Source organism: Providencia sp. PROV200 (assembly GCF_049901995.1).
Taxonomy (GTDB): domain Bacteria; phylum Pseudomonadota; class Gammaproteobacteria; order Enterobacterales; family Enterobacteriaceae; genus Providencia; species Providencia rettgeri_E.
Map to the genome: position 1 here is coordinate 2,417,199 of NZ_CP096307.1, position 115,343 is coordinate 2,532,541.

Sequence of the window (115,343 nt, forward strand, 5' to 3'; positions counted from 1 at the left end):
AACTTCTGAAATGGCGAAACCAGCCAACTTCTAATACGCGACAACGTTAAATATTTAAGCCTTGCTGGGAAACTAGCAAGGCTTTTTTATTACAATATAATTTAAAAATTTCATCACCTCGTCGTTTTTTTACATTGTATTCTCACCCAATTCATGTATATATTACTGTGTTTTTGTACAGTTTGTTTATAAAGAAAAGGGAAATCCATGTTAAAAGTCATTGCGGAAGATTTTATTAAAACTGAGGCGATTGAAATAGTTATGCCTCTATATCGTGAATTAGTCGCAGCAACCAAGCAAGAACCTTTATGCATCAGCTACGACCTTTACGTTGACCAAAAAGACCCGGGGCACTTTATTTTTATCGAGGAGTGGCCGAATCAAGAAGCATTAGATATCCACTGTGCTAGTGAACATTTCCAGCGCCTAGTTCCGCTCATAAATAGCTATAAGCGGTCGGAGCCTATTATCAAACTGATGAATGGTGCGTTTGAATAAGCATTCCGCTAAATGAGGCCCTAGGAGCATACATAAGTATATGACTAGGGCGAGTGTGCGACGCCAACAACGCTATAGTTCTAAATAAATACAATCATATCAATCCTCTAAATAGTTCGGTCTGTCGCTAGGCGGCAAGCTAAACGAGGCCCTAGGAGCATACGTAAGTATGTGACTAGGGCGAGTGTGTGAAGCCAACAACGCGACAGGCAAAAATAGGATGAGGACGTTTGTGCGATGCCGACAACACTTATAACCCTAAATAAATACAATAATATTAATCCCCTAATAATTCTAAATAAAATACAATTATATCAATCCTCTAAATAGTTCGGTCTGTCGCTAGGCGGCAAGCTAAACGAGGCCCTAGGAGCATACATAAGTATGTGACTAGGGCGAGTGTGTGAAGCCAACAACGCGACAGGCCGAAATATGACGAGGATTTTTAGAACCAAGGAGCTTGGATCATCACCGAGCCATAAAACAATGCTCGGCCGGCTAACTCTCCGCTAAACATCGCCAACATTATCAATACAAGTAAGAGTGCGGACGGTCGCTCCTTATATGCTTTCATCACCACAATGCATGGCAATAGCATACTCATCACTACCTGCCACCACAGCAAGTAGCTCCCGCCTTGGCTTGCAGGTAATTGTAAACGAATAATCTGTGCAATTAATACCAATGCAACGCCTATCAGCACGCCAACTTTAATAGTCGAGGGTAATGCCTTTTCTTGCCCAATAACAAATAAGGCTACTAGACTAAAACCAAGGACAATTGCACTGCCTATAAACGCGATTTGGGTTGCAGGTGTATGCCATAATGGGTGAGCGACCATTTGATAATAGACCTGTGCCGTGACCAATATAGCGGATAATCCACCAATTCCACTTACCCAGCCTAATATCGTGTTGCGCATGTTTACTGTGGGTTGCAACCAGCAAGATAGCGCCCATAACGTAACAACGCCGTTTAATAATACAAATGTCACGGCCTCACGGCTTAACCATGAATGGCTTAACCCCAGAACGGAACGATAAGCTTCGAGAGGCACGCCTAAATGGCCCATTGACATCGTTGACCCGACAACTTCAATCAGCCATATCAATAACACTGCGCGACGTAATGCAGAACCTGATAATAAGCGCTCCTGACTGGCCTTCATTTGGTAAATGGTTAATGCGAGAACAGCGCCGACTCCCCATTGGCTCATCACCGTGAAAAATACCAGAGGGAGTTCCATATGTTTAATATCCATGATCAGTCCTCCATCCCAATAATCACAATATTTGGATGACTAATTGTGTGATCGGGCATGTTATAACGTTGCTCCAGTACCGCCCAGTTTGTCGTGTGCTTTTTACGTAGCTCGGTAATATCACCAAACTCAATAGCGCCCGTCGGGCAAGACTCCACACATCGTGGCAATAAGCCTTCATCTAACCGTTCTGCGCACATATTACACTTACTGGTTTTTCCTTCTGCTGGGTCAAAGACAGGGGCATGATATGGGCAAGCCATGATGCACATCTGGCAGCCGATACATTTTTCATGATCTTGAACGACAATACCGTCCGCCCGTTTGGTATAAGTATCTGCTGGGCAAACTTTTAAACATTGTGGGTCATCACAATGATTACAAGACATCGTAATAAATGCTTGGGTATTCGGTGAATCATCATTAAATTCACGAACTCGGCGCCACAACACACCCGGTGGCGTGACATTTTCAGATTTACAGGCCATTGAACAAGTGCGGCAACCATAACAATCTTTTGTGTTGATCAAAAAACCATATTGCTTGACCATGATTAAGCCTCCCTTCTGACATCAACTAGCGTGCTATTACAGCAGTGTCCTGTTCCCAGGTGTTCAACTTGGTCATTCGTGACATGGCTGCTACTTCCCCCCTGCTGTTCCCACCAGCCGTTATCTAGCGAAATTACGCCTTTTTTAATATGCGTAGTTACCACCGCAATGGCTCTGTGTTCGCCTCGGTCATTAAACGTAACCGCCCATTCCCCATTCTTAATGCCTCTAGATTTAGCATCTTCTGGATGGATTAAAACATTTGGCTGGTTTCGTTGTACTTCAAGGATCCATTCATTCATTCCATGACTTGAATGCACACTACGCGCTAACTTGCGCTGAACCGCCATCAACGGGTACTTTTTGGCTAATTCAGGTGAACCTTTAACAGACTCCGTCACTTGGTAGTAAGCGACAACAGGTGAAAAGTTTTTCTTTTGCCAATCTTCAATAAACAGGTGCGCTTTTTGGGTTGATGTCCTAAAAATACCGTCTTTGAATGGTATCCAATCCCCCTCGACTGGGCGCACAGGGCCTTTTTCTAACATTTGGCGCGTGATACCAGAACCGACTAAACAGGCGTCAATATAGTGCTCTATGGGTTTATTGAATACGTCTCCAAAACCAAAACGTTCCGCTAATTGGGCAAAAATCCAATAATCGGGTTTTGCCTCACCCGCGGGCTCAACCGCTTTTTCCATTAATTGAACATATTGGCTACGTACACCTGCCATCAAACTGGTATCTTCAAAAATCGTGGTAACAGGTAGAACTAAATCTGCATATAACGCCGTCGAACTCATTAAGTTATCCGCCACAACCACAAACGGGACTTTCTTTAATGCTTCGCGTACCTTATTTGTGTTTGGTAATTGGGTCATTACCCCCATGGTCATGATCCACCAGAAATTAATCGGATGCGGTTTTTCATTGACAATAAAATCACCAACTTTCGCAACAGGAATAGGCGGGATATTTTTCACATTCGGTGCGGGGGGAACGATTGGACTAAATTTAGCCATTTGTCGAGCACCGCCAGCATCGCAAACACCCGCCCCTCGTTTTCCAATATTTCCAGTGAGTAAAGCGAGATAGAACTGACTAGCGGCAACATAAGCCCCATGTTCTGTGCGCTGAGCGCCGGACATATTTTGTACAATCATGGACGGTGTAATAGATGAGTAATCACGAGCAAGGCGGACTATCGTTTCCACAGGTACGTCTGTTTCTTCACTGACGCGAGCCACATCCCAACCTTTCGCTTGCTGATAAATTTGTTCAAAAACCGTGGTGTAACCCAAGTTATCAGGGAGTTCATGTTGGAAAAGTGCCGGTTTAATACCCGATAAATCATGGCGAACTAATTGTTTGCTTAATATATCGAAAACTAAATAGCTGTCTTTATCATCTTCATTTTGCCTAACTTGTTTTTGGTCTGCATCAACCAAATAGACAGCACCGGTATGAGCTCTGAGGAAATTTTCATCTATCCGATTTTCTTCAATGATAATTTTGATCATGCCTAAAGCAAGCGCAGTATCTGTCCCTGGAATAATTGGGATCCACTCATCGGCTTTTGCTGCGGTTTCATTAAAGCGCGGGTCAATAACCACTAATCGAGCGCCATTCTTTCTTGCTTGGTTATAATTTTTAAAATAGGCTTGCATCGTAACCGCTGGGTTATTCCCCCAACACAGGATATAACGGCTATCTGCTATCGTATCGCGGGTATCGGCATACCTCAGGCCGAGCATTGGGATCATGGCGGCTGTTACAGCAGAACAACACAGTGAGCCTGCTTGTTTCGTTGCCCCACCTAAATAATCGAAAAACGCCTTCCCCATATCATTTTTAATCGAGTCCATGTTTCCGGCATGAGTCGAAATAAACAACCCTTCATTGCCATATTTATCGATGGTCTCTCTGATATTTTTTTCAATAAGATCCAATGCCTCATTCCAACTTATTGGCTTGAATTCTGCTTTACCTTTTTCGCCTACTCGCAGTAAAGGTGTTGTGATGCGTTGATCATGATAGACCCATTTAGTTCGGCTCATACCTCGCAAGCAGCATTTAACATTAAACCCATCCGTTGCTTGAATTTTCATCAGCTTACCTTGATAGGTATATGCGGTTAGGTTGCAATGTAAACACTCCATTGCACAAGTTGAGCGGAATGTTTTGTAGTCCGACAGTTTTAGCCGCACTTTGGGTAAGGGTTGATTACTGTTACCCTGTGCATATGAACAGGGTGCAATACTTGCCAACCCGACAACACCAAGCCCTTTGAGCAGAGTTCGGCGCTTCAAACGTAGTGTATTTATAGTTTTCATTATAGTGAACCTCGACATTGCCTTTATAAGTACACTATATATATACCCCACTCACCAAAGATGAACTTGAGTAGTATCAATAATTCTATCTATTTATAGGTAATAACGCGTTACCGCTTTAGGGTTATCTTTTTGCTTTATCGGGTCGTTAGCAGCGCAAGACAACTCATGGTAAAATACGAGGACTTGTTAAACTGAGGTTTATGTATGTCTACTCTGCAAGGTGTTAATTCTGTTGATATCGCTGTAAGCATTTTAAATTATATTGCTCAAAATGGGGGCATTGCGCGCGCAGCAGATATTTCAAAAGGTTGTGAGATATCGAAAAGCCGTCTACATAAATACCTAGTTTCACTATGCCGTACACAAATGCTGTATCAGGATATTCAAACTAGTCGTTATGGATTAGGTCGTAATTTAGCCTTCTTAGCCAATTTTGTTGAGCCTGAAGACTCTTATATCGACACCATTAATAATAGTTTGATTCAATTTCGCGATGAACAAAACGTCTCAACGGGTATTGCCACCCGCCTAGGGAAAGCACTTTCTTTAGTTAAATATAATCGCAGCTTCAAAAATATTGAAATTGACTTTTTACCTAACACCCCATTACCTGTCGTAAAAAGTGCTGCAGGGCTGGTTTATTCCGCATTTGATAGCCAATTTGGCTCGAATTCATATTCACAAGACGAAATAAACAAAGTTATCCAACAAGGCTATGCAATCCGTTACCGGCCGACAGAAGGTATTCCCGGTGCACAATCTATTGCTTGTCCTGTATTTAATCGCGAAGGCCAACTTGTTGCGGCAGCAGTAACGATGGGATTTATTGCAGAAAATGAAATGGAAAAGTTGGCAACTTCATTAATCAAACAAGTTAGCCGGTTAAATTTATAATAACTACACGTGGCCGATACTATCGACTCCAGCTATAAACTATAGCTTGAGTCAACGGTTCCAAATAAACCAAGCAAAAAATAAAGCCGAGCTTTGAAGTATCCCACTTTATGGAAGCACTTCAGTTACCTCGGCTTTATAAATTCATTACTTCACATCGATACGAGGCAATTCGCCCATTTCTTTGAGTTTTTTAGATATTTCACGACGCTCTTTAGAGAGCTCTGCGTTCTTAATAATATAATCATCAACGCGATCATCGTAATCGCTACGCATATTCGCAATAATTGCCTGAATATCTTCAATCGACATGCCTGGTTTTATATATTCACTCAAGTTATCCAGCAGTAAAACACGCTTCTGGTTATCACGAATTTTTTTCTCATTGTCGGTAATTTCACGACGAATTTTATTTTTGCGACGAAACATACGCACAAATTCCAGAACATTTTGGAAAGACGGCTTGTTAGCGTTGTCCATGTTTAAAACCCTCTAGTCAATATTTAAAACGCATTATCTATTAACACAATACATTCTAATCCTATCGTGTTACAAGTCCGTTTGGCATATTTATCAAAATATTCCACTGTAAATTGATTTCGCCTTACACTTTTACGACCAAATTTTCGGCGTGATCTTCATGAAATTTATTTATTTGTTCTTTCCCTTTGATTTATGGGACACCAGCCCATCACCTCTGAGGCAAAATGCAGATAATATCGTCGTAATAATCACAAATACTCCCATAACAAGATAAGTATGAGCAAAACCAATTTTGTCATACCCCCAGCCTGCTAATGGAGACAAAAGACTTGCAACAACAGAACTCATGCAACTAAAACCAACCAAATAAAGTGTCGATGATAAACGCTTATCAAAATGAAGACTGTTATATTTAAAAATTGCGACTAAAAGAATTGGGAGTTCAACGGCATGCAGTAATTTCATTATCGATATCATAATTGCACCATCAGCTAAGCCTGACCCCATAATGCGTAACGCCATGACTGAACTAGCAAATAATAATCCATTTTTAGCACCGATACAGTTGACGATAAATGGCGCTATGAACATGCCTCCCGCCTCCAAGAAAACCTGCAATGAATTTAGATAACCGTACATCTCATTACCTAATTGTTCACTTTGGAACTGATGAACAAAATACACCATAAATTGCTGGTCATAGACGCTGTATATGCAGGTTCCTAATACAAATAATATTAAAGCCCAAAATTGAGGCTGCACAAATAATTGTAAAGCATCTTTCACCGTTATGGCGGAAGGCTTACCGTGTTCAAGACGATTATAAGCCTCCGTATTTACTGTTTTTAATCTCAATAAAATAACTAAAAATAATAAGCCTGAAACGGTTGCCATAATAAAATTGTAGTCGGCGTTTACGTTAATATTGCGTCCAGCAAAAAACGTTGCAGTGGCCCATCCCTGTGAGCCCCACATCCTCGCTTTTCCATATTCAAAATTATGTAATCGGCTGACCCGTTCAGTATAAGATTCAAGTACACCAATCCCTGCGTGAAAGGTGATGCCAATAAACAAACCACCGATAATACTGCCTAAAAGTACATTCCATTTTAACAGCGTACCGAAAACCATAAAAAATGGCCCTGATGAAATTAGCAGTACGGCAATAAATAGCAGTAAATTTTTTCGTAAGCCTAATTTGTCCTGTATAAATCCATAAAGTGGCTGAGCGCAAAGCGCCACAATTGAAATGCAAGAGAAAATAAACCCCGTATCTGCGCCATCTAAGCCAACATATTTACGCAGCCAAATTGCGACGACAGAAAATATTGATGACCACGTGAAAAAGAAAAAAAACAATAATGCACTCAACGAGGCATAACACTGTTTTGACTCACGCTCCATATTTCACCACCTGTCCCAAATTATCCTGATTAAGCCGCTATTAATTCCACTCTCTCAATATCAGATAGCGTTGGTTTAGCTTTCACAGTAGATAAGGTATCATTAATCAACAATGTATAGTGATACCAATCAATTAACCACTATCAACCTATTATATAACCATCAAAATGGTGAAAACGTTGCAAGATAATAAAAAACAACCTACTTTTTTTATTCATGACTATGAAACCTTTGGTAAACGCCCTGCTCTCGATAGGCCTGCGCAATTTGCAGGCGTTCGTACCGACCTTGATTTTAATATCATTGAAGAACCTGAGGTTTTTTATTGCGCTCCGGCTGATGATTATTTACCACAGCCAGAAGCCGTCATGATCACAGGGATCACCCCACAGGTAGCATTATCTCAAGGCGTTAATGAAGCCGAGTTTGCTAAACGAATTCATGCAGCTTTTAGTGTCCCTAATACCTGTATTATGGGTTACAACAATATCCGTTTCGATGATGAAGTTACCCGTAATATTTTTTACCGAAATTTTTACGACCCATATGCTTATAGCTGGCAACAAGGAAATTCGCGTTGGGATTTGCTCGATGCTTTGCGGGCCTGTTTTGCGCTTCGTCCTGAAGGCATTCAATGGCCAGAAAATGAAGATGGCCTACCGAGTATGCGTTTAGAACATTTGACCAAAGCAAATGGGGTTGCTCATGAAAATGCTCACGATGCAATGTCTGACGTTTTAGCCACTATTAATATGGCAAAACTGTTGAAAGCTGCTCAACCGCGAATGTTCGACTATTTTTATCAGTTAAGAAATAAAAACAAAATAAGCCAACTTATTGATATTGTAGAAATAACACCATTAGTTCATGTGTCTGGTATGTTTGGCGCATTGCGTTCTTATGTTAGTTTAGTTGCACCTCTTGCTTGGCATCCTGACAACAAAAATGCCGTCATTATGTGTGATTTATCTGCCGATATCTCCCCCTTAATTGAGTTAGATGTTCAACAGTTACGTACTCGCTTATATACACCTAAAGCCGAACTGGCTGGCGAGTCTCCTGTTCCTGTAAAATTAGTGCATATTAATAAATGCCCTATTTTAGCGCCAGAAAAGACACTGCGCCCAGAAGATGCACAGCGAACTGGTGTTGACCGTGACTTATGTATGCGCAATCTGGAAATCTTACGTAAAACTCCTGACATTCGTAACAAACTAATTGAGTTATTTAGCGAACCTCAAATATTCGCAGAGTCCGATGATGTCGATACACAAATTTATAATGGTTTCTTCGGTACTTCTGACCGTTCGACCATGGATATTATTCGTGAAACATCCCCACAGAACTTGCCTGCATTGGAATTAAGTTTTGAAGATAAGCGTTTGAAAGAACTATTTTTTCGCTATAAAGCACGCAATTACCCTGCAACACTATCTTATGATGAGCAGCAACGCTGGTTACAGCACCGTAGGGACTACTTTAATGAAGAACGTTTAACAGACTATATGCAACAAATACAGCAACTACTTGTAGAACATCAACATGATGAAAAGCGTTGTCAGCAATTAAAAGCATTGATTAATTATGCGAGAGATCTCGCCAGTTAATTTATCAATAAAAAAGGCAGATATTGTACTATTCCCAATACCTGCCTTACTTCATTTATATAGCGAGTTTATTACTGGTCATGAGTATGACCACAGCCACAATCTCCTTCCCAATTTTTCCGTTTAGTTGTTTTACCTAAACCTGGGTTCATTGTGTTTGTTGGGTCAGATTGCTTATAGAATGATTTCAGTTGCTCAGGCGCTTTATATAAATGACCGACGTTATGTTCAGCCGGATATTGAGCGCCTCGTTCATCTAATAACGCTAACATTTTTTCTTTTAGTTCTTTCGGGTCAACGCCTTTTTTCAAGACATAGTCTTGGTGCATAACATGGCACATAAAATGACCGCAGTATAATTTATGAACTAATAATTTTTCAATTTCTGGTGGTAATGTTTCAAACCAATTTCTATCATTACGACGCAATGCAATATCGAGAGGCAATACATCTTCCACATCTTTATTATGAACAGCATGATAACGAACCGCAGAACCCGCAGCAGCAAAGCGGTGCAAAAAGGCTTTTGCGCCCTCTTCTGGCGTACATTCAAAATAGCCGCCATCTGCGTTTGAAAAATAAGATTTTAGCCAAACTTTAGCTTCATCAATGCCGTCTCCAGCCATTTTCAACATTAAATGGTGTTCGTAACGATCACGGAACTCTTTCATGCGAGGCGGTAAGTGGGAAGGCCATAATTTACTGAGAACCTGCATGGTACGGTCAATCAGATTTGATGGCAAGAATGGGACTTTATTTAATACTGCATCAATACGCCCTTTAATAGTGAAAAACATTGGCATTTTGTCGGTGCCGAATTTATCAATCATTAAAAAGGTGTCTTTACCATAAACCTCTGCAATATCGAAACAACCACGATGCATATATTCCCCTGCAACTGGCAGGTTTTTAAATTCACTCAGAATATAACGACGTATATCTTCCAAAACATCTGGATTGTTAGAACCAATATAAAATACTTGTGTTCTTTTATCTGCTGGGAAGGTATCTAAACGAACAGCAAATACCGCTAGTTTACCCGCGCAGCCAGAAGCTTCAAATAGACGTCGTTCATCCGCATTGAAACGTGACGGTGTATCGGCATCGACATCACGAACGCGTTCCGCATATTCATGGTCAGACGCTAGTTTATCGCTCACTTGCACGTCTTCGCTGCTATAACCACGATTTTGTAAATTCGTCAGGATCTCTTCTGGCGTATTCCCCAAATCAATACCGAGGTGATTGACAAGCTCTACTTTGCCATCATCATTCACTCGCCCATACAGAGCCAATTCAGTATAGGCAGGGCCTCTGCGCACCAATGAACCACCAGAACTGTTGCAAATACCACCGACAACCGAGGCACCAATACATGAAGAACCAATCAAAGAGTGCGGCTCGCGCCCTAATGGTTTCAGAATTTTTTCCAGATCGTACAAAGTACTTCCTGGCATCGCAACAACTTGGTTAAACTCAGGTAAAACTTGAATTTGGTTTAGTTTCAAGGTGCTAATGATGACGATATCGCGATCATAATCATAACCACTCGGAGTTGACCCTTCGGTTAACCCTGTATTAGCCGCTTGCATCAGCACAATTTTATCTGCTTCAACACACGCCTTGAATACATACCACTGTTCAAGCAATGTTGTTGGAAATACAACTGCGATTGCATCGCCCATACCAGAGCGGAAGCCTTTACGGTAACGTTCTGTTTTATGTGGCTCTGTTAAAATATTTTTTTTGCCAACAATATTCCTAAGCGTCAGTAATAACCGTTGATTCTCAGGTTTCTTTGCATCATTCATTTGTGTGCCTTATTAATCGAATTCGTAATTATCATAGTTATGCATTATGTGTTGTAACAACAATATCACATAATATTATGATGTTAATAGGCTACACGCTTTATCTTAAATAATTCTTAACGGGTAAAAAAATAGCGCCTCAAGGACGCTATTTGATCAATTCTAATTCTGAGTATATTCAAAATAGTTCGCGTTGTAGCAAGGCGCCGAGCAAAACGATCATGGGGAGCATACATAAGTATGTGACCCATGTCGTTTTGAGAACGCAACGCAGTTACGGCACGAAATATGAAGAATATAGCTAGATGTCGCTCATCTGTGGCATAGGCCGCTTAAACATACGTGTCAGCACCGCCATATAGATCAAACCAACTGCTGTCCAGATCAACCCATAAACCATTGAGTCTTCTTCTATATTCAGCCATAACACACACACTGTCAGTGTACCAATAACAGGCAGGATCAAGTAGTTTAGGATATTTTTGAAGCCTGTCATGCGGCGTTCACGAATAAAGAATTGGCTAATGACCGAAATATTTACAAAGGTAAACGCGATTAGTGCACCAAAGTTAATTAATGCTGTCGCAAAATCCATTTCAAACCAAATAGCGCCTAATGCCAAGAAACCAACCAGTAATACGTTGTATGCCGGGGTGCGCCATGTTGGGCTTACGTAGCCAAAGACTTTTTCTGGGAATACCCCATCACGTCCCATAACATACATTAAACGCGCACTACCTGCATGAGCGGCCATGCCTGATGCTAATACGGTAACACATGAGAACACCAGAATGATTGACTGGAAGAATGTACCAGCAACAAAACGCATAATATCTGGCTGTGTTTCATTAATATTCTTAAAGCGTGATACATCAGGGAAGTATTGCTGTAAGAAGAACGAAACCGTAATAAAGATAACCCCACCGATTAACGCGGTTAAGAAAATAGCGCGAGGAATAACTTTACCAGCATTCGGTGTTTCTTCTGAGAGTGAACTTAACCCGTCAAAACCTAAGAATGAGAAACAGAGGATTGTTGCCCCAGCAATGAGTGGGATCATTTCCGTTTTTTCATTAGCAAATGGGTTAAAAGTCCAAATTTCTCCCGTTCCTTCACCGTTAGAAACACCGTGGATCACAAGCCCCGTAAACACCACCATGACACCCACTTGAATGATGGCAATGACGGTACTTAAGTTTGCAATTACGTTAATCCCACGTAAGTTGGCTGCAGTCATTAAAATAACCAGCCCAACAACGAAGATTGCCGGTTCCACATTAGGGAAAATATCTTGTAAATAAATTTTAGCCAATAATATGTTGATCATTGGCATAAAAATATAGGACAGCAAGGATGTCCAGCCCACCAAGAAGCCAATATGTGGGCTCATTGATTTTTGGGCATAAGTGTACGCTGAACCGGCTGATGGGAAACGTTTCACCAATTTACCGTAGCTCAGAGCAGTAAACAGTATCGCAGCAAGTGCAATAATGTATGAAGTTGGAACATGTCCACCGGTTTTATCTGACACCATTCCGAAGGTATCAAATATCGTCATTGGCTGGATATACGCAATACCGATCATGACCACTTGCACCAATGTTAAGGTTTTTGCAAGTTGTACGCGGTTATTCGCACCCGTTTGATTGTGACCGATGTCTAATGGAATTGGCGTATTATTTTGCACGTCTAAGCCCTCCCATAACTTTCGATTGCATACTACTTCGGCTTAATCGACAGTTACTGGGAAGACTTTGCATCTGCCTATAGGCAGAGAAAAACGAAGAAAGGGAGAAAGGCGTGTGAGCGAAGCCACCGAGAGCCCCGTAGTCATCGATACGGCAGCCGCCAGCGCCTGGCCCTGCTGCGAATGCGAAAAAGTAAGCCATAAAAGCATTCCTCAAATCGGTAGCGAAAAATGTTTGCTACACGTAAATATTAAAATTATCTCTCCGGCTCTATGTCCGGCCCCGCTAGAATGAACGTTCCTAAAAACAAAAAAACCGATGCTTCATTTGATTAAGCATCAGTTATTTTTTAGTTCGCGCATTTTGCACGCCATAACTCGAAATAGCAAGTTAAATTGTTAACAAATCACCCTATTTTCTATGAGAAATTTTGATTATTTCTGGCTTTTTGCCATATCTGCTTATAAGTTCTTTTTCTTATGATTTTTATCAGGTTTTAATCAACAAAAAACCCTCTGGTGAGAGCCAAAGGGTTTGGGTTAATCGAGATAGTTTTTTCGATTAGAAGTTGTAGTTGATACCGATATTGTAACGACGGCCTTCTAATTCAGCGCCGTAAGTCGCATTATCGATTCGGCGATCTAAGACGTTATAGACACCACCAACAATGTTTGCGTTCTTGTTAAGCTGATAACTCGCACCTAAATCAAATAAAGCATAAGATGCTGTACCACTTGCCATTTTTTGTCCACGGCCTTGGTACTCAGAGGTTTTACCGCGGAAATTCATACGCGTCCACGTTTCTAAATCTTCAGTGGTTTGCCATGTCAGTGTAGAATTAGCCATATGTTTAGGCTGTTTATTTAATGGCTTACCTTTATTTACACCACTTTTTTGTTCAGTATCTGTATAAGTGTAGTTAGCTGCGAAGCTTAAGTCATCCACAATACGCCAGTTGAAAGTTAGTTCAACACCGCGCATTCTTGCTTTATCAACGTTTGCTTTGTCACTAATAAAACGATATGGTTTTCCAGGTTTATCACCTTCACCATCTTGAGGTACTGTACATGCTCTTACTGTGCTACTATTTTCTTCACAACGCCTAACTTCAGTAATTTTATCTTTAAAGTCAGTGTTATAGATAGTTATCCCTGCAGTAATATTATCTTGGTTATTCCAAATAACACCAATTTCTTCAGTAATACTTTTCTCTGGTTTCAAATCAGGATTACCATAAATAACGGCATTTCCTGCGCTACCGCCTGTTGCTTGTCCCCAGTTTGCAGACGATTCACGTAAGCTTGGTGCTTTATAACCTGTAGTTACCCCGCCTTTAATGGTCCACTGTTCATCAGCATGCCATACACCATACAGACGCGGAGTCCAGTGTGAACCGTAGTTTTCGTCTTTATCCATACGGATACCGCCCGTTAATGCAAAATCATTCGTCATTAACCATTCATCTTCTGCAAATAACGCCCAGCTGTATCGTTCAAGCTGATTATACTGTTTGAATTTATTACCTTCGTCTTTCAACTTCTCTTTACGATATTGACCGCCAATACTTAAACTATGATCCCCCAGTAAAAAAACGCTTTGATTACGGAAAACAAGGTCTTCTGCCGTCATTTTACGGCCTGGGTTTTTTGTCTCATCGTATTGAACATAGGTATCTGTTGAGGCAATATCATAAATACCCGTATGGGTTAATGCCATATGAGTCAATTCATATTTGCTAAAACCGCTACCGTCACCTCTTTTGCTGGTATAACCTTCACGGTCATCACGGTGTTGGTTATCACGTTTGAACTCTGCATCGAAGGTATTTTTGTCATCTGGAGTTAACGATACCGTCGCTCCGCCACTTGCCATAATTTGGCGGTTAAAGCCATTAATGATTTTATCTTCACCACGATGCGAATATTGACCTTGTAATTTTACACCTAATAAGCCATCAATTAATGGACCTGATGTATAGAAGCTGCCTTGCCCTGTATTACCGGAATTTTTGCGTTCTGTAATTGTGGCATCTGCCCGTAAACTGGTCGTCCACTCTTGTTGCACACGACGAGTGATAATATTAATAACCCCACCCATCGCATCTGAACCGTACAGCGATGACATTGGGCCGCGTACCACTTCAATACGCTCGATCGCTGGTAATGGTGGTAACCAACCTTGCTCAATACCTGAACCGTCACTATTTGGGCGTGTGCTGCGTGTATCAACACGTTTACCATCGATTAAAATCATGGTGTATTTTGCATCCATACCACGGATGCTAATATCAGAGCTACTGCCGCCACCGGTGACTAAAACACCCGGTACATCTTTTAATGCGTCAGTTACATCACGATAAGCTTTAGTTTCGAGTTGTTCGCGAGTGACTACAGAAATAGACGCAGGTGCATCTTCAATTTTCTGTTGATAACCTGATGCGGTTGTCACATAGATTTTATCATTACTGTCATCAGCAAATGCAGGTGCCGCAGCGATAGCCGCAATTATGCTAATTGCCACTTTTCTTTTATTAAAAACAACCATTCCCAACTCTCCAAGAGATATTTTGTTTTATATATGAATTGATTTGCTCACATTGATTTCATTGAATCAAAAATATCTTTTTTATTATTTAGGCATTGAAATACCCATAGGAAATTCATGGTAAAAAACCATTATATAATTCAATTAAATTTCCTGTGGGTAATTACTATTAATGAATATTTAAATTGTTTATTTTCAATATTGCTTTCTCTCCTTTTATTTAATGTACTTGCCAAGTGCGGCAAGTACATTATTTTATTACGATATTAACTCGCCAGTTTATCAACCAGCCCATCAATCAGGACTTGTGGAACACCTTGCGAACAACGTTCGATGCGACCACGTACACCATAAACTTCAGCAAGGCTTTCCGGTGTAATAACCTCAGCAGGTTCGCCTTGTGCAATTAAATTACCCTGCTTCAACATTAATATATGCTCTGCATGTTTAAGCGCAATATTAATATCATGAACTACCACAACCGTGATTATATTTCGGCGTTTGGTTTCTTTCGCCACTAAATCCATCACATGATATTGGTAATTTAAATCCAGCGCACTTAAGGGCTCATCTAATAACAATAAGTTGGGTTGACGAATTAAAGATTGAGCCAAGCCGACTAATTGTTTTTGACCACCAGAAAGTTGGTCTAAATAACTTAACGCCAAATGTTCAATACCCAATTGGCGTAATAGCCCCATCACTTCGTCTTTACTATTTTCATTGCTCAAACCGCCTGACGCACGTTGAGCAACAATAACAGACTCAAGAACATACAGGTGCACACCAGCAGGTAACGTTTGCGGTAAATACACCACATTTTGTGCCCGCTGGGCAAAGCTCTGTTGGGTTAAGTCCTGACCATCCAGTAGCAGCTGCCCTGTGGCTTTGTTTAACCCCGCCAATGAACGCAACAACGTGGATTTACCACTGCCATTAGGCCCAAGTAATACCGTGATCTTGCCTCGAGGCAAAATATCCGTCGATAAATTCTCAATTACGGGGCGTTTTGGGTAGCCTGCATTAAATTGATTAATAATCAGGCCGCTCATGATACGTTCCCTCTATGACGTAAAATAATGCTTAAAAAGAACGGTACCCCCACTAACGATGTCACAATCCCAACAGGAATAATCACACCCGGAATAATATTCTTCGACGCAATTGACGCCATGGATAAAATTAACGCCCCAATTAATGCACTTGCCGGCAGATAAAAGCGGTGATCTTCACCAAAAATCAACCTTGCAATATGCGGTGCGACTAAACCAATAAAAGCGATAGGGCCAACAAATGCCACCGCTAACGCCGATAAAATACTGATGCGTAATAATGTTGTTAGCCTTAAACGACGCACATCAATACCAAAACTGATTGCCCTGTCCTCGCCCAGCCTTAAAGCCGTCAGTTTCCATGAGCTCATCATGGCAATCGGGAAAATAAGTGCGAACACTAGCGCCATCACACCCAGTTTAACCCAAGTTGCTTTTGATAAACTCCCCATCGTCCAAAAGACTAAACCTTGCAAGGTATCTTCCGTCGCGATGAATTGCATCATAGAAACCAATGCATTAAAGGTGAACACGAGAGCAATACCAAACAATACAACACCTGAAGTTGCTACGCGCGTCCAACGGGTAACCGCGTCTAACATCAAAGCGGCTAACAATGCAAAAATAAAGGCATTCGCTGATATCACCCATTGGTCAGGCACACCTGGAATTGCAATGCCAGAAACAATCGCTAATGCGGCACCAAAAGCCGCGGCATTAGAGACCCCTAACGTAAATGGGCTCGCTAACGGGTTATTGAGGATAGTCTGCATCTCAGCGCCAGCAAGCCCTAATGACATGCCAATCACCACTGCCATCAACGCGTATGGCAACCGAATATCCCATACGATGACGCGTGTTCCTGCATCAACGACCTCTGGGGTCATCAACGTTTGCCATAAACGCTCAAGAGATAAACCTGATGGCCCTAATGTAAAATCAATAACCAGTGATAATAAAATTGCCGCAACGATGACCCCTAGCCAAGTCAACCGACGACGTAACATATTTTGATAATGTATTTTTACATTATCGTCAGCCTGAATCGCTGATTTTTCAGCCACAACTATTGGCTCGCTCGTCATACTCATCAATTCTTACCCGTTTTCATTACTTTTCGCTGACCCAATATACACCTGTTGGTTCGATGGCGAGAAACTCTCTATGCAATTGCTCCAGCGTTTTTTGCGGCTCAAGGTCGGTAAATTGTTCTGGATAGAACCACTTAGCGAAAACTTGCGTCGCAATCACATTGTACGGAGAGTTATAGTAATTGTGCCAGATAGCATAATCTTGCTTATCTTTAATGGCTGATAACGCGCTAATTCCTTTACGTTCAGTTATTTTTTTCAGGCTTGCTTTCGCATCCGCTAATGAGCTTTGCGCACCTAATTGAACGCCTGCATCTTTACTACCCGGTGCTTTTGCCCCTGATGCAATATAAATATTTGGGTCTGCTGCGATGATTTTCTCTAAATTCATTGTACCAAGTGCACCCGGTAAAACGCCTTTTGCGATATTTTTACCACCTGCTAGGTCAATAAAATTCCCCATATTTCCATCGCCAGCCGTGCCACAGCAATCTTCAAAGGCACCTGCACGTAATTCAATAAAAACACTTGGTTTTTTATCGTCTGGTATTTTAGAGGTGATGTCAGTGACTAATTTTTGGTTTTTTTCATAAAAATCGACATACTTATTTGCTGCCTGTTCACGGTTTAACGCTTTGCCGAGTAAACGCATACTTGGCAATGTGTTTTCCAGTGGCTTATCACGGAAATCCACGAATACAACAGGTACTCCCGCTTTTTCAAGCTGGTTAACTAATTCACTATTTTTACCCGGCCCATGGCCTGATAACCCAAAAATCGCGATATCTGGATTTAGGGTTAATACTTTTTCTGAACTGACGCTATCTGCACTGGTATTACCAATCAGTGGGATATTATCAATTTCAGGAAATTTAGCTTTATAGGCAGCGTAGGTTTGTGGATCTAGTTTTCGAAGATCACCTTGCCAACCTACAATTCGGTCAATAGGTTTATCACCTTCCAGCAGAGCTATTGCACTAAATAGGCGTCCCTCACCTAATAAAATGCGATTAACATTATCAGGAACTTCAACTGTACGGCCTGCAATATCAGTGACTGTTGCAGCCCAAGCACTCATACTGGCACTTGCTAATAACGCTAAACTTATCCCTTTTACTACCGACCTAGCTACAGACTTCTTGGCTACCGACGACATAGTATTAAGCTCCACTATTAACCTCATTGACTTACCTTTTTTTTATGCGGTAACAATAAAGCAAATAAGAATACTTATCAATACGATTATTAGTTTAATCATGACTTTCATCAATGGAATTTTGTGACCACCATCGTAAAGCCAAGCATTCAGCATATTTTATCGCCAAAATACCACTTTATTGCCAGCGCTATATATAAAAAAACAGCACCCTATAAAGAGTGCTGTTTTCATGATAAGTATTTAAAAAAATTATTTATCTAAATTTTCGCGGTAACTTGGAAAGCTCATGTCTTTATAGCGAATAAACGTTGTTTTCTTCGCTATCTTATAGCCAAACCAAATCGCTAAAAATAATGGGATACCAATATAAGTTGCAGTAACCCCCACCCAATCAATTTTATCTTCTAAAAAGGCTTGGTAGTTTTGGCCTAATGTAATTGTTAAACACAAAATAAAGGCAAAAATAGGGCCAATTGGGAAGAAACCTGAACGATAAGGTAAGTCATTAAGATCTTTCCCTTGTGCAATATAGCCTCTACGGAAACGATAATGGCTAATTGCAATACCTAACCAAGCAATAAACCCTGTCATCCCAGATGTATTTAATAGCCACAGGTACACCGTCTGGTTTCCAAACATAGAACTTAAGAAACATAAGCCCGCAACAACTGTCGTTGCTAACAATGCATAACGCGGTACGCCACCTTTAGATAATCGGGCGAAAATGCGCGGCGCTTTGCCTTCACGCGCTAAGGTATACAACATACGCGTTGATGCGTACATACCCGAGTTACCCGCCGATAATACTGCCGTTAAGATAACCGCATTCATCACTGCTGCTGCGGATAATAGGCCTGCATTTTCAAATACTAAGGTAAATGGACTAACACTAATATCTTTAACATCGTTACGTAGTAAGCTTGGGTCAGTATAAGGAATGATCAAACTAATAATTAAGATTGCGAAGATATAGAATAACAGGATACGCCAAAACACTTTGCGCACGGCTTTCGGAATATTTTTGGCAGGATCTTTCGACTCACCCGCAGCAATACCAATTAATTCAGTACCTTGGAATGAGAAACCAACGATCATTGCCACACCAATCATCGCAGAGAAACCACCAGCAAAAGGTGCATCACCGATTTCCCAATTATGCCACCCTGCATTTTCTGCACCACTCATGATGCCAAAAATCATCAATACGCCAACAACAATAAAAATAACGACCGTGGTGACTTTTATTAATGAGAACCAGTATTCTGCTTCACCGAACCCTTTAACAGAGATGAAATTCAGTAAGAAAATAATGGCGAGGAAGATTGCGCTCCAAATCCAACCGGGCGTATCTGGGAACCAGTAGGTCATCACCAATTGAGCGGCAACTAAGTCAACCGCAATGGTCACGGCCCAGTTGTACCAGTAGTTCCACCCAAGTGCGAAACCAAAGCCTTCATCGACATATTTTGCACCATAAGTTGCAAATGAGCCCGAAACAGGCATATAAGCAGCTAACTCGCCCAAACTGGTCATCAAAAAATAGACCATTAAGCCAATGATAGCATAAGAAAGGAGTGCTCCACCGGGGCCTGCTTGTGCAACCGTTGCACCCGATGCAACGAATAAACCAGTACCGATAGATCCACCGATAGCAATCATCGCAAGATGGCGCGCCTTTAACTCACGGCGTAGTCTTTGTGCGCCGCCCTGCGAGATAGTATTGGTATGTTGTTCTGACATTTGTTCCCTGCAATTTATTATTCAGCTAATATCGCATGGATTCTAGCAAAATAGGCTGTGAGAACTAAGCAACTCTTCACTGTTATAAGATACCTTCATAATTCACACAAAATTATAAGTAAAACGCGTTATTGCCAAATCCCCCATTTCTATTGAAAGAATATCAAAAATAGAATGAGGTATTTAACTAAGACGAAAAAGCGCAGCCAACAAGGCTGCGGCTCGATATATGGCGAGTATTACTAGTTGCAATAAGACAACAGGTTAGTAATCGCGTTCGAAAGATGCTTTTGACGGTGATAAATCAAATATAGCGTTCTTTCTAAATGAAGTTCGTCTATTTTTAATTCGACTAGAGAGCCATTTTCTAATTGCTCTTCGATCACTCGGCGTGATAAACAGCTTATGCCTATCCCGTAACGCACTGCATGTTTAATCGCTTCTGAATTACCTAGCTCCATTAAAATATGAAAGCCGGGAAGATGTGCAAATAATAGTTGGTCAAGGACATCCCGCGTACCTGACCCCCTTTCACGCAAAATCCAAGGCGCATCACGCAAATCCTTTAAAGAGATATTTTTATTCGCTAATGGATTTTGAGGTGAAACAAAAATAACGAGTTCATCTTTTAACCATGCTTTAGAAATTAACTCAGGGCTATGGCAAACACCTTCAATTAACCCAACGTCCGCTCGAAACTCCATAACGGATTTAATGATTTCTTCTGTGTTACTGATAAAAAGCTCTAAAGGTATATCCGGGTGATCATGACGATAACCCGCTAAGACTTCTGGCAAAATATAATTACCAATCGTCGTACTGGCAGCAAGACGCACAGCTCCCATCTCTTTTTTAAATAATTGCTCGACCTCTAACCCTTGCTCTAATAATGCTAACGCTTTGGGATAAAGCAGCCTTCCGTGCTCATTTGTAACAAGTCGTTTACCCACACGGTCAAATAATTGAACGCCTAATTGGCCTTCTAAATCCGTTAGGGATGCGCTGACAGCTGATTGTGAAAGCGCTAATAACTGAGATGCCTGCGTCGTGGAGCCACTTTTTAATACTTCCGTAAAAACCTCAAGTTGCCTAAGTGTAATTCGCATAAAGGTAAGCCCCAACGTGATTTTTAGTATTTGTAATAATAATGTTAATAGTAACGATTTATTCGTAATATTCCAGAAGAAACTTATAATCTGTTTTAGTGGTAGATAATATAAAGACAATCAATTTAAATTATTATTGATTTTGATATATCCTTATTACTAAATCTTATAAGCGGTAATAAAGAGCATCATCATGAATAAAAGTGACACCAACACCCTTGAGCAGAACAGTCAGAACCCTATATTAAAACTCATACCAGGTATTATTCTAGCGGGTATTCTAACTGCTATTGCAATTTACCTCGGTGACCAACCCTGGTTTATGGATATCGGTTTAGGTGCATTAACCCTCGCAATATTATTAGGAATTATTGTAGGGAATACTTTTTATCCCGTAGCCAGTCAATCTTGTGATGCAGGCATTAAATTTGCCAAACACTATTTCCTACGCGCTGGTATTATCTTGTATGGTTTTCGCCTTACTTTCCAGCAGATCACAGACGTCGGAGCCACTGGCGTCATTATCGATGCTTTAACATTAACATCGACATTCTTACTAGCGTATTGGCTAGGTAAAAAAGTGTTCGGTCTTGATGAAGAAACAACACTATTAATTGGTGCAGGCAGTAGTATTTGTGGTGCAGCTGCAGTCATGGCAACCGAACCTGTGATTAAGGCCTCAGCGAGTAAAGTCGCGGTTGCCGTTTCAACGGTGGTTATCTTTGGTACGATTTGTATCTTTGTTTACCCTTGGATTTACCAATTAAATGCGCACTTCGGCTGGTTTCCAGCAACAGAAGAAACTTTTGGGATTTATATCGGTTCAACCGTGCATGAAGTTGCACAGGTTGTTGCAGCAGGCCACACCATTGGGACTGACGCAGAGAATGCCTCTGTCATTGCCAAAATGATCCGTGTCATGATGCTTGCGCCTTTTCTCATTATCTTATCGGCTTTCTTAAGCCGTAAAACAGCGGCTAACCAAACAACCAATAGCCCAAAAAGCAAAATTACTATTCCTTGGTTCGCTGTATTCTTTATTGTTGTTGCAGGTTTTAACTCACTCAACCTACTGCCTCAAGTATTAGTGCAACAAATCATTGCGTTAGATACAATTTTACTCGCAATGGCAATGGTGGCTTTAGGGCTAACGACCCATGTGAGTGCTATTCGCCAAGCGGGTATTAAACCCTTGTTAATGGCGCTGATACTGTTTGTTTGGTTGATAGTCGGTGGACTTTTGATTAACTTACTGATTCAAAGTATTTTTTAAACTATATTCCCCTCATTTTTAGCCACCTCACTTGGTGGCTTTTTTGTTGATTTCATTTATTTGCTCATTAATGGCATACTCCAAGAAAAAGGAGTCAAAAATGAAATATATTGGAGCACATGTCAGCGCCTCAGGTGGCGTTGACCAAGCCGTTATTCGCGCACATGAAATCAATGCAACCGCTTTTGCATTATTCACAAAAAATCAGCGCCAATGGAAAGCCGCACCGTTAAGCGAAGACGTTATTAAAAAATTTAAAGATAACTGCAAAAAATATGGGTACGGCAAGCATCAAATCCTTCCTCATGACAGCTATTTGATCAATCTAGGTCACCCCGAATTTGAAGCTTTAGAAAAATCTCGTGTCGCTTTTATCGATGAGATGCAACGCTGCGAACAATTAGGTATTGATTTACTTAACTTTCACCCAGGTAGTCATTTAAAGAAAATTGAAGTTGACGATTGTTTAGCGCGGATTGCTGAATCTATTAATATTGCCCTTGCTGAAACTGAAGGAGTGACTGCCGTGATTGAAAATACGGCTGGCCAAGGGACTAACTTGGGCTTTGACTTTACACATCTCGCCAAAATTATTGATGGCGTGAAAGATAAAAGCCGTGTCGGTGTTTGTATCGATACTTGCCATGCTTTTGCCGCAGGTTATGACCTACGCACGGCCGAAGATTGTGACAAAACATTCGGCCAATTTGCAGAGATTGTCGGGTTTGAATTTCTAAAAGGAATGCACCTAAATGATGCTAAAAGTGAATTTGCCAGCCGCGTTGACCGCCACCATAGTTTAGGTGAAGGAAACATAGGCTTTGCGCCATTTACTTACATTATGCAAGATAACCGCTTTGATGGTATCCCATTGATTTTAGAAACCGTTAACCCCGATATTTGGCCGCAAGAAATTGCATGGCTCAAAGCACAACAAAATAGCTAATTATTTACTTTCTAATAACCAAAACCCCCTGCATTTATCATGTGGGGGTTTTGGTTGAAACTAACGCACTATAACGATTTCATTTCAATTTTAGCCATCATATCCGCTAATTTGTTTCTATTTTTTAAACCGACATCTGGCTGAGAAACTGATAGCGCGGAAATCGCTGTCGCCATACGTAACGTGTGCTCACTGGATTCACCATTCAGTAACCCATACGCTAACCCTGCCACCATGGAATCACCAGCACCAACCGTGCTTATCACTTCACAATGGGGTGGTTTTGCAAGCCAAGAGCCCGACGCATTAACCCAAAGAGCCCCTTCTTCCCCTAACGATATGACCACATGGGAAATCCCTTTATCTCTTAATTCATGCGCTGCGGTCACGACATCTTGTAAATCGGGAAGTTTTCGGCCAACCCAACTTTCTAACTCATGACGATTAGGTTTTACTAACCATGGAGATGCTTTTAAACCGGCCTTCAACGCTTCCCGGCTACTATCAAAAATAATACATGGGCATAATTGGCGAAGGCGAGTCATCCAGCGAGTAAATTCTTCTGGGTCAATCCCCCTCGGTAAACTTCCGCTCACCACAACCATATCGAAATGGCCTAACCAGTTGAGCGACTCTGTCGAGAAACGGTTCCAATCTTCTTTACTAACTTCAAAACCTGAAAAATTGAAATCAGTCGATTCCCCGTTATTTTCAGTGAGTTTCACGTTAATTCGTGTACGCCCTGGCACCATACTAAAGCGATTAGCCATACCATTTTCACTGAAAAAATGTTGGAATTCTTCTTGGTTATCCTTTCCCATAAAACCACTAACGGTGATATCAATACCTAAGTCACGGAGCACTTTTGCGACATTGACACCTTTACCACCCGCATTGAGGCTAGCGGTTTTGACTAAATTGACTTCACCAACTTCGATAGTAGAGCATAAGCCCACAAGGTCGTAAGCAGGATTTAATGTAATTGTAGCAACCCGGCGAGTCATAACCACTAATCTCCCTTATCATGATTATCGTGTCTTTAAATTTAATTATAGTTATAACATTAAAGCATATTGTTTTCAGTGATATTTGTACTTTTTCCTGCTTGTTTTTCTACACGATTATGTCAGGATCAGCGCGCTAAAAAATAAAACAATAAGGAGAAGATATGTCTGAGCCTACCAACGTCGTCGTGGGTGTCGGTGTTCTAATCACGAACAAACATGGGCAAATTTTAATGGGTAAACGCAGCAGTAAACATGCGCCCTATTGGTCTATTTTCGGAGGCCACGTTGACCCAGGTGAGTCTTTTGAAAATTGTGCCATTCGCGAAATAAAAGAAGAAATTGGTATTGATATCCAAGCCCCCACCGTTTTTGGCATCAGCAATAATTTACAAACTTATCAACAAGAAGGTAAACATACGGTTTCTATTTGTATGCATGTTGAATATAGCGGTGATGTTGAGCCTCGAATTATGGAAGCAGATAAATGTGAAAACTTAATGTGGGTTTCCCCTGATAATCTCCCAGAACCCCATTTTGAAGCGAGCCGCAATGCGGTTGACCTCTGGTTAACACACCGTTTCTACCACCACAGCGCCTAATTAACCGAAACGTACAAACCTCTTCGTTTTGTGCGTTTATTGTCCATCTCTTTCTAATTACTCATTTTTCCCTAATTTATTCAATTTGCCATATTTACAATACCTCACACTTACCGTATCATTTAGCTAGTACAGTGAAACATAATATTTAGGAGCCACCATGGCTATTGATGGAACAACCCAACAAAAAAATCCTTCTATATTGGGAGGTGCTATGATCATCGCCGGTACTGCAGTCGGTGCTGGTATGTTTTCTATTCCTATGGTGACTTCTGGCGTATGGTTCACAGGTTCCGTCATTCTGTTAATTTATACCTTTATTTGTATGTTACTTTCTGGGTTAATGATTTTAGAAGCTAATATGAATTACCCTGCGGGTGCTAGTTTCCATACAATGGTAAAGGATTTATTAGGTTCAACTTGGAATTCAATTAACGGCTTATCCGTTACTTTTGTGCTTTATATACTCACTTATGCCTATATTTCTGCGGGCAGCTCTATCATCGCAGCAAACCTGTCAGAAAAAATACAGATACCACAAGCGGGTGCAGGCTTTGTTTTTGCTTTCATTGTTGCTTTTTTTGTATGGCTTTCTACGCGTGCTGTCGACAGGTTAAGCACCATTTTAATTGGCGGGATGGTAATCACCTTTATCATGTCAATCGGTGGGATGGTTTCCACTGCATCGCCCGCGATTTTATTTAACCAAACTGAGCAAAGCGAAAGCCAATACCTCCCCTATGCCTTAGCCGCATTACCTTATTTATTAACCTCTTTTGGTTATCATGGTAATGTGCCTGGATTAGTAAAATATTATAATAAAGATAGCCGTAGTGTTGTTAAGAGCCTCGTCTATGGTGCCACAATCACTGTTGTTATCTATATTTTATGGCAGTACGCTATTCAAGGAAATATTCCAAGAACGTCATTTATTGAGATCAGAGAAAACGGCAATAATATTGATGCATTACTGGCTCAAATGAATATTTCCACCCAAAGTAGTTTTATCTCTCAATTTTTGAACCTGTTTTCGTACATGGCTCTAGCCAGCTCTTTCTTAGGCGTGTCTTTAGGGTTATTTGATTTTATTGCTGACTTTTTCAAATTTGAAGATAATAAGTTTGGCCGTCTTAAATCTGTCGCAGTCACATTTTTACCACCAACAATTCTCGCGTTAATTTTCCCTAATGGGTTTATTTATGCGATTGGTTTTGCCGGGTTGGCTGCCACTATTTGGGCTGTTATTGTCCCTGCATTGATGGCAAGAGCCAGTCGTAAACGTTATCCAAATAACAGCTATAGAGCACCAGGAGGAAGCTTTATCATTGGCTTCGTGATCCTTTTTGGTTTAGTTAATGCGGTGGCTCATTTATTGTCATTGTCTGGCTTACTTCCTATCTACTAATCATTTCAGTATGAATATAGCCCACGGGTTATATTCATACTTATTGCCTTATCCAAGAACTGTATTATCTAAAATTGTATTTTCCAAAAATTTTTCACCGAAAATTGACTTTAGCATCTTGCCTAATTCCTTATCTGCGAGTAATTTTGTCGCACTCTTTTTGACAACCCCAAAGAAGGTTATTTATGGCCAAGGCCAATGAAATCAAACGTGGTTTTGCAATAAACTACAATGGCAAATTATTACTTGTAAAAGACATTGATATTCAAGCACCTAGTGCTCGTGGTGCGAGTACATTATATAAAATGCGTTTTACTGATATCAAAACTGGCCAGAAAGTTGAAGAGCGTTTCAAAGGCGATGATATTTTAGACACAATTTCACTTACGCGTCGTGGCGTCAGTTTTTCTTATATTGATGGTGATGAATATGTCTTTATGGATAATGAAGACTACACGCCTTATATTTTCAAAAAAGCTGATATTGAAGAAGAATTACTTTTTATTCCTGAAGAAGGGTTACCAGGAATGCAAGTGTTAACGATGGATGGGCAAGTTCTGGCTTTAGAGTTACCACAAACGGTTGATATGGCCATTATAGAGACAACACCTGCGATTAAAGGAGCGTCTGCCAGCGCACGAACTAAACCGGCAACAATGTCGACAGGGCTAACCATTCAAGTTCCTGAGTATCTAACTAGCGGCGAAAAAATTCGTATTCATATCGCTGAGCGCCGTTATATGGGCCGTTGCGATTAATTTTTACTTTTAATTTTGCAAAAATAATGCTTTATATGCCTATGAGTTTATTGTTCATAGGCATATGCCATTGCAATTAAACATTGCTCCCTCATCCCATCTTCGTTTGCTACATTCAATTATTGGTTATCTCAAAATTAATCGTATTTAATCGTATAAATCCCTAACGTTTTATCTTTATTAATCCAGTTAAATTGCTGAGTACCTTTTTGATTTGGAAGCAACATTTCTTGATTTTTTAGTTTTCGAATATCTGCAGATGCGGTTTCCAATTTGCCGTTATCACTCCAACATTTAGTTTCAACCTTATTCGCATTCGCTTCGACAACACAAGGTGATGCAACAATAGCTCCAGTAAATCGAATAACGGCGGTATTACTCCGTCTCGCCTCACTGTTTTCAGAGGCGAAAATTGAAAAACTTGTACTTAATGTCGCTACCGCTAAAAAAGTCATTACTATTTTTTTTACTGAGCTATTCATGATGAAATCCCCTTCTAAAATTATGTTATCGTCACTTTCTGTCATTTATTTACAGTTAAAGTATTTAATTTGGCTGAATTGCCGGAGAACGACATACTAATTCCAAAAGGAAATTAAAAATTTAATTTATAGTCGTAGTTTTTTATTTTTCCTTTTAATTATTTATCCAAATAAAATAAACGACTTGCATCACACTTAATTAACCACACAAAATGCAACACTTTATAAATAGTATCTATTAGCATTGGTTGTATAATTTATAAAAAACGTCGCAATATCATTTTAGGCTTATCCTATAATTCATTAAAAATAGTATGTATCGCCATGAATAAAAAACTAGATAAAAAAATTTCATTACCCGTTAGCAACTTGATCGCATCAGGCCGCCAGCGCGCTTGTTATCAGCATCCTGACTATCATGACCTATGTATAAAAGTTCATTTAAATGGGAGAGATGACAAAGAAACCTTAAGAGAGATCCGCTATTACAAGCGCTTATATAGAAAAAACTTCACGACAAAAACAATTTCTCATTACTATGGCACCCAACAAACTGATCAGGGGCTGGGGTATGTATTCCAATTAATCAAAGATAAAACAGGAAATGTTTCACATACTTTAGATTATTACCTAAAAAATAAACAACTTTTTTTAAAACATAAAAAAAATATGAAAGTTGCTTACGAGCAATTTAAAAAGAATATATATAAAGAAGCTATCACCACGATGGCGCTAAAAACGTATAATATCGTTTACCAACTAGGTTATAAACCTTATGGCCAGTTTTTTATTATTGATAACCTGGGGTCCGCTAACTTAATCCCCATTGATTATTTTTCAACTAAAATAGCCCGTTCCACACTAAATCGTCGGTTTACCGATTTCGAACAACGGCTATATCGTGACTATAATATTAAGGTATAGCGCACATACTCTGACTTATACTTTACCTTCACCATTAGTATCTGGTTATATTGATTTATTGTTAGCATAGATTATCTCACATTATCTGATACCAGTATCACACAAAAAATAGGATTAACGAAAACACTGATATACATACAGTATTTTTGTTTTTTTGAGTATTTTTTCTCCTAATAGTGTTTTTTTAAGACAAATTAAACTATTCATTTTTTTCATAAATAAACCTTCGTTAAATATAAATTTAGACTTCTTTACATTTCGGGTTTGAAAAGGACTTAATTATGTAATTACACTGAAATATTACACAATAAAACGTGATTTAGATCATAGTTTATTAGTGATAAACACCCGTTCTGTAAGTGAATATACCTCATTGTAGACGACCATCACATAACCCAATGGCAAATAGGCTCTTTTATCTAATGTTTTGTAAATTTCCCCCCTATTAACTCGCCATTTTGCTTTTGTTTATGTATGCTCTTAAAGGTTTGATTTGGTACTAATGCGATACCGAATCTTCTAGGTAAAGAATGTTTTAGTAAATTTAGTAAATATTGATATATATCCTATACTCAATAAGTCATTAAATATGATTAATACATTCGAAGTTTGGTAGTGCTGCAATAAACACTTTCTGCGAAAAACACACTTTTCTGATTTGTAATGCGTTTTTCACAGGGATAGGTTTAGTTTTTTTGTGTCTTTTTACACAATAAGTACTAGAAAAATGGTAAGGGATATATATAAGAATGTTAACGTCTGAAAAACTTAAGCGCTATGCTTGGCGCATTGTTCCGGCAATTGCCATTGCCGTGACGCTCACAGCATGTACCACCCCAAAGTCAGCTAAGAATACACAATATACCGCTAAATCAGATACCCGTATGCTAAACGGTTCTGCTGGCGATTCGTTGACGATGGCATCTCAAGATGAATTCGAAGAGTTAGTACAAAGTGTTGATACTAAGTCTAAAATAATGGACCAATACGCAAGCTGGAAAGGTGTAGCTTATCGCCTTGGTGGCACAACAAAGAAAGGTGTCGATTGCTCAAGTTTCGTTCAGCGCACATTCTTTGAACAATTTGGTGTAGAGCTTCCACGCACAACATCTGAGCAAGAATCCTCCGGGAAAAGCGTAAAACGCAATAACCTAAAAGTCGGTGATATTGTTTTATTTAAAACAGGCCGCACGATGAAGCATGTTGGTATCTATATTGGTGATGAAAAATTTGTTCATGCATCAACCAGTAGTGGTGTTATCGTTTCTGAAATGACTAACTCTTACTGGAGCAAAAGATATTACGCAAGTAGACGCATTATCAACGGTTCATAAATTTTTGTAGTACCCTATATCCCCTTTCCAATAAAAAAGCTTCCATTTGATGGAAGCTTTTTTATTGGAAATCTTTACTGACTAAATTTAGTGGTAGTCATCCGATTTTAAATCAAAAATAACTCAGTCACCAAATTCCACCTCATGATGATACTCATCCAAAAAAACAGTTTTAAATATAGAGCCAAATAAAATCAGTAAGCAAAAACAGTAATAAACAGTCGAGCCATCATTACTAAACAAAGATTAAAACATACTCAAAGCTAAGCACTATAAAAACCAGAAGAAAGTTCTGCTATAGCAACACCTGAAGCTTTTAAACGGCACATAGCGGCTAACTCATCATTAGCATGAATGAATAGGCAAATTTCTTTCTGCCACTCTAAGATCGCATTAGCAATCTGCATGTCTGATAATGATTCAGACAATTGCTGCATTGCAATACAGTCTGTCGCACAGTCATGGCTAAGCAGTTTCAGCCCCACAAGCTTATCGCTATCGACATCATTCATAGGCACAACTTCAACATCGGTACCTTTTTTGCCTGATAACCAGCGGTAGCTTTGCGGTAGCCTGTGCACCACCGAAAGACCTAATTTTTCCACAAACATATCCTATTGAAACATTTTAGTATTTTGCCAAGTATTGATATTTACTTTCTTACTTGACCTAACACGGGCTTAAGCCAATCATTCATCGTTCAAACCGAACTTTTAGTTATCTAAAAAGTGACATTAATGTTAAATAATGAACCATAAATATAACATTAAAAAAACAAAATGTCGTTAAATTTTTGTGACACAAATCATTGCATATTCATTTTAATAGTAAATACATTAAAATTTAAACTATTTTTGATCTTTGCGCTCAACATCCTGCTCAAAACACTTAACTTTTGTTTACATTTCTGAAATGAAAATAGTAAAAAATAGTTTATTTTTGAAATTAAACAAAATTTTTATTAATCAATAATGTTGCAATGTACATTAAATCATAAAACATAAATTTAACAAATCTAACCATAATGATAGTTGATTTAGATCATTTTTCAGCAAATATTTTAACTACCCTGTGTTACTATTCGGTTTTGTCGAGTGATAATCCTTTATCCCTTATAGATAAAATGAATGATATGGAAAAGTAACTAGAAAAAGCTTTATTTGATTAGAGATATAAAGAGGAGAATTATGTGTTTTCAGCTTCATCCTTGAAACTTGAAAACATACGACTTACTTTGTTTTTTTTGCCAATAATACAAATAACATTGAAAAAGCGACACAAGCGACCATAGAACCCACCATTGGCCATGCGCTCTGGGCGGGTATTAGCGATAATAATGTTCCAACAAGTGCCCCTATCGAAAACCTTATTGTTCCTGCCAATGAAGAAACCGTTCCTGCAATATGTGGATAATTATCTAAGATCACGGCCATTGCATTCGACGTGATCATCGCTATACCACTAACATAAATGGCAACGCCGATTACCAGTGTCCAAAAATCTAGCGCAAAGGCTGTTGTCACTAGCAACCACACCCCCATTACAAATTGAATAATAATACCAAAATAAAGCATTTTTTCGGCACCAAAATGCCTAACATAGCGGCTATTTATTGTCGTCATAATAAATAGGAATATGATATTGATACCAAAATAGTAGCCAAAATTCTGTGGAGACACCCCGTTCAAATCAATATATACAAAAGCGCCTGCATTTAAGAATGAAAACATCCCTGCAAAGGAAAATGAACTCGCTAATATGTAGAACAGTACCTGTCTTGCCCTAAATAAAGTAGCAAACTGCCTTAATGTTGTACCAATATGAAACTTCTGCCTTTTAGCTACGGGTAATGTTTCTCGCACAAAACAGCTCACTAAAACGACAGCGATAACCGCGGCAATGGCGATGCTCCAAAAAATTGCATGCCATGAGAACCAGCGCATTAGCTCCCCCCCTAAAATAGGGGCTAACAACGGCGCTACTGTCATCACTAATACAACGAAGGACATACTTCTTGAAAATTCATCACGAGTAAACATATCCCGCATAAGTGCGTTAATCACAACACTTGCAGCGGCAGCAGCAAAACCATGTAAGAAACGTAACCAAATCAGTGAATCAATCGATTCCGTGATAGCACAGGCCGCTGATGCGATGGCAAAAACGACGACCCCACCTAAAATAACAGGTTTACGCCCGATGCTATCTGCCATCGGACCATAGAATAATTGCCCTATAGCAAAACCAAAAATGTAGCTATTGAGCGTCATCTGAATGCGCCCTTCATCTACATTAAAATAATGCATCATCGTCGGAAAGCTTGGTAGGTACATATCGATAGCCAATGGCATTAGCATCGATAATAAACCTAGAATTAATATCAGCCCCAAATAGGATGAACGCTGCTGTTGCACTCTTTAAACTCCTGCTGTTTTTTTACGTGGTACATTAATACTATTGATCTCTTCTTCCGTCAGTGGGCGGTATTCTCCTGGTTCAAGTGTCTCATCTAGCCAAATTTCGCCAACGCGTTCACGATGCAGCCCACAAACATGGTTCCCTACCGCAGCAAACATGCGTTTTACTTGATGATAGCGTCCTTCACTAATCGTCAATCGGACATCTCTAGGGCTAATAATTTCCAGTTTCGCTGGTTTAGTTGGGTGTTTTTCCCCGTTAAGCATGACCCCCAGAGCAAACTGTTCGGCAACATCATTGGCAATATCGTCACTTAATTGAACTCGGTATGTTTTTTCACAATGATGCTTCGGTGAAGTAATGCGATGTGACCATTGGCCATCATCAGTCAATAACACCAAACCTGTTGTATCGATATCTAAACGCCCTGCTGAATGCAGTTTTTGTGCGAGAGGCTCATCGATAAAAAACAGGATCGTGGGATGTGTTGGGTCATCTGTGGAGCAAATATAGCCTTGTGGTTTATGTAACATAAAATAACGCGGCCCTGTAACTTGCACGAGGACATTACCATCATAAGCGACTTCATGGTCAATCGTAACTTGAAAAGCACCTGATTTAACGATTTCATCGTCAACGGTTACAAGCCCTGCACGCAGTTCTCGCGCTACCAAACTTCGGCTTATCCCTAATTGCTGGGACAAAAATTTATCCAGTCGCATAGATTCTCTTAACTTGATGGAATGTCAGTGAAGCGTACAATAACGCTCAACTGTCAGAATAATATAGAGTGAAAGGGTGTTGTGATTGTTATCACATTATTCATTATAACAATAACCCCTGTGAAGTGATAGCTTCACCTAAGCAGCTGACATCTTTAGACAGACTCATCGTTTTAAATTAAATTTAACGTCATTCACCTGATTTAATTACATAATACTGAATAATATGCCTTTTATTTTACGCCCTTATCAACAAGAAGCTGTCGATGCGACAGTGAGTTATTTCCGTAAGCAGACTCACCCGGCTGTGATTGTCTTGCCTACTGGCGCAGGTAAAAGCTTAGTGATTGCCGAATTGGCCCGACTCGCTCGAGGACGAGTGCTGGTATTAGCTCATGTGAAAGAGTTAGTTGAACAGAACCATGCTAAGTACCTCGCATATGGCCTGCAAGCTGATATTTTTGCTGCGGGACTGAATCGCAAAGAGTCTCAAAGCAAAGTGGTTTTCGGCAGTGTGCAATCCGTTGCTCGCAATCTAAAAGCATTTGATGCACATTTTTCCCTAGTGATTATTGATGAGTGCCATCGCATAAGTTTGAATGATAAAAGCCAATATCAACAAATTATTCAAGCTTTACAGGTAAATAACCCTTCATTGCGTATTTTAGGCTTAACAGCCACCCCCTATCGCCTCAACAGTGGCTGGATTTACCAATATCATTACCATGGCATGGTACGCGGTGATGAAAATTGTTTTTTCCGTGAGTGCATCTATGAGTTACCGCTACATTATATGATTAAAAACAAGTTTTTAGTCCCGCCTGAACGGCTTGACATGCCTGTTTTACAATATGATTTCAGCCAGGTTTCACTCACATCATCAGGTATTTTTAACGAACAAGAACTTAATTTATCGTTAAAAAAGCAACAACGCATTACGCCTAAAATTATTGAGCAAGTTATTGAATACGCTGCTCCGTTGCAAGGCTGCATGATCTTTGCTGCAACGGTCGAACATGCAAAAGAAATTTTGGGCTATTTACCTCAGGGGCGCGCCGCATTAGTGACAGCTGAAACCCCAGCGGCTGATAGGCAATCAATTATTACGCAGTTTAAAAACAAAGCACTACATTATTTAGTTAACGTTTCAGTGTTAACAACTGGGTTTGATGCACCCCATGTTGATGTGATTGCTATTTTGCGACCAACAGAGTCAGTGAGTTTATACCAGCAAATTGTTGGCCGAGGATTACGCCTTTCTGAGGGCAAAACACGCTGTTTAATCTTAGATTATGCAGGAAATCCACACGACCTATTTCGGCCTGAAGTGGGCTCAAGTAAACCGAATTCAACCAGTGTGCCGGTACAAGTTTTTTGCCCATTGTGCCAATTTGCGAATGTTTTTTGGGGGAAATGTACCTCTGATGGCCAAATTATTGAACACTTTGGTCGGCGCTGCCAAGGCTGGGAAGAAGACGAAAATGGGCAAAAACAGCAATGTGAATTCCGCTTTCGCTTCAAGCAATGTCCACACTGTGGCGCTGAAAACGATATAGCCGCTCGCCGCTGCCAAAAATGCCAAGAAGTGCTAACCGACCCTGACGATATGTTAAAAGCCGCATTAAAACTTAAAGATGCATTAATCATTCGTTGCGGGGGAATGCAATTTATCACAGGGAATGATGCCAAAGGCGAATGGATTAAAATCAATTATTATGATGAAGATGGAACCTCTGTTTCAGAACGTTTTCGCCTAGCGACGCCCGCACAAAAACGCGTTTTCGAATACCGTTTTTTACGAGAACATCAACGTGCCCCAGGGGTCCCATTTAAGTGGAATAATGCAAATGATATATTATTGCAGCAGTCTTTGTTACGTTATCCCCAATTTATTGTCGCTCGCAAAAAAGAACGTTTTTGGGAAATTCGCGAGAAAATCTTCGATTATCAAGGGCGTTTTCGCGTTGCAGATCCCCTATCGTAGAGCGAAGATGATCATAATGATTGCTGGATGACGGATTTTTCGTTAAAATGCCGCCCGCCTTCCGATATCTTGTTCTCTGAATGAAGTATCCCTAGGCCAAATCTCGAACCTGCTGCTGGGTCGCCTGTAGCAGGAATTTATATTTTCTTTTTATAGAGAAATAGTAATGTTAACTATCAATGCAATTGAACGTAAAGAGCAGGGTAAGGGTGCGAGCCGCCGCCTGCGCAGAGATAACCAGCTTCCAGCTATCGTTTACGGTGGCAACCAAGAAGCTATCTCTGTAACTCTTAACCACGATGAAATCATCAACCAAGAAAGCAAAGCAGAATTTTACGAAGTTCTGAATCTGGTTATCGATGGTAAAGAAACAAAAGTAAAAGTTCAGGCTGTTCAACGTCACCCATTTAAGCCAAAAGTGACGCACATTGACTTCCTGCGCGCTTAATTAAAGCCCACAGCCGAGCTTTAGAATTTTCGGGACGCCGAGTAAATAACGCCGCAATTGCGGCGTTATTTATTTCTAGCTATTCAACACCATAATCTATTTCGTGCCACGGCGTTGTAATTGGTCTCGCAGATTAGGTGGTGTGCCACGAATGGTTAACGTATCAGTGACAGGATCCCAAAAGATACGCTCCCCCATAAGCATCGCATCAAAGCTAATCGTGATCCCTCCGCCACTTCCTGAAAACTTCGTTAATTGCTTTAATGTTCCTCTATCAGCAGGGAAACTTTCCTCAAGTTGGTAATCATTTTGACGAGCGAAATCGTCAAAACTTTGCTCTTCCACCATTGGTAACTCTTTCGCCAATGCTTCCAACTCAATTTCTTCACCTGACTGTAATTGCTCCGTGCAATAACTGTGAACTTGCTGGCGATAAGCTTGACGCGTGTTTTTATCCATCTGAGCATTGTCACAAAAATCATCCAGTGCTTGAACTAAGCCTTTATTTTGAACTTTTGCATTTAGCCCTTCGGACGCAGCTAAAAAATCCATAAAGAAGTCAGAGACTTTTCGTCCTACTCTACCTTTTAAGAACGTTAAATACCGTTTTGACTCAGGATTGGTTTCCCATTCGGTTAAATCAATACGAGCGACAATATCCGCATGAGGAATATCTAAATAGTGTGTCGTGCCTAAATCTAATGATTCCGTGACAAACATGCTGTCACAACTATTGAGCACTGCAATTAATAGGTATTCGACTGCGAGGTAGCGGTATTGACAAAAAAGAACGACGCCCCCTTCAGCAAAAGGGTATTTGGCTAGTTCATCTTTCAAGCGAACGGTCATCGCACGGCTGAAACCTAAGAATTCTTCTTCGCCCTTACGCAATAACTTTAACGCATCAGCAAGTTCACTTTCTTCGTTAAACTCACCAAATGCTTTACTTTTAGCACTATAGACGCGATGTAGCTCTGCCATCATGTCTTGTACGACACCATCTGCTGTCAATAAAGAATCCCGCAACATCACCTCGAGGGTTTGTTCATCTCTTTTAATTAACTGGTGTAACGCTATCTGGTTAATTTCCAGACTCATTGTTGGCTCCTTCGAAATAGCAGAAATAATGTTGCGCGTATTCAAACATTGATATTATTCCTCTGCAATAGAAACTATCATTTGCACAAATTTTAACCCACACTGCTGAACTTATGCACACTTTACGAATCTTAATTAGCATTATTATCACTTAAACAAAAATTTGTTGCGAAGAAAGAAGAAAAACCAACTGTGATACGCTATGATATGTAGCTTTCATTAATTTAGGATCTCTTAATTTATGCCACAATCATCTCGCTATAGTGATGAAAAAGTTGAAGGTTTACTTTCTGACCTTGTTAGTGTGTTAGAAAAAAACCACACCCCTGTTGACCTTTCCCTTATGGTGTTAGGTAATATGGTCACGAATCTGCTGAATACGTCAGTTGCACCTGCACAACGTAAAATGATTGCAGAATCATTCGCAAATGCATTACTTTCTTCTGTTAAAGAAGATAAATCACACTAATTGATTAATGAAATAAACAGTATGGTCACCCACCTGCGCTACCGTGACAAAGTCTCTAACATGATTGGTTGGGGGCACTGGTTTGCACTATTCAATATACTGCTTAGCCTTGTGTTAAGTAGTAGCTATCTGTTTATTTTTGATTGGCCAGACACCCTAACTGGCCGAGTTTATGCTTTCGTCAGTTGGTTAGGTCATTTTAGCTTCGTGGTCTTTGCAGCCTACTTACTCATTATTTTTCCACTGACCTTTATTGTCATGTCTCAGCGGTTGCTGAGGCTACTTTCTGTTGCCCTCGCGACTGCAGGGATAACTCTTTTAATTTTTGATATCCGTGTTTTTAGCCAGTTTGGCTTGCATCTAACCCCACAGGTATGGGATTTAGTCATTAACCCTACAAAAGGCGAGATGGCTCGTGAATGGCAGCTGATGTTTATCAGTATCCCCATTATCTTTCTTGTTGAAATGTTATTTGCAACTTGGAGTTGGCAAAAACTGCGCAGCTTAAGCCGGCAAACCTTTGGTAAACCGCTTGCGGGTATTTTTATTGTGACTTTTATCATGTCACACCTGATGTATGCGTGGGCCGATGCGAACTTTTACCGCCCTATCACGATGCAGCGTTATAATTACCCATTATCACAACCAATGACTGCGCGGAAACTTCTTGATAGATACGGCTTATTGGATTTAACAGAACATCAAAATCGTGTCTTCCAGCAAGGTAGTCCGACTGCCCTTAAATTAAATTACCCATTAAAACCATTAAGCTATTATGATCAGGGTTCAGGTTATAATTTATTATTATTAGTGATTGATGACCTCGGTAATAAGTCTCAACAAGACTCGATGGATGCTCTGAATGAGTTTAAATCAATCAGCACACAGTTTACCAACCATTATACAACTGGTTTACGTAACGATACCGCCTTGTTTGGCCTATTCTATGGTATCTCATCGACTTACTTTGATAATATTCTTAATGGCCGCCATCCATCAAGTCTGATTGAAGCTCTTCAGCATCAAGGGTATCAGTTCGGTTTATTCTCAACAGATGGCTTTAACTCTCCATTATTCAGGCAAGCTATTTTAGCCGATTACTCTTTGCCTGCCACAACTGCCGATAACGATAGTTTGACTGTTTCTCAATGGAATAATTGGTTAGGTAATCTGAAAAATGGGTCGCCTTGGTTCTCATTCCTTAACATTACAGGTACGCCAGGCAGTGCAAAAACCAACGAGCAGATCAAGCGTGTGATGGCGACATTACAACGTGAGAACCGGTTAGAAAATACCATTGTTATTGTCACTGCCAATTACAATAATCAAGGTAAATCAGAGAACGAATGGTTAGACGGCAAACACTTTAATCGAGATAAGATGCAAGTGCCTCTATTTATTTACTGGCCGAATACTCCTGCACAACAAATAGATAAACTGACTAGTCATCAAGATGTAATGACCACGCTAATGCAACGGCTGTTACACGTCAGTAACCCACCTGATGATTACAGCCAAGGTGAAGATTTATTTAGTGTTAAACGTACTTACCCATGGGTGATCACCGGCGATAACGACGATGTTGTGATTACCACTGACAATGCCACCCTTTATATGGATCAAAATGGTCAGTTTAATATCTATGATAAACAAGGGGCTATCGAGAAAAATGAAAAACCTGATTTGGCTGAGTTATTGAAGATCTTTACTGAATTAAAGCGTTTTAATGAAAATTAAATGCTTAAATATCAACCAGTCGCATCATGCGTCTATTGCTTTTAGAAACAAATTGGGTAGTATAAATCAAAGTTCGGCATGTAGCGCAGCTTGGTAGCGCACCGTCATGGGGTGTCGGGGGTCGTAGGTTCAAATCCTATCATGCCGACCAACTTTTTATAGAGAAACCAACCTGTTACGGTTGGTTTTTTTATACCACCAAAAATATGGTGAAAATCAAAACCAAAGCTGTGAGTTAGGTTCTTTCTACATGAAAATTCAAGGTGACCTATGGAAGTATAAAATTCCTCTCTTTTATGGCCAGTGCAACTTTTTTGTATGTAAGGACTTAACAGATAAAGGAATGAATAACGAAGCAAACATTCTTTGCATGTCAAAGAAAATGACTCAAGCATATGTAAACAATCTATCAGAAAATGATTTATCCTTGATTGCTATATCCTTTCTTAATGCTGTTAACGTATTTCAAACAATAGATTTATGGTCATCTCAAAATTTGAAAATGCTTAATGCTGCAATTGCTGATTTACGTAATATATATACAACTGGTTTGATTGTTCTGACTAGTAAAATGTTAAGTAAAACTATTGGAAATATAAATTCAACAATACTTCCACGGTTAGGCTATTCCATGAAAATAGGTAAGATAACGCTACAAAAAATAATTTGTACCACTTATCAAACTCACGAGAAAAGGCATCATGTGTTAACACAGATACGAGCATGATCCACACCAATCCTTAGTTGAATTATCAAAATCTCATTTTAGTATTTTATGTATTATCACTATTAATAATAGACTAGCTGGAAACGAAAACAATGTTACAAATGAAATTAACACACTGGTATCCAGCAGTTCATTAATAACTGCTCTTAATTGTATTGTAGTCATATTATCTGACCATGACTGCTCCATTTGGTATTTTTGGTTAATAGCCATTCCTGCATTCAATAAAAACAATATAACGTAATTTGCTACAATAATACCAAGCGTTAATCCCCACTTTATGAATAATTTAGTTCCCATTTATTTGTTCCCCGTAAAGTAATTGCCCAATTATCCCCATTGTTTCCTCCCCAGAAAAATCTGTATTATATCCAATAATAGATGCTGCACCTGATGCGGCTTCAAACAATGTTCTCGATTTACTTTTTTCCATAGGTGTAACACCTGTGACATTTGGATACTGCTCTTTGAATAACCCTGTTACTTCTATAACAACAAGAGAAGATAAATCTTGTTTCTTACCAACCATGTAATCCTCTAAAGATGCGGGAACCACAAAAGATTCCTGACCAGTTACAATATATCTGGCTAACGAATAACCCGAACGAACAGATGATAATTCCTTTTCAAAAACCTTTGAGCCTCCTGCTTTTATTGCATTTACTGTTTGTGTTGTACAATTACTCGTTGATAAATCGTAAATGTTTATTGTGTGCCCGTACTTTTTAGTTGCCTCGCCCACATTAGGGGATAACCCAACAGGGGAAGAGCCTCCACTCCACAATGCCATAAAGTGAGCTTCTACTTGCTGTATATTGGCATCATTTACAGCAAAAACTCGAGCATTCATTTTGTATAGCTCATGTCGGTAATAATTTCTTGCATCCTCACCTATAAGGCGAATTAAGATACCGTCCCCCACGATGCCAAGAGTACCAGTCCGACCGAATCTACCATAAGTATAAACTGTTATTTGGTTATTTTTATGTAATGAAACATACGAGTGCCCAGAGCCTACTCTTTCTGTCCACACATAAACCCCATCAGGAATAAGATTATCTAAAGCCGTGCATTCACCTATGATATTAGAAGGAATAAAAGCGGCGTGACACGGACACGTTGAATAACTTTTGCGGGTATCAGCAGCTGGTTGCCCCCCAATTAAATGAGTAAAATCTCCCCCTACTATTTCATACCTTCCTGCATGAACACCACATGTAACTTTATTACCTTGAACGGCTTGTCGCTTAAAATTAATACCACCCCGATGTGCTAATGCACTCCCCTCTAATACTCTTCCACCGCATGTAGTCCTATCCCCCTCTAGCACTTTGAATGACATCACCATAAATCACCTCAATAAAATTAATTAACTAGGTTTTGTGTAATACTATAACTTGAGGTATTTGCAGCTTTATGTTCACAGGTGATACTTTCATACTTCATCGATACTGTTTCATAAGCTTGTGCATCATTATTGTCTAGGGCATTTGGATGGTGATTACTAATGCTTACGATTGATGCATTAGTCAATTTGATTGTTTTATAGACTATCAACTTACCGCTTCTATCGGTTCTATAAAAGCTAAATTCACAATCAAGTAACTCGTTATTATTAATGCTATTCATCAAGAGAGGGGTCGATTTATCATCTAATTTTGTAAATGAAAAGGGTGAGTGTGATACGTTTTGGTGACGACTCATACTATAATTAGTTGAATAAACAAAGATTTCATTTTCATGACCTTCTTGGTATTTATTTCCTATCGAGTCGTAACTTGAGCATCCAGCAGAGATAAGCCCTTGCTTCTTTCCTTTTATAACTAAATATATTTGATTTGCCACCGAGACGCTCCTTAATATAAAAAGAATAATTAAGCATTATATTCACCTTTTTTCTATAGGAATATTCGACATAGTTAATATAAATAGCTCAATACTCCAATAAAGATTATTAAACCCAATTCAAAATCAGTCTCTAGGTTAAATTCAGCTCCCATAAAAGGAGTTGAACTTAAAGTAAACATCAATACCCTATGTTTGCAGTCATAAACCGACTGTGCCACACTGTTGTGCCATTAACTTCATCGACATAGATTGAAGAATCAAACAGTTATATTGGGGAGGAGCTTCAAGCCAGCTCCACCAAATTTGGTGGGTCAGCGATAGAAGAACAGCTTCAAAAACAGTGAATTACCAAATCCAGTTGGACTGCGCACTGACACAAATAGGACTACAAATGATACGCAAATCGTACGCGGATTATTAAGTTCACTAAAAGCCCACTTCGGTGGGCTTTTTTATTGCACCTCGAAAATTAGAGAGTGTGCCTCTCTGTAGTGGCATAGTTAATTTGGTCACCAACTCAGAGGTGATATCATCACTTCATAAACAGATAGGTGACAATTATGGCAAAACGTATAAGACGGCTTTTCAGTGCTGCATTTATGTTTAAAGGCCGTGGGTATGATCCACAAGCACGAATGGCTCATAGTGATGCTGAATCAACCAAGATTTATACCGAAAACCATGTAGAATGGGTTGAAGTGCCACATTGTGAGATTACTTGAGTAAAGAGAGATAACATATATGCAAGATGATGGTGATTTGATAGAAAGTTATAACCATGTTTGTGCTGAGTGCTTCGGTAATCAGGGAATCATAAATTTAATAAATGATGAAGAAGAACTTAAAGCTGAGCAAAAATGCGATTATTGTAAAAAAAATAATAGAAAAGTAGTATTGTTAGACTTAGTTCTAGCACATATTTTAGGCTCTATTTATTTTTGCTATGCAAACCCTGAAGAGGTTGCATATAGGGATAAAGGTGAGTTTATAACAGAAAAGAACTTGAGTACCGCAGAAGTGCTCTACGAACTAGGCCTTAAATGTAACAATAATAAATTATTTGAAGACATCTGTTCTCACATTAGAAATGACTATTGGTGTGAATCACAACCATACCTATCTGAAAAACATGAAGTTTTACTATATAGTTGGGATAGTTTTTCAAACCACATCAAAAATAAATCTAGATTTATTTTTTGAACAAGATACCGAACCTTTCGACGATCAATACTTTCCTCCCGCATTAATTTTAAATTATATTGGCAGTGCCATAAAAGAATTATCTTTATTTAAAACATTACAAAAAGATGAACCTATATATCGATGTCGACATTTATGTATCGATAATAAAAAATATTGGAACGCAAAAGATCTAGGCACTCCACTACCTAAATATACCCTAGGGAATCCAAATCGGATGAACCCTCAAGGAATACCCATGTTTTATGGTTCCCCCCAAAAGCTTACAGCTATTAAAGAAATTATTGATTCTTGCAACACGTCCGATGAATCCAAAGAGTTCGTCACAGGGATCTTTTATTCAACTAAAGAGCTGCGTTTAGTCGATTTAACTCAATCACTTGATGAAATAGATTATTTTGATCATTCTAATCAACACCTAATAACCTCTAAATTATTCTTACGAAAATTCATTGAAATAATTAATAAACCTATAACTAGGAGTGAACCTAATCTAGCATACATTGAATATATTCCAACACAAGTAGTTACCGAATATTTCAAAATTATACTCACAGATAACAATGGGCATCACATGAATGGTTTTCAGTATAAAAGTAGCAAGGATGGGGAACCCTGCATTGTGCTATTTGTTACTCAAGATGAATGTGATGATGACTCAAATATCACCAATAAAACGGTACTGGCACTAAAAAAAATAGAGCGTGATAGTAATAATGACATAAAGAAAAGGTTGGATGATGGGTGGTAAAACTAACCCTAACTTATTGATTCATATAGTGCGTATTTCGTAAATTATGCACTGTTTGAAAACACAGTAAAACATAAATATGTTATATTTAAAATCATAGCATTATATAACTTAGAATCGAATTCATGGGGTGTCGGGGGTCGTAGGTTCAAATCCTATCATGCCGACCAACTTTTTATAGAGAAACCAACCTGTTACGGTTGGTTTTTTTGTATCTAAATTTTAGGTGGGTAAAATGGGGTACCCCAAAAACTTTCACTTCTACAAATCAGTCGAATACAGCCACTCAACACTTCTTAATTAAAGCTGGCTTTATTCCTAGTGGCTACATTGAAAATTTAGATAATAATGACCCGGTACTTATCTATTGCTATAAACTTGATTAAAACCATCTACATAAGGAACTATAATAGCGCTTTATTCATCACAAGCGTTTGTAAGGCGTGATTAAATTGCTGATAGACTTCTTCTGCTATCGCTTCTGGATAACTTAATACCCTAAGCTTATGTGGCTTATTTCCAGGGTAATAACTTGGATGTGCGTGTGCGTATTCGTTTTGCTGAAAACCGCAATGTCGATAAAAAGACCAACGCTTTTGGCTCACATCATCAATAATAGGGTCAATTTCTAGGATCACTTTACCTACATCATGACAAAACTGTTTTAATACCTTTTGCCCATAACCTTGCCCTCTTAATACAGGAGAAATAGCAAGATGTTCGATGTAATAATAATCTTCGATTTTCCAACACCCAATAAAACCAATAAAAATGTCATTTTCTTTGAAGCTGAACAAATAATAATCACTATGATTTAATATTGCTTCTCTTCCTTGGTAGCTTCTTTGTTCATATAATGGAAAAGCTGTGTCATACAACTGGTTAATCATTGCTACCGTTTGGCTATCTTCACTTGAAACTCTTAAACCATATAACATTTAATCGTTACTCACTTTCATAAAATATATTTTTTAGAATACCTATTTTAAACTTTCTGACAATTACTTATCGAGCACTCATAATATTAACCTACTGTTTTATTTAAATATTATTTTCCCACTTAATTCACTGATAAAAATATTTGTGCCTCTATATTGACTTTTTTACCTAATAGTTCTAAAAATACTGTATATAAACACAGCTCTTATTAGAGGCTATCATGTTACGTATCGAAGTTTTATTTGATAAGAATGCTCCACAAAAACCGAGTTCAGTTGTTTTACAAGCACTTGAAACTGAGATTTTACGCAAACTTCAAAACCAATACCCGGACATGGTAACGCGGGTTGGCTTTAGTTCACAACAACGCGTGAATATCTCAGGTACAAAAATAGCGGAGGATAAAACGCGTATTGAAGAAATACTGGAAGAGATATGGATGGATGATGGTTGGGTCCCAGAAGAAACAACGGTGGATTAACCAAAGACTTAAAGGAATGTTTCCTTATTATGTAACATTCCTTTTTCTGTCTCCAAAATTTGCAAGTAAAAAACTACTCGCTTTAAATTTCTCATATCTAAATTTTACGCCCAATTAATTAGCCAATTTTATGCCTAAGAAAGGCTTTAATTTCTTTCACTAGATTCAACTTTTTATTTTTTTTATCCGTTGTTCTAACCTGAGAAATACAGTTATTAGCATCTACACAGGTAGGAATTTCATTTAACATTATTGCTGATAAACTCACAGCCGGCCTATTATTGATATCTTTTCCAATAAAAGTTAAGGCCAGCGCGATTGCTGCTATAAATAATGGCACCTCATAGAATGCTTGTTTCATTATCAATGCTCTTATTGTTTGAGTGATGGATAATAATAAACAGTCTATTTCTTTGTACCTTAAAAAATAGTTAAACCAACCTTAAGGTATGCTTAAATCCACCTCAAACTTGAATTGTTCGTATTGTCTGACGCTCATTGCCTGCTTATACTTGCTAGTAGAGGTGATAACATGAATATCCTATTAGTCGAAGATGATCTTCAATTGGGAAAAGCGCTATGTCGTGGGCTGGAACTTGCAGGTTTTAGTCCTTGTTGGGTCAGGCTACTTGCTGATGCAAAATTACAACTCGCATCTCGCAATTTTGATTTAATGCTCCTAGATTTGGGATTGCCTGATGGCGATGGTCTTGATGAACTCATTACTTGGCGTAATATGGGAGAAACGATCCCAATCATCATTCTTACAGCAAGAAATCAAATGGATAACTTAGTTTCTAGTTTAGATTCAGGCGCTGATGACTTTTTAACAAAACCATTTGCTATGCCTGAGCTTATTTCTCGAGTAAAAGCGGTTAGTCGCCGTATGGCTGGTTTTTCATCTGAAATATGGCAATTAGGTAACCTACAATTAAATCCTCTTAATCACCAAGTCACCCTTAATGAGCAATTGTTGCTGCTCTCCGGGAAAGAATATCTATTACTCTACGAACTCATAAAAAATGCAGATAATGTTGTCAGAAAAACGGATTTAGAGCAGCGCCTATTCGGGTTAGATGATGTGGAAAGTAACTCTTTAGAGGTTCACATTCATAATCTACGCCGGAAAATAGGTAAAGACCGTATAATTACTATCCGCGGTATTGGTTATTTATTAAAAAAAGAAGTGCCACTAAGTGAAAGTTAAATCATTTTTTATTTATACATTTGGGCTGCAAATCAGCTCAGTTATTTTCCTTTGGCTGCTATTAGTTGGCTGGCTACAATTTTTTTATTGGCCCTCAATTCATGATGAGTTAAATGCGCAACAGAATATCGTCACTCAAGGGTTTGCTAAGACACTTGATATAGTTGCTGATAAACCGGAATATTTCAATAAAATAGCAAATAACCTACAAGAACTTTATTCTGCAGCGATGGAAAGTGGCGATGATATTAACTATCGGCCTTTTATGGTTGTTAGAGATAAACAAGGGAATGTCTATTACCGAAACAGTGACAAATTACATGTGCCATCGCTTAAATCTGTCTCTGAACTCGCCGCATTACATAAAGATTGGCATTTTACTTCTGCATGGAATGAGCAAGAAACTTTCGAAGTTGTTATTGCCGAGTCTTATAGTGACCGTAAATCTTTATTAGGTAACCCAGCTGAAGGTACAGCCATTCCACTCGCTTTTATTTTGGGTATTATGTTGTTAGCAATATTAATTACCGCTTATTTTAGTCTGCGGCCTTTAAGGCAATCTGCAAAACTAATTTCTAGCCGTCAGCCAGGTAATTTAACTCCGATAGAAACAAAAGAACAATATAAAGAAATTCGCCCTATTATTGATGCTATAAATAACCTTATGTCACGTGTTGATGCTGCAAATCAACGTGAAAAGCGCTTTATGGCAGATGCTGCACATGAATTAAGAACTCCCATAGCGGCTGTTATTGCTCAATTACACTTGTTGATGCAAATTGATAACCCAAAAGAAAGGGCAGAAATCATTAATGATATGCAAGAAACTTTAAATCGCGCAGCCTCTTTATCACATCAATTAATAGACCTAGCCCGCTTAGAAACTGAAGACTTTTTATTAAATAAAGAGCAAATTGACCTACCCGTATTAATTAGCCATTTAATATCCTCACACATACCTTACGCCATTAATAAAAATATTGATGTTGAACTACAAAGCCCAAATTCTTTTTATATCCTCACCGATAAACTCGCATTGAGTAATATTTTTACTAATTTGTTTGAAAATGCGATTAAATACTGCCCAGAGAAAGGGAAAATAAAAGTCGTTTTAAAAGACCTTACCCCGTTTGGTGGGACTATTTCTGTTCAAGATAATGGCCGAGGAATCCCAGAAGAAAGCCGTCAACTTATATTTTCTCGTTTTTATCGCGTACCAGGAACAATGGAAACCGGAAGCGGTTTAGGTTTATCTATCGCTCAAAATTTAGCCTGCAAAATCGGTGCTGTAATAAGAGTTACTGATGGATTAGACAATCGAGGTATCGGTTTTATTATTGACTTACCCTAAATCGAATTATGTTATTGAGTTAACAGCATTCGCTATTTTTTCTAGCTAGAATATGCCTTTCATACGTTAATATACCTACACCTAGAAGAGGCAATAATGTCCAAGGCATTAGTAATTATTGATCTCATTGAAGAGATAATTGGTAAAAATGGCTTATCTAATTCAAGTTATCAACAGACTTGCTCACGTAAAATCGTTGAGAAAGCCAATCAAGCAGCGCAATATGCAAGAAAGCATCATATCCCTGTTATTTGGGTAAAGGTTGGGTTTTCAGACAATTACCACGATGTTCCTGCCGGTTCTCCGATGTTCCAGCAAGCCAAAAGCCTTGGTGCCTTGAAATTGAGCGGTAATGGCTGCAATTGGGCTCATGACCTTGAGGTAGCTTTTCGTGATCCTGTAATGATTAAAAAAGGGGTTTCTGCGTTTGCAGGAAATCATTTCAATAAATGGCTTACTGATAATGGGATCACCGAGTTATTTATTGGTGGAGTCAGTACCGTAAAGGCCATTCAAAGTACTGCACGACAAGCCCACGATTTAGGATATTATGTCACCGTACTTGAAGATTTATGTGCAGCCCCAACGCCAGAACTCCACGAGCAAAGTCTTCTGGCACTGGAAGGTATGGTAACGGTTTCTTCAGTTAAAGAATTTATGCAATTAAAATAACATTTGATATTTCAAAGCATTATTTTAGTTTTTGCAAGTATATCTCCCGTAGCCGGATAGCTAGTTTCCCCGGCTTACCTTCTCCAATTAATTGTCTATTAACCATAATAACTGGCCACACTAATGTTGTTGCTGAAGTAATAAAGACTTCTTTAGCTTCTAACATTTCATCAATACTAAATGGTTTTTCAATAATGCCTATTCCTTGCTCCCGGGCAAGTTGTAAAATAGCTTGGCGAGTAATGCCTGGCAATATCTCATTATTTAACCCTCGCGTTTGTATTTGGTTTTGATGGTTAATAATAAAACAATTACTGGAACTTCCTTCAGTGACATAACCATTTTTAACAAATATGGCGTCATCAGCACCTTGTTGCTTAGCGTATTCTTTTGCCATGGAAGCAGCTAATAAGGCGACAGTTTTAATATCACAACGCTGCCAACGAATATCATCCACGGTGACGGCTTTTATTCCATGTTTTGATTTTTCATTTTCAACAATCTTCGTCTTTTGTGCAAATAAGACTAATGTTGGCTTCGTCTGTTTATTAGGATATAAAAAACTGCGTTGTTTTGCATTGCCGCGTGTCAACTGAAGATATACAAGCCCTTCTTCTATGTTATTCTGCTGAACCAGTTGAAAATGAATGTGTTTTAATTCGGCTAAATCGTAGGGGAATGATAACTGTAATTCAGCGCAAGAGCGCTGCAAACGAGCCATATGATGTTCAAAATCAACTAGCTTACCGTTGATTATTGCTGTCACTTCATACACTGCATCCGCAAATAAAAAACCACGGTCAAAAATAGATACTGACGCTTCTTCTTCAGGTAAAAACTGGCCGTTTACATAAGCAATCATGAGCTATATTCCTTTATCAATCAAATCATTACCTAATCTCTTATTAACCATACACTATATTACAAAAATTACCTTTCAATTCTTCACATTTATTATCTCTATTTGCAGATTCGGGCCCTCTTGTATGCACCGCGACTAACAAAAAAACAAGCGGTAGTACAGCAACTAAAATATAGTTTAAAATTTAAAATTATTTTTAATATTAACTTGACATTAACATGTGAATAGCTAGAATGCTCTCACGTGATCTGGATCACATTTTAATTTGGAGTTCTCGATGAAAAGCATCAAAGAATTTATCAGCAGTGTACAAGAAGTCGTCGAATTACTATCTAAACGTTTTATGTAAGCAAGTTAATTAATCTTTAGTTAATCAAACCTTTTAGTTACCTCATCATTAGCGTTAAATTGCATTTATTTTGCACAACGACCTTAAAATTAAGGTCGTTTTTTTTATTCAAAAACATTCTCAATAATTTCAGCAACAACCGCTGTTCCTATCGCTACCAAGATAAGGTCTCGGCCACTTATTTTCCATTCATAGCCTACATAAACGGGTAATTCGGCTAAAAATGCTGAGGGTAGCATTTTTTTTGCAATACCTGGAGGAAGTGGTTTTCCCCTGCTAACTTGTTTTGCAATACCGGGTGGCAAGCCACGATACCCCGTCAGTCCATATTCAATGGCCAAAGGCCTTACGTTGCCAAAACTCACATTAAAACTAATATTTGCTCCCCGATGCTTATCGTAATATTTACTTGATTTAACATGTTTTATCTCTTGATTATCATTGCCTTTATTTGAGTTATCTTTGTTCTGCTTACCTTTATTTCCATGAACTTGTTGATGCCCTTTGCCATTTCCTTGGCCTTGATTACCATTAGGGGATGAATTAGCGAATAATGAGGTAAAAGCAATAATAGGCAATAAGATATACTGCAAAAGAACTGAACAAATCGGCTTTTTAAATTGATTCATAATAGATTCCTACAAAGTTAATATAACATTAGGACATTTTGTAGAACATTATGCTTAGTTATAACGACTCACAATCAGAAAATACTTATCACACGTAATGTTATGTAAATGTTACTTAATCACTCAAATTAGTAAGTGCCCTCCTTTATAATAGCTCTTATTGTCATTAATATTATTTTCATATATTAGACAATACTTAGAACTAGTAATAAGAATTAAGACGGAGTTTAATATTGCTCCCCATGAATTTTCGTTGTAAATATGATAAAGTCATTTGACCTATGCTATTTTATAAACACTATTTTATAAACAATTGTTCCTAACATTCTAAAGAAGGAGAAACCATGCAGCAGCAACTGCTAGACTGGGTACGTCAATTCAACCAAGATTACGCTGACATTGCCTCTTTACTTATGGTGCTCGGTTTAATCCTTATTGTCGCCTGCGTATTACACTTAATTCTACATAAAATATTACTTCCTCAACTCGAAAAGCGCGGGCAAAAAAGTGCAGGAACTTGGGTACATTTAATCACTCAACATAATCTTTTCAATCGATTCGCATTTGTGATCCAAGGTGTTGTGGTCAATATCCAAGCAACACTATGGTTACATTCAGGTTCGACTGCTCAAGCCGTTTTAAACGTTGGCTCACAGGCATGGTGCCTATTATTTGGCTTACTCACCCTTTATTCCGTCCTTGATATCATACTTGGCGTACTCCAACGTGCAGCCAAAACAGCACACCTACCTCTTCGAGGTATATTCCAAAGCCTGAAGCTACTCGCCACAATTTTAATTGGCATCATGATCATCGCGCTATTAATTGGCAAATCACCACTGATTATCCTAAGTGGCCTTGGTGCGATGACAGCCGTCATGATGTTAGTGTTTAAAGACCCCATTATGGGCTTAGTTGCAGGAATACAACTTTCAGCCAATAACATGGTCAATATTGGTGATTGGTTAGAAATGCCTAAATACGGTGCTGATGGCGCTGTTGTTGACATTGGTTTAACCACAGTTAAAGTGCGTAACTGGGACAACACAGTTACGACTATTCCAACTTATGCGCTGATTTCTGACTCCTTCAAAAACTGGAAAGGAATGACAGAATCAGGTGGACGAAGAATTAAGCGTAGTGTCCGCTTAGACGCCAGTAGTGTTCATTTTTTAACCGACGAAGAAATCGCGCAATACATTAAAGCCAATTTACTTGAACCCTATATTGAACAAAAAATATCGGAGATCCAAGTCTTTAATTCTAGTCTACCTGATGACAAAGCCGTTCCTTTAAATCAACGTCGTTTGACGAATATAGGGACCTTCCGAGCTTATATTGAAGCTTATTTAAAATCACACCCTAATATTCATAAAAATATGACAATTATGGTCAGACAGCTAGAATCTGATTCAAATGGTATTCCAATCGAAATATATGCCTTTACGAATACAACCGTATGGGTGGAGTATGAAAGAATACAATCTGACATTTTTGATCATATCTTTTCCATCCTGCCGCAATTTAATCTGATGGTACATCAATCACCTACCGGAAATGATGTTAGAATGATAGGCCATTTCCCAGAAAAATAACTAATACTAAGTGATTAGTTAAATTTTCTTATTCATCTACATCTAAAGTAGTATCTAAAAGAGGGAGATATCCCTCTTTAACTCTTAATTCCCTGTCATCGCTATATAAACAATAACATTTCGATAGTTAATCAAAATAAAACTAACCTATGCACTAACAAACAAAAAACCCTTATAAATTAAATAAATACATTTACTTTATCAGGGATAACATTGATGTAAGTCATGTAACTCAACAGAAACTTTTTTTAACATATAACACAAGATAGTAATGTTGTTATTTACATATAGGCAATGTCAATGCATAAAAATAAAATAAATACTCAATTTGGAAAACTGAGCAGGAGGGAGTTTATACAAACCTCCGCAACTGTTGCGGGTGCCGCTGCTGTTGCAGGCTCAATCACTCTCCCTTTTGCTGCACAAGCAAAAACACCAGCAATCATGCCAGACGAAGTCAGCGAAAAAATTAGCTATAGCGCATGCTTAGTCAACTGTGGTAGCCGCTGCCCATTAAAAGTCCATGTGAAAGATGGTGTGATCAGCCGTATTTCCAATGAAACGATGTATGACGACTCAACGTTAGGTGAACACCAAATCCGTCCATGTCTACGTGGTCGTTCAGTGCGTTGGAAAACCTACAATCCAGACCGTTTAAAATACCCAATGGTTCGTGTTGGTAAACGTGGTGAAGGTAAGTTTAAAAAGATTTCATGGGATGAAGCAACAACCATTATCGCTGAAAAATTAAAGTATACGATTGATAAATATGGAAGTGATGCCATTTATTATCAGTATGGCTCTGGGTCAACGGGTGCTAACTTACACGGCCGTGCAGCGTGTAAACGTTTATTAAGCTTAACCGGTGGTTTCTTGGGTGACTATGGTACATATTCATATGCTCAATTAATGGAAATCACACCTTATGTCTATGGTAGCGTAGAAGAATCCTATTTATCTGAAATCCAAAACTCTGACCTAGTTGTCATGTTTGGCCACAACCTTGCGGAAACACGCATGTCAGGCGGCGGTCAATTCTACGAGACCCTCAATGCGTTAGATAAAAGCAAAGCAAAAGTGATTATCATTGATCCACGCCGTACCGACAGTGTCACAACGCTTGGCGCTGAATGGATCCCGATTTATCCCGGTACTGACGCTGCATTAGTTGCTGCTCTCGGTTATGTCATGATCGAAGAACAACTGACTGACGAAGAATTCCTGAACAACTATTGTGTTGGTTGGGATGAGTCGACCTTACCTGCTTCTGCACCACGCAATGCATCATATAAAGATTATATTTTAGGTAATGGGCCTGATGGCATCGCAAAAACCCCAGAGTGGGCAAGCAAATTAACGGGGATCTCCGTCGCACGCATTAAGCAACTTGCACGTGAAATCGGCAATGCTAATAGAGCATGGATTTCACAAGGCTGGGGCTTACAACGTACTGAAAATGGCGAACAAGCTTGTCGTTCTATTATGATGTTACCGCTGATGTCTGGGAACATTGGTCGTGCAGGAACGAACACAGGTCTGTGGGGGAATAGCTATGCTTATCCTGTTGCGGGGTTTGCTTTACCTAACCCAGTCAAAGCCTTGATCCCAACTTATATGTGGTCAGAAGCTATTGTTCGTGGGAAAGAATTAACCGCAGAGAACGGTGGTATTAAAGGTGTCGATAAACTCAATAACGACATCAAGTTTATGTGGTGTTACTCCAGTAATGTCATTGGTAACCAACATGGCGACTTAAACAAAACCCATGAAATACTGGCTGATGAGTCAAAATGTGAATTCATTTTAGTGTGGGATAACCATGATACGCCATCCGCAAAATATGCAGATTTATTGTTACCGGATGTCACGACCGTTGAAACCAATGATTTAATCAATAACTCCTATGCAAGTGGTGCATACCACTATTTAGTTCGCCTACAGAATGCCATTGAGCCACTGTGGGAAAACCGCCCTAACTATGATGTATTAGCAGAAGTTGCTGAGAAAATGGGGGTAAAAGAACAATTCACCGAAGGCCGTACCTACGCCGAATGGATTGAGTTCTGTTATAACAAAACACGTGAAAAAATGCCGCATTTACCTGAATTCAGCGAAACCGACGGTGCGGGTATTATCGACCGTAAATTCCTGAACAGCTCAGAAAATATTGCATTGAAGAAATTCCGTGATGACCCAATCAATAACCCATTGAAAACGCCGTCAGGTAAAGTGGAAATCTATTCGGAACAACTGGCTGAGCGTGTTAAAAATTGGGAGTTACCAGAAGGCCAACGTATCCCTGCCCTTCCTGAATATTGCGTCAATAAAGAAGGCGTTGAAGCCCAAGCAAGCCAACAGAAGCATCCGCTATTAATGACAGGCTTTCATGATAAAGGCCATGTGCATTCATCTTATTACAATGTTGCCATGCTCCGTGAAGCCATTCCGCATCAATTTTGGCTCAACCCAATTGATGCCCAGCAACGCGGTTTGAACAATGGTGACATGGCTGAAATATTTAATGATCGTGGCCGTATTCAAATTAAAGTGAAAGTGACAGAGCGTGTATTACCTGGTGTTATCGCTGTTCCACAAGGTGCATGGCGTACTCTCAATGAAGATGGGCTGGATATTGGTGGTTGTATCAACACACTGACCTCTCATGTTCCTTCGCCATTGGCTAAAGGTACCCCACAACATACTAACCTTGTTGAAGTTAAACGCGCTTAAGGAGTTGAATAATGAAACAATATGGCTTTTACTTTGACTCCACTAAATGCACTGGCTGTAAAACATGTCAAGTCAGTTGTAAGGATGAAAAAGATTTAGATTTAGGTCCAAAATTCCGTCGTGTCTACGAGTTTGGTGGCGGTAGTTGGCAGAAACAAGATGGTATTTGGCAGCAAAACGTTTTTAATTACTATCTTTCAATTTCATGTAACCATTGCTCAAACCCGACTTGTGTCGCAGGTTGCCCAACCGGTGCAATGCACAAACGTGAAGAAGATGGTTTAGTCGTAGTTGACCAATCTATTTGTGTGGGTTGCCGTTACTGTGAATTACGCTGTCCATATGGCGCACCACAGTTTGATGAGAAGAAAAAACTCATGACTAAATGCGACGGCTGTTATGAACGTGTCGCAAAAGGAATGAAACCGGTTTGTGTTGAGTCTTGCCCGCAGCGTGCTTTAGATTTTGATGATATTAATGTTCTTCGTGAGTTACACGGGACCGAGTGTGGTATCGCTCCAATGCCAGACCCAAGCCTGACAAACCCAAATATTGTCATCAAACCCCATAAAGATGCGAAGCCATTTGGCGATAAAAGTGGCGAATTAAAAAACCCTGCGGAGGTGTAAGATGCATGAATTACCACTCGTTTTTTTCACTGTCTTAGGACAGTCAGCTGCTGGGCTTTTTTTACTCGCTTATATCAGCCGTAAAATGGGATCTATTGATGATAAACAGCTAAAAACTGCCAATATCGTTGCCTTTATTATTATGATAATTGGTTTAGGTATCGGTGGGTTACACGTTGGCCAGCCACTACGCTTCTTCAATATGCTACTGGGTGTGGGCCGTTCGCCTATGAGTAATGAAGCCTTCTTAAGTGGCGTATTTGTTGGATGCGCTGCGGCAACGTTATTTTTCACCCTGTTTTTCAAGCATACGTTATTGCGTGAACTGGCAAATATTGCCGCAGTCGTGTCAGGGCTTGCATTTGTTTGGTCGATCCCTCAAGTGTACAATATCGCCACTATTGCTAACTGGGACACCGGTTATACCACACTGCAAATGTGGATGACGATGTTAGTCGGGGGCGGCGCGCTCGCTATTGCTATCGGCGCACGTGGCTTAGGTATTGCTTCATTCTTAATTGGTACTTTCGCTATCTTTGCAAGCCGTGCTGGTTACCAAGCGTTTTTAGCCGAAACCGGCCCCGCTCTTAGCGGTGAGCAAACAGGCTTCTGGGGCTTCCAAGTGGTTGTCTTAGCGATTGCTTTAGCTGCATTTGTTGGTATGGCGTTGAAACAACGTGCGCCAAGAGCAACATTAGCAACGTGTGCCGCAGCAGTATTATTAGCTGAACTAGCTGGCCGTATCGCATTCTATAACTTGTGGCAGATAACCATGTAAGGCATTGTTCTTACTATGTTATAATTTATTACTCAAGAACCCCATTTGGGGTTCTTTGTTTAGTAATCCCACATTATCCTGCATCGATACAGTGACAGGAAATCAGATAATGATGGCATACTTTAGCGCAAAATAAGACGGATAAATAATATGATTGACACGACAATGATCCGCATCCTTGGTGCGTTTTTCTACTACCCTCCGCAATCGGACACGCTACGAAACGTCTACCCTGTTTTGAGTGAAATTCCACAATTACACACATGGGAAAATCCAGAACAAATTCAGGCGCTTTGTACTGCCTTGTCACAAACACAACCTGATGATATCTCGTATGATTATTCTATCTTATTTGAAGGACAAGGTAGTATGCCAGCGCCTCCATGGGGATCTGTGTATCAAGAACATGATAATTCTGTTATGGGAGAGTCAACGGCTGCTTATCGCCACTTTTTGCAAACCAAGGGGTTAGTGACTGATACCGGACTTCGTGAGCCTGAAGACCAATTTGGCTTAATGATGATGGCTGTTTCTGCTTTAGCGGAACAAGAAGACGACAGTGCCATTATAACGCTATTTGAACAACATTTATTACCTTGGGCTTATCGTTATTTGAAACTGGTGCAGGAAAGTAAAACTGAGACAGCCTTTTACCCTAACCTTGCGCAGATCACTGAAATTTACCTCAAATCACTACAGTCAGAATTAGCGTTATCGCCAATCGATACTGAGTTATTTCGTTAAATGAAAAACGAAACCAAATGAGCTTATTAAGCAGTAATATGGGCTCATTTGGTTTTCACCTAAAATGAAGAATTTGGCTCTTGTAAAAATGCAATTTCTTCTTGTGTCGATGGCCGACCTAAAATTTCATTACGGTGTGGATAGCGACCAAATTTGTCAATAATCGCTTTATGTCGCATTTCATAATCTAATGTGCTGTCATCACCCAGCATGCGAAAAAGTTCAACAGCCTGTAAATGAATAAAACTGGATTCAGAATGCATAAATGGCATTAAAACAAACTTGCGCTGTGATAACGTCAATAGGTTATAATCATGCTGTTTGATCGCTTCTTGCGCGAGAGCTAAAGCCATTCCATCTTGAGCAAAAGACTTTGGCGTATCGCGCCATAGGTTACGAGAAAACTGGTCTAGAACAATAATTTCTGCTAAACGTCCACGAATAGATGCACGCCAATACGCTAATTCGCCCTTAGCTGCACGTTCACAAACATGAGCAAATCGCTGTGCTATCGTTAAATCAAATTTAGCGCTTTTTTCAAACCATTGTTTTGGCGTCGATTCCTCAAACCAAAATGAAAGCACTTCTTCCATGGCAGTCATGATGTATTCCTATCAATTTTCTTATTAGAGGTTGTCATAATCCTAGATAAAATTCGCCTTAATTGACAGGCTTGAGCTCTAATATCGGTTATTTGTAGATAATTATTTTATTTTTTTGCGATCTGACGCCAAAAAACACTCGATATCGTTAGGGGAATTTTAACTATATACCGCGTTATTTGTTACCAAATCATGTGGTTCCTATTTATAATAATTCGCAACTGTTTAATTCATAACGATTTGCTTTTTAGTGTGAATAAAAGAATTCCCCATGACTAAATACATACATTTGGTTAACTCAATGTTAGAATTTAACTTATAATGCGTATGTAAATTACGATAGCTACTTACAGTCATCACTTTTCAGCGGTTCATATTGATTCTTATTAAGGAAGGCAATGTAAATGGCAGGACATATGGTACTCATTGGTTGGGCGTTATGGGTGAGTCCTTGTGGCTCAGATTCATGCGATGCGTTACCTGTGACTGAAACTATTTTCACACAAGAACAATGTATTAGCCGAAAAGACTACCTAGAATCAAAACGTCCAAATCTCTATTTTCTATGTGGTGAAGTCTACCGCGATAGCAATGAAATAACTGCTGAAGAAAAACATGCTATTCCTGCACCTCATCTTCCTCTAAGAACATTGCCTGAACGGCTTTCCCGTTAGTTTGAGCTAATTCCTTTAGCTCAAACTTAAGCCGACTAAACTAAATAATTTCAGCTATTGGGCTCTCCGCTTCAACGAAATCCCCTTTAGTCGCACAATGTTTCAACGTTCCTGCACGGTGTGCAACAATTTGAACTTCCATTTTCATCGCCTCCATGACACCAATTATATCCCCTTCTGAAACATTATTTCCATGAGGGATCAGCCAGTTAAATAATAGCCCAGAGATGGGGGCATTAACGGCATCTGGGTTATGGATGATTTGAGGGGCTGAATGGGTTGCAGCTGAATTATTGACTGAAAAGCCAGAAAACAGTTGTGTGGGTAAACCCAATTCGCAACGCTTTCCATCGATTTCAATAAAAGTGCGTGTTATTTCAGCAGCCGATAATGGAATTTGCCGTTTTGCGGGTGGAATTTCCACATTAAATTCAGTCTCTATCCAACGCGTATGTACGCTAAAATCCTCACAAAAATCAGCTTGTTCCATTACCGCACGATGGAATGGTAATACGGAGGCAACACCTTCAATGTTAAATTCAGCCAAAGCACGACGTGCACGCGAAATGGCTTGCTCTCGTGTACTCCCCACAACAATTAATTTCGCCATTAACGAGTCAAAAGTGCCTGGTATTGTTGTCCCCGCTGTTACTCCACTATCGACACGAACCCCCGGCCCTGTTGGCGCATCAAAAACCGTAATAGTGCCGGGTGTCGGTAAAAAACCATTTCCAGCATCTTCAGCATTAATACGAAACTCAAATGCATGCCCTCGAGGAGTCGGCATCTCATTAATACTTAAAGGTAAGCCTTCTGCAATTCGCAATTGCTCAATCACTAAGTCGATACCTGCGGTTTCCTCTGTGACTGGGTGTTCGACTTGTAAGCGTGTGTTGACTTCTAGAAATGACAACGTGCCATCTTGGCTTAGCAAAAACTCCACAGTTCCTGCTCCTACATAGCCCGCTTTGCGGCAAATATCCGTTGAAGCTTGAATGATTTGCTGCTGTTGCTTCTCAGATAAAAAAGGGGCTGGTGACTCTTCAACCAATTTTTGATTGCGCCGCTGTAATGAACAGTCACGTGTCCCCACCACCAGCACATTGCCATGTGTATCTGCAATAACTTGTGCTTCAATGTGCCGAGGGTTATGCAAAAATTGTTCAATAAAGCATTCGCCACGACCAAAAGCGGCAGTTGCTTCACGCACAGCTGAATGATAAAGCTCTTCAACTTCATGGAGTTGCCATGCAACTTTTAGCCCTCTGCCACCACCACCAAATGCCGCTTTAATTGCAATAGGTAGGCCATGTTGATGTGCAAATTCGAGTACTTCCTGTGCATTCTTCACTGGGTCTTTTGTTCCGACCACTAACGGTGCGCCAACTTGCATTGCAATATGACGGGCTTGAACCTTATCGCCTAATACATCAATGCTGTTTGCACTCGGTCCAATCCAAATTAACCCTGCAGCCTCTACCGCACGCGCAAACTCAGCCCGTTCAGATAAAAAACCATACCCTGGGTGCACCATGGTTGAACCTGACTGTTGAGCGATACTAATCAGCTTTTCAATATTCAAATAACTTTCTGCTGGCGAATTTCCGCCAAGCCCATAGGCTTCGTCCGCCATGTTGACGTGAAGAGCGTCAATATCGCTGTCCGCATAAACTGCAACAGACTGGAAACCATAATCACGACATGCACGGATAATACGAACGGCAATTTCGCCTCGATTAGCAATCAATACTTTATGTTTTTTGTTGTTATTCATTTTCATAAGCACAATGGCTCCCTTCTAATACTTTAAATTCACCGAGTGGATTAAAACGTATTTTGGCATTCACAGGAATTTGCCCCGCTAAACCCAAATGATATTCACATACCGCACCAATAACCGGATATCCCCCCGTTAGAGGGTGATCGTTGAGAAACAAAACAGGCTGGCCATTTGCGGGGACTTGAATTGCCCCAATGCAAGTTCCTTCGCTCGGTAACTCCTGTAATTGTTCGCGCTCTAACGGTTTTTCACTAAATAGTCGTAAACCTATTCGGTTTGATGATGCGGTGACTTGCCATAATTGATTCGTTAGTTGCTCAACGGCTTGTTTTGTAAACCAATCTGTTCGAGGCCCTAATACCACATCCAAAACCACTACATCACTTTCTGCTGGGTACTCAAAAGCCGGCGCCTCATTTAATGAAACGGCTAATGGAGATGAATAGCCGTTAACCGTGAGTGTTTGGCCCGCCGTGATTGGAGTTGGGCCAACTTGCGCTAATGTATCAAACGAGCAGCTCGATAAAATAGGTTCTATGTTAAAACCACCCCGCACAGCAAGATAGCTACGAACTCCTTTGCTCGGACGGCTCAATTTTATGGTGTCGCCCTTCGCTAAATGAATCGGTTGATAAGTGTCAACTTGATATTGCTGGTTTTCTGCTGTGATAACCTCAATGGCACAAGGCGCTCCAGTTACTGCAACAATGAGGTCTTTGTGAACTTGCGCCTTAAACCCACCTTGCGTTATCTCTAAAACGGCGGAATCTGATTTATTCCCCACAATACGGTTTGCACTACGTAATGCCGATTTATCCATACCGCCTGACTCAGAGATCCCCAAGGCCGATTGGCCTATACGCCCTAAATCTTGAAATAAAACCTGTAATCCTGTCGTTAAAACCGTCAAATCCGCGACTGAATGCTCAGGTTTTGTTTCGATTTCCGCTTTCTCTGGCAAGCTATAGCTAATTTGGCTTTTTGCGGCATCAACAAAGTTGACCCGCATGCCTGCTTGGACGAGTGCAGGTTCAGGTCGATTGATATCCCACATTAATAGTTCAGTCACACCAATTAACTGCCATCCCCCGGGGCTAGCTTGTGGGTAAACACTGCTAAACTCCCCAGCTAATGCAACAGAACCCGCAGGAATACGCACCCTTGGCGATTGGCGTCTTGGGACATTCAGATTAGCGCCTTTCGAAACCATGTAACCAAAACCCGGGGCAAAACCGCTAAATGCAACCTGAAATTCATTTTCTGTATGACGACGTATCACTTCCGCAGTGGATATCCCTAAATGTGCTGCAACATCGGGTAAATCCTCGCCAATATAATGAACAGGGATCGTGACCAATTTACTGGCCTTGCCGACGAGCTTCGACACATCCCTAATAGATATCTTTTCAACTAAATCATTCACATCTGCCTTGATCGGGTTATAGCGAATTAAAATCGTCCTCGCTGCTGGCGTTATTTCGTCAATCCCATAAATTGGCATTTCTGTTAAGGAATCAGTCAATGCCATTGTTTGTTCAAGACTTTCCAACTCAACCATAAAAGCACTTAAATTGACGGGTAAAAATCTCAATTGGCACCTCTATATGTGATATGCGGCATCAGGTACATCCGTAATAAACATGTAACCCGGTGCGTGACTTAATGCAAAAGGAACTCCAGATTTCATTACTGCAGCTTGAGGTGTGACGCCACAAGCCCAAAAAACGGGAATTTCGCCCTCTTCAATGCGAACCGCATCACCGAAATCAGGCTGCATAATATCCGTAATACCTAGTTGTTCTGGCGCGCCAATATGAACAGGTGTGCCATGCACGGCAGGGAACCTACCCGTAATACTCACTGCGTCAGCCACACGATTTGCTGGTATGGGGCGCATTGAAACCACTAGTTCGCCTTGTAAACGCCCTGCTGGGCGACAAAGGCGATTGGTCTTATACATCGGAACATTCGATTTATCCGTGATATGCCGTACATCAATACCTGCTTCTATCATTGGTGTTTCGAATGTAAAGCTACAACCAATTAAAAAAGTGACTAAATCAGGATGTTGTTGATAGATTACTGTCGCATCCGTAATTTCATCAATTAATTGTCCTTTTTCCCAAACACGGTAACGTGGAATGTCCGTGCGTAAATCGGCACCTTCCGCTAAGACCGTTTGCCAGCTCCCCGCTTCACATACGTCTAGAACAGGGCAGCTCTTTGGATTGCGCTGAGCATACAATAAAAAATCAAATGCCCAGTCACGTGGTAATGCAATCATATTGGCTTGAGTCATGCCCGGGGCAAGGCCTGCTGTTGGTTTACTGTATCCTTCGCGGATTGCTTGTCGTGCAAGGCGAGCAGCTTCGATGGCCTGCAATGACGCTTTCATTAGCTGTGTCATTCATGGTCTCCTTTGTGGGCAAAACCATAAATTTCAATACCTTGTTGCTCTAAGATGACTCGCACCTGTTTTGCCATTTCAAGGGCCCCCGGGCTATCCCCATGAACACAAATCGACCCAGCATCAACAGGTGTAAATTTTCCATCAATTGACATCACACCGCCTTCCATAACCAGCTGTAACATACGGCCTGCGACTACCTGCGGGTCATGTAATACTGAACCGGCTAATTTTCGGGATACCAATGTGCCATCGCTGTTATATGCGCGATCAGCGAAGGCTTCGGCAACGACACTTAGCCCACTGTCTCGTGCCCACTCAATTATCGGGGCTCCAGCTAATGCAACTAATATCAGTCGTTTATCAATGGATAATATTGCATCAATCACGGCCATTGCTTGGCGCTTATCATGAGCAATCGTGTTATACAGTGCACCATGAGGTTTAACATATAAAACTTGTGTCCCTGCTGCGGTTGCTAAGCCTTGTAATGCACCAATTTGATAAATCACGTCTGCGGTTAATTCATTCGATGCAATATCCATATTACGTCGACCAAAGCCGACTAAATCGGGATAGCCCACATGTGCACCAACAGCAACCCCATTTTCTTTTGCGGCTTTCAGGGTTTTTAATATCCCTTCTGGTGAACCCGCATGGAAGCCACAAGCGATATTCGCACTGCTAACAACAGGAAGAATGTCGCTATCATTGCCCATTTCCCATTGTCCAAAACTTTCCCCAAGGTCACTGTTTAAATCAATTTGCTTTTTCATTGTCACTCCTTGAGTTATTTCAGATAATTAAAGATGGCACCGACAGACATCACCCCCATATACCAAGTGAGTGCACACGTCACAACACCAGACCATAGTAACCAACGCGGATAATGATAACCCGACATTAAATCTGAACGTTTCCAGCCAATATAAACAAATAAAGTTAAGCCAATCGGTAAAATTAACCCATTGAAGCCACCGGCAAAAACCAATAATGCCGCAGGAACCGTTCCCATGAATAAATAGACAACCAGAGAAACTGCAATGAATAAGATGGTTGCGACATTACGTTGTCTTTCTGTAATAGAAGACTTAAATGCCGTTAAGAAACTCATTGAGGTATACGCCGCACCAATTACACTGGTGAGTGCCGCAGCCCATAGGATTAAACCAAAGATACGTAAACCAAAATTACCTGCGGCAGCCTGAAATGCTTGAGATGCAGGGTTGGCCGCATGACCCGAAATATCAATAGTTACACCACTTGCGACGACGCCTAAGATAGCCAAGAATAAAATATACCGCATCAGCCCAACAACGAGGATGCCTTTTGTGGCAGCGCTAGAGACAATTTTAATATTTTCAATACCAACAGCGCCTTTATCTAATAAACGATGAGCGCCTGCATAACAGATATATCCCCCGACAGTACCCCCAACAATGGTGGTTATCATGGCAAAATCAACTGTGTCAGGTAATACGCTTTGGCGTAATGCTTCCCCAACAGGAGGATTTGATGCGATAGCGACAAATAAAGTTAAGCCGATCATCACGACACCTAAGCCAATAATTAACCGGTCAATAAACGTACTGGCCTTGCGAGAGGAAAATATATAAATTGCTAATAATGCGCTAATCAAACCTCCCCATTTAGGATCTAAGCCGACTAAGGCATTAAGCCCTAACCCTGCACCTGCAATATTACCAATATTAAAAATTAACCCGCCAAAAATAACTAATATCGCTAATAAATAACCACTCCCAGGAATTGTGGCATTCGCAATTTCTGATGAGTGCATTTTAGTCAGGGTAACAACCCGCCATATGTTCTGCTGAACAATGAAGTCAATCACAATAGACGCTAAAATTCCGAAGGCAAAAGCAGCCCCTAATGTCACGGTAAAAGTCGCAGTTTGAGTGATAAACCCAGGCCCAATGGCTGAGGTTGCCATTAAAAAGATTGCGCTTATCAATGATGAACGACGGCTTTTCACATATTCAGCAGTAGTTGGTGCACTTTCTTGAGCTGCCATGTGCATACTCCTCTAATAGTTATTGTTTTAATTATTGATGTGGTTGTTGATGTCATAATCACTAAGGCAATTATCGTACCATTGTTCTACTTGTTAACTATATTGTTAATTCATTTTTAATGAATTGTTGAACAATTAGTATTGAATGATGAATAAACAATCAATAGAAATCGTAATTGGTCGTTTAAAAATCAAGACGAGATCACTTTTTTAACAATTTTGGCTCACCGGCCATATCACTTACCTAGCAAATTGCACCAAATTGATGCAATAAATTTTAATTTCACTATTCTTGTGCAAATACAAGGAGGGAATGTGGTAAGGAGAAATGAAACTTGCTGCTATAATTTGAATATGTGAATATAACGGCTTATTGCCCCTGAGACTAAAATTCGCCTTTATTATGAAAAAACAACCTGTTGTCCAAACTTTATCTGTTTCTATTGCGGAAGTTATACGTCATAAGATAACCATTGGGGAAATAACACCAGGTCAACGCTTATCTGAAGCGGCATTAAGTGAAGAACTCGATATTTCTCGAAATACATTACGGGAAGTATTTCGCGTACTCACGCAGGAAGGTTTATTAACTTATGCCCCAAATAAGGGCGTATTTGTCTCAGTACCAGACATGGCTGCCATTATCGATATTTATCAAGTTCGCCGACTTATTGAATGTGATGCACTAATGCATGCATATGCCTTACATCCATCAGTTCAAAAAATGAAAGATGCAGTTCAAGAAGCTCGAGAGCATGAAAAGACAGAGAACTGGGTGGGGGTAGGGACTGCAAATATGAAATTTCACACGGCCATTGTCGAATTATCTGACAGCGAACGCCTAATTAAATTATACCGTAATGTGTCTGCTGAATTACGGTTGGCCTTTGGCCACCTCAATGACCCTAAAATTTTATATGCACCCTATATTGATAAAAACTACTCTATTCTTAATTTATTAGATTCTGGCCAGAATATAGATGCGGCCAATATGTTACGTAGTTACTTAGATCTCTCTGAACGTACACTACTCGCAGCATTTAAACGAAAACAATCTGCTCTTTAAGTTGTTTGACGTTTTATTTTTTTTGTTTAACTCGCCTACTCCTCACTAATTTCATTATATAAATTAGAATGAGAATCATTTATTGAAATCCTTTAGTATCTCAATACTATCTATTAATCTAGCCAGATTTAATTTTAATTAAATCTAATACTTTAAATATAAAATCACATTCAATCGCTTATTCGATAAAAATAAAGTGTTGTTGTCTGTTTCTCATTTAATCCGCCTTTGTTTACAAAAACAAACAATATAAAAACCATATCATTAATATTTTTGGAATATTTATCAGACTTACCTTTGGTAACATTTAGAAATTAAAAATCACTCAATCATTCACATTTAATCCAAAAGTTTTACATACATCGCCATTTATCGCTTTATTTTTAACATTATAAACATATTTACATCGATCACTCGTTGAAATTACTCAAATTTATCGAGTTAATAGTTGTAGTTTTACCGAATATTCGATATAAAATTTATGATAACAAAAAACAAATACATTAAAATTATTAATATAAATGAGATTTAATTATGACATTAAACCAAGTGACTAAAAAGAAGCCGTTTAAATTTGGCCTAGGATGGCAAATATTACTTGCTCTTATTTTAGGTGTTATTGCTGGGGCGCTTTTACATGATAATTCAGAGTATAAAGACTGGTTAATTTTAAATATTCTTTCCCCAGCCGGTAAAATATTTATTCAATTAATCAAAATGATTGTTGTTCCTATCGTTATATCAACGTTAATTGTTGGGATCGCAGGGGTTGGTAATACCAAGCAACTCGGTTCTCTCGGTTTTAAAACTATCCTTTATTTTGAAATTATTACTACAATTGCCATTATCGTTGGCATTTCTTTTGCCAATATATTCCAACCGGGTGTTGGTATCGATATGTCGCAATTAACACAAGTCGATATCTCACAATATGAAAAAACCACTCAAGAAGTTGAAAGCCACCCTTCAGGGATCATTAATACGATCTTAACTTTAGTACCAAGTAATATTTTCGCTGCTATGGCAAGTGGTGACATGCTGCCTGTCATCTTTTTTGCTGTATTATTTGGTTTGGGGCTTTCTTCTTTACCTTCTGAGAAAAAACAACCATTACTCAGTGTACTACAGACTTTCTCTGAAACCATGTTCCGTGTGACAAACATGATTATGATGTATGCTCCAATCGGGGTTTTTGCACTAATATCCGTTACCGTCGCTAACTTTGGTTTCTCATCTTTAGTGCCTTTGTTGAAACTTGTTATACTTGTCCATTGTGCAATTATATTTTTTGCTGTGGTTGTATTAGGATTAGTCGCCCGTTATTGTCGAATAAATATTTTCACTTTAATGATGATATTGAAAGATGAGTTATTACTCGCCTATTCAACAGCCAGCTCTGAAACTGTGCTTCCTCGTATTATGGATAAAATGGAAAAATATGGAGCGCCTAAATCCGTAACAAGCTTTGTTATTCCAATCGGTTATTCATTTAATTTAGATGGCTCAACATTGTACCAAAGTATTGCCGCTATTTTTATTGCCCAACTCTATGGTATCGAACTCTCTATTGGACAAGAACTTATCCTAGTATTTACTCTTATGATCACGTCTAAAGGTATTGCGGGTGTCCCTGGCGTTTCATTTGTTGTTCTTCTTGCCACACTCGGAAGTGTAGGGATCCCACTAGAAGGGCTTGCATTCATCGCAGGTGTAGACCGAATTTTAGATATGGCACGCACGGCACTTAATGTTGTAGGTAACGCCCTAGCCGCTCTTGTTATTGCCAAATGGGAACATAATTATGATGATAAAAAAGCTCGTGAATATGAAAAAAGTTTTTAGTTTATTCTAAAACAACTCTATACTAGAATCACTTTCGATTAATAACATTATTGAAAGTGATTCTATTTTACGCAACAAATAACCTGTTATTTTTTATTTTTAAATACTCATTATCTTAGTTATTTTTACTTATTATATGTAATGTATTTCACATTTTTTTAATATTTCATTAAGAAATTGGTATTTTATAGCCAGTGTTACTACACTATATAAGACTTTTAATTAGCCATTTTTTATTAGCTAAGCAGGAAACAATGAATCAAATAAGAAGATTTCTTTTGTTTTTAAAGGTGCTCCAACACCTAATGATAATTTTTATATTTTCATTATCATACTTTATGCTACACAGCTGGTTATAACGAGAAGCCTTACACTAAAAATAACATAATTCATTGATCAAACGAGGTAAACATCTGTTTATCTCGTTTTGTATTATACGCTAGAAAAAGCGATAAGATAAAAATGGTTATCAATAGAAAGCCTACAAGTTCTTTTTACCCCTCTATGGTACCTGACATTATAAATAAATTATAAGGCTAGTTATAGAGTGACGTTTCCCCTTCAGGCCTAGTTTTAAAACGTCTATGGGCCCAAAGGTACTGTTCAGGTGCTTTCAATATTTCGGTCTCTAAAACAGCGTTAATTATTGTTGCATCCTGTAACGCATTACAACTTGGGTATCCTATTATTTGTTTACCCAATACTAAATCATAATTCACCCCACTCTTGTTTCTCAATAATGTTACTGTGAGTGTCGGTGATTTAGATAATTGAGCAAGTATAGATGTCCCCTTTGATGTGGAGGTATTTTTAACAGAAAAGAATGGCGCAAATATCGTGCCTTTTCGTCCAAAGTCTTGGTCAGGTGCAAACCAGATGGACTTGCCGCTTTTCAATTCTTGAACCATAAATTTTAAATTTTTACGGTCAATCATTCCTTTGCCAGAACGGCACCGCCCCTTTGTTTGAATATATTCCATAGCTTTATTATTATGAGGCCGATACATTGCATTAACTGGGAAACAAAGGCCCATAATCCGTCCACCTAACTCAAGTGACATAAAATGGACCCCAACGATAATTACACCTTTATTTTTCCCAATCGCATCTAAATAATTAGACATTCCTTTTACTTGAAATAATTTTTTAACTTTTTTATCGCTCCAGAACCAGGCTATCCCTGTCTCAAATAATGCGATACCTAAAGATTTTAGGTTGTCATTTACCAGAGTATCTATTTCATTTTTATTTTTATTTGGAAAACATAACTCTAAATTTTGTTTAATTATTGATACTCTTCTCTTAATAAAATACCGTGAATTACTACCTAGAAAAGCACCAAGCCACATTTGCCATTTATAAGGTAATTGAACTAATAAAAATAAGATAAAAACCCCCACCCATGTTACTAAGTACTTTGGATGGACCAATTTCCGTGAAAATGGGTTTTTGGCGTACATTATATCTCCCAATACTTCGCCTTTGCAGAATGCACGCTATTTTAGACAGTATTTAGTCTTTGAAATTCAACATGATTACTACAACAAGATGGGCTTTCGCCCACAACTATCTGAATATCCTTACAATGTATCTTCCATTTGAGGAGATAACAGTCGGATAACCTTTTCCAAGCAGTTAAGCAATATTTTAATTTTTAGTATGGCCAATAAATAGCACTGTGAAGTCCATTTTCCCTTCTTCAGAACTGTGTATCGGTTAAGCTAAAACGTAATCACTTCAACAGTAAAGAACAGACAAAATTATCACATATATCGCTTAATTAATCTCACTATTAATATGTACTTTTGTCATTTTGCGACTTTTTTTGCTGATTTTTGTCAATTTAATCGTTATTTCTTTATTGGCACTTTCAAGAGTGCCACCATAATCACCGATGGAAAGAAAAATTGATGTTCTTCTTCTGCATAATGATATCTAAAATATGTCCCACCAGCGACCCAAAATAGTTAAATGATAAGAATTACAGGTAATAGCCTGACCACCCCAAGAGCAGTCTAAATTAGGTTAATCAATCTGGTTTTCTACCATTTGCGTCAATCAACTTCCAGAACCCGTTATTGTATTGAAATGTCATTGTGAATTGATTATTAACCATCTCAGACCAGTAATCCAATATGATGGTGTCTTCTTCAATATAAATAACGCTTAAATGATGAGGGAAGTCAGGCTCATTAGTGCGACTATAAAAGTATCGTTGAACTTGGTTATCAAAGTCTGGAATCGCTCTACTAATTTCTACTATAAAGCCTTTTAAGTTATCAAAGTTAGCTATTTGCTCAGGCTCTAGTCCAATAATAATGTCGTGCTTTGGAGATACATTAACCTCATCACCACTGAGAATGACATCACCTAGCGTTGTAATAAAATCCTCGACCTGATACCTGTTGATTCTTTTCATCTCTTCACTCCCTCAATGAGTTTCAATAATGTTAGCTTAGCGGGGGGCAAATTCTATTTGTCATCTAGTTTATAAGAGGTGTAACCAGAAGATCAATTTACTACACAAAAACAAAAAGAAAAAACCCGCTACATCAATGAGATGTAGCGGGTTCTTATTTGGTGCCGGCTACCGGAGTCGAACTGGTGACCTACTGATTACAAGTCAGTTGCTCTACCAACTGAGCTAAGCCGGCGAATATGGCGGAGAGATAGAGATTCGAACTCTAGGATGGTTGCCCATCGGCGGTTTTCAAGACCGCTGCCTTCGACCGCTCGGCCATCTCTCCATGGGGCGCGATTATGGAGGAATCCCACCAACTTGTCTACCCCTGAAAGTAAAAAAATTGATTTTTTTACTTCGTTTGGCTAATCTTCACTCAATTGTTCTCTATTTTCCAATAAAAATGGTAATATCTGTGCAAAATCGGTGTCTATCCTTTCTCTAGGCGTATGATTTTTAACCTAATACTACTTTGCCGATGGGACGACTTGCCACAGTATGTACAAACAATCATTATTAAAACCGAGCACGCTTTTTCGTATCTTTGCCGCATTTATTCTGTTGCTAATTGTGATGCTCTGTTTATCACTCTTTAATTACTACCAAGCATTGGTTCAAAGCCGTCAAACCAGCTTAAACAGCATGGCCAGTCGGTTAGCATATCAAATCGAAGATTATCGTTATCAAGCGAGCCATATCTACAAAATTGCCAATGACAAATCTTCAGTCCCCCCTACCGATAACCTTGCTGTGACAGGTATCCGTCATGATATTTTTTGGCTAAGTAGTGCGAATCAATCCATTGATGCCATTGTATTCGGTAATAATAAGCAAAGTAATAATGTTTTAGCCTCTAAACTTGCAAATTATATGGAGATTGTGTGGGGAGCCCGTAACGAATATAACTCGATGTATTATCTCAATGGATTGGACAACACCTTAGTTTTAGTGACCACCCATTCAATTCTTAAACCTGAGCTCCGTTTTAAAGAAAGTTATCTCACATTAACAGCTGAAGAAAAGCGTGCTGATATGTTGACCCAATCAACATTGTTAGATCGACGGGAAATAATTTCTAATATTCAAAAATACTCTCCCGATAACCTTTTCTACTATACTTATCGGCTAATGTTCAATTCACCGGGGCAGTTAACTAGCGTTATATCCTTTGATATTTCTATCAATTCACTGATCCCTCCAAGTTTAAATGGGAATTTTTTTACGATTAATGCGCGCCCTTCAAGTACGGGAAGCAATGAATCACATTCAACTTGGTCTGGGACCAACCTCATTTTCTCCCACCCTATTGATGGCACTGGATATCAGCTTTACTACCATGTTTCATTAAAAAGTATTATTTTTAATGTTATTAGTTATAACTTATGGCTAATGACAGGCATGCTTATCATGATCTTATTCGCTTTACTGATCATGATTTTTATTCGTAAGCGCCTTATTTCACCCAATACCAATATGTTGCAAGAGCTGAGTTTTAATGCCTCACTGACTAGCGACATTATCAGTCATATTTCATATGGCATTTTAGTTTATGACTTTAACACTAACAAAAAGATCCTGAGCAATGACATTGCTAACCAACTATTACCTTCGATGGATCTTGTTCACATTAAAGAAATGGCGATGGAACACCATGATGTGATTCAAGTTTCTATCGAGAATATTGTATATGAAGTTATACTTGTCGATAACATGTCAAAATCAAACACTGCGCTCTTTATTATTATGGACAAAGATAAAGAGGCGTTGACACAAAAACGCCAAGAACTTGCTAATCGCGAATACAAAAAAAACATTCACATGCGCAAGGTAGTATTTGAGAATATGTGCAGTGAAATATTACCCTCATTAATTAAAGTGGACAATCAATTAGCTAGATTAGCTGAAATAACCGATATAAATAACCGTGGATTTATTTTAAAAATTGAAAATCAGCTTTTCCTTATCAATCGTTGGTTTCAAAATATTAGCTTATTAAATCAGCTAGAGTCCCAAGCTGAACCTATAAAAACTGAGAATGTTTCTATCAGTAACTTAGTTAGCCAATTTTTGAAGCAAAATCTATCCCAGTGTAATAACAAAGGGTTATCGCTTTATTTTCATAATAACGTTAATCCAGATTCACTTATCGTGGCAAATCCAGATTATTTAACGCAGTTAATACAACTTATTTGGGATTATTCTATTGCTACAACCTCTTTTGGAAAAATTTCATTCACGCTATCTTATGACCCCAGTAAAAATGTAATCCTGTTGAGCATAAAAGACAGTGGAACGGGAGTCAGTAACCAAGAACTGAGTAATTTACAAAGCCCCTTTACTGGGCAAATATTGAACGCTTCTAACTTTACACGCTCTGGTATAACGTTTTATCTATGTAAGTTACTGGTCAAAAAAATGAATGGTGTTTTTTCTATTCGCTCAAGTGATGCAATCGGGACTCATTATGAAATTACGCTTCCAGCAGCCAAGGAGATGCTCATTAATGACTACCCCGCTTTATTGGAAGATATTTGTATTCGCTTAAATATACATAATGCGGATATCTCTCGGATTGTGAGGAACATACTCACAAATTATGGCGCGGAATATTTGGATTTAAGTGAGAGTTCTCCCCATACTAACTGGGATCTTTTGATAACTGATAATAATGAGGAATGTTTTGAAAATATTGTTAAAGTGAATGGCTCTCTATCTGGAATCAATCAATTACAACCTCATTACATTGAAGCTAACTATAATTTTGCTGATGAATTAATTGATGCTATCTCATTGCTGATCGAAAATGCAGGTGATGAACATGACCATTATGGTAATTTGATTTCACACCATGTTGATACTCAAGTGCTTTCACAGAGCTCGAATGAATCAATAGAAAATGCAATTGTAAGTTATCAATTATCACTAGCAAATAGTGGATATCGAGATTTGTTTATCACAACAGTACCGATAGATATTAATAAACTGTATAATAGTGAAAGTGTTGAGGATTTGACCGAATTGAAAAACACTGCACATCGTTTAAAAGGAGTTTTTGCTATGCTCGAATTTACTTATCTTCATACGCTTTGTGAAGATTTAGAGCGTTACATAGCAGATGAAAACGGATTGGAAATAAAAAATTGCATTAGCATGCTGGATAATTCAGTCAAAAAACTAATGCCAGAAGGTAACCAATAATATGAATAACCTAAATGTCATTGTTGCCGATGATCACCCTATCGTTCTTTTCGGCATCAGAAAATCACTTGAACAAATTGAATGGGTGAATATCGTAGGGGAATTTGAGGACTCAACTTCTTTGATTAATAACTTAGCACGTTTAAATGCAGATGTGCTAGTTACTGATTTATCAATGCCAGGTGATAAATATGGTGATGGTATAACTTTAATCAAATACATCAAACGGCATTATCCTGACCTATCAATTATTGTTCTTACAATGAATAATAATCCAGCCATTCTTAGCGCGATCTTAGAGTTGGATATTGAAGGGATTGTGCTCAAACAAGGTGCACCGGCTGATTTACCTAAAGCGTTAGCGGCTTTACAAAAAGGTAAAAAATTCACACCAGAAAGCGTGAGCAAACTGCTGGAAAAAGTCAATGCAAGCGGCTATGGTGACAAACGTTTATCACCAAAAGAAAGTGAAGTGCTACGTTTGTTTGCTGAAGGTTTCCTAGTCACTGAAATTGCCAAAAAACTTAACCGCAGTATAAAAACAATTAGTAGCCAGAAAAAATCAGCCATGCTGAAATTAGGCGTTGAAAATGATATAGCGCTACTGAATTACCTTTCTTCCGTCAGTATTGATAACTCGCCTTCAGAGTGATCTTATTTCAACTACAAGACTACACCAATAAAAACCCAGCTATGGGTTTTTATTTTTGCCTTTATTTTTCAGCCACTTTCAACAATAACGAGTCAAGGTCTCACGTAAAATTGCAATTGTTGTCGGTTTTGATAAACAATCATTCATTCCTGCATTAATACAACGTTGTTTTTCTTCTGCCATTGCATTAGCAGTTAATGCGATAATTGGTAAGTTAAACGTTAAACGCCGTAGCTCTTTTGCCAACTGGTAACCATCCATATTAGGCATATTTACATCTGTTAAAATAATATCAACATGATGATTATCTAAATATTTTAATGCATCTAACCCATCTACTGCTGTGCCAGTAGTAAAACCGATAGTCGTTAATTGTTCACTCAATAATGCTCGGTTAATTGGGTGGTCATCAACAATCAATACATGACATTCACCTAACGTATGATCAGCGACCAACAGTTGATTTGTCATACTATTTTTTTGCGATTGTTCCATGGTTCTCATGATGGCTTTATCAATTAACATAGGTAATTTATCTAATTGATATGTATTATAAATCCATTGATTCTGTTTTATTTCCTGAAGCTCACCTGCATAACCACTTGATAACTGGATATGATGTTCGTAGATTATCCCCTCAACATGCTCATAATCGGTTATTAGTAAATTATATTTTTGTGTTTTATCAATTGTGCTATGGCTAACAACTGTAAATTGCTCATGACTTAACAAACGCAAGAGAAAGCTCATTAAAAATTCATTTCGACACAAAATAGCAATGCGATAACGTGCGCGATATTCTGGAATATTTTTCTTCGTATACTCTTGCCCATATAAAGGAATACGAATAGTAAATGAGCTACCAAGCCCAATTTGTGAGCTGACTTCAATATCACCATCCATGAGGTTAACCAGTTTTTCACAAATAGCTAAACCTAAACCGGTTCCTTTATGACCCAAATTATTTTGCTCATAAACTTGAAAAAATGGGTCAAATAATTGCATAACCACTGAATGGGTCATTCCAATCCCTGAATCACGGATTTCTATCTTTAAATAATTTTCATCTTTCCAAACATAAAGCAATACAAAACCGGATTCCGTAAACTTAATACTATTATTAACAATATTGGAAATCACTTGTTGTAGACGAACTGGATCATTCAAAATGAGATCAGGAATATCTGGTTCAATATAGGAATATAATGATATTTTTTTCTTAGTCACTAATGGCAAATAGTTCGCTAATACAAACGCAAAAACCTCTCGACAATTAAATAATTTACTTTCTATTTTCAATTGCTTAGATTCAATTTTTGAAAAGTCTAAAATATCACTAATAATCTGTAATAAAAGTGATGATGAATTATCCATAGTTGAAACTAAACGTGTTGCTTTCTCTGATAATTCATAACGTTGTAGTAACTCTATATTACCAATAATTCCATACAATGGCGTTCTTAATTCATGGCTAACAGTCGCCAAAAACATTGACTTAGCATGGTTAGCTTGTTCAGCTGCATCGGCCACATCTTGCAGCGATTTTTCCATTTGCACGCGAATGCTGATATCGACTAAAACACAAATAGCGACGTCTTCATTTTGATATCGTGAGTTTACAAAGCTAATTTGCAAGTGTGTACCATTGGTTGTCACTACATCAATATAGTTGCTCGTTTTCTGGCGAATAATTGTCAATATACGCTGTTTATCATCATCATTTAATAACCGAAAATAGTCATGAGCTAGTTCATTACTAAGAATATTACCGCCATCGGTTAATCTTAAGATGATGATACCCACAGGGGCTGATGCCACAATTTTATGGTTGAATTGTTCATGTTCCTCAAGCCGTATCGCAGTGTTCTCTGCGGGTTCGAGCATTTTCCTTTCAAGTAACCAAATTAAAAAGAAAATCAGTCCACCCGTAAAAATATTTAGGAGGATACCGTAAAAAATGGTGTTTTCTAAACTCGCTAATATTTCCGACGTCGCAATTGAGAAAATGACCGTAATTTGAGAAGGTGCTAACCTTTTTTTGAAGATTAATTTTGAGTAATCTGAGTTAAAACCGAAAAATGAAGGCTCAGAAATATTGAGCAGTGCTGAGTCCTTAGGGTTGATATCTATCGGCGAATATAAAACAGGCTGGTTATAATCATTAATAATCAATATTTCAATAGCTTTATTGCGGCGAATATTAAATTGATTCAAATTAATTGTACGTTCTAGCCCAATAAATGCGGGGAGCAGATTATCATGCTTAATTGCTTGAATTAAGTAAACCTGCCCATAATCCGGCTGAGCACCATGCATAATTGTAAATAATTTACGCTCTTTGCCTTGTAGCCTTAAACCTTGATAAGTTCGCACACTTTCGTAACTGACTTTTTTTAGTATTTCTATATCCGATATGGTAGAACGAATAGGATAATCCACCAGACAATAACTTTTCGAACCCACTAAAAAGACATGGTTTAAAGCTTGAGGCGCTGCAATACTCTCTTTCCAAAAATAATTTAATTGTTCAAAAGCCTGCAAATAGTTTTCAGCTTTATCCCTAAAATGATCACAATCCGTATTCGGAGTTAATTTATAGAACGAGTAATTAGAGGCATTTGGCAACTCCATAAATTTACTCGTAAAAGTATTTTCCTCTGTCGATTCTTGCAGCTTTATTTGGTACAGATCAGTCATCGACTGAATAGAATTCAGAGTCGCTGCCGTTTGCTGAATATAGACTTGTAGGTTTTCATACCCAGAATAGAACTGCTGACGAAGATCAGATTTGTATTCATTAAATTGCGAATAAAGGAAAAATAAAGTGATAAAAACACCCATGCCCCACAACATCAAGCCGAGGATACGAAATAAATCCCGAGAAAGTCTAAGTGATGTTTTAAACGAGGGTAAATATCTCAAGCGCTTTCCTGTATATTCGATACTATGACCGCTAATTATACTCGATTACATGATAAAAAAGCGACAAACATGAAAAGTAATAAAATAAAGACATTTAAATTAGAAACTAAAACGGGCAGCTAGTTATGCTGCCCGTTCATTAAATTAAACGTTGTGATTACTCTTGATCGTCGATATTTGCATCATCAACACCATTTTCTTCCGTGTTTTCATTTGCATTCTCGTTATCAATGTTTTCATCATCAATGTTTTCATCATCATCCGTTTCAGCAACGCGCTGTAAACCAACAACTTTTTCATCTTCAGCCGTTCTAATCAAGGTAACACCTTGTGTATTACGGCCAACGACGCTCACTTCAGACACACGTGTACGCACTAATGTTCCTGCGTCTGTGATCATCATGATTTGGTCAGTTTCATCAACCTGAATGGCACCAACAACATTACCGTTACGCTCACTCACTTTAATGGAGATAACCCCTTGAGTTGCACGAGACTTAGTCGGGTACTCAGCTTCTTCAGTACGTTTACCGTATCCGTTCTCTGTCACTGTTAAGATGTGCCCTTCGCCACGTGGGATAATCAAAGAAACGACTTTGTCGTTATCCATTAATTTAATACCACGCACCCCTGTAGCGGTACGTCCCATTGGGCGAACAGCATCTTCAGCGAAGCGGACGACTTTACCTTGAGCGGAGAACAGCATAACTTCATTTGAGCCATCCGTTAAATCGACACCAATCAGCTCATCACCGTCATTCAAGTTAACCGCAATGATACCTGCGCTTCTTGGGCGGCTGAATTCTTGTAAAGGTGTTTTCTTAACGGTACCACTTGCGGTTGCCATAAAGACATTATAGCCCTCTTCGTACTCACGCACTGGCAAGATAGCGGTAATTCGCTCATCTTGTTCAAGTGGCAATAAGTTAACGATTGGACGACCACGAGCACCACGGCTAGCTTCTGGTAGTTGGTAAACTTTCATCCAATACAAGCGACCACGGCTTGAGAAGCACAAAATAGTGTCATGCGTATTGGCCACCAAAAGGCGATCAATAAAGTCTTCGTCTTTCGTTCGTGCTGCAGATTTACCTTTACCACCCCGGCGCTGTGCTTCGTAATCAGACAGAGGCTGATATTTCACATAACCTTGATGTGATAATGTTACCACCACATCTTCTTGGTTGATCAGGTCTTCAATATTGATATCTGCAGTATTTTCAGTAATTTCTGTACGACGAGGGTCATTATAAGTATCGCGAATAATTTCTAATTCTTCGCGGATGACTTCCATCAAACGTTCAGGACTACGCAAAATAAACAGTAATGCTTCAATTTGTACGAGAAGCTCACGGTACTCTTCCAGTAATTTTTCGTGCTCAAGACCCGTTAATTTTTGGAGACGTAAATCCAAAATAGCTTGGGCTTGTTGCTCAGTTAGGAAATATTGCCCTTCATGGACACCAAACTGAGGCTCTAACCACTCAGGACGAGCGGCATCATCTCCCGCACGCTCTAACATCGCAGCGACATTACCTAAATCCCAAGAACGTGCAATCAAACCAGCTTTCGCTTCTGCTGGTGTTGGTGCTTTACGGATCAGTTCAATAATTGGGTCAATATTAGCAAGGGCGATTGCCAGTGCTTCAAGGATATGAGCACGGTCACGCGCTTTGCGTAATTCGAAAATCGTACGACGAGTGACGACTTCACGGCGGTGACGCACAAAAGCAGCAATGATATCTTTTAAATTCAGTATTTTTGGCTGCCCTTGATGTAGAGCCACCATATTGATACCAAAAGAAACTTGCAATTGAGTCAAGGAATATAAGTTGTTCAGTACAACTTCACCTACCGCATCGCGCTTGACTTCAATAACAATACGCATCCCGTCTTTATCCGACTCGTCACGCAGTGCACTGATACCTTCAACACGCTTGTCTTTAACTAACTCAGCAATTTTTTCAATCAAGCGAGCTTTATTCACTTGATAAGGGATTTCGCTGACAATAATGGTTTCGCGACCATTTTTCTCATCGACTTCCACTTCAGCGCTTGCACGGATATAGACCTTGCCACGCCCTGTGCGATAGGCATCAATAATCCCACGACGGCCATTAATAATAGCTGCGGTTGGGAAATCAGGCCCTGGGATGTGTTCCATTAAACCTTCAATACTGATGTCTTCATCTTCTATATAAGCAAGACAACCATTAATCACTTCCCCTAAATTGTGAGGAGGAATATTGGTTGCCATCCCAACCGCAATACCTGACGACCCATTCACCAACAGGTTTGGGATTTTCGTTGGCATAACTTCAGGAATATGCTCTGTTCCATCATAGTTTGGAACGAAATCAACGGTTTCTTTTTCAAGATCAGCAAGTAGTTCATGGGCAATTTTCGCCATACGGATTTCCGTATAACGCATTGCTGCTGCGGAGTCTCCGTCAACAGAACCGAAGTTTCCCTGACCATCAACCAGCATGTAACGCATTGAGAAAGGCTGAGCAAGACGAACGATTGTCTCGTAAACAGCGATATCACCATGTGGATGGTATTTACCGATGACGTCCCCAACAATACGGGCAGATTTTTTATAGGGTTTATTCCAATCATTTCCCAATACATTCATCGCATACAGTACTCTGCGGTGTACTGGCTTCAGTCCATCTCGAACATCTGGAAGTGCACGGCCGACAATAACGGACATTGCATAATCCAAATACGAACTTTTAAGCTCTTCTTCGATATTAACTGGTGTGATTTCTCTGGCAATCTCGCTCATGGAACCACTGTCCCTCATAACTTCGGATTCAAAGAGTAGAACTATACCACAATTCGCCAATTTAATAAAAATAAGAGACGGGTATTTGTCTTCCAAGCTATGTATAATAGCGGAAAATTAAGTTTATGTGTCCGAAACTTGATGGTTTATCAATTAATAACTGCAATAATTACATTGTTGTTTATATTTTAGTCATCAATGCTTATCGGGCTACTATTCCCCCTATTAAACGTAGTTTAAATACAGTTTAAATATAACTATCGTTAATAGGCTTTCGGGTAATAGGTTAAAAATAGGAGCTTCTTTGTATGAATGACACCCAAACCCCAACCTACCTTAACGTCGATAAGCAAGAAATCGAAAAATTCGAGTCCATTGCCTCACGCTGGTGGGACTTAGAAGGGGAGTTCGCCCCACTACACCGCATCAACCCATTGCGTTTAGGTTATATTATGCAGCGCGTAGACGGGGTTTTCGGTAAAAAAATTCTTGATGTTGGCTGTGGTGGTGGCATTTTGTCCGAAAGTATGGCGCGTGAAGGCGCGGAAGTGACTGGCCTTGATATGGGCGCAGAACCCTTAATGGTTGCTCGCTTGCATTCTCTTGAGTCTGGTGTTCCAGTTGAATACGTACAAGAAACCGTTGAGCAACACGCAGACAAGCACCCACAATCCTATGATGTTGTGACCTGCATGGAAATGCTTGAACATGTTCCTGACCCTCAATCTGTCGTTAGAGCTTGCGCTAAATTAGTGAAACCTGGCGGACATGTTATTTTTTCTACCATTAATCGCAATAAAAAGGCGTGGTTAATGGCGGTGGTTGCTGCTGAATATGTGATGAAAATGGTGCCAAAAGGTACCCATGATGCGAATAAATTTATTCGCCCTTCTGAATTGATTAGCTGGATTGATGGAACTCAATTAAAAGATCAGCACATCATAGGGTTACACTATAATCCGTTGACTGACAAGTTCTGGCTTGGCCCGAATGTGGATGTGAATTATATGCTCCATACCATTAGTGAATAACGATTTAGTCACTAAAAGAATAAATCACAAGCAGTACGTTTAAGAAAGCAGCAAACGATCGCATTTTACAAAATTTATTTTAGTCCTCATGTCGGAAGCATTTTTTTTATTAATGCCTTTTACCATGCAGCTTACCGACATGATCATTTTTCTTATCCAACCAGTTATCCACAAGATCCCGCTAATTTGTTCACTTGATAAAATCACACATTAACATTATCTTGTTATGGTATTCTAAACAAACTACTACATATAGTGGTACAACAAAACATAACACAACTAGTCTCATGGCATTACACCATGAGCTTTTTTATGTTTATTTTAAACTATTTGTAGTTCAACCAAGGTGTACTTGCTCATGAACCAGAGTCTGTTAGTCACAAAGCGTGATGGACATAAAGAACGCATTGATCTCGATAAAATCCACAAGGTAATCACCTGGGCTGCTGAAGGCCTAAGTAACGTATCCGTTTCTCAAGTGGAGTTACGTTCACAGATTCAGTTTTATGATGGGATCAGAACTTCTGACATTCACGAAACGATGATCAAAGCAGCAGCCGATTTAATTACGGGTGATACACCTGATTACCAATATCTCGCTGCTCGTCTTGCTATTTTTAACCTGCGCAAGAAAGCCTATGGTCAGTTTGAACCGCCTGCATTATACAAGCATGTTAAACACCTCGTTGAAATGGGGAAATATGACAAGCATTTGCTGGAAGACTACTCTGAAGCAGAGTTCGAGCAAATGGATAGCTTTATAGACCATTGGCGTGATATGAATTTTTCCTATGCTGCGGTAAAACAGCTTGAAGGGAAATATTTGGTTCAAAACCGCGTTACCGGTGAAATCTATGAAAGCGCACAGTTTTTATACATTTTAGTCGCTGCTTGCCTGTTTTCACACTACCCAAAAGAGACGCGTCTTGATTATATTCGCCGTTTCTATGACGCAGTTTCAACATTCAAAATTTCATTACCTACGCCGATTATGGCGGGGGTACGTACTCCAACACGTCAATTCAGTTCTTGTGTACTGATTGAGTGTGGCGATAGCTTAGATTCTATCAATGCAACCTCAAGCGCAATTGTGAAATATGTCTCACAACGTGCAGGAATTGGGGTAAATGCGGGTCGCATTCGTGCATTAGGCAGCCCAATTCGTGGCGGTGAAGCGTTCCATACGGGTTGTATTCCGTTCTATAAGCATTTCCAAACTGCGGTTAAGTCCTGCTCGCAAGGTGGTGTTCGTGGTGGTGCAGCAACTTTGTTCTACCCGATTTGGCACCTTGAAGTCGAAAGCTTATTGGTACTGAAAAATAACCGTGGGGTTGAAGGTAACCGTGTTCGCCATATGGATTACGGTGTGCAACTAAATAAGTTAATGTACGAACGTTTGATTAAAAACCAAGACATTACATTATTCAGCCCTTCCGACGTTCCAGGTCTTTATGACGCCTTTTTCGCAGATCAAGACGAATTTGAACGTTTATATGTGAAATATGAAAAAGATGAAAATATTCGCAAATCGAGTGTTAAAGCAATTGAGCTATTTTCATTAATGATGCAAGAGCGTGCGTCTACTGGCCGTATTTATATCCAAAACGTTGACCACTGTAATACACATAGCCCATTTGACCCACAGGTTGCCCCTGTTCGTCAGTCGAATTTATGTTTAGAAATTGCACTGCCAACTAAGCCATTAAATAATATTAATGACGAAAACGGTGAAATTGCACTGTGTACGTTATCAGCGTTTAACTTAGGTGCGATTGATAGTCTTGATGAATTAGAAGAACTGGCAATATTAGCTGTTCGTGCACTTGATGCCCTGCTTGATTACCAAGATTACCCAATTATTGCGGCTAAACAAGGCTCAATGGGACGTCGTACACTCGGTATTGGTGTGATTAACTACGCTTATTATCTCGCTAAGCACGGCGTTCGCTATTCCGATGGTAGCGCGAATAACTTAACGCACAAAACATTTGAAGCTATTCAATATTATCTATTGAAAGCCTCGAATGAGTTAGCGAAAGAGCAAGGTGCGTGCCCATGGTTCAACGAAACAACCTATGCACAAGGCGTTTTACCTATCGATACTTATAAAAAAGAGCTCGATAAGTTAACGAATGAACCGTTACATTATGATTGGGAAGCGTTACGTCAAGAAATCAAACAACATGGTCTGCGTAACTCGACGCTGTCTGCATTGATGCCTTCAGAAACATCATCACAGATTTCTAACGCAACCAATGGTATTGAACCACCGCGTGGTTATATCAGTATTAAAGCCTCTAAAGATGGTATCTTGCGCCAAGTGGTGCCTGATTACGAAAATCTGAAAGGCGCTTATGAGCTGCTATGGCAAATGCCTTCAAATAGTGGCTATTTACAACTCGTTGGTATCATGCAGAAGTTTATCGACCAGTCGATTTCTGCTAACACAAACTATGACCCGACTCGTTTTGAGAGCGGCAAAGTGCCAATGAACCAATTGCTAAAAGATTTATTGCTCGCCTATAAGTTTGGTGTGAAAACACTTTACTACCATAACACCCGCGATGGCGCGGAAGATGTTCAAGGCGATCTGGAAGAAGTTGTTGAGTCAGCGGATTCCGATTGCGAAGGCGGCGCGTGTAAAATTTAATAGGAATTGTTATGTCACATACATACACAACGTTTTCACAGAAAAAGAATGACCAAATGCTGGAGCCGATGTTTTTCGGCCAACCCGTTAACGTGGCGCGTTATGATCAGCAAAAGTACCCTATTTTTGAAAAGTTGATTGAAAAACAACTGTCGTTTTTCTGGCGCCCTGAAGAAGTTGACGTGTCGCGCGACCGTATTGACTACAATGCGCTGCCAGATCACGAAAAACATATTTTTATCAGTAATCTGAAATACCAAACGCTGCTGGACTCTATTCAGGGCCGCAGCCCTAACGTGGCATTATTGCCACTGATTTCGATTCCTGAACTGGAAACTTGGGTTGAAACGTGGGCATTTTCTGAAACTATCCACTCACGTTCGTATACACATATTATTCGTAATATCGTGAATGACCCTGCTATTATTTTTGACGATATTGTTGAAAATGAAGAAATTTTAAAACGTGCTAAAGATATTTCAGGTTTTTACGATGATCTGATCGAAATGACCAACTACTATCATATGTTTGGTGAAGGCACGCATACTTGCAATGGCAAACAAGTTACTGTTTCTCTGCGTCAATTGAAGAAGCAACTGTACCTGTGCCTAATGAGCGTTAATGCGCTTGAAGCTATTCGCTTCTATGTTAGTTTTGCCTGTTCGTTTGCGTTTGCTGAACGCGAACTGATGGAAGGAAACGCGAAAATCATCAAGCTGATTGCGCGTGATGAAGCGTTGCACCTAACGGGTACTCAACACATGTTAAACCTGTTACGCTCAGGGCAAGATGACCCAGAAATGGCCGAAATCGCAGCAGAGTGCGAGCAAGAATGTTATGACTTGTTCGTTCAAGCCGCAGAGCAAGAAAAAGAGTGGGCTGACTACCTATTCAGTGAAGGCTCTATGATTGGTTTAAATAAAGATATTTTATGCCAATATGTTGAATATATTACGAATATTCGCATGCAAGCCGTCGGTCTAAAATTGCCATTTGAAACGCGTTCAAACCCAATTCCATGGATCAACGCATGGTTGGTGTCTGATAACGTACAAGTTGCGCCTCAAGAGGTTGAAGTCAGTTCTTATTTAGTCGGCCAAATTGACTCTCAAGTCGATACCGACGATTTGAGCGACTTCGAACTATAAGCATGGCTAGTCATAAAATCACCCTGCGGTTAACGCAGGGTGTTCAAATCCCCTTCCATACTGAAGTTCATTCGTGTTTGCTGGAAGCCTTAGAAGACAGCTGTATTCCTGTAGAATACCAATGCCGTGAAGGCTACTGCGGTTCATGCCGAGTGACATTATTGCAGGGGAAAGTAGGCTATAGACAAAAACCTATCGCATTTGTGCAGGACGGAGAAATCCTGCCTTGCTGCTGCCATCCGCTATCGGATATTGAAATCGGTTAATTTAAAATAGGTGATTGCACAGCGGCCTATCCGTTACTGTGCAATCACTTTTTATTTACTTAATTTATTGGTTATAAATAACCATATAAACCAGCGAATACCCAGCCAAACACACAAGATACACCCACCCCAATTAACCCCGGTAAAATGAAGCTGTGGTTGATAACAAATTTACCAATACGCGTTGTTCCAGAACGGTCAAACTGAATTGCCGCAAGGTCACTAGGGTAAGTTGGTAAAATGTAATATCCATAACACGCAGGTGCGGAAGCGATAATATAAGCCGGGTCAACACCAATGCCTAGTGCAATTGGTACTACAGCAGCCAAAGCAGCTGCTTGTGAGTTAACAAACTTAGAGACTAATAATAAGATAACGGCATAAGCCCAAGGGAAATCTTTCACTAAAGCACCCAATGTGCCTTTGATTTCATCCATGTGGGCACCGAACATGGTTTCCGCCATCCAAGCAATACCATATACGGCGACAATCGCTATCATCCCGGAACGGAATACTTCATTCTTTGAAATTTGCCCCGGATTAGTCTTACAAATAATGATTATCAGCGCACCCGCTAATAACATAAACATCTGAATGACTAAAACCATCGATAACGGCTTACCATTAACTAGAGGTCTTAGCTCTGAGAATGCACCAAGTAGTGCCACAACAGCGATAGAGGCTAAAAAAATCCACATCGCGACCCAGTTAATTTTTGGCAATTTTGTATTTAGCAGTGTCACACTGTCACCATAAACATAATCATGGTTTTCAGGCACTGAGATAAACTCTTGGAATACAGGGTCTTTATCGAGATCTTTACCTCTAAACCAACTGAAAATACCAATGGCAAGAATACCAATTAATGTTGACGGGATAGTAATTGCTAACAAATCAAGGAATTCAAGTGATTGGCCATTGATTGTAACACCGTTTAGCATTGCCACTAATGAAACAACGGCCACTGAAACTGGACTGGCGATAATCCCCATTTGTGCGCCAATACTACTCGCCGCCATCGGCCTTTCAGGACGAATATTATTTTTAATCGCCGCATCATAGATGATAGGTAAAATGGTATACACCACATGCCCTGTACCACACAAAATGGTTAAGATACAGGTCACAAAAGGTGCCACAATAGAAATGTACTTAGGGTTTTTCCGCAGTAGTCGTTCTGCAATTTGCAGCATGACATCCAAACCGCCTGATGCTTGTAGCGTCGCTGATGCGGCAACAACAGCAATGATAACAAGCATAACATCAACAGGCGGTTTTCCAGGCGGTAAACCAAATCCAAAAACTAAAATAACGAGACCAACACCACCTAGTAGCCCGAGTGCCATTCCCCCTTTTTTTGCCCCATAGAATAAGCAAACAAGGATAATGGCGAGTTGAATCATAAAGTCCATAGTTCCATCCTTTATATATATGTTTACATATATTATCGGGATGATTTTCAAGCATTAATTTGATTTATGATAACTTCAAAATCAATTTAGTTTTATTTTTTATGCTTTTATTTTGACCTCATCACATAATTTATATTAAGTAACTGACATACTATTCAGTTACCCACCACCTTCATAAAAATCAATCAATTATCACACCATTTTTAACAATTCACTCCATTTAAATTTACCTTTAGTTACTTTAAACCATCATTTTTTCTTTACTTTATTAACGTACTTATTGCCTTTCATTTCCTACCTACGTGATCAATTGTGTAAATAAAAGATTACACCCCCTGTAATTTACATTTGACAGCGAACTTGCGATCGCATAATCTGCATCACTTGTTAATTATTCAAATTCAATTAGAGGAACTTGTGAAGAATCGTACGCTTGGCAGTGTGTTAATCGTTGCAGGGACAACAATAGGTGCAGGGATGTTGGCAATGCCACTTGCCGCTGCGGGAGTCGGTTTCACAAGCATCGTTTTCTTGCTTGTTGGATTATGGATGTTAATGAGTTATACCTCATTACTATTAGTCGAGGTATATCAACATAACCCCGCAAATATGGGTTTAGGCTCTGTTGCTAAAAAACATCTTGGTCCTGTTGGACAGATAGTGACCGGACTGAGTATGCTGCTATTAATGTACGCGTTAACAACCGCTTATATCGGTGGCGCGGGCGTATTAATTTCAGATAGCCTATCCTCATGGTGGGGAATTAAAATTTCAACCGATACTGCTATTATTGCATTTACTATTATTGGCGGTTCAATTGTCTGTATTGGTACGCATTCAGTCGATTTTATTAATCGAATTTTGTTCACGGCAAAAACAATTTTTTTAGTGATTATGTTAGTTGTGATGATGCCGCATGCTGAAGCCGTGAACCTAAGCACGATGCCAATTGAAAAAGGCCTTATCCTAGCTGCCGTTCCCGTTATTTTTACTTCTTTTGGCTTTCATGGCAGCGTGCCTAGTTTAGTTAACTATATGAATGGGGATGTGCGCAAATTACGCATGATTTTCATTACCGGAAGTGCGATCCCTCTTGTTGCTTATATTCTATGGCAAGTTGCAACGTTGGGCTCTATTCCATCACATACATTTATGGGGATCCTCGCTCAGGAATCCGGCCTTAATGGGTTACTCACAGCCATTCGGGATGTTGTCGCTACGCCCCGAGTCAATATTGCCGTTAGCTTGTTTATGGATTTAGCGTTAGCCACATCCTTCTTAGGTGTTGCATTGGGTTTATTTGATTACCTCGCTGATTTATTCAAACGGAGCAATCATTTTATCGGTCGTGTTCAAACCGGTTTATTAACCTTTGTTCCACCATTATTAGCCGCCCTATTTTTCAGTAGTTTCGTACAAGCACTAACGTATGCCGCCGTTGCACTCTCGGTCTTAGCACTGATTATTCCTGCACTACTAACATTACGTGTGCGTAAATTAGAAACTCAAGGTGCGTATCAAGTTAAAGGCGGTACACCTATTTTAGCCCTAGTGTTGGTATGTGGTATCGCTGTAATTGCTATCCAATTTTCGATTGTTGCCGGTTTTTTACCAAACGTTGGCTAAATATCTTCCATATTAAGTATACGACCAGTCCCCAAGCATTGATTTATCAAGATTGGGGGCTTCCCCCCCTTGAAAATTAAATTAATTATCTAAACTTAACCTGTTATTCATCACACTTAAAAAACTTCGTTCCGTTATTTCGATATTTATCAGAAAATAATTCTGAACAGACAACCTAATCATTTTACCGTATCTTCGCCATATTGCGGTCTTCATGAGGCGAATTAGGTGAAGAAAAAACAAGTATCCAACATTCATGATGCGGCTTTTAAAGGCATCATGACGAATATCGAAAATGCACGAGATTTTTTTGATATCTATTTGCCTGCACAAATAAAATCATTGTGTGACTTCAATACGTTATCACTTACAAATGCCTCATTTATTGATGAGCAACTCCGCTCGCGATTATCAGATGTGTTATATTCAGTAGAAACAACACAAGGAAAAGGATACCTTTATCTTTTAGTTGAACACCAATCAACGCCTGATAAACTGATGGCATGGCGTCTGATGCATTATGCTTTTTTAGCCATGAATCAGCATATGCAACAAGGAAATAAGAAATTGCCCCTTGTCGTCCCTATCCTTTTCTACCATGGCGGTCGTTCGCCTTATCCTTATAGCCAACTTTGGACTGACTGTTTCCCTTTCCCTGATATCGCTAATAATCTTTACACTCAACCATTTCCATTAGTCGATATAACTATCATAGATGATAATGAATTAGTTAATCATCGAAAGATTGCAATAATGGAATTAGCAATGAAACATAAGCACTTACGGGATGAATTTCAGCAGGTACTCCCGCTCTTGGCGCAAGCACTCAATAAACACTATAATAACGATAATGACATCATTACTATTATCAATTATCTGTTCATTGCTTTGGATTCTGCTAATTTCGAACATATCATTCAAGCATTGAGCGAAAAAACAGAAAAACATAAGGGAGCTATTATGAATATCGCACTGCGTTTACAGAACAAAGGCAGAATGGAAGGTCGCCAAGAAGGCAGAGTGGAAGGCCGCCAAGAAGCCCAAATAACAATGGCACGCCACCTTCTTAAGAATGGTATTAGTCTGGATATTATCGTTGAATGCACTGGACTAAGCCGCGAAACACTCATGTCTTTAAGTAAAACTAAACAAGGTTAGTTTCTGGTGGATACCTCTTTGAGTTATTTCTTATTGAGCTAAAGGTATCACAGCCAGCTCCTAGCCATGTCACGACTAGGAACTGTAAATATATTACAACGAATTAGAAAGATAGCCCTGCACCAACATACCAACCATCGGCAAGCTTGTCGCTACTCTTACCATGCGTCCCTTTCATTTCGATCAAGCGATATCCTGCATCAATAGATAATGGCTTAAATACAGTATAACGAGCTCCTGCTTTGGCTTCGACATACGATTTGCTGCCTGAAGTCAGTTGCTCTGGAGCACCGTAAGCTTCACCGTAAATGTTCAGTGAAGGCAGTGCCTGCCAATTTAATCCGCCACCTACAGCTAATGCAGAACCGCTACTATTATGATCAGGTGATAAATATAACCCCTTACCACCAACGAATGCAGAGAAAGGCCCAACAGGTAAGCCAAATGTGGCACCAATACTTCCCGTTTGCCCATCATGATCACTGCGAGCCCAAGAACCATTAAATGCTAACCCTGCATTTTGGTTACCTAACCCTGCTGACAGCTCAGTATAATGTTCCCCCGCTTGTGCGCTGACTGAAACTGCATGTGCGGTTCCAACGAATAATGGTGACATCGCAGCTGCCAATAATAATAATTTACGCATTGTTTCATCCTCTTGATATTATTACCTATAGATATTACGCGAATCCTACCCTATTTTCAGCCAATCTTACTTAGATTTACGCTATAGCCTCTATAAAAGCTTGCTTTATTCATTACAAAATTTCACGCATAAAAACATTCAGTGCAAAAAAACACGATAAATACATGTTTTTCGCCTGTAATCACAGTAATTGGTTATATTTATTAGATAATTAATTCCATAATAACTATACTGAATTATAAGTTCATTATATTGAGTTTTTTATTTTCTTACAAAAAATTAACTTATTAGTTAGGTTTGTGTAGTCATTTAATCCAACCAAAGGAGCATTGTGATGAAAAAGAAAGGCCTTACTACCGCCTCGGGCGCACCGGTCGCCAATAATAATAATGTGATGACAGCTGGTAAACGTGGCCCAATGTTATTACAGGATGTTTGGTTTTTAGAAAAGCTTGCCCATTTTGACCGTGAAGTGATCCCTGAAAGACGCATGCATGCAAAAGGTTCTGGTGCTTTCGGTACGTTTACCGTAACCCATGATATTAGCCGCTATACGCGTGCAAAAATTTTCTCTGAAGTCGGCAAAAAAACAGAAATGTTTGCTCGTTTTTCTACCGTTGCAGGTGAACGTGGTGCTGCTGACGCAGAGCGTGATATTCGTGGTTTCGCATTAAAATTTTATACTGAAGAAGGTAACTGGGATATGGTGGGTAACAACACCCCAGTATTCTATTTCCGCGACCCATTAAAATTCCCTGATTTAAACCATGTAGTGAAACGTGACCCGCGCTCTAACCTGCGTACAATGGAACACAAATGGGCCTTTTTCTCTCAGTTGCCTGAATCTTTACACCAATTAACCATTGATGCGAGTGACCGTGGTATTCCACAAAGTTATCGTCATATGCATGGATTTGGTAGCCATACATACAGTTTCATTAACAGTAATAATGAACGTTTCTGGGTCAAATTCCATTTCCGTTGCCAACAAGGCATTGCGAATCTATCTGATGAACAAGCTGAGCTATTAGTTGGTAAAGATAGAGAAAGTTCACAGCGCGATCTGTTTGAATCAATTGAAAAAGGGGATTTCCCGCGCTGGAATTTGCAAGTACAAATTATGCCAGAGAAAGAAGCCTCTCAAGTTCCTTATAACCCATTTGACTTAACTAAAGTTTGGCCACATAAAGATTACCCATTAATTGATGTCGGATATTTTGAACTTAATCGTAATCCGGATAACTATTTTGCTGATGTAGAACAAGCCGCTTTTAGCCCTGCAAATGTGGTTCCAGGTATTGGTTTCTCACCGGATAGAATGCTACAAGGCCGTTTATTCTCCTATGGAGATGCTCATCGTTATCGCCTTGGTGTCAACCATCATCAAATCCCAGTGAATGCTCCTCGTTGCCCATTCCATAATTACCACCGTGATGGCGCAATGCGCGTTGACGGTAATAGCGGCAACCATGTGACCTATGAGCCAAATGAAGCCGGTTTATTCCAAGAACAACCGGACTTTAGCGAACCGCCATTATCTATTGAAGGTGCAGCTGACCATTGGGATCACCGTGAAGACCAAGACTATTTCAGCCAACCACGTGCATTATATGAGTTATTAGATGATGCAGAACACCAACGTATGTTTAAACGTATTGCCGGTGAACTTATTGACGCGACTGAAGCCACACAAGTGCGCCAAATCGAGTTATTTAAACAAGTTCATCCTGAATACGGTGCGGGTGTTGAAAAAGCGTTAAAAGCACTAAAATAGTGTAATTCATTACGTGGTGGGGATAACCCCGCCACTATTTCGCCCTATTCTTTTATTTTCGCTAATAACCATTTTTTTACTTGTTGCCTAGACACTTTTATTCCCCCTGCTTTCAATTCAGGGTCTAAATAATAAAATGCCATAGGATATTGGTATGGAGCGAGTTTATCTTTTAACCAATCCGCCAGCCGATTTAAATCCACTGACTCATCTGCCTCAATAACCGCGACAGGACGTTGCCCAAATTGCACATCATCAATAGGTATAATAAAACTTTGACTGACCGCTGGATGGCTATTAATCACCGCTTCGATATCTTCTGGTTGCACACATTCGCCGCCGCTGATAAATAAGTTATCTAAGCGCCCAAGAACTTGATACTCCCCATCAATATAAGCACCTTTATCATTGGTTTTGAACCAACCCTCTAATGTATTTAGTGGCTTTATTTCACCATTAAACCAATAACCAAGGGCTTGGCTATGCGACTTAATTTGGATCTCATCATCGACCAATCTAACCTGCTTGCCACTTAGCGGCAGGCCCACACCTTTTTTACCATTGGCGCGTTTAGCACAAACTGTAGAAGCCATTTCTGTCATGCCATAGCCGCTCCAACAAGCAATACCATGTTGTTGAGCAAGATCCGTTAACGTTGAAGGAATACTGGCTCCGCCCAATAAAACAGCTTTTAGCGTAAGCTCCACCACCCGTTTATCATTTAATAACCGCCATAACTGGGTTGGTACCAAAGAGGCATGAGTAACTTCATGTAATGCTTGAGCCAAAGGAAGATCTTTTACCGCAAGTGAGCCCCCTTTCAGAAGCCAACGCCAAACAATACCCTGACCAGAGACATGGAATAACGGCAACGACAGTAACCAGCAATCTTCTTGCTGGTAATTCATTAGATTAACAACACCTTCAGCACTATTTAAGTGCGCAGCAACACTGTGAACGGCAGCTTTAGGTAGGCCTGTTGACCCCGATGTTAAAATCAATGTGGCAGGCTGCTGAATAGCCTCTTGAAAAACAGTTAGAGCAACCTCTTCATCACCAATAAAATGATAATAGAGCTGATAATCTAAATTACGATAATTTGCTAATAGATTTGATTCATCAGTAAAATCAATTACCGCACTAATATTCAGATGAGGTAATAATTCTGCTAATAACCGTTCTGGGAGGCGAGGATTTAGTGGTAAAACACGAGCACCACACGCAATAAGAGCCAGTTGACTCAGCAATAACTCAACTGAATTTTTTCCACGCAGAACAATACACTGCCCCTGCTCTACACCTTGCATTGAAAAGTAAGTACTGAGGTCAGTAATTTGTTGGCTGACACTTTCCCAAGTCATACTTTGGGACTCTGTGACTAGAGCGATTGAGTTCGGACGAAGATTGGCCCAATGTTGCCAAGGCCAATCTTTAAATTGTGCTAACTCTGCCATACAAGCGTTAAATCATCTAACTGCTGAAGCGGAATATCACATTGTGGCCAAGGCCGTACCAATTGAGATTGAATAAGTGATACTGTGTCTAAGCCTGGAATGGTATTTGGGGTTAACCAGTGTGCTATACGAGCAAGTTGTGTTAAGCCAAAGCTACTTTCAATAGATGAGCTGATCACCGCTTGTAACCCTAAGCGATGGGCTTCTTCCGCCAAATAACGGCAATAAGACAAGCTGCCTGTCAGGGTCGGTTTAATCACAATCGCAGACACCCCTTCTTGTGCCTCTACCATAAAGCCTTCTTCACGTACACTTTCATCCCAAGCAATGCTAATGCCAGTTTCTGCTGCAAATTGCAGTGACTCTTCACGAGTTTTACACGGTTCTTCCAAAAAAGCGATTCGGTCACGGTAGTCAGGGTTAACATATTTAGCAAAACCGTCGGCTTTTGTTCGAGTCCAACTGCGATTTGCATCCAGACGCAATTTCAGTTCTGGAACAGCCTCTAGTAACAGATTAACCACCATACCATCACGAACTGCTTCATATAAACCGACTTTAACCTTAGCGACTTTCTCACCTTCCATTGCATCAAGGCTTAAGATTAAATCGTCAGGATCACCACTACATAAAGGTGCTTTGCGGTAATCCGCTTGTTCGGGAAGTTCCCCTGTTAGCTCCGCGATAGCACAACTACAGCCAAAAGCCACTGAGGGTAATAAACTATTAGAAATTTTGCCTTCTTTCACCCATTCATTCAGTCGTACAATAGTTTCGGCAGTGGCCTCTTCTAATGTTTCACGGCTAAATTCAGGTAGAGGCGAAATTTCTCCCCAACCTTCGTTATCCCCATCTTGTAAACAGACCAAAAGCCCATCACGCGTTTTTAACCGCTGATAACGAAGGATAACGCCTGCCTCCATCGGCAGGCTGAACGAATAAATCTTGGCTTTACGCATTATGGATTACGCTTATATTTAGAGAAATCAGGCGCACGTTTTTCATTAAAGGCGTTACGGCCTTCTTGCCCTTCGTCTGTCATATAGAACAACATAGTGGCATTACCAGCCAACTCTTGCAGACCTGCTTGTCCATCACAGTCCGCATTTAATGCTGCTTTTAAGCAACGCAGTGCCATCGGGCTATTTTCTAGCATTTCACGGCACCAGCGCACCGTTTCTTTTTCAAGATCTGCATATGGAACAACCGTGTTAACCAAGCCCATATCTAATGCTTCTTGTGCATTGTATTGGCGGCATAGGAACCAGATTTCACGCGCTTTCTTTTGCCCTACGATACGTGCCATATAAGATGCACCCCAGCCGCCATCAAATGAACCAACTTTTGGCCCAGTTTGGCCGAAGATTGCGTTATCAGCGGCAATAGTTAAGTCACACATCATATGTAATACATGGCCACCACCGATAGAAAAACCAGCGACCATCGCGACAACAGGTTTTGGACAAGTACGAATTTGGCGTTGGAAATCTAATACGTTTAAGTGGTGTGTACCACTTTCATCACGATATCCGCCGTAATCACCACGAATTTTTTGGTCACCACCGGCACAAAATGCTTTTTCACCTTCGCCCGTTAAAATAATAGTTCCAACTTGGTCATCATAGCGTGCATCAGATAGAGCTTGGATCATTTCTTTCACGGTTTGTGGACGAAAAGCATTGCGCACTTCAGGACGATTAATGGTGATTTTTGCAATCCCTTCGGGGGATTTGTGATAGCGAATGTCTTCAAACCCTGTCGAGCAATCTTGCCATTCGATAGGTGCGTATAATTGTTCTTCACTTGGATAAATCATTATCAGATCCCTTTAACCACTTTATGATAAAAAACGATGAAGTGCAGCCGCATAGCCCATAGGGTTTTCCCGATGTGCATTATGCCCTGCATTTTCAATCAGCGTTAACGGCAAAGTATATTGTTGCGAAACGCTTCGAAATTTTTGGTCTTTTTCGCCACAAAAATAGCGATAAGGACAGGTCAATTGACGCAATTTGTCCGCTAGAAAAGGTTGCTTTGCTAATGATGTATTTTCTAGCATAGCAGCAATACTCTGCGGATTATTTTGTCGACGTAATTGAATTAAACGTTGGCGCTGGAGCACCGACAAATCAGCAAATACCGTTTGTTGATACCAATCATCTAACACTTCGTCAATCGGCTCTGAACGAAAACGCTGGGCCCAAGCCGCATCATTAGCAACGCGAGCAGTTCGTTCTTGTTCATTGGCTAACCCTACATTCCCACCTTCAATCACTAACCCTAATAGTCCGTTAGGTTGATAGTGACAGGCAAAATGCATCGCCAGCCGAGCGCCTAGTGAATAGCCAACCAAGTAATATTCATTAATTTGATGATACTGTAAAAGTGCGCTGAGTTGTTGATCAAAATCTGAAAAACCTAGGCATGGTTCTGAATGAGAACCCCCATGTCCGGGTAAATCGACAGCTAACGATGGAAAAGCACCTGTTTGCTCAATCACCGGTAGCCAATCATCTGCACTGCCTAACAAACCATGCAACCAGATTATCCAAGGAGCGGATGAGGCAGAATGATGTCTCTGTGCGGATAACATTACAGATCCACAACTTCATTTAATAGTTGTTTTAAAGTGCGCGCACCTGCATCACTTGCCACCTGTAATTCCACCAGCAAGGTGCCCTGTTGACGATGCCAAAATTGTTGTACGGTTTCTTTTAGTGTCCCCCAGTCTGTCGGAGCACAATATTGTAAGCCAAACATTTTCGCCGCTGGCTCGAAACTGACATTTTGCGGCATACAGTAATAATTTTGTCTTGCTTCATCTGGTGTAGGCAACATTGAGAAAATCTGCCCCCCATTATTATTCACAACAATAAGAACTGTCGGTGCGGAAGGTTCTCGCAATAGCGCCAAACTATTCAAATCATAGAGTGCAGAAATATCTCCAACGATAGCCAGTGTTGGCTGTGCGGTTGCTCGCTGAACGCCCGCCATGGTAGAAATCAAACCATCAATACCACTCGCACCTCGGTTACTATAAACAGGATAACCCAATGGAAGTTGGGCCAGTGCATCCACCAAACGGACAATTAAGCTATTACCGACAAATAATTGGCCTCGAAGAGGCAGCAGTTCAGGTAATTGGTGCGCCACCGCGGCTTCTGAAAACTGCTCATGCAAGTGTTGGCGCACGTGATGGTGCGTTTTTTGCGCTAAAGTCAGCAGCGATTCACACCACAAATTTCTCGGCTGTGCAGGATGGTTATCTAGCCAACCTTTAATTGAGCAAGTTAGCTTTCTTCCCATATGATTGGCTGGGTCTAACCGCTGAGGTATCGAATCGATAATCCAATACTCTTGCGGTTCACAATTGGCTTGCCATTGCAGTAACCGTTTTCCCGTTAAGCTTGAACCAAACTGAACGACTAATTCTGCCTGCTTTAAAATATGTTGAGTATCAGGGCGTTGAAGCCATAAATCGGCACAAGGGTATGGTTGTCCCGTTTGAGAGAGCACATCACCGATGACGGGCCATCCGAGTTCTTGAGCCCATTTGGCAACTAACTCACCTTCGCTCGCGGTCATTCGTCCCGCAATCACAATGCCTTTTTTCTGCCGCCAAAAATACCAATCTGCAACTAATGCAACAGAATGCGTTAATGGCTCGGTTAACCACGGATGATTTGAATTCCACCACTCTCCGAGTGTTTCCTGCCATGCATCTTCCCCGTCCATATCACCGTACAAGGGTTCGGCAAAGGGGCAGTTAATATGAAATGCACCATGGTGTAGTTGATTCATGCCATTATCAATCGCTGTTACCAACCACTTAGCTGAAATATCTTGTGTCGGCCTTGGTAACATTAATGCTTGAGTAGGATGGGAAGCAAAAATATGGGTTTGTCGAATAGCTTGATTAGCACCACAATCAATCAATTCAGGGGGTCTGTCAGCAGTAAGAAAAATAACTTTCTCACCAGTTAAACCCGCTTCAATCAAAGAAGGATAAAGGTTTGCGACTGCCGTACCAGAGGTCACAATCACCCCTACAGGCTCACGACTGGCTTTTGCTAAGCCTAGCGCTAAATGCCCTAAACCACGCTCATCAAAATGGGTATGGCAATGCAATTTCCCATGGCTAATGGCAGCAAGGGTCAATGGTGTCGAGCGCGAGCCCGGCGCAATACAGATATGTTTCATTCCGTGGCGAGATAGTGCTTCAATTATTACTTCAGCCCAACGGAGATTAAAAGCAGAATTCGACATAATATGCTCAGCAAATTATTAGTTATCAATTAGTTTAGACTGGCTGAAAGAAATTTCTTGATCTCAGAACAATTTTTGGTGAACTAATTGAAATAAAAAGAAAATAACCATTTTTATTTTATGGTTTTTAGTTATTTCCAAATAAAGACATTAGCCCAGCAGCTTTATTCTCAATTTCTATCCACTCTTGCTCTGGGTCTGAACCACTGACAATGCCAGCGCCTGAATATAATGAGACATGGGCTCCCTCTATCTGTGCACAACGTAGAGAGACTGCGAATTCACTTTTATTTAAGCTAATAAACCCGCCTGTTCCTGCATACCAACCACGAGAAAACGGTTCATTTTCTGCTAAAAATTGCCGTGCAACCTTTCGTGGCAAACCGCAGACCGCCGCTGTGGGTTGGAGACGCTGTAAACAATCGCTATCAGAAGGGCTAACTAATGTCGCAACAATTGAGCGGTAAAGGTGTTGAATTTTTCTCAAGCGGATCACTTTTGCCGACGATACATCAACCCCTGTCACTGCTCCTTGTAATTGTTGGCAAATATCATCAACAACCACTAAATTTTCATGTTGGTTCTTTTTATCTTCCATCAACCATTTAGCGTATTCCGCTGCGACCATGTCATCAGGGTCATTAGCGACGGTTCCTGCTAAAGCCTCAGAGTTCAGTTGTTCGTCTTGACGTAAGTATAAACGTTCGGGTGTTGACGAAATAAAACCTGAATGTGCGTTGAAGGCCATCATAAAATGGTAACAATGATGATTCACCTGCTGGCTTTGTGCTAAAAACTCAGCAACCGCAATTGGCTTAGACAGGGTGAGTTTTGTTTCCCTGGCCATAACCACTTTTTCCATTTTTCCTGACTTCATGTCATCAATAGCGCAATTTAATAAACGGCACCATTCATCATGCGTAGGAATATGTTCCTGTGCAGTAATATCGGCGTCCAGTGTCAATGTCTCTTGAGAAGCCGATTTTACTTGCTGTAAAAGATGGATAGCATTTAAGCGATCTTCTTCCCCTTCTATATTGACACTAACGCTAATCGTCGAACGCAACCGATGAATTTCAATTCGAGGCAAAAAACAAAAAGTTGCTTGGCGTTTTATCTCTTCAGGGATTCCATCTCCAACAGCATTCCAACCATTAAGCCCCCATAGGCGCATCTCTGGCACATTCGGATATTGTGATAAAAAAGCTTGTGCTGTATCTATCGAATCAAAGGACTTAACCATTCCAAGAGCGCTGCATTCTTCGGCTCCCGTCCGTTGATACCAGTAAAATTGAGGGTAGATTTCTTGTGCCGCTAGCCATGAAAGACCAGGGAAAGTAGTTTGCGCATCTAACTGCCAGACAAAACGAGTATACGCTTTGGTGTTTAGTGTCAATGTAGACAAATGGTCCAAAATTTCAGTTATCAATCGATCAAATTTTTTATAGTTCACTTTAGATTCCCACTGCTACATCTCACAAATTCACTACGCGTTATTATATAGCGCAATACAAATTTTTAATACATTGATGACTAACAGTAAATGCTATGTCACTCATTCCGCGCTAAAAGCCGAACCCCGGCAATCAAAAAATTGTTTATAATATTTCACTATTTTAGTACTTAGAACCCAATTGACGATAGCCAAGAACAACTACGTCAAAACAAACCTGTTTACACACATAGTGACCTTCAGGCTATTGATAGTATAGCTTATTATATATATTGCACAGTATTCTATTCATTTAATTAATGTGAAATGTGATTTCATCCCTTTTATTCATTTTTATTTCCTAAACTGCTTGTTTTTCACCCAAAAAAAATTCCATTTTGAAACGCAGTTATTGTTGTTCGTCAAGTCAATACGCCATGAAAAGCCTATTCATCCCAAAAGAAATCCATCTTGTATTTTAATTAACATGATATTTCTATTGAGCATTTTATTTAGCATAAAAATAAATGATTTATTAATAAATATAAACAACAATAATATTTTAAACATATACCAACCTCTTCAAGTGCTATTTTTTAGCTCTGTTTTCCATTTTTTAGTATAAAACTTTCAGTCATTTTCTAGTAGGTTAACAAATATGAAATTTATATTTTCATTTACAATAAATAGACACTTCAAGCATACAAGATTGCTAATGAAAATTAGCACACTGTCTTTAACTTAATTAACATGGAATTTAAAATGAACACAAAAGAAAATTACGACAGAATTATTGAAAAAGAACATATAGGCCATACAACTATAGCCTTATTAACGAATCAAGATGCACTTTCAACCCGTGAAGTCGGTATTTTCACATTAGAAGATTTAATGAGTATACGTCGGCACATTTACTTTTCCCTCTCTTTACCTTGGAAAAAAAAGGACATTCTAAAATGGTTTGGCATTACCTCATCAACCACTTTACCCATAGATACAGACGAATTAATTAATACTATCATCAACATTCGAGATCATGCCAACACCTGGGACAATGTCGAGCAACATGTTAAAGAACAATCTATTAACCTATCACTCGTTAGCCGAAACATAACTCAAACAGGTGGGCAAATTATTGAATATATAAACCACATGCCTATTTTGAGAAGAATATCAGATAGTCTGAATGACATTAATGAAAATGAGTTAGATCAAATATTTTATCAAAATGATGACCAACAAATAGCTACCGAACTAATTAATATTTTGCAATTAATTAAAGATGATATTAAAGATCAATCCATTAAGACAAGTAATATTAAAAATATCATTTCAGATTTTAGGGTACATATTACAGGAGGATACCTCTATAATTATCAACATGTTGAATCTTTATTATTTAATATTAAAGGGTTATATAAACAACTTGAACCTGCTAATAGTGAAAATACAGATACCTATTTACAAGAATCACTGAAAATGAAAAAACAGGAGCTACAGCAACTAGAACTAGAGTATTCACACTTTGTGAAGCTAAGTTTCACAGGCTTAGCGGGTGGTATCATCGGCCTCATTATTACGGGCAGTATTTTCGGCTCTAAGGCTGAAAAAATTCGAGCCAGAAAAAATGAAATATTAGCAGAAATAAAATCCATTAACGATCAAATCAATAAAGAAGAATTTGTCAAAAAAGTCATTTTTGACATTCAAATCAATCTTCACAAAATTGATGGTCTCTTTAAAGATGCCCGACTCGCTGTAGACCATTTAGACTACATGTGGCTCGTTCTTCTCACGGAAATAACCCAATCAATCGAGGTTTTCAAAAAAATTAATAATGCAGACAAACTTATTCAATTCATCACCCATTTTAAACGGGTGATTGCATCATGGCATACCATTCAAGAGTACTCAACACATTTAATAAAATTATTTGATGAAACACAACTAAGTAATACCCCTCCTCAATAAAAGGTACTAATATGCAAGATAAGCTAGACTTACCCATATTGCCCCCGATTGATATTTATCAATTAAGGAATATGTCAAATGAAATTTCCGCATTTAATAAAAATATAATACATTATGATTTTATCATCCACGGTAAAATACAAAAAATAGCAAGTAAAACCTTTAATATTAATGAGACTATCAGAAACTCGATACCAAAGCTAAAAATAAAATTGAATTACATTTTAAAAAGTGAATTAAATAATGAAAATACAAATATTCCAGAGGGATCTTTAGTCACAAGTTTTATTGAGGATTTAACTGATTTCAAATTAGAACTGGAAAGAATAATCACTAAATTCAGTTATACCACTGATTCTTTATCACTCATTCACCTAGAAGAAAGCAATCAACATAAATTACATCAATATGCTGAGCAAAAAGAACTTCTCGTCACATCTAAAAACAATAAAATCTTAAAGATAAATGAAATCAACCAACAACACTCCGTTATTACCGCAGCAGAAGATATCATCTTAAAATCTAAAATCACGGATTTTTTAAAAAAACATTTATTAAACGATGAATTAATTGATTCAATTGATATGCCAATGAATAAAAAACAAATATTAAAATCAGCTGTTGCCTTTATTAAGAATTTATTATCAGTCATTGATGATGGTTTAGAGTTTGCACAGCTTGTCGAGGTCAGATTAGATTTAGGAAACCAAATTTTAGAGTTAAAAGAAGAGGTTAATCACATTGATAAAACGATATTTAAACTAGCCCAACTCATGTTATTAGCTGACCAAATAACAATCATAGACTCACAAAAACTGTCAATTATCACTCAGATAGGTTTAATTAAAGATTATTGGTCGGAATGGTGTCATTTCATTAATGAAAAATCGTCTGAAAAAACATTGAATATTCAAGAGATCAATATGGCAAGTCAAGTACTTATGTCATTCCTAGATGACATGGAATATCAATATCAACGCCAGTTACCTGATTAAAAAAAACCGGCTACTCTAAAGTAACCGGTTTATTAACAATAGTATTTTTTGAAGCTATTAATTAAGTACAGCAAGCGCTGTTGATGTCATATCAATAAGGGGTTGTGGCCACACACCAAAGACGATAACCGCAATGGCGCATATAACAGCAACCACTGTCCCTAGCGTGGCTTTTTCAGGGCCTGTATAACGTTCTGCATGTTCTGCATCACGGCTATATAGGCTAGCCATAAAGCGTAGGTAGTAATATAAACCAATTGCACTACCAACAACGACAGCACCTGTTAACCACCATAACTCTGCATTCACCGCGGATGCAATCACATAGAATTTACCAATAAAGCCTAATGTAATTGGAATACCCGCTAGTGATAGCATCATCACCGTCATTACCGTTGCGAGAACAGGTTTATGCCAGAACAGCCCACGGAATGCACTGAAATCATCTTGGTCATCACCACGGTAAGGGCTTGAGATGATACTCACAACACCGAATGCCCCTAAACTCGCAAATAGATAACCCACTAAGTAGATTGCGATAGTGACTTGCGAAGCGACCGGATCGATACGAAGCGCAACCAGAGCAACCAATAAATATCCCATATGTGAGATAGATGAGTAACCCAGTAAACGTTTTGCACTTTTTTGCGTGATAGCCAGTAAGTTACCAAACAAAATAGAGGCTATCGCAATTACTGAAATGACAATCGACAATGTATTGCTATTGGTGATTGGTGCTTCCAGAAAGATACGTACTAATACGGCAAAGATAGCGATTTTACTGCCCGTTGCTAAAAAGGCTGACACTGGTGCAGGAGCACCTTGGTAAACGTCTGGTGTCCACAGTTGGAATGGAAACAGAGACAGTTTAAAACCAAAGCCTACAATGAGCATACCGAAACCAATCATCACCAAAGGTGCGTGAATTTGGTTATCAGAAAGACTTTGACCAACCGCAGCAAAACTTAAACTACCCGATTCTGCATACAATAACGCAATTCCAAATAACAGGAATGAAGACGCTGCTGCAGATAGCAGCATGTACTTGATCCCAGCTTCTAATGTGCGACTGCGCTCAAAGGTATAGGCAACTAAGCCAAACAGTGGCAATGAAATCAGTTCAATACCGATAAACATCGACGCCATATGGTTTGACATAGATAACAGCACACCACCCGCCACTGCAATAGCAACGAGCAAGTGGAACTCATCTCTATTATCACCAAAACCTTCTAACCAGTGGTAAGCAAAGATAGTCGTTCCGATACCCGCTATCAGGACTAATGCACTATAGAACAGCGCAAAGCCATCAACACGGATAAGCGAAGTCACATCCATTAGGTAGCCGTCGGCCACCCAAATGAGTGAAAGCAACGCAATAATAAAACCAGATACTGTCAGCGCGGCACTGGTCAGGTGATCGCGTCGCCACGCAATGGACAGCATCACAACCACTGCCGTCAACCCGACGATCATCAGTGGCAGTATTGCGATCAGTTCTTGAGGAGTTATTGTCATGGCGAATTACAGCCCTAATGTTGTAAGTGAAGCAGAATACAGGTTATGCAATGTTTCCATTGAACCCATTGATGTATCTAAAATGGGTTGTGGATAGAAGCCAATGATAACCAGTAAAGCAGCCAGAGCCAGCAGCACACCAAACTCACGCGCCGTTAACCCTTTCATTTCTTTTTCTGATTTTGGTGTGCCGTAGTAAGTCTGTTGCATCATCCACAGTGAGTAGATAGACGCAAACACCACACCAAAGACCATAATGCAGGTCACTAACGTGAATTGGCTGAAGCTACCGAACAGGATCATGAATTCACCAATAAAGTTACCTGTACCTGGCATTCCTAACGTTGCCGCAGCAAAGAACAGGGACATTCCTGGTAACCATTTAATGCGTTTCCATAATCCACCCATCATACGCATATCACGGGTTTGTGTGCGTTCGTACAACTGACCACTAATAATAATCAGGGCTGCACCGGACAAACCGTTGGTGATCATCTGGACCACCGCACCTTGGTAAGCCAAGGTTGAACCCGCGTAAATAGCGACTGTCACAAACCCCATGTGGGATAAGCTACTGTACGCCGCCAGACGTTTAATATCCGTTTGTTTGAACGCCAACCATGCACCGTAGAAGATACTGATCACACCCAACGTCATCGCCACTGGCGTGAACTGGATAGAGGCTTCAGGGAACAGAGGCAAAGTAAAGCGTAACAGACCGTATGCTGCGGTTTTTAACATGATACCGGAGATATCTACAGAACCCGCTGTTGGCGATTGTTCCTGAGTATCTGCCATCCAACCATGGAATGGAACCAGTGGCATTTTAACGGCAAAGGCGATAAAGAAGCCTAACATCAACATAAACGCAACGTTGCTAGAGAGCTCTGCTCCCAGCAGTTGGTTATAGTCGAATGTTAATACACCTGAAGTATTGTAGTTTGCTAGTGCCAATCCAATGATGGAGACCAACATGATCAAACCACTCGCTTGCGTATAGATGAAGAACTTAGTCGCAGCTTTGATATGTTGTCTGTTTTCTGACCCTTTGTGTCCCCAATTGGCAATCAGGAAGTACATTGGGATCAGCATCATCTCCCAGAAGAAGAAGAACAAGAACAGGTCAACCGCGGTAAAAATCCCCATCACCCCTGTGATAATCCACAGCAGGTTAAAGTGATACGCACCTTGGTTCTTCTGGTTTTCACTCCAAGAGCTCAGAATCGAGAAAGCCCCCATGATAGCCGTTAATACGACCATCAACAGTGATAAACCGTCAATTGCTAAATGAAAGTCAATTCCCAATGACGGGATCCACGGCATCAAGAAAACAGATTGCCATTGTGGAATACCTTGTGGATTAACAAGCGAGTAATTCCCTTGTAACCACAATTGCACGGAAAGTATCAATGTTATTCCCATCGTCGCCAGTGCAATCCAACGCGGTGCGCGATGACTGAACCGGTCAGCCTGCCAGCTTAGCAGGCCTCCGATGAAGGGAATGAGTATTAGCCAGGGTAATAGCATGGCGCAATGTGTCCCTTAATTAAACCAAAAGCAGCAGAGCAAGAATCAGCACTGCACCCAGCCCCAACGAGGCAACATACCAACGGATTTGGCCGTTTTCACTCACTGCAAGCCCTTTATTTGCCCAACGTGAAAGATGTGCAGGGATATTCATCAGAGAGTTAATCGGATCGCTTTCCAGTAGCCATGCAATACCTTTAAACGGTTTTACAAAGACTACGTCATACAGCCAGTCGAAGCCCCACGCTTGATACCACCATGCGCTGAAGAAACGACCCACTGCAGTTTTTGCGATAGCATCGACTATTGAACGTCTAAACAGGTAGAGGAATACCGCAATCAACAGACCTGCGATAGCAAACCCGCCAGAAATCGCTTCGAGTAAGACTTTACCGTCTTCACTGCCAGCCGCTTCTGCAGGGAATACCCCTTCGAGTGGTTGGTGAATTAATGCACCAACAAACGTTGCAAGGATAGCCAAAATACCCAGTGGTAATGTGTGAGTGATGCCTTTAACCTTATGCGCTTTGATTTTTGCTTCACCGTGGAACACGATGAAAATCATACGGAAGGTATAAATTGCGGTCATTAATGCACCGAGGATACCGGCCCACAACAATACAGTTTGTCCATCAAGCTGCGCACCCCACAAAATGGCATCTTTACTGTAGAAACCAGCAGTAAACAGTGGCAATGCTGCCAGTGCGCTTCCGCCAATCAACATCACAGCGTAGATAAATGGAATTTGCTTACGCAACCCACCCATTTTGAAGATATTTTGCTCGTGGTGGCATGCCAAAATAACCGAACCCGCTGACAGGAACAGCAACGCTTTAAAGAAAGCATGTGTCATCAGGTGGAAAATTGCAGCATCCCACGCCTGTACACCGAGTGCCAAGAACATATAACCGATTTGGCTCATGGTGGAATATGCAAGTACACGTTTGATATCCGTTTGAACCAGTGCAGCAAACCCAGCCAGTACCAATGTCACCGCGCCCACAACGCCAACTAAATGTAAAACTTCTGGCGCTAATAAGAACAGAACGTGGGTACGAGCCACTAAGTACACACCGGCCGTTACCATGGTTGCGGCGTGGATCAATGCTGAAACTGGCGTAGGACCCGCCATCGCATCTGCCAACCACGTTTGCAATGGTAACTGTGCTGATTTACCGACTGCGCCACCTAATAACATCAAGGTCGCCCAGTTGATCGCACTCGAACCTTCAGCAAATTTCTGAGGTGCTAACACCGCCATTTCGCTGAAATTCAATGTGCCAAGCTCATTCCACAGAATAAACATACCAATGGCGAGGAATACGTCACCGATACGCGTTACAAAGAACGCTTTCATTGCGGCTTTACCGTTTTCTGGATTGGTATAATAGAAACCAATCAACAGGTAACTGCACAGCCCTACCCCTTCCCAACCGAGATACATCAGCATCATGTTATCAGCGAGGACTAAGACCACCATACTCGCGATAAACAGGTTAGTGTAAGCGAAGAAACGTGAGTAACCCTCCTCGCCACGCATATACCAAGAAGCGTATACGTGGATAAGGAAGCCCACCCCCGTTACCACACCTAACATGGTCAGTGACAGACCATCTAACATTAGGGTGAATGGGATATTAAAGGTACCGACAGACATCCAAGTCCAAAGTGGTTGGATGAAAACGCTACCTGCGTCTTGAGCTAAAAATTCATTGCCAGCATAGAATGCGACGATGGCCGCTAAGCCGACCGACCCCGCACCAATAATGGCCGAAACGTTTTCTGACCAGCGTCCACGGGAGAAGGCTAACAACACCGACCCCAGTAAAGGCAACAGAATAGTTAAATAGAGTAGGTTCATCCGCGCATCTCACTGACTTTATCAATATTCAGGTTCTGACGATGACGATGGAGTTGCAGTAACAACGCCAGTCCAATACTCGCCTCCGCTGCAGCCAGTGCAATTGCCAAAATATACATAATTTGGCCGTCTGGTTGCCCCCAGAAACTCCCTGCAACAACAAATGCCAGTGCAGTTGAGTTAATCATGATTTCCAGTCCGATCAGCATGAAAAGCAAGTTACGGCGAATAACAAGGCAGCTAAGTCCCATTACAAATAAAATTGCCGCTAAAATCAGACCATGTTGAAGAGGTATCATTTTTGCTCCTCCGCATTACGGTCACTGACAAGATCAGCACCGTTTTCTTTACGGTCACGTCCAACGTGGAATGCGACGACTAGACCCGCTAGCAGTAGCAGTGATGCCAATTCGACAGCCAGAACATACGGCCCAAATAGGCTAATTCCCACTTCTTTCGCACCAATGATGGTTCCCTCAATGCCTTCTTGATAAGACAACGAGGTAATGCCGTAAACTAAGATAGCCAGTAAAACTGCGGATAACACCGCAGGGCCAATCCAGTTTTTTGGCGTCAACCAAGCGCGCTCTTGTTCTTGAACAGAACGCCCTAAATTGAGCATCATTACGACGAACACGAACAGAACCATAATGGCACCTGCATACACGATGATTTCCAACGCCCCAGCAAAATATGCACCTAGGGAGAAAAACACCATTGACAGAGCCAGCAGAGAAACAACCAGATACAACAGTGCATGCACCGGATTTGTATTCGTTATCACCCTTAAAGTTGCTAAAATGGCAACTAGACCGGCGATATAAAATGTAAATTCCATGAATATCGCTCCTTATGGCAACAGGTCTTTGACGTTAATCGGTTTCGCTTCGTTATCCGCTTCACCTTTGTCTTTACCTGCAATCGCCATACCCGATTTACGGTAAAAGTTATAATCAGGATATTTACCCGGACCTGAAATCAACAGGTCATTTTTCTCGTAAACCAGATCCTGACGTCTCCAATCGGCCATTTCAAAATCAGGTGTTAATTGGATTGCCGTCGTTGGGCAAGCCTCTTCACACAGACCACAGAAAATACAGCGCGAAAAGTTAACGCGGAAAAATTCAGGGTACCAACGGCCATCTTCATGCTCGGCTTTTTGCAGTGAAATACAACCCACTGGACAAGCAACCGCACACAAATTACACGCAACACAACGCTCTTCACCGTCAGGGTCGCGCGTTAACACGATACGCCCACGGTAACGGGGTGGCAGATAAACCGGCTCTTCTGGATACATTTGCGTTTCGCGTTTATCGAACGCATGGAGGCCGACCATCCAAATACTACGTACTTGGGTGGCGAAACCGACCAATAACTCTTTTAATGTCATGGTTCAATCACCCCTTACTGAGCGTTGTATAAAATCACTGCTGCAGTACCCAGCAGATTAAGCAGTGTCAACGGCAGGCAAATTTTCCAACCGAAAGACATCACTTGGTCATAACGTGGACGCGGTAAAGAGGCACGGATCAAGATAAACATCATCATGAAGAAGCCAGTTTTGATAGCAAACCACAAGAATGACGGCAGGAATGGACCATGCCAGCCACCAAAGAACAGCGTCACAATCAGGGCTGAAACCGTTACGATACCGATATACTCACCGACGAAGAACAGACCGAACTTCATCCCTGAGTATTCAACGTGGTAACCATCCGCAATCTCTTGCTCTGCTTCGGGTTGGTCAAACGGATGACGGTGACATACCGCAACGCCCGCTATCGCAAAGGTCACAAAACCAAAGAACTGAGGAATAATGTTCCACATGCCTTCTTGGGAGTTCACAATATCAATCAGGTTGAATGAACCTGCTTGTGCAACCACACCCATTAAAGAAAGCCCTAAGAACACTTCGTAACTCACGGTTTGTGCTGACGCACGCATCGCACCTAATAATGAGTATTTGTTGTTACTTGACCAACCGGCGAATAACACCGCATACACCGCCAGACCTGCCATCATCAGGAAGAATAAAATCCCGATATTCAGGTCTGCCACGTGCCAAGTCGGGCTGACAGGCACAATAGCGAACGCGAGGAATAATGAACAAAATGCAATAACGGGTGCTAGTGTAAAGATTTTCTTATCCGCAAATTGTGGGATCCAGTCTTCTTTAAACAGCATTTTGAACATATCCGCGATTAACTGGCCCATCCCAAATGGGCCAACGCGGTTTGGACCATAACGGTTCTGGAATAGACCGAGAATACGGCGTTCTCCCAGACTCATGTAGGCCCCACAAGTCACAACAACCAATAAAATGACGACAGATTTAAGGATGGAAATTAACACTTCCATCACTTCAGGCGAAATCCAATCCATCATGCTCCCCTCCGCAGATTATTGACTGACACGCCAGCCATTGAAGGTGCGATACCCGGCATCCCTAACGGTAAGCCAATTTGACCTGTAGACAAGTGATTGCTGAGGCGTACAGTCAAGTTAAATGCTTGACCTGCATAGCTAAACTCAGCGTTAGTCCCCGCTGACAGGCCGAGTGACGCAGCATCTTGCGTGTTCAGCATGATATATGGCTCTGGCATACGCTCTTGGATCACCTCTGAACGCTGTGACATTTCATCACTGCCGAACAGGTGGTAATAAGGTGCGACAACCCACTGCGCTTCGCTGGCTTGATAAGCCGCTGGAATTTCAGTGAAGTAAGCCAATTTACCTTCTGTTGAATTGAACAAACGGATACCTGGGTCACCAAATAATAGATGTCCCCCCACTTCGGCTTGGAATTTGTTCCAGGCTTGCGGTGAGTTCCAACCTGGTGCCCATGCAAATGGAATTTGCTGGCGTGGCGCGGTTGGGCTGTTGTTCCCTTCCATTGAGAAAGCAAATGGAGAATCAATATCTTGCGGTTGACGAGGCTCATGGACAGATTGATTTGCTAGCATCGCTGTACGACCACTGTAACGATGTGGTTCACGCGCCAGCTTTTGACCTCGAATACGGAAAGATGCTTTCGGAGCAGCATCCACCATACCTGAGAATTGTGGCATTGCGGCAACACAATCAGCGATAACGTGATCCAGTTGAGACCAATCTGCATCACGCTCTTGCGCTTCCGTTTGCAGTGAATGCATCCAGCGCCAGCTTTCGTTCATCACGATAGCTTTGTCGTAATACGTTGGGTCGAAAACTTGGAAGAAACGTTGCGCGCGACCTTCTTGGTTAATCAACGTACCGTCTGCTTCAGCAAAACTTGCTGCTGGCAGAACTAATGTTGCTTTATCCATGATGTCAGTTTGCTGATGATCCGCAACAATCAAGTGACTCAATTTCGCTAATGCACTATTGACGGCATCCACGCTGCTATGACGGTACAGGTCGTTTTCGATAACAACAGCCACATCAGCTTCATTCGCTTCAATACGAGCTAATGCGCTGTCTAGTGGTTGTGCGTTCATCATTGCCAGACCGAAGCTATTAGCATGAGACGCTAAGTAAGATAACCCAACATTCGCACCTTTCGCTTTCAGTGCAAATGCCACGTTAGCGGCCGCTTGGATCATTGCCTCGCTTGCACTGTGGCTACCACTAATAATTAATGGTTTTTTCGCGCCCGCTAATGCCTGAGCGACGGTTTCCACTTTGGCTTTTAAGTCTGCCGGTAAATCATTCACCGCAGGGGCTTCGCCGTTAATCATATTGGCGATAGCAAAGCCAAAACGCGCTTGGTCAGCAACTGGTGCACGGTAATTAAAGGCAGCCACATCGTCTAAACGAGTATCATCAACGTTGGTGATAAACAGTGGGTATTTTGCATGTTGACCAATATTCATGATTGCCGCGATTTGCCAGTCAGCCACTTTCTGTGCTGCCGCCATTTCACGAGCTTTGCCTTTCACTGCTTGACGGACAGATAACGCCATACGTGCGCCTGTCTGAGTTAAATCTTCACCCAGTACCAGTACCGCATCATAGCCTTCCACTTCACGCAGTGTTGGGGTATAGATCCCCCCATTTTGCAAAATGTTTTGCATCAGTGCTAAACGGCTTTGCTCACCCGCAGAAATACCTGAGTAGAAGTTTTCTGCGCCGACTAACGCACGCAATGCATAGTTGCTTTCAACGCTAGCACGCGGCGAACCGATACCAATCATTTTTTTCGCTTGATTGATAATTTGCGCACCACTTTGCATCGCTTCGATAGCCGAAATCACGTTCTTAACGCCATTTTTATTGAGTACGGCTTGGCGAGGGCGGTCTTTACGGTTGACGTAACCATAACCAAAGCGACCACGGTCACACAGGAAATAGTGGTTTACCGAGCCGTTATAACGGTTTTCAATGCGACGGATTTCACCATAACGTTCACCTGGGCTGGTGTTACAACCGATACTGCACTGTTGACAGATACCCGGTGCAAATTGCATATCCCATTTACGGTTATAGCGCTCTGAATGGGTTTTATCGGTGAATACCCCAGTAGGACAAACTTCAACTAAGTTACCGGAGAATTCGCTTTCCAGCGTACCGTCTTCAGTACGACCGAAATACACATAATTATGTGCCCCATAAACCCCTAAATCCGTGCCATCTGCGTAATCTTTGTAGTAACGAACACAACGATAACACGCGATACAACGGTTCATTTCATGACTAATAAATGGACCGAGATCTTGGTTAATGTGAGTCCGTTTCGTAAAACGATATTTACGCATATTATGACCGGTCATCACCGTCATATCTTGTAGATGGCAGTTACCGCCTTCCTCACAGACTGGGCAGTCATGAGGGTGGTTGGTCATCAGCCATTCCACGACACTTTCACGGAATTGTTTGGCTTCTTCATCATCAATTGAGATGTAAGTCCCTTCCGTTGCGGGTGTCATACAAGACATTACTAGGCGACCGCGAGTGTCATCTGCGTTCTGATACTGCTTAACCGCACACTGGCGGCAAGCGCCAACGCTTCCCAGCGCCGGATGCCAGCAAAAATAAGGAATATCTAGCCCGAGAGAAAGACAGGCTTGTAACAGGTTTTCAGACCCGTTTACGTCATATTCTTTGCCGTCTACATATATTGTAGCCATAGTCAGCATGCTTCCCAAAGGCCCGCATAAAGCAGGCGTTAATCAAAAATACGTTCTTCGTGAAAAATCTCTTTAGCGGTTGCTCAATCGCTAAATAATTACCAGCGCTGCTTAAGCAAGTTGGGTTGGATACCTGCAATCTGCACGATGTTACGCAGATCTTTTTGCGAGATACCCGCTTCGAATTCATCACGGAAATATTTGATGGCACTTTGTAGCGGTTCGACCGCACCCGGTGCGTGAGCGCAGAAAGTTTTACCCGGTCCTAAGAAACGGCACAGCTGCTCTAGGGTTTCAATATCCCCCGGCTGCCCTTCTCCTTTTTCCAGCGCTTGTAAAATTTTCACACTCCATGGCAAACCATCACGGCACGGCGTACACCAACCACAGGATTCACGGGCAAAGAAGGTTTCTAAGTTACGCACTAAAGAAACCATGTTGATCTCATGATCAACCGCCATCGCCAATGCAGTCCCAAGACGGCTTCCTGCTTTGGCAATATTTTCGAAATCCATCGGTAAGTCGAGGTGGTCGTTGGTCAGGAAGTCTGTCCCTGCGCCACCCGGCTGCCATGCTTTTAATTTCAGGCCATCACGCATACCACCTGCGTAATCTTCCAGCACTTCACGTGCCGTGGTGCCAAATGGCAATTCCCACAGACCTGGGTTTTTCACTCGGCCAGAGAAGCCCATCAGTTTAGTACCCGCATCTTTACTCTTACCTGCGCTTAAATCGATATACCATTGGTCTCCGTGCTCTAAAATGGCTGGCACGTTACAGATGGTTTCAACGTTATTTACGCAAGTTGGTTTTCCCCAAGCACCTGATGTGGCAGGGAATGGTGGCTTAGAACGCGGGTTAGCACGGCGACCTTCTAAGGAGTTAATCAATGCAGTTTCTTCACCACAGATATAACGCCCAGCGCCGGTGTGAACAAACAGTTCAAAATCGAAACCCGAACCGAGGATATTTTTGCCTAATAGACCTGCCGCTTTGGCTTCTTCGATAGCGCGACGTAAATGCTGCGCCGCCTCAACGTATTCACCCCGTAAGAAGATATAACCACGGTAGGCTTTAAGTGCATAAGCACCTGTAACCATCCCTTCAACTAACAAGTGAGGGAGTTGTTCCATCAATAGGCGGTCTTTATAAGTACCCGGTTCCATTTCATCCGCATTACATAAAAAGTAACGCAGTTTCATGTTCTCGTCTTTTGGCATCAGGCTCCATTTCAGACCCGTTGAGAAGCCTGCACCGCCACGCCCTTTCAGGCCAGCGTCCTTCACAAGGTTCACAACTTCATCCGGTGCCATACTTTTGAGCGCACGCTCAAGACCTTTGTATCCGTTTTTACTGCGGTACTCATCTAACCAAACAGGCTGATTGTCATCACGCAAACGCCATGTTAGAGGATGAGTTTCGGCAGTACGGATCACTGGATTAACAGAATTTGTCATGGATACTGCTCCAGTAATTTTTGAATATTCTCAGGCTGCACGTAGCTGTGAGTGTCATCATCGATCATCATCGTTGGACCCTTGTCACAGTTACCCAAGCAACAGGTTGGCAGCAACGTAAAGCGGCCATCATCTGTTGTTTGACCCGGGCGAATATTAAGCTGTTTAATGATTTCAGCTTCTAAGCCCTGATAACCTGTAATATGGCAAACAACACTGTCGCAATAGCGAATAATGTGGCGACCCACTGGTTGGCGGAAGATTTGGCTATAGAATGTCGCCACCCCTTCAACATCACTGGCTGGGATACCTAAGACGTCAGCGATAGCATGGATCGCACCATCTTCAACCCAACCGCGGTTTTTTTGCACAATTTTCAGTGCTTCAATTGAGGCAGCACGTGCATCTTCGTAATGGTGTTTCTCACCTTCAATCTCTTCGCGCTCTTTCTCGGTTAAGACAAAGCCATGATTGACTTGCGGTTCAAACACATTCACGACATTGAGCTCGTTGTGCTTCTCATTTTCGTTATGTTCATTATGCATGGTTAGCGATCCACATCCGACATTACAAAATCGATACTACCCAGATAGACGATTAAGTCTGAAACTAAACTACCTCTGATAACCGCAGGAATTTGCTGCAAGTGAGCATAGCTCGGCGTACGAATACGCGTACGGTAGCTCATTGTGCTGCCATCACTGGTTAAGTAGTAGCTGTTGATACCTTTCGTCGCTTCAACCATCTGGAATGACTCATTTGCTGGCATCACAGGCCCCCAAGACACTTGCAAGAAGTGGTTGATCAGGGTTTCGATATGCTGCAACGTACGCTCTTTTGGTGGCGGAGTTGTCAGTGGATGGTCAGCTTTGAATGGGCCTTCTGGCATATTCTTGTAACATTGTTCAAGAATACGAATACTCTGGCGCATCTCTTCAACTTTGATCATCACACGGTCATAACAGTCACCGTTATGAGCGATAGGGATATCAAATTCAAAGTTTTCATAGCCTGAATATGGACGCCATTTACGCACGTCAAAATCAACGCCTGTCGCACGTAATCCAGCCCCTGTTACACCCCATGCCAACGCCTCTTCTTTTGAGTACATTGCTGTCCCAATAGAACGACCTTTTAAGATGGAGTTTTTCAGTGCGGAAGTGACATAAGACTCTAAACGTTTTGGCAGCCAGTCTAATAATTCACGCAGCAGTTTTTCCCAACCACGCGGTAAGTCGTGAGCGACACCACCGATACGGAACCATGCAGGGTGCATACGGAAACCAGTAATCGCTTCAATCACGTTGTAGACTTTTTGACGGTCAGTAAACGCAAAGAAGACGGGGGTCATCGCACCAACGTCTTGGATATACGTACTGATGTACAGTAAGTGGCTGTTGATACGGAATAACTCAGACAGCATGACACGGATCGTTTTGACGCGATCTGGCACTTCAATGCCTGCCAATTTTTCAACGGCTAACACATATGGCATTTCATTCACACAACCACCGAGGTACTCGATACGGTCAGTGTAAGGAATGTAGCTGTGCCACGACTGGCGTTCACCCATTTTTTCAGCACCACGGTGGTGGTAGCCGATATCCGGTACGCAGTCGATAATTTCTTCGCCATCCAATTGCAGTACGATACGGAACGCACCGTGAGAGGATGGGTGGTTTGGCCCCAAGTTCAGGAACATGAAATCTTCGTTTTCATTTCCGCGTGCCATGCCCCACTCTTCTGGTTTGAAAGTCAAGGCTTCCATTTCCAGATCTTGTTTCTGCTTAGTCAGCACAAAAGGGTCGAACTCAGTCGCACGCGCAGGGTAATCCTTACGCAGTGGATGACCTTCCCAGTTTGGTGACATTAAAAGGCGGCGTAGATTCGGGTGACCTTGGAACGTTATACCGAACATGTCCCACACTTCACGCTCATGCCAATTCGCATTCGGGAACAGTAAAACAATAGAAGGCACGTTTAAGTCTTTCTCATTAAGAGCGACTTTTAACATGATATCGCGGTTACGATCGATGGAGATGATGTGATAGAAAACACTAAAATCTGCTTCTGGCAGACCTTGACGGTGAATTCGTTGACGTTCATCTACCCCATGCAAGTCAAATAACATGACATACGGTTTCGGTAATTTCTTTAGAAAATCAATCACTTCCAGCAACTGCTCACGGCGAACCCAAACCACTGGCATACCAGTGCGAGTTGCTTGAACAGAAAAGGCATCCGGCCCAAATTGATTGCGCAGTTCCAGAAGCACAGGGTCGTTTAAGTGATCCTGTGTCTGCCATCCTGGCTGGTTACTACTCGCTTGCGCTATCTGATCTGTCATCATTCTTCACCATAACGCTTGATCAGGTTTATTATTTCGCAACAACATTGCTCTGTTACGCTGTATGGCTTTAAGCCTTAAATTTCGTCTGGTGTACGCAGGTTTGTCACTGCAATACGCTCACCATGCTTTCTTTCTCTTTCTGATTGCATATTGGCACGGTAAACCCCTTGGTCTCCAACGACCCAAGACAGCGGACGACGCTCTTTACCGATAGATTCTTGCAATAGAAGCAGAGCCTGCATATAGGCTTCTGGGCGTGGTGGGCAACCTGGGATATATACATCCACAGGAATAAATTTATCGACGCCTTGTACAACAGAATAAATGTCATACATGCCACCAGAGTTGGCACATGAACCCATGGAAATAACCCATTTTGGTTCAAGCATTTGGTCATACAGACGTTGAATAACAGGTGCCATTTTTGTGAAACAAGTACCTGCTACTACCATGAAATCGGCTTGACGAGGTGAAGCACGCAGTACTTCTGCACCAAAGCGGGCGACGTCATGAACAGCCGTGAACGAAGTCACCATTTCTACATAGCAACATGAAAGACCAAAGTTATATGGCCAGAGAGAGTTTTTGCGCCCCCAGTTAACCACATCGTGAAGTGCATGAGAAAGTTTCCCCATGTAAACACTGTTTTCAACTTGCTGCTCCAGTGGATCTGTTACGATTTCCTGGGTTTGCAGTGGGTAACGGTCGTTCTCACCGTTCGGATCTATGCGGGTGAGCGTATAATCCATTGTATAATGCCTCGCTTTTTACTGCGGATGACGATTGCTGATTTTAATAACTTCACTAGGATGCTTTACTTTTCCGCGGGAACGGACTGGAGTCCAATCCAATGCCCCAACGCGGACGAGATAAAACAGTCCCGCCAACAATACCAAAATAAAGATCGCGGCTTCGATGAAACCTACCCAACCGGCTTCGCGGATGGCA

General features: G+C 40.3%; 99 protein-coding genes, 3 tRNA genes and 1 pseudogene (2 of these 103 cut by a window edge). 43 read left to right on the top strand and 60 right to left on the bottom strand.

All coding sequences use genetic code 11. The features are described 5' to 3' along the window. Together rne and M1E86_RS11095 are read left to right on the top strand one after the other, a co-directional pair. Positions 1-34, top strand: partial view of a ribonuclease E gene (gene rne / locus M1E86_RS11090; protein ID WP_426099089.1) — the end only. 3,200 nt of this gene lie to the left of the window's left edge; only the last 34 of its 3,234 coding nucleotides appear in the window; its start codon lies beyond the left edge, outside the window; it ends in the stop codon at positions 32-34. A gap of 173 nt (positions 35-207) precedes the next feature. Beyond that, on the top strand, positions 208-498 hold the full coding sequence (locus tag M1E86_RS11095) for a putative quinol monooxygenase (RefSeq protein ID WP_125891211.1): 291 nt from the start codon (positions 208-210) through the stop codon (positions 496-498). A gap of 445 nt (positions 499-943) precedes the next feature. On the opposite strand, the gene M1E86_RS11100 is transcribed toward M1E86_RS11095, so the two are convergent. Genes M1E86_RS11100 through M1E86_RS11110 form a run of 3 tightly spaced genes read right to left on the bottom strand, consistent with a single transcriptional unit; the run spans position 944 to position 4,643 of the window. After that, positions 944-1,759, bottom strand: coding sequence for a dimethyl sulfoxide reductase anchor subunit family protein (locus M1E86_RS11100; RefSeq protein ID WP_213912581.1), 816 nt, complete (start codon positions 1,757-1,759; stop codon positions 944-946). A 2-nt stretch (positions 1,760-1,761) separates the two neighbouring features. Continuing rightward, the gene (locus M1E86_RS11105; RefSeq protein WP_004911860.1) at positions 1,762-2,310 is read right to left on the bottom strand and encodes a 4Fe-4S dicluster domain-containing protein; all 549 of its coding nucleotides are present in this window, start codon (positions 2,308-2,310) and stop codon (positions 1,762-1,764) included. A 2-nt stretch (positions 2,311-2,312) separates the two neighbouring features. Then, entirely contained in the window at positions 2,313-4,643 is a 2,331-nt protein-coding gene (locus M1E86_RS11110) for a molybdopterin-containing oxidoreductase family protein (RefSeq protein WP_125891213.1), read from the bottom strand. Between the two features lie 207 nt (positions 4,644-4,850). On the opposite strand from M1E86_RS11110, the gene M1E86_RS11115 reads away from it, so the two are divergent. Continuing rightward, positions 4,851-5,540, top strand: coding sequence for a helix-turn-helix domain-containing protein (locus M1E86_RS11115; protein WP_125891214.1), 690 nt, complete (start codon positions 4,851-4,853; stop codon positions 5,538-5,540). 147 nt (positions 5,541-5,687) lie between these two features. Here the strand turns inward: M1E86_RS11115 and tmaR are convergent, their stop codons facing one another. Both tmaR and M1E86_RS11125 read right to left on the bottom strand, forming a co-directional pair. Then, positions 5,688-6,020, bottom strand: a complete 333-nt coding sequence (gene tmaR, locus M1E86_RS11120; RefSeq protein ID WP_004253179.1) for a PTS system regulator TmaR — start codon at positions 6,018-6,020, stop codon at positions 5,688-5,690. Positions 6,021-6,191: 171 nt separating this feature from the next. Further along, on the bottom strand, positions 6,192-7,427 hold the full coding sequence (locus M1E86_RS11125; RefSeq protein ID WP_426099090.1) for an MFS transporter: 1,236 nt from the start codon (positions 7,425-7,427) through the stop codon (positions 6,192-6,194). A 167-nt stretch (positions 7,428-7,594) separates the two neighbouring features. On the opposite strand from M1E86_RS11125, the gene sbcB reads away from it, so the two are divergent. Beyond that, positions 7,595-9,034 (top strand): exodeoxyribonuclease I, encoded by a 1,440-nt coding sequence (sbcB, locus tag M1E86_RS11130; RefSeq protein ID WP_413776181.1) that lies wholly within the window; start codon positions 7,595-7,597, stop codon positions 9,032-9,034. A gap of 71 nt (positions 9,035-9,105) precedes the next feature. Here sbcB and dld read toward each other — a convergent pair whose 3' ends face one another. The 9 genes from dld to yieE all read right to left on the bottom strand — a co-directional run bounded on the left by dld (position 9,106) and on the right by yieE (position 21,225). Beyond that, positions 9,106-10,845 (bottom strand): D-lactate dehydrogenase, encoded by a 1,740-nt coding sequence (gene dld / locus M1E86_RS11135; protein WP_213912577.1) that lies wholly within the window; start codon positions 10,843-10,845, stop codon positions 9,106-9,108. Positions 10,846-11,146: 301 nt separating this feature from the next. Next, positions 11,147-12,532 (bottom strand): amino acid permease, encoded by a 1,386-nt coding sequence (locus M1E86_RS11140; protein ID WP_213912576.1) that lies wholly within the window; start codon positions 12,530-12,532, stop codon positions 11,147-11,149. Then, positions 12,522-12,734 carry a hypothetical protein gene (locus M1E86_RS11145; protein WP_004253162.1) on the bottom strand — a complete coding sequence of 71 codons (213 nt, stop codon included), beginning with the start codon at positions 12,732-12,734 and terminating at the stop codon, positions 12,522-12,524. The genes M1E86_RS11140 and M1E86_RS11145 overlap by 11 nt, the downstream gene beginning before the upstream one ends. 360 nt (positions 12,735-13,094) lie before the next feature. Then, the gene (locus M1E86_RS11150; protein ID WP_213912575.1) at positions 13,095-15,077 is read right to left on the bottom strand and encodes a ligand-gated channel protein; all 1,983 of its coding nucleotides are present in this window, start codon (positions 15,075-15,077) and stop codon (positions 13,095-13,097) included. A 266-nt stretch (positions 15,078-15,343) separates the two neighbouring features. Further along, on the bottom strand, positions 15,344-16,132 hold the full coding sequence (locus tag M1E86_RS11155; RefSeq protein ID WP_125891225.1) for an ABC transporter ATP-binding protein: 789 nt from the start codon (positions 16,130-16,132) through the stop codon (positions 15,344-15,346). Beyond that, positions 16,126-17,220: a FecCD family ABC transporter permease gene (locus tag M1E86_RS11160; protein ID WP_213912574.1), complete on the bottom strand. Its 1,095-nt coding sequence runs from the start codon at positions 17,218-17,220 to the stop codon at positions 16,126-16,128. Before M1E86_RS11160 ends, M1E86_RS11155 begins: the two co-directional genes overlap by 7 nt. A gap of 19 nt (positions 17,221-17,239) precedes the next feature. Continuing rightward, positions 17,240-18,376, bottom strand: a complete 1,137-nt coding sequence (locus tag M1E86_RS11165) for an ABC transporter substrate-binding protein (RefSeq protein ID WP_213912573.1) — start codon at positions 18,374-18,376, stop codon at positions 17,240-17,242. Positions 18,377-18,628: 252 nt separating this feature from the next. After that, positions 18,629-20,119, bottom strand: coding sequence for an amino acid permease (locus M1E86_RS11170; RefSeq protein WP_248466639.1), 1,491 nt, complete (start codon positions 20,117-20,119; stop codon positions 18,629-18,631). A 242-nt stretch (positions 20,120-20,361) separates the two neighbouring features. After that, positions 20,362-21,225, bottom strand: coding sequence for a DNA-binding transcriptional regulator YeiE (gene yieE, locus M1E86_RS11175; RefSeq protein ID WP_125891229.1), 864 nt, complete (start codon positions 21,223-21,225; stop codon positions 20,362-20,364). Positions 21,226-21,418: 193 nt separating this feature from the next. Between yieE and M1E86_RS11180 the strand changes: the two genes are divergently transcribed. Next, complete coding sequence (locus tag M1E86_RS11180; protein ID WP_213912571.1) at positions 21,419-22,498, top strand: YeiH family putative sulfate export transporter; 1,080 nt, start codon at positions 21,419-21,421, stop codon at positions 22,496-22,498. A 100-nt stretch (positions 22,499-22,598) separates the two neighbouring features. Beyond that, the gene (gene nfo / locus M1E86_RS11185; RefSeq protein ID WP_125891231.1) at positions 22,599-23,444 is read left to right on the top strand and encodes a deoxyribonuclease IV; all 846 of its coding nucleotides are present in this window, start codon (positions 22,599-22,601) and stop codon (positions 23,442-23,444) included. 68 nt (positions 23,445-23,512) lie between these two features. Here the strand turns inward: nfo and fruK are convergent, their stop codons facing one another. Further along, positions 23,513-24,448 (bottom strand): 1-phosphofructokinase, encoded by a 936-nt coding sequence (fruK, locus tag M1E86_RS11190; RefSeq protein ID WP_213912831.1) that lies wholly within the window; start codon positions 24,446-24,448, stop codon positions 23,513-23,515. Between the two features lie 164 nt (positions 24,449-24,612). Between fruK and M1E86_RS11195 the strand changes: the two genes are divergently transcribed. The 3 genes from M1E86_RS11195 (at position 24,613) to yeiP (ending at position 27,213) form a co-directional block, all read left to right on the top strand. After that, positions 24,613-25,050 (top strand): nucleotide triphosphate diphosphatase NUDT15, encoded by a 438-nt coding sequence (locus tag M1E86_RS11195; RefSeq protein ID WP_125891232.1) that lies wholly within the window; start codon positions 24,613-24,615, stop codon positions 25,048-25,050. Between the two features lie 160 nt (positions 25,051-25,210). Continuing rightward, a complete protein-coding gene (gene mtr / locus M1E86_RS11200) occupies positions 25,211-26,455 on the top strand; it encodes a tryptophan permease (protein ID WP_140172547.1) in 1,245 nt (414 codons plus the stop codon). A gap of 185 nt (positions 26,456-26,640) precedes the next feature. Further along, on the top strand, positions 26,641-27,213 hold the full coding sequence (gene yeiP / locus M1E86_RS11205; RefSeq protein ID WP_125891234.1) for an elongation factor P-like protein YeiP: 573 nt from the start codon (positions 26,641-26,643) through the stop codon (positions 27,211-27,213). Between the two features lie 137 nt (positions 27,214-27,350). Here yeiP and M1E86_RS11210 read toward each other — a convergent pair whose 3' ends face one another. Beyond that, positions 27,351-27,695 (bottom strand): hypothetical protein, encoded by a 345-nt coding sequence (locus M1E86_RS11210; RefSeq protein ID WP_125891235.1) that lies wholly within the window; start codon positions 27,693-27,695, stop codon positions 27,351-27,353. A 324-nt stretch (positions 27,696-28,019) separates the two neighbouring features. On the opposite strand from M1E86_RS11210, the gene M1E86_RS11215 reads away from it, so the two are divergent. Both M1E86_RS11215 and mepS read left to right on the top strand, forming a co-directional pair. Further along, on the top strand, positions 28,020-28,619 hold the full coding sequence (locus M1E86_RS11215; protein WP_213912570.1) for a YrbL family protein: 600 nt from the start codon (positions 28,020-28,022) through the stop codon (positions 28,617-28,619). 749 nt (positions 28,620-29,368) lie between these two features. Then, the gene (mepS, locus tag M1E86_RS11220; RefSeq protein WP_102137694.1) at positions 29,369-29,953 is read left to right on the top strand and encodes a bifunctional murein DD-endopeptidase/murein LD-carboxypeptidase; all 585 of its coding nucleotides are present in this window, start codon (positions 29,369-29,371) and stop codon (positions 29,951-29,953) included. 263 nt (positions 29,954-30,216) lie between these two features. Here the strand turns inward: mepS and M1E86_RS11225 are convergent, their stop codons facing one another. From M1E86_RS11225 to rsuA, 3 genes are all read right to left on the bottom strand, one after another. Beyond that, complete coding sequence (locus M1E86_RS11225; RefSeq protein WP_102137693.1) at positions 30,217-30,558, bottom strand: hypothetical protein; 342 nt, start codon at positions 30,556-30,558, stop codon at positions 30,217-30,219. Positions 30,559-31,182: 624 nt separating this feature from the next. Next, positions 31,183-32,367 (bottom strand): Bcr/CflA family multidrug efflux MFS transporter, encoded by a 1,185-nt coding sequence (locus tag M1E86_RS11230; RefSeq protein ID WP_213912569.1) that lies wholly within the window; start codon positions 32,365-32,367, stop codon positions 31,183-31,185. Between the two features lie 3 nt (positions 32,368-32,370). Next, positions 32,371-33,093, bottom strand: coding sequence for a 16S rRNA pseudouridine(516) synthase RsuA (gene rsuA, locus M1E86_RS11235; RefSeq protein ID WP_125891238.1), 723 nt, complete (start codon positions 33,091-33,093; stop codon positions 32,371-32,373). Positions 33,094-33,319: 226 nt separating this feature from the next. Between rsuA and M1E86_RS11240 the strand changes: the two genes are divergently transcribed. Further along, complete coding sequence (locus tag M1E86_RS11240; RefSeq protein ID WP_213912568.1) at positions 33,320-35,077, top strand: DEAD/DEAH box helicase; 1,758 nt, start codon at positions 33,320-33,322, stop codon at positions 35,075-35,077. Positions 35,078-35,243: 166 nt separating this feature from the next. Beyond that, a complete protein-coding gene (gene rplY, locus M1E86_RS11245; RefSeq protein WP_004260060.1) occupies positions 35,244-35,525 on the top strand; it encodes a 50S ribosomal protein L25 in 282 nt (93 codons plus the stop codon). Between the two features lie 96 nt (positions 35,526-35,621). Here the strand turns inward: rplY and yejK are convergent, their stop codons facing one another. Further along, entirely contained in the window at positions 35,622-36,623 is a 1,002-nt protein-coding gene (gene yejK, locus M1E86_RS11250) for a nucleoid-associated protein YejK (RefSeq protein ID WP_125891240.1), read from the bottom strand. 241 nt (positions 36,624-36,864) lie between these two features. On the opposite strand from yejK, the gene M1E86_RS11255 reads away from it, so the two are divergent. The 4 genes from M1E86_RS11255 (at position 36,865) to M1E86_RS11270 (ending at position 39,556) form a co-directional block, all read left to right on the top strand. Beyond that, a complete protein-coding gene (locus M1E86_RS11255) occupies positions 36,865-37,092 on the top strand; it encodes a YejL family protein (RefSeq protein ID WP_047755730.1) in 228 nt (75 codons plus the stop codon). A gap of 21 nt (positions 37,093-37,113) precedes the next feature. Next, a complete protein-coding gene (gene yejM / locus M1E86_RS11260) occupies positions 37,114-38,829 on the top strand; it encodes an LPS biosynthesis-modulating metalloenzyme YejM (RefSeq protein ID WP_213912567.1) in 1,716 nt (571 codons plus the stop codon). Between the two features lie 74 nt (positions 38,830-38,903). Further along, positions 38,904-38,980 (top strand) — tRNA-Pro (locus tag M1E86_RS11265). Between the two features lie 99 nt (positions 38,981-39,079). Continuing rightward, positions 39,080-39,556, top strand: coding sequence for a hypothetical protein (locus M1E86_RS11270; protein WP_213912566.1), 477 nt, complete (start codon positions 39,080-39,082; stop codon positions 39,554-39,556). A gap of 33 nt (positions 39,557-39,589) precedes the next feature. Here the strand turns inward: M1E86_RS11270 and M1E86_RS11275 are convergent, their stop codons facing one another. From M1E86_RS11275 to M1E86_RS11285, 3 genes are read right to left on the bottom strand one after another with little or no spacing between them, the layout of a single operon-like run. Next, positions 39,590-39,856 (bottom strand): hypothetical protein, encoded by a 267-nt coding sequence (locus tag M1E86_RS11275; protein ID WP_213912565.1) that lies wholly within the window; start codon positions 39,854-39,856, stop codon positions 39,590-39,592. Further along, positions 39,846-40,898 carry a PAAR domain-containing protein gene (locus M1E86_RS11280; RefSeq protein ID WP_213912564.1) on the bottom strand — a complete coding sequence of 351 codons (1,053 nt, stop codon included), beginning with the start codon at positions 40,896-40,898 and terminating at the stop codon, positions 39,846-39,848. The genes M1E86_RS11275 and M1E86_RS11280 overlap by 11 nt, the downstream gene beginning before the upstream one ends. A 23-nt stretch (positions 40,899-40,921) precedes the next feature. After that, on the bottom strand, positions 40,922-41,401 hold the full coding sequence (locus M1E86_RS11285; protein ID WP_213912563.1) for an Hcp family type VI secretion system effector: 480 nt from the start codon (positions 41,399-41,401) through the stop codon (positions 40,922-40,924). A 614-nt stretch (positions 41,402-42,015) separates the two neighbouring features. On the opposite strand from M1E86_RS11285, the pseudogene M1E86_RS11290 reads away from it, so the two are divergent. From M1E86_RS11290 to M1E86_RS11300, 3 genes and pseudogenes are all read left to right on the top strand, one after another. Next, positions 42,016-42,126: pseudogene (locus M1E86_RS11290) on the top strand (integrase); the annotation flags it as partial. A 19-nt stretch (positions 42,127-42,145) separates the two neighbouring features. Beyond that, on the top strand, positions 42,146-42,604 hold the full coding sequence (locus tag M1E86_RS11295; protein WP_248466644.1) for a HEPN-associated N-terminal domain-containing protein: 459 nt from the start codon (positions 42,146-42,148) through the stop codon (positions 42,602-42,604). Continuing rightward, on the top strand, positions 42,534-43,355 hold the full coding sequence (locus tag M1E86_RS11300; protein ID WP_213912561.1) for an RES family NAD+ phosphorylase: 822 nt from the start codon (positions 42,534-42,536) through the stop codon (positions 43,353-43,355). The genes M1E86_RS11295 and M1E86_RS11300 overlap by 71 nt, the downstream gene beginning before the upstream one ends. Before the next feature lie 404 nt (positions 43,356-43,759). On the opposite strand, the gene M1E86_RS11305 is transcribed toward M1E86_RS11300, so the two are convergent. Further along, positions 43,760-44,293: a GNAT family N-acetyltransferase gene (locus M1E86_RS11305; RefSeq protein ID WP_213912560.1), complete on the bottom strand. Its 534-nt coding sequence runs from the start codon at positions 44,291-44,293 to the stop codon at positions 43,760-43,762. 221 nt (positions 44,294-44,514) lie between these two features. Here M1E86_RS11305 and M1E86_RS11310 point away from each other — a divergent pair, with 221 nt between their 5' ends. After that, positions 44,515-44,775: a DinI-like family protein gene (locus tag M1E86_RS11310; RefSeq protein WP_213912559.1), complete on the top strand. Its 261-nt coding sequence runs from the start codon at positions 44,515-44,517 to the stop codon at positions 44,773-44,775. 118 nt (positions 44,776-44,893) lie between these two features. Here the strand turns inward: M1E86_RS11310 and M1E86_RS11315 are convergent, their stop codons facing one another. After that, positions 44,894-45,136: a hypothetical protein gene (locus tag M1E86_RS11315; protein ID WP_125891244.1), complete on the bottom strand. Its 243-nt coding sequence runs from the start codon at positions 45,134-45,136 to the stop codon at positions 44,894-44,896. A gap of 171 nt (positions 45,137-45,307) precedes the next feature. Between M1E86_RS11315 and M1E86_RS11320 the strand changes: the two genes are divergently transcribed. The 3 genes from M1E86_RS11320 to M1E86_RS11330 all read left to right on the top strand — a co-directional run bounded on the left by M1E86_RS11320 (position 45,308) and on the right by M1E86_RS11330 (position 48,005). Continuing rightward, on the top strand, positions 45,308-45,982 hold the full coding sequence (locus tag M1E86_RS11320) for a response regulator (protein ID WP_125891245.1): 675 nt from the start codon (positions 45,308-45,310) through the stop codon (positions 45,980-45,982). Beyond that, positions 45,972-47,333 carry a sensor histidine kinase gene (locus M1E86_RS11325; protein ID WP_213912558.1) on the top strand — a complete coding sequence of 454 codons (1,362 nt, stop codon included), beginning with the start codon at positions 45,972-45,974 and terminating at the stop codon, positions 47,331-47,333. Before M1E86_RS11320 ends, M1E86_RS11325 begins: the two co-directional genes overlap by 11 nt. Before the next feature lie 96 nt (positions 47,334-47,429). Beyond that, on the top strand, positions 47,430-48,005 hold the full coding sequence (locus M1E86_RS11330; RefSeq protein ID WP_213912557.1) for a cysteine hydrolase family protein: 576 nt from the start codon (positions 47,430-47,432) through the stop codon (positions 48,003-48,005). Positions 48,006-48,024: 19 nt separating this feature from the next. Here the strand turns inward: M1E86_RS11330 and M1E86_RS11335 are convergent, their stop codons facing one another. Both M1E86_RS11335 and M1E86_RS11340 read right to left on the bottom strand, forming a co-directional pair. Next, entirely contained in the window at positions 48,025-48,867 is an 843-nt protein-coding gene (locus M1E86_RS11335) for a D-amino-acid transaminase (RefSeq protein WP_213912556.1), read from the bottom strand. Between the two features lie 453 nt (positions 48,868-49,320). Next, on the bottom strand, positions 49,321-49,845 hold the full coding sequence (locus tag M1E86_RS11340; RefSeq protein WP_125891249.1) for an anti-virulence regulator CigR family protein: 525 nt from the start codon (positions 49,843-49,845) through the stop codon (positions 49,321-49,323). 344 nt (positions 49,846-50,189) lie between these two features. Here M1E86_RS11340 and M1E86_RS11345 point away from each other — a divergent pair, with 344 nt between their 5' ends. The 5 genes from M1E86_RS11345 to M1E86_RS11365 all read left to right on the top strand — a co-directional run bounded on the left by M1E86_RS11345 (position 50,190) and on the right by M1E86_RS11365 (position 56,321). Further along, positions 50,190-51,440 carry a mechanosensitive ion channel family protein gene (locus tag M1E86_RS11345; protein WP_125891250.1) on the top strand — a complete coding sequence of 417 codons (1,251 nt, stop codon included), beginning with the start codon at positions 50,190-50,192 and terminating at the stop codon, positions 51,438-51,440. A gap of 300 nt (positions 51,441-51,740) precedes the next feature. Then, the gene (locus M1E86_RS11350) at positions 51,741-54,170 is read left to right on the top strand and encodes a DMSO/selenate family reductase complex A subunit (protein ID WP_213912555.1); all 2,430 of its coding nucleotides are present in this window, start codon (positions 51,741-51,743) and stop codon (positions 54,168-54,170) included. 11 nt (positions 54,171-54,181) lie between these two features. Then, positions 54,182-54,799 (top strand): DMSO/selenate family reductase complex B subunit, encoded by a 618-nt coding sequence (locus M1E86_RS11355; protein WP_125891252.1) that lies wholly within the window; start codon positions 54,182-54,184, stop codon positions 54,797-54,799. A 1-nt stretch (position 54,800) separates the two neighbouring features. Beyond that, positions 54,801-55,577 (top strand): dimethyl sulfoxide reductase anchor subunit family protein, encoded by a 777-nt coding sequence (locus M1E86_RS11360; protein ID WP_125891253.1) that lies wholly within the window; start codon positions 54,801-54,803, stop codon positions 55,575-55,577. A gap of 150 nt (positions 55,578-55,727) precedes the next feature. After that, a complete protein-coding gene (locus M1E86_RS11365) occupies positions 55,728-56,321 on the top strand; it encodes a TorD/DmsD family molecular chaperone (RefSeq protein ID WP_213912554.1) in 594 nt (197 codons plus the stop codon). 59 nt (positions 56,322-56,380) lie between these two features. On the opposite strand, the gene M1E86_RS11370 is transcribed toward M1E86_RS11365, so the two are convergent. Continuing rightward, positions 56,381-56,923 carry a DUF924 family protein gene (locus M1E86_RS11370; RefSeq protein ID WP_125891255.1) on the bottom strand — a complete coding sequence of 181 codons (543 nt, stop codon included), beginning with the start codon at positions 56,921-56,923 and terminating at the stop codon, positions 56,381-56,383. Between the two features lie 404 nt (positions 56,924-57,327). Here M1E86_RS11370 and M1E86_RS11375 point away from each other — a divergent pair, with 404 nt between their 5' ends. Further along, positions 57,328-57,597: a hypothetical protein gene (locus M1E86_RS11375; protein WP_213912552.1), complete on the top strand. Its 270-nt coding sequence runs from the start codon at positions 57,328-57,330 to the stop codon at positions 57,595-57,597. A 40-nt stretch (positions 57,598-57,637) separates the two neighbouring features. On the opposite strand, the gene M1E86_RS11380 is transcribed toward M1E86_RS11375, so the two are convergent. From M1E86_RS11380 to M1E86_RS11400, 5 genes are read right to left on the bottom strand one after another with little or no spacing between them, the layout of a single operon-like run. After that, on the bottom strand, positions 57,638-59,377 hold the full coding sequence (locus M1E86_RS11380) for an acetyl/propionyl/methylcrotonyl-CoA carboxylase subunit alpha (RefSeq protein ID WP_213912551.1): 1,740 nt from the start codon (positions 59,375-59,377) through the stop codon (positions 57,638-57,640). After that, positions 59,364-60,968, bottom strand: coding sequence for a 5-oxoprolinase/urea amidolyase family protein (locus tag M1E86_RS11385; RefSeq protein WP_213912550.1), 1,605 nt, complete (start codon positions 60,966-60,968; stop codon positions 59,364-59,366). The genes M1E86_RS11380 and M1E86_RS11385 overlap by 14 nt, the downstream gene beginning before the upstream one ends. 9 nt (positions 60,969-60,977) lie before the next feature. Beyond that, positions 60,978-61,784: a putative hydro-lyase gene (locus M1E86_RS11390; RefSeq protein WP_213912549.1), complete on the bottom strand. Its 807-nt coding sequence runs from the start codon at positions 61,782-61,784 to the stop codon at positions 60,978-60,980. Continuing rightward, entirely contained in the window at positions 61,781-62,560 is a 780-nt protein-coding gene (locus M1E86_RS11395; RefSeq protein ID WP_213912548.1) for a LamB/YcsF family protein, read from the bottom strand. Before M1E86_RS11395 ends, M1E86_RS11390 begins: the two co-directional genes overlap by 4 nt. A gap of 14 nt (positions 62,561-62,574) precedes the next feature. Next, positions 62,575-63,816 (bottom strand): NRAMP family divalent metal transporter, encoded by a 1,242-nt coding sequence (locus tag M1E86_RS11400; RefSeq protein ID WP_426099091.1) that lies wholly within the window; start codon positions 63,814-63,816, stop codon positions 62,575-62,577. 403 nt (positions 63,817-64,219) lie between these two features. On the opposite strand from M1E86_RS11400, the gene M1E86_RS11405 reads away from it, so the two are divergent. Further along, positions 64,220-64,882 carry a GntR family transcriptional regulator gene (locus M1E86_RS11405; protein WP_125891261.1) on the top strand — a complete coding sequence of 221 codons (663 nt, stop codon included), beginning with the start codon at positions 64,220-64,222 and terminating at the stop codon, positions 64,880-64,882. Positions 64,883-65,416: 534 nt separating this feature from the next. After that, a complete protein-coding gene (gene gltP, locus M1E86_RS11410; RefSeq protein ID WP_125891262.1) occupies positions 65,417-66,724 on the top strand; it encodes a glutamate/aspartate:proton symporter GltP in 1,308 nt (435 codons plus the stop codon). 536 nt (positions 66,725-67,260) lie between these two features. On the opposite strand, the gene lpxL is transcribed toward gltP, so the two are convergent. From lpxL to M1E86_RS11430, 4 genes are all read right to left on the bottom strand, one after another. Beyond that, positions 67,261-68,184: an LpxL/LpxP family Kdo(2)-lipid IV(A) lauroyl/palmitoleoyl acyltransferase gene (gene lpxL / locus M1E86_RS11415; protein ID WP_125891263.1), complete on the bottom strand. Its 924-nt coding sequence runs from the start codon at positions 68,182-68,184 to the stop codon at positions 67,261-67,263. Between the two features lie 569 nt (positions 68,185-68,753). After that, on the bottom strand, positions 68,754-69,143 hold the full coding sequence (locus M1E86_RS11420) for a hypothetical protein (protein ID WP_213912547.1): 390 nt from the start codon (positions 69,141-69,143) through the stop codon (positions 68,754-68,756). Positions 69,144-69,302: 159 nt separating this feature from the next. Further along, a tRNA-Thr gene (locus M1E86_RS11425) sits at positions 69,303-69,378 on the bottom strand. Positions 69,379-69,383: 5 nt separating this feature from the next. Further along, positions 69,384-69,471, bottom strand: a tRNA-Ser gene (locus M1E86_RS11430). Between the two features lie 212 nt (positions 69,472-69,683). Between M1E86_RS11430 and rcsD the strand changes: the two genes are divergently transcribed. After that, positions 69,684-72,383 (top strand): phosphotransferase RcsD, encoded by a 2,700-nt coding sequence (gene rcsD, locus M1E86_RS11435; protein ID WP_125891265.1) that lies wholly within the window; start codon positions 69,684-69,686, stop codon positions 72,381-72,383. 1 nt (position 72,384) lies between these two features. Further along, the gene (gene rcsB, locus M1E86_RS11440; protein ID WP_004259923.1) at positions 72,385-73,035 is read left to right on the top strand and encodes a response regulator transcription factor RcsB; all 651 of its coding nucleotides are present in this window, start codon (positions 72,385-72,387) and stop codon (positions 73,033-73,035) included. A gap of 78 nt (positions 73,036-73,113) precedes the next feature. On the opposite strand, the gene rcsC is transcribed toward rcsB, so the two are convergent. Next, on the bottom strand, positions 73,114-75,900 hold the full coding sequence (gene rcsC / locus M1E86_RS11445) for a two-component system sensor histidine kinase RcsC (protein ID WP_248468452.1): 2,787 nt from the start codon (positions 75,898-75,900) through the stop codon (positions 73,114-73,116). A gap of 214 nt (positions 75,901-76,114) precedes the next feature. Further along, positions 76,115-78,745, bottom strand: a complete 2,631-nt coding sequence (gyrA, locus tag M1E86_RS11450) for a DNA topoisomerase (ATP-hydrolyzing) subunit A (protein WP_125891267.1) — start codon at positions 78,743-78,745, stop codon at positions 76,115-76,117. A gap of 308 nt (positions 78,746-79,053) precedes the next feature. Between gyrA and ubiG the strand changes: the two genes are divergently transcribed. The 4 genes from ubiG to yfaE all read left to right on the top strand — a co-directional run bounded on the left by ubiG (position 79,054) and on the right by yfaE (position 83,840). After that, positions 79,054-79,776 carry a bifunctional 2-polyprenyl-6-hydroxyphenol methylase/3-demethylubiquinol 3-O-methyltransferase UbiG gene (gene ubiG, locus M1E86_RS11455; RefSeq protein WP_125891268.1) on the top strand — a complete coding sequence of 241 codons (723 nt, stop codon included), beginning with the start codon at positions 79,054-79,056 and terminating at the stop codon, positions 79,774-79,776. Positions 79,777-80,134: 358 nt separating this feature from the next. Next, positions 80,135-82,426 (top strand): class 1a ribonucleoside-diphosphate reductase subunit alpha, encoded by a 2,292-nt coding sequence (gene nrdA, locus M1E86_RS11460; RefSeq protein ID WP_426099092.1) that lies wholly within the window; start codon positions 80,135-80,137, stop codon positions 82,424-82,426. 11 nt (positions 82,427-82,437) lie between these two features. After that, on the top strand, positions 82,438-83,574 hold the full coding sequence (gene nrdB, locus M1E86_RS11465; protein WP_004259897.1) for a class Ia ribonucleoside-diphosphate reductase subunit beta: 1,137 nt from the start codon (positions 82,438-82,440) through the stop codon (positions 83,572-83,574). 2 nt (positions 83,575-83,576) lie between these two features. After that, positions 83,577-83,840 carry a class I ribonucleotide reductase maintenance protein YfaE gene (yfaE, locus tag M1E86_RS11470; protein WP_125891270.1) on the top strand — a complete coding sequence of 88 codons (264 nt, stop codon included), beginning with the start codon at positions 83,577-83,579 and terminating at the stop codon, positions 83,838-83,840. Positions 83,841-83,911: 71 nt separating this feature from the next. On the opposite strand, the gene M1E86_RS11475 is transcribed toward yfaE, so the two are convergent. Next, a complete protein-coding gene (locus tag M1E86_RS11475) occupies positions 83,912-85,252 on the bottom strand; it encodes an anaerobic C4-dicarboxylate transporter (RefSeq protein ID WP_125891271.1) in 1,341 nt (446 codons plus the stop codon). A 417-nt stretch (positions 85,253-85,669) separates the two neighbouring features. Between M1E86_RS11475 and tyrP the strand changes: the two genes are divergently transcribed. After that, positions 85,670-86,878, top strand: coding sequence for a tyrosine transporter TyrP (gene tyrP / locus M1E86_RS11480; RefSeq protein WP_426099093.1), 1,209 nt, complete (start codon positions 85,670-85,672; stop codon positions 86,876-86,878). Positions 86,879-87,106: 228 nt separating this feature from the next. Further along, positions 87,107-88,036, top strand: coding sequence for an Rpn family recombination-promoting nuclease/putative transposase (locus M1E86_RS11485; RefSeq protein ID WP_285315820.1), 930 nt, complete (start codon positions 87,107-87,109; stop codon positions 88,034-88,036). Positions 88,037-88,139: 103 nt separating this feature from the next. Here the strand turns inward: M1E86_RS11485 and M1E86_RS11490 are convergent, their stop codons facing one another. Further along, a complete protein-coding gene (locus M1E86_RS11490; protein ID WP_213912542.1) occupies positions 88,140-88,682 on the bottom strand; it encodes a YfaZ family outer membrane protein in 543 nt (180 codons plus the stop codon). A gap of 334 nt (positions 88,683-89,016) precedes the next feature. On the opposite strand from M1E86_RS11490, the gene M1E86_RS11495 reads away from it, so the two are divergent. Next, positions 89,017-90,456 (top strand): catalase, encoded by a 1,440-nt coding sequence (locus M1E86_RS11495; RefSeq protein WP_185746869.1) that lies wholly within the window; start codon positions 89,017-89,019, stop codon positions 90,454-90,456. Between the two features lie 44 nt (positions 90,457-90,500). On the opposite strand, the gene menE is transcribed toward M1E86_RS11495, so the two are convergent. The 6 genes from menE to M1E86_RS11525 all read right to left on the bottom strand — a co-directional run bounded on the left by menE (position 90,501) and on the right by M1E86_RS11525 (position 97,629). After that, positions 90,501-91,910 carry an o-succinylbenzoate--CoA ligase gene (menE, locus tag M1E86_RS11500; protein ID WP_213912541.1) on the bottom strand — a complete coding sequence of 470 codons (1,410 nt, stop codon included), beginning with the start codon at positions 91,908-91,910 and terminating at the stop codon, positions 90,501-90,503. Then, positions 91,898-92,869, bottom strand: coding sequence for an o-succinylbenzoate synthase (gene menC, locus M1E86_RS11505; RefSeq protein ID WP_213912540.1), 972 nt, complete (start codon positions 92,867-92,869; stop codon positions 91,898-91,900). Before menC ends, menE begins: the two co-directional genes overlap by 13 nt. Beyond that, entirely contained in the window at positions 92,869-93,726 is an 858-nt protein-coding gene (gene menB / locus M1E86_RS11510) for a 1,4-dihydroxy-2-naphthoyl-CoA synthase (protein ID WP_125891278.1), read from the bottom strand. Before menB ends, menC begins: the two co-directional genes overlap by 1 nt. A gap of 21 nt (positions 93,727-93,747) precedes the next feature. Beyond that, positions 93,748-94,503: a 2-succinyl-6-hydroxy-2,4-cyclohexadiene-1-carboxylate synthase gene (menH, locus tag M1E86_RS11515; protein ID WP_426099094.1), complete on the bottom strand. Its 756-nt coding sequence runs from the start codon at positions 94,501-94,503 to the stop codon at positions 93,748-93,750. Next, a complete protein-coding gene (gene menD / locus M1E86_RS11520; RefSeq protein ID WP_125891280.1) occupies positions 94,503-96,176 on the bottom strand; it encodes a 2-succinyl-5-enolpyruvyl-6-hydroxy-3-cyclohexene-1-carboxylic-acid synthase in 1,674 nt (557 codons plus the stop codon). Before menD ends, menH begins: the two co-directional genes overlap by 1 nt. 127 nt (positions 96,177-96,303) lie before the next feature. Further along, a complete protein-coding gene (locus M1E86_RS11525) occupies positions 96,304-97,629 on the bottom strand; it encodes an isochorismate synthase (RefSeq protein ID WP_213912539.1) in 1,326 nt (441 codons plus the stop codon). Between the two features lie 741 nt (positions 97,630-98,370). Between M1E86_RS11525 and M1E86_RS11530 the strand changes: the two genes are divergently transcribed. Together M1E86_RS11530 and M1E86_RS11535 are read left to right on the top strand one after the other, a co-directional pair. Continuing rightward, entirely contained in the window at positions 98,371-99,579 is a 1,209-nt protein-coding gene (locus M1E86_RS11530; protein WP_426099095.1) for an alpha-xenorhabdolysin family binary toxin subunit A, read from the top strand. An 11-nt stretch (positions 99,580-99,590) separates the two neighbouring features. Then, complete coding sequence (locus M1E86_RS11535) at positions 99,591-100,574, top strand: alpha-xenorhabdolysin family binary toxin subunit B (RefSeq protein WP_213912537.1); 984 nt, start codon at positions 99,591-99,593, stop codon at positions 100,572-100,574. 57 nt (positions 100,575-100,631) lie between these two features. On the opposite strand, the gene nuoN is transcribed toward M1E86_RS11535, so the two are convergent. From nuoN to M1E86_RS11600, 13 genes are all read right to left on the bottom strand, one after another. Then, positions 100,632-102,092: an NADH-quinone oxidoreductase subunit NuoN gene (gene nuoN, locus M1E86_RS11540; RefSeq protein WP_213912536.1), complete on the bottom strand. Its 1,461-nt coding sequence runs from the start codon at positions 102,090-102,092 to the stop codon at positions 100,632-100,634. Positions 102,093-102,098: 6 nt separating this feature from the next. Then, complete coding sequence (gene nuoM / locus M1E86_RS11545; RefSeq protein WP_125891285.1) at positions 102,099-103,619, bottom strand: NADH-quinone oxidoreductase subunit M; 1,521 nt, start codon at positions 103,617-103,619, stop codon at positions 102,099-102,101. Between the two features lie 19 nt (positions 103,620-103,638). Continuing rightward, complete coding sequence (gene nuoL / locus M1E86_RS11550; protein ID WP_004259845.1) at positions 103,639-105,480, bottom strand: NADH-quinone oxidoreductase subunit L; 1,842 nt, start codon at positions 105,478-105,480, stop codon at positions 103,639-103,641. Next, positions 105,477-105,779, bottom strand: a complete 303-nt coding sequence (gene nuoK / locus M1E86_RS11555; protein ID WP_004921109.1) for an NADH-quinone oxidoreductase subunit NuoK — start codon at positions 105,777-105,779, stop codon at positions 105,477-105,479. The genes nuoL and nuoK overlap by 4 nt, the downstream gene beginning before the upstream one ends. Further along, complete coding sequence (nuoJ, locus tag M1E86_RS11560) at positions 105,776-106,318, bottom strand: NADH-quinone oxidoreductase subunit J (RefSeq protein WP_125891287.1); 543 nt, start codon at positions 106,316-106,318, stop codon at positions 105,776-105,778. The genes nuoK and nuoJ overlap by 4 nt, the downstream gene beginning before the upstream one ends. A 12-nt stretch (positions 106,319-106,330) precedes the next feature. Then, on the bottom strand, positions 106,331-106,873 hold the full coding sequence (gene nuoI, locus M1E86_RS11565; protein ID WP_004259834.1) for an NADH-quinone oxidoreductase subunit NuoI: 543 nt from the start codon (positions 106,871-106,873) through the stop codon (positions 106,331-106,333). Between the two features lie 14 nt (positions 106,874-106,887). Next, positions 106,888-107,865 (bottom strand): NADH-quinone oxidoreductase subunit NuoH, encoded by a 978-nt coding sequence (nuoH, locus tag M1E86_RS11570; protein WP_004912244.1) that lies wholly within the window; start codon positions 107,863-107,865, stop codon positions 106,888-106,890. After that, positions 107,865-110,588: an NADH-quinone oxidoreductase subunit NuoG gene (nuoG, locus tag M1E86_RS11575; RefSeq protein WP_213912535.1), complete on the bottom strand. Its 2,724-nt coding sequence runs from the start codon at positions 110,586-110,588 to the stop codon at positions 107,865-107,867. Before nuoG ends, nuoH begins: the two co-directional genes overlap by 1 nt. Before the next feature lie 98 nt (positions 110,589-110,686). Next, positions 110,687-112,045, bottom strand: a complete 1,359-nt coding sequence (gene nuoF / locus M1E86_RS11580) for an NADH-quinone oxidoreductase subunit NuoF (RefSeq protein ID WP_213912534.1) — start codon at positions 112,043-112,045, stop codon at positions 110,687-110,689. After that, positions 112,042-112,590, bottom strand: coding sequence for an NADH-quinone oxidoreductase subunit NuoE (nuoE, locus tag M1E86_RS11585; protein WP_125891290.1), 549 nt, complete (start codon positions 112,588-112,590; stop codon positions 112,042-112,044). Before nuoE ends, nuoF begins: the two co-directional genes overlap by 4 nt. A gap of 2 nt (positions 112,591-112,592) precedes the next feature. Next, the gene (gene nuoC, locus M1E86_RS11590) at positions 112,593-114,395 is read right to left on the bottom strand and encodes an NADH-quinone oxidoreductase subunit C/D (protein WP_423811117.1); all 1,803 of its coding nucleotides are present in this window, start codon (positions 114,393-114,395) and stop codon (positions 112,593-112,595) included. A 74-nt stretch (positions 114,396-114,469) separates the two neighbouring features. Next, positions 114,470-115,144: a NuoB/complex I 20 kDa subunit family protein gene (locus M1E86_RS11595; protein ID WP_004912254.1), complete on the bottom strand. Its 675-nt coding sequence runs from the start codon at positions 115,142-115,144 to the stop codon at positions 114,470-114,472. Positions 115,145-115,162: 18 nt separating this feature from the next. Beyond that, a protein-coding gene (locus M1E86_RS11600; RefSeq protein WP_004259806.1) for an NADH-quinone oxidoreductase subunit A crosses the window boundary here: on the bottom strand, positions 115,163-115,343 show its 3' portion. It continues 263 nt past the right edge of the window; 181 of the gene's 444 nt are visible here — the last part of the coding sequence; its start codon lies beyond the right edge, outside the window; it ends in the stop codon at positions 115,163-115,165.

Excerpts from the sequence above, each read along its gene's own strand:
- nuoF (WP_213912534.1), bottom strand. The coding sequence starts at position 112,045 with ATGACAAATTCTGTTAATCCAGTGATCCGTACTGCCGAAACTCATCCT.
- M1E86_RS11375 (WP_213912552.1), top strand. The coding sequence starts at position 57,328 with ATGGCAGGACATATGGTACTCATTGGTTGGGCGTTATGGGTGAGTCCT.
- nuoE (WP_125891290.1), bottom strand. The coding sequence starts at position 112,590 with ATGCATAATGAACATAACGAAAATGAGAAGCACAACGAGCTCAATGTC.
- M1E86_RS11210 (WP_125891235.1), bottom strand. The coding sequence starts at position 27,695 with ATGAATAGCTCAGTAAAAAAAATAGTAATGACTTTTTTAGCGGTAGCG.
- M1E86_RS11320 (WP_125891245.1), top strand. The coding sequence starts at position 45,308 with ATGAATATCCTATTAGTCGAAGATGATCTTCAATTGGGAAAAGCGCTA.
- dld (WP_213912577.1), bottom strand. The coding sequence starts at position 10,845 with ATGAATGATGCAAAGAAACCTGAGAATCAACGGTTATTACTGACGCTT.
- menC (WP_213912540.1), bottom strand. The coding sequence starts at position 92,869 with ATGCGTAAAGCCAAGATTTATTCGTTCAGCCTGCCGATGGAGGCAGGC.
- nuoI (WP_004259834.1), bottom strand. The coding sequence starts at position 106,873 with ATGACATTAAAAGAGTTATTGGTCGGTTTCGCCACCCAAGTACGTAGT.
- M1E86_RS11530 (WP_426099095.1), top strand. The coding sequence starts at position 98,371 with ATGAACACAAAAGAAAATTACGACAGAATTATTGAAAAAGAACATATA.
- nuoJ (WP_125891287.1), bottom strand. The coding sequence starts at position 106,318 with ATGGAATTTACATTTTATATCGCCGGTCTAGTTGCCATTTTAGCAACT.
- fruK (WP_213912831.1), bottom strand. The coding sequence starts at position 24,448 with ATGACTCGCCGGGTTGCTACAATTACATTAAATCCTGCTTACGACCTT.
- M1E86_RS11330 (WP_213912557.1), top strand. The coding sequence starts at position 47,430 with ATGTCCAAGGCATTAGTAATTATTGATCTCATTGAAGAGATAATTGGT.
- M1E86_RS11275 (WP_213912565.1), bottom strand. The coding sequence starts at position 39,856 with ATGGGAACTAAATTATTCATAAAGTGGGGATTAACGCTTGGTATTATT.
- M1E86_RS11170 (WP_248466639.1), bottom strand. The coding sequence starts at position 20,119 with ATGTCAGAACAACATACCAATACTATCTCGCAGGGCGGCGCACAAAGA.
- M1E86_RS11180 (WP_213912571.1), top strand. The coding sequence starts at position 21,419 with ATGAATAAAAGTGACACCAACACCCTTGAGCAGAACAGTCAGAACCCT.
- rplY (WP_004260060.1), top strand. The coding sequence starts at position 35,244 with ATGTTAACTATCAATGCAATTGAACGTAAAGAGCAGGGTAAGGGTGCG.
- M1E86_RS11115 (WP_125891214.1), top strand. The coding sequence starts at position 4,851 with ATGTCTACTCTGCAAGGTGTTAATTCTGTTGATATCGCTGTAAGCATT.
- M1E86_RS11400 (WP_426099091.1), bottom strand. The coding sequence starts at position 63,816 with ATGGCAGCTCAAGAAAGTGCACCAACTACTGCTGAATATGTGAAAAGC.
- M1E86_RS11495 (WP_185746869.1), top strand. The coding sequence starts at position 89,017 with ATGAAAAAGAAAGGCCTTACTACCGCCTCGGGCGCACCGGTCGCCAAT.
- M1E86_RS11300 (WP_213912561.1), top strand. The coding sequence starts at position 42,534 with ATGAAGTTTTACTATATAGTTGGGATAGTTTTTCAAACCACATCAAAA.
- nuoH (WP_004912244.1), bottom strand. The coding sequence starts at position 107,865 with ATGGATTGGATTTCGCCTGAAGTGATGGAAGTGTTAATTTCCATCCTT.
- M1E86_RS11280 (WP_213912564.1), bottom strand. The coding sequence starts at position 40,898 with ATGTCATTCAAAGTGCTAGAGGGGGATAGGACTACATGCGGTGGAAGA.
- M1E86_RS11390 (WP_213912549.1), bottom strand. The coding sequence starts at position 61,784 with ATGACACAGCTAATGAAAGCGTCATTGCAGGCCATCGAAGCTGCTCGC.
- M1E86_RS11475 (WP_125891271.1), bottom strand. The coding sequence starts at position 85,252 with ATGGACTTTATGATTCAACTCGCCATTATCCTTGTTTGCTTATTCTAT.
- M1E86_RS11100 (WP_213912581.1), bottom strand. The coding sequence starts at position 1,759 with ATGGATATTAAACATATGGAACTCCCTCTGGTATTTTTCACGGTGATG.
- nuoC (WP_423811117.1), bottom strand. The coding sequence starts at position 114,395 with ATGATGACAGATCAGATAGCGCAAGCGAGTAGTAACCAGCCAGGATGG.
- M1E86_RS11215 (WP_213912570.1), top strand. The coding sequence starts at position 28,020 with ATGAATAAAAAACTAGATAAAAAAATTTCATTACCCGTTAGCAACTTG.
- rcsB (WP_004259923.1), top strand. The coding sequence starts at position 72,385 with ATGAATAACCTAAATGTCATTGTTGCCGATGATCACCCTATCGTTCTT.
- M1E86_RS11340 (WP_125891249.1), bottom strand. The coding sequence starts at position 49,845 with ATGAATCAATTTAAAAAGCCGATTTGTTCAGTTCTTTTGCAGTATATC.
- yejK (WP_125891240.1), bottom strand. The coding sequence starts at position 36,623 with ATGAGTCTGGAAATTAACCAGATAGCGTTACACCAGTTAATTAAAAGA.
- menB (WP_125891278.1), bottom strand. The coding sequence starts at position 93,726 with ATGATTTATCCAAGTGAAGAACAATTATACGCACCTATCGAATGGCAA.
- nuoK (WP_004921109.1), bottom strand. The coding sequence starts at position 105,779 with ATGATACCTCTTCAACATGGTCTGATTTTAGCGGCAATTTTATTTGTA.
- M1E86_RS11165 (WP_213912573.1), bottom strand. The coding sequence starts at position 18,376 with ATGTCGTCGGTAGCCAAGAAGTCTGTAGCTAGGTCGGTAGTAAAAGGG.
- yfaE (WP_125891270.1), top strand. The coding sequence starts at position 83,577 with ATGGCTAGTCATAAAATCACCCTGCGGTTAACGCAGGGTGTTCAAATC.
- tmaR (WP_004253179.1), bottom strand. The coding sequence starts at position 6,020 with ATGGACAACGCTAACAAGCCGTCTTTCCAAAATGTTCTGGAATTTGTG.
- M1E86_RS11255 (WP_047755730.1), top strand. The coding sequence starts at position 36,865 with ATGCCACAATCATCTCGCTATAGTGATGAAAAAGTTGAAGGTTTACTT.
- lpxL (WP_125891263.1), bottom strand. The coding sequence starts at position 68,184 with ATGTACGCCAAAAACCCATTTTCACGGAAATTGGTCCATCCAAAGTAC.
- M1E86_RS11270 (WP_213912566.1), top strand. The coding sequence starts at position 39,080 with ATGAAAATTCAAGGTGACCTATGGAAGTATAAAATTCCTCTCTTTTAT.
- yieE (WP_125891229.1), bottom strand. The coding sequence starts at position 21,225 with ATGCGAATTACACTTAGGCAACTTGAGGTTTTTACGGAAGTATTAAAA.
- mepS (WP_102137694.1), top strand. The coding sequence starts at position 29,369 with ATGTTAACGTCTGAAAAACTTAAGCGCTATGCTTGGCGCATTGTTCCG.
- ubiG (WP_125891268.1), top strand. The coding sequence starts at position 79,054 with ATGAATGACACCCAAACCCCAACCTACCTTAACGTCGATAAGCAAGAA.
- M1E86_RS11335 (WP_213912556.1), bottom strand. The coding sequence starts at position 48,867 with ATGATTGCTTATGTAAACGGCCAGTTTTTACCTGAAGAAGAAGCGTCA.
- nrdB (WP_004259897.1), top strand. The coding sequence starts at position 82,438 with ATGTCACATACATACACAACGTTTTCACAGAAAAAGAATGACCAAATG.
- M1E86_RS11350 (WP_213912555.1), top strand. The coding sequence starts at position 51,741 with ATGCATAAAAATAAAATAAATACTCAATTTGGAAAACTGAGCAGGAGG.
- M1E86_RS11355 (WP_125891252.1), top strand. The coding sequence starts at position 54,182 with ATGAAACAATATGGCTTTTACTTTGACTCCACTAAATGCACTGGCTGT.
- M1E86_RS11315 (WP_125891244.1), bottom strand. The coding sequence starts at position 45,136 with ATGAAACAAGCATTCTATGAGGTGCCATTATTTATAGCAGCAATCGCG.
- M1E86_RS11405 (WP_125891261.1), top strand. The coding sequence starts at position 64,220 with ATGAAAAAACAACCTGTTGTCCAAACTTTATCTGTTTCTATTGCGGAA.
- M1E86_RS11370 (WP_125891255.1), bottom strand. The coding sequence starts at position 56,923 with ATGACTGCCATGGAAGAAGTGCTTTCATTTTGGTTTGAGGAATCGACG.
- nrdA (WP_426099092.1), top strand. The coding sequence starts at position 80,135 with ATGAACCAGAGTCTGTTAGTCACAAAGCGTGATGGACATAAAGAACGC.
- M1E86_RS11240 (WP_213912568.1), top strand. The coding sequence starts at position 33,320 with ATGCCTTTTATTTTACGCCCTTATCAACAAGAAGCTGTCGATGCGACA.
- menD (WP_125891280.1), bottom strand. The coding sequence starts at position 96,176 with ATGTCGAATTCTGCTTTTAATCTCCGTTGGGCTGAAGTAATAATTGAA.
- M1E86_RS11105 (WP_004911860.1), bottom strand. The coding sequence starts at position 2,310 with ATGGTCAAGCAATATGGTTTTTTGATCAACACAAAAGATTGTTATGGT.
- M1E86_RS11110 (WP_125891213.1), bottom strand. The coding sequence starts at position 4,643 with ATGAAAACTATAAATACACTACGTTTGAAGCGCCGAACTCTGCTCAAA.
- nuoL (WP_004259845.1), bottom strand. The coding sequence starts at position 105,480 with ATGAACCTACTCTATTTAACTATTCTGTTGCCTTTACTGGGGTCGGTG.
- nuoN (WP_213912536.1), bottom strand. The coding sequence starts at position 102,092 with ATGACAATAACTCCTCAAGAACTGATCGCAATACTGCCACTGATGATC.
- M1E86_RS11360 (WP_125891253.1), top strand. The coding sequence starts at position 54,801 with ATGCATGAATTACCACTCGTTTTTTTCACTGTCTTAGGACAGTCAGCT.
- M1E86_RS11345 (WP_125891250.1), top strand. The coding sequence starts at position 50,190 with ATGCAGCAGCAACTGCTAGACTGGGTACGTCAATTCAACCAAGATTAC.
- M1E86_RS11295 (WP_248466644.1), top strand. The coding sequence starts at position 42,146 with ATGCAAGATGATGGTGATTTGATAGAAAGTTATAACCATGTTTGTGCT.
- M1E86_RS11380 (WP_213912551.1), bottom strand. The coding sequence starts at position 59,377 with ATGAAAATGAATAACAACAAAAAACATAAAGTATTGATTGCTAATCGA.
- gyrA (WP_125891267.1), bottom strand. The coding sequence starts at position 78,745 with ATGAGCGAGATTGCCAGAGAAATCACACCAGTTAATATCGAAGAAGAG.
- M1E86_RS11095 (WP_125891211.1), top strand. The coding sequence starts at position 208 with ATGTTAAAAGTCATTGCGGAAGATTTTATTAAAACTGAGGCGATTGAA.
- rsuA (WP_125891238.1), bottom strand. The coding sequence starts at position 33,093 with ATGCGACTGGATAAATTTTTGTCCCAGCAATTAGGGATAAGCCGAAGT.
- M1E86_RS11420 (WP_213912547.1), bottom strand. The coding sequence starts at position 69,143 with ATGAAAAGAATCAACAGGTATCAGGTCGAGGATTTTATTACAACGCTA.
- M1E86_RS11160 (WP_213912574.1), bottom strand. The coding sequence starts at position 17,220 with ATGAGTATGACGAGCGAGCCAATAGTTGTGGCTGAAAAATCAGCGATT.
- menH (WP_426099094.1), bottom strand. The coding sequence starts at position 94,503 with ATGTTATCCGCACAGAGACATCATTCTGCCTCATCCGCTCCTTGGATA.
- mtr (WP_140172547.1), top strand. The coding sequence starts at position 25,211 with ATGGCTATTGATGGAACAACCCAACAAAAAAATCCTTCTATATTGGGA.
- M1E86_RS11145 (WP_004253162.1), bottom strand. The coding sequence starts at position 12,734 with ATGGCTTACTTTTTCGCATTCGCAGCAGGGCCAGGCGCTGGCGGCTGC.
- sbcB (WP_413776181.1), top strand. The coding sequence starts at position 7,595 with ATGGTGAAAACGTTGCAAGATAATAAAAAACAACCTACTTTTTTTATT.
- M1E86_RS11310 (WP_213912559.1), top strand. The coding sequence starts at position 44,515 with ATGTTACGTATCGAAGTTTTATTTGATAAGAATGCTCCACAAAAACCG.
- M1E86_RS11125 (WP_426099090.1), bottom strand. The coding sequence starts at position 7,427 with ATGGAGCGTGAGTCAAAACAGTGTTATGCCTCGTTGAGTGCATTATTG.
- yeiP (WP_125891234.1), top strand. The coding sequence starts at position 26,641 with ATGGCCAAGGCCAATGAAATCAAACGTGGTTTTGCAATAAACTACAAT.
- gltP (WP_125891262.1), top strand. The coding sequence starts at position 65,417 with ATGACATTAAACCAAGTGACTAAAAAGAAGCCGTTTAAATTTGGCCTA.
- M1E86_RS11395 (WP_213912548.1), bottom strand. The coding sequence starts at position 62,560 with ATGAAAAAGCAAATTGATTTAAACAGTGACCTTGGGGAAAGTTTTGGA.
- M1E86_RS11305 (WP_213912560.1), bottom strand. The coding sequence starts at position 44,293 with ATGTTATATGGTTTAAGAGTTTCAAGTGAAGATAGCCAAACGGTAGCA.
- nfo (WP_125891231.1), top strand. The coding sequence starts at position 22,599 with ATGAAATATATTGGAGCACATGTCAGCGCCTCAGGTGGCGTTGACCAA.
- rcsD (WP_125891265.1), top strand. The coding sequence starts at position 69,684 with ATGTACAAACAATCATTATTAAAACCGAGCACGCTTTTTCGTATCTTT.
- M1E86_RS11150 (WP_213912575.1), bottom strand. The coding sequence starts at position 15,077 with ATGGTTGTTTTTAATAAAAGAAAAGTGGCAATTAGCATAATTGCGGCT.
- nuoG (WP_213912535.1), bottom strand. The coding sequence starts at position 110,588 with ATGGCTACAATATATGTAGACGGCAAAGAATATGACGTAAACGGGTCT.
- M1E86_RS11365 (WP_213912554.1), top strand. The coding sequence starts at position 55,728 with ATGATTGACACGACAATGATCCGCATCCTTGGTGCGTTTTTCTACTAC.
- M1E86_RS11595 (WP_004912254.1), bottom strand. The coding sequence starts at position 115,144 with ATGGATTATACGCTCACCCGCATAGATCCGAACGGTGAGAACGACCGT.
- M1E86_RS11490 (WP_213912542.1), bottom strand. The coding sequence starts at position 88,682 with ATGCGTAAATTATTATTATTGGCAGCTGCGATGTCACCATTATTCGTT.
- M1E86_RS11535 (WP_213912537.1), top strand. The coding sequence starts at position 99,591 with ATGCAAGATAAGCTAGACTTACCCATATTGCCCCCGATTGATATTTAT.
- M1E86_RS11195 (WP_125891232.1), top strand. The coding sequence starts at position 24,613 with ATGTCTGAGCCTACCAACGTCGTCGTGGGTGTCGGTGTTCTAATCACG.
- nuoM (WP_125891285.1), bottom strand. The coding sequence starts at position 103,619 with ATGCTATTACCCTGGCTAATACTCATTCCCTTCATCGGAGGCCTGCTA.
- menE (WP_213912541.1), bottom strand. The coding sequence starts at position 91,910 with ATGGCAGAGTTAGCACAATTTAAAGATTGGCCTTGGCAACATTGGGCC.
- yejM (WP_213912567.1), top strand. The coding sequence starts at position 37,114 with ATGGTCACCCACCTGCGCTACCGTGACAAAGTCTCTAACATGATTGGT.